Origin of the sequence: Pseudoalteromonas sp. NZS100_1, assembly GCF_015864285.1 — a bacterium.
Classification (GTDB): Bacteria; Pseudomonadota; Gammaproteobacteria; order Enterobacterales; family Alteromonadaceae; genus Pseudoalteromonas; species Pseudoalteromonas arctica.
The window spans coordinates 1-115,343 of sequence record NZ_JADYXN010000007.1; the positions used below are offsets into that span (position 1 = coordinate 1).

At 38.4% G+C, this 115,343-nt stretch carries 111 protein-coding genes and 1 pseudogene (1 of these 112 running past the window's edge); 82 read left to right on the forward strand and 30 right to left on the reverse strand.

What is annotated here, in order from left to right; all coding sequences use genetic code 11:
- The 9 genes from I6F66_RS06565 to I6F66_RS06605 form a co-directional block, all read left to right on the forward strand.
- A partial coding sequence (locus I6F66_RS06565) for a transposase (RefSeq protein ID WP_231611845.1) occupies window positions 1–969 on the forward strand: 969 nt, incomplete at its 5' end.
- 482 nt (window positions 970–1,451) lie between these two features.
- Window positions 1,452–1,688, forward strand: coding sequence for a hypothetical protein (locus I6F66_RS06570; protein WP_197161352.1), 237 nt, complete (start codon window positions 1,452–1,454; stop codon window positions 1,686–1,688).
- A gap of 432 nt (window positions 1,689–2,120) precedes the next feature.
- Window positions 2,121–2,327, forward strand: a complete 207-nt coding sequence (locus I6F66_RS06575; protein ID WP_197175919.1) for a hypothetical protein — start codon at window positions 2,121–2,123, stop codon at window positions 2,325–2,327.
- A 286-nt stretch (window positions 2,328–2,613) separates the two neighbouring features.
- On the forward strand, window positions 2,614–3,570 hold the full coding sequence (locus I6F66_RS06580) for a phosphotransferase (protein ID WP_197208951.1): 957 nt from the start codon (window positions 2,614–2,616) through the stop codon (window positions 3,568–3,570).
- A gap of 146 nt (window positions 3,571–3,716) precedes the next feature.
- Window positions 3,717–4,346, forward strand: coding sequence for a uracil phosphoribosyltransferase (gene upp, locus I6F66_RS06585; RefSeq protein WP_007580883.1), 630 nt, complete (start codon window positions 3,717–3,719; stop codon window positions 4,344–4,346).
- Window positions 4,347–4,355: 9 nt separating this feature from the next.
- Window positions 4,356–5,594, forward strand: a complete 1,239-nt coding sequence (locus I6F66_RS06590; RefSeq protein WP_197118906.1) for a uracil-xanthine permease family protein — start codon at window positions 4,356–4,358, stop codon at window positions 5,592–5,594.
- 145 nt (window positions 5,595–5,739) lie between these two features.
- Window positions 5,740–7,485, forward strand: coding sequence for an HAD-IIB family hydrolase (locus I6F66_RS06595; protein WP_197208952.1), 1,746 nt, complete (start codon window positions 5,740–5,742; stop codon window positions 7,483–7,485).
- The gene (locus tag I6F66_RS06600; RefSeq protein ID WP_002958673.1) at window positions 7,478–8,698 is read left to right on the forward strand and encodes a glycosyl transferase; all 1,221 of its coding nucleotides are present in this window, start codon (window positions 7,478–7,480) and stop codon (window positions 8,696–8,698) included. The genes I6F66_RS06595 and I6F66_RS06600 overlap by 8 nt, the downstream gene beginning before the upstream one ends.
- A 55-nt stretch (window positions 8,699–8,753) precedes the next feature.
- Complete coding sequence (locus tag I6F66_RS06605) at window positions 8,754–10,532, forward strand: sugar phosphorylase (protein ID WP_165736388.1); 1,779 nt, start codon at window positions 8,754–8,756, stop codon at window positions 10,530–10,532.
- 373 nt (window positions 10,533–10,905) lie between these two features.
- Here I6F66_RS06605 and I6F66_RS06610 read toward each other — a convergent pair whose 3' ends face one another.
- Window positions 10,906–13,746, reverse strand: coding sequence for a TonB-dependent receptor (locus I6F66_RS06610; protein ID WP_197208953.1), 2,841 nt, complete (start codon window positions 13,744–13,746; stop codon window positions 10,906–10,908).
- A gap of 571 nt (window positions 13,747–14,317) precedes the next feature.
- Between I6F66_RS06610 and I6F66_RS06615 the strand changes: the two genes are divergently transcribed.
- Complete coding sequence (locus I6F66_RS06615; RefSeq protein WP_165728067.1) at window positions 14,318–14,707, forward strand: cytochrome b562; 390 nt, start codon at window positions 14,318–14,320, stop codon at window positions 14,705–14,707.
- Between the two features lie 83 nt (window positions 14,708–14,790).
- Window positions 14,791–15,177, forward strand: a complete 387-nt coding sequence (locus I6F66_RS06620; protein WP_002958670.1) for an OsmC family protein — start codon at window positions 14,791–14,793, stop codon at window positions 15,175–15,177.
- 62 nt (window positions 15,178–15,239) lie between these two features.
- Here I6F66_RS06620 and ykgO read toward each other — a convergent pair whose 3' ends face one another.
- Window positions 15,240–15,374 (reverse strand): type B 50S ribosomal protein L36, encoded by a 135-nt coding sequence (ykgO, locus tag I6F66_RS06625; RefSeq protein ID WP_002958669.1) that lies wholly within the window; start codon window positions 15,372–15,374, stop codon window positions 15,240–15,242.
- Complete coding sequence (locus I6F66_RS06630; protein ID WP_197208954.1) at window positions 15,371–15,637, reverse strand: type B 50S ribosomal protein L31; 267 nt, start codon at window positions 15,635–15,637, stop codon at window positions 15,371–15,373. The genes ykgO and I6F66_RS06630 overlap by 4 nt, the downstream gene beginning before the upstream one ends.
- A 241-nt stretch (window positions 15,638–15,878) precedes the next feature.
- Here I6F66_RS06630 and I6F66_RS06635 point away from each other — a divergent pair, with 241 nt between their 5' ends.
- Both I6F66_RS06635 and I6F66_RS06640 read left to right on the forward strand, forming a co-directional pair.
- A complete protein-coding gene (locus I6F66_RS06635; RefSeq protein WP_007580861.1) occupies window positions 15,879–16,148 on the forward strand; it encodes a hypothetical protein in 270 nt (89 codons plus the stop codon).
- A gap of 328 nt (window positions 16,149–16,476) precedes the next feature.
- A complete protein-coding gene (locus I6F66_RS06640) occupies window positions 16,477–17,439 on the forward strand; it encodes a sensor domain-containing diguanylate cyclase (protein ID WP_165741646.1) in 963 nt (320 codons plus the stop codon).
- 74 nt (window positions 17,440–17,513) lie between these two features.
- On the opposite strand, the gene I6F66_RS06645 is transcribed toward I6F66_RS06640, so the two are convergent.
- Together I6F66_RS06645 and I6F66_RS06650 are read right to left on the reverse strand one after the other, a co-directional pair.
- Window positions 17,514–18,554: a metal-dependent hydrolase gene (locus tag I6F66_RS06645; protein ID WP_197208955.1), complete on the reverse strand. Its 1,041-nt coding sequence runs from the start codon at window positions 18,552–18,554 to the stop codon at window positions 17,514–17,516.
- 152 nt (window positions 18,555–18,706) lie between these two features.
- Window positions 18,707–19,001 (reverse strand): annotated as a pseudogene (locus I6F66_RS06650) (LysR substrate-binding domain-containing protein); the annotation flags it as partial.
- A 222-nt stretch (window positions 19,002–19,223) separates the two neighbouring features.
- Between I6F66_RS06650 and dkgB the strand changes: the two are divergent.
- From dkgB to I6F66_RS06690, 8 genes are all read left to right on the forward strand, one after another.
- Entirely contained in the window at window positions 19,224–20,039 is an 816-nt protein-coding gene (gene dkgB, locus I6F66_RS06655) for a 2,5-didehydrogluconate reductase DkgB (protein WP_024591732.1), read from the forward strand.
- A gap of 79 nt (window positions 20,040–20,118) precedes the next feature.
- Window positions 20,119–20,406, forward strand: coding sequence for a putative quinol monooxygenase (locus I6F66_RS06660; protein WP_002958660.1), 288 nt, complete (start codon window positions 20,119–20,121; stop codon window positions 20,404–20,406).
- A gap of 335 nt (window positions 20,407–20,741) precedes the next feature.
- Window positions 20,742–21,152 (forward strand): hypothetical protein, encoded by a 411-nt coding sequence (locus I6F66_RS06665; protein WP_197208956.1) that lies wholly within the window; start codon window positions 20,742–20,744, stop codon window positions 21,150–21,152.
- A gap of 107 nt (window positions 21,153–21,259) precedes the next feature.
- Window positions 21,260–21,550, forward strand: a complete 291-nt coding sequence (locus I6F66_RS06670; RefSeq protein ID WP_101217001.1) for a hypothetical protein — start codon at window positions 21,260–21,262, stop codon at window positions 21,548–21,550.
- A gap of 420 nt (window positions 21,551–21,970) precedes the next feature.
- Window positions 21,971–22,315, forward strand: coding sequence for a hypothetical protein (locus tag I6F66_RS06675; protein WP_197208957.1), 345 nt, complete (start codon window positions 21,971–21,973; stop codon window positions 22,313–22,315).
- A gap of 26 nt (window positions 22,316–22,341) precedes the next feature.
- The gene (locus tag I6F66_RS06680) at window positions 22,342–22,500 is read left to right on the forward strand and encodes a hypothetical protein (RefSeq protein ID WP_007378675.1); all 159 of its coding nucleotides are present in this window, start codon (window positions 22,342–22,344) and stop codon (window positions 22,498–22,500) included.
- Between the two features lie 109 nt (window positions 22,501–22,609).
- The gene (locus I6F66_RS06685; protein ID WP_002958658.1) at window positions 22,610–23,014 is read left to right on the forward strand and encodes a hypothetical protein; all 405 of its coding nucleotides are present in this window, start codon (window positions 22,610–22,612) and stop codon (window positions 23,012–23,014) included.
- Window positions 23,015–23,152: 138 nt separating this feature from the next.
- Window positions 23,153–23,917 (forward strand): 2-keto-4-pentenoate hydratase, encoded by a 765-nt coding sequence (locus I6F66_RS06690; RefSeq protein WP_197208958.1) that lies wholly within the window; start codon window positions 23,153–23,155, stop codon window positions 23,915–23,917.
- 66 nt (window positions 23,918–23,983) lie between these two features.
- On the opposite strand, the gene I6F66_RS06695 is transcribed toward I6F66_RS06690, so the two are convergent.
- Both I6F66_RS06695 and I6F66_RS06700 read right to left on the reverse strand, forming a co-directional pair.
- Complete coding sequence (locus tag I6F66_RS06695; protein ID WP_197208959.1) at window positions 23,984–24,853, reverse strand: delta-class carbonic anhydrase; 870 nt, start codon at window positions 24,851–24,853, stop codon at window positions 23,984–23,986.
- Between the two features lie 103 nt (window positions 24,854–24,956).
- Window positions 24,957–25,610: a DUF6058 family natural product biosynthesis protein gene (locus I6F66_RS06700; protein WP_197209015.1), complete on the reverse strand. Its 654-nt coding sequence runs from the start codon at window positions 25,608–25,610 to the stop codon at window positions 24,957–24,959.
- Window positions 25,611–25,781: 171 nt separating this feature from the next.
- Here I6F66_RS06700 and dapA point away from each other — a divergent pair, with 171 nt between their 5' ends.
- The 21 genes from dapA to I6F66_RS06805 all read left to right on the forward strand — a co-directional run bounded on the left by dapA (window position 25,782) and on the right by I6F66_RS06805 (window position 44,330).
- The gene (dapA, locus tag I6F66_RS06705) at window positions 25,782–26,699 is read left to right on the forward strand and encodes a 4-hydroxy-tetrahydrodipicolinate synthase (protein ID WP_197208960.1); all 918 of its coding nucleotides are present in this window, start codon (window positions 25,782–25,784) and stop codon (window positions 26,697–26,699) included.
- Window positions 26,700–26,817: 118 nt separating this feature from the next.
- Window positions 26,818–27,531 carry a beta-ketoacyl synthase chain length factor gene (locus I6F66_RS06710; RefSeq protein ID WP_197208961.1) on the forward strand — a complete coding sequence of 238 codons (714 nt, stop codon included), beginning with the start codon at window positions 26,818–26,820 and terminating at the stop codon, window positions 27,529–27,531.
- Window positions 27,524–28,306, forward strand: a complete 783-nt coding sequence (locus tag I6F66_RS06715; protein WP_197209016.1) for a 1-acyl-sn-glycerol-3-phosphate acyltransferase — start codon at window positions 27,524–27,526, stop codon at window positions 28,304–28,306. Before I6F66_RS06710 ends, I6F66_RS06715 begins: the two co-directional genes overlap by 8 nt.
- A complete protein-coding gene (locus tag I6F66_RS06720; RefSeq protein WP_007580830.1) occupies window positions 28,303–28,560 on the forward strand; it encodes a phosphopantetheine-binding protein in 258 nt (85 codons plus the stop codon). The genes I6F66_RS06715 and I6F66_RS06720 overlap by 4 nt, the downstream gene beginning before the upstream one ends.
- A 21-nt stretch (window positions 28,561–28,581) precedes the next feature.
- Complete coding sequence (locus I6F66_RS06725; protein ID WP_002958648.1) at window positions 28,582–28,827, forward strand: acyl carrier protein; 246 nt, start codon at window positions 28,582–28,584, stop codon at window positions 28,825–28,827.
- A 4-nt stretch (window positions 28,828–28,831) separates the two neighbouring features.
- Complete coding sequence (locus tag I6F66_RS06730) at window positions 28,832–29,398, forward strand: hypothetical protein (protein WP_165740774.1); 567 nt, start codon at window positions 28,832–28,834, stop codon at window positions 29,396–29,398.
- Window positions 29,391–30,755 (forward strand): AMP-binding protein, encoded by a 1,365-nt coding sequence (locus I6F66_RS06735; protein WP_197208962.1) that lies wholly within the window; start codon window positions 29,391–29,393, stop codon window positions 30,753–30,755. Before I6F66_RS06730 ends, I6F66_RS06735 begins: the two co-directional genes overlap by 8 nt.
- Complete coding sequence (locus I6F66_RS06740) at window positions 30,739–31,104, forward strand: thioester dehydrase (RefSeq protein ID WP_165740772.1); 366 nt, start codon at window positions 30,739–30,741, stop codon at window positions 31,102–31,104. Before I6F66_RS06735 ends, I6F66_RS06740 begins: the two co-directional genes overlap by 17 nt.
- Window positions 31,097–31,846, forward strand: coding sequence for a glycosyltransferase family 2 protein (locus tag I6F66_RS06745; RefSeq protein WP_197208963.1), 750 nt, complete (start codon window positions 31,097–31,099; stop codon window positions 31,844–31,846). The genes I6F66_RS06740 and I6F66_RS06745 overlap by 8 nt, the downstream gene beginning before the upstream one ends.
- Window positions 31,836–32,804, forward strand: coding sequence for an acyltransferase (locus I6F66_RS06750; RefSeq protein ID WP_101216995.1), 969 nt, complete (start codon window positions 31,836–31,838; stop codon window positions 32,802–32,804). The genes I6F66_RS06745 and I6F66_RS06750 overlap by 11 nt, the downstream gene beginning before the upstream one ends.
- Window positions 32,797–34,341: a histidine ammonia-lyase gene (gene hutH, locus I6F66_RS06755; protein ID WP_008137191.1), complete on the forward strand. Its 1,545-nt coding sequence runs from the start codon at window positions 32,797–32,799 to the stop codon at window positions 34,339–34,341. The genes I6F66_RS06750 and hutH overlap by 8 nt, the downstream gene beginning before the upstream one ends.
- Window positions 34,334–34,762 carry a thioesterase family protein gene (locus I6F66_RS06760; RefSeq protein WP_007580812.1) on the forward strand — a complete coding sequence of 143 codons (429 nt, stop codon included), beginning with the start codon at window positions 34,334–34,336 and terminating at the stop codon, window positions 34,760–34,762. The genes hutH and I6F66_RS06760 overlap by 8 nt, the downstream gene beginning before the upstream one ends.
- 23 nt (window positions 34,763–34,785) lie before the next feature.
- A complete protein-coding gene (locus I6F66_RS06765) occupies window positions 34,786–35,295 on the forward strand; it encodes an outer membrane lipoprotein carrier protein LolA (protein WP_197118920.1) in 510 nt (169 codons plus the stop codon).
- A gap of 46 nt (window positions 35,296–35,341) precedes the next feature.
- The gene (locus tag I6F66_RS06770) at window positions 35,342–37,582 is read left to right on the forward strand and encodes an MMPL family transporter (RefSeq protein ID WP_197208964.1); all 2,241 of its coding nucleotides are present in this window, start codon (window positions 35,342–35,344) and stop codon (window positions 37,580–37,582) included.
- 1 nt (window position 37,583) lies between these two features.
- Window positions 37,584–38,822, forward strand: a complete 1,239-nt coding sequence (locus I6F66_RS06775) for an NAD(P)/FAD-dependent oxidoreductase (RefSeq protein ID WP_197208965.1) — start codon at window positions 37,584–37,586, stop codon at window positions 38,820–38,822.
- Window positions 38,810–39,370, forward strand: a complete 561-nt coding sequence (locus tag I6F66_RS06780) for a DUF3261 domain-containing protein (protein ID WP_007580804.1) — start codon at window positions 38,810–38,812, stop codon at window positions 39,368–39,370. Before I6F66_RS06775 ends, I6F66_RS06780 begins: the two co-directional genes overlap by 13 nt.
- The gene (locus I6F66_RS06785) at window positions 39,367–40,536 is read left to right on the forward strand and encodes a beta-ketoacyl-ACP synthase (RefSeq protein WP_197161309.1); all 1,170 of its coding nucleotides are present in this window, start codon (window positions 39,367–39,369) and stop codon (window positions 40,534–40,536) included. Before I6F66_RS06780 ends, I6F66_RS06785 begins: the two co-directional genes overlap by 4 nt.
- Window positions 40,529–40,984, forward strand: coding sequence for a hotdog family protein (locus I6F66_RS06790; protein WP_024591752.1), 456 nt, complete (start codon window positions 40,529–40,531; stop codon window positions 40,982–40,984). The genes I6F66_RS06785 and I6F66_RS06790 overlap by 8 nt, the downstream gene beginning before the upstream one ends.
- The gene (gene fabG / locus I6F66_RS06795) at window positions 40,981–41,706 is read left to right on the forward strand and encodes a 3-oxoacyl-ACP reductase FabG (protein ID WP_197208966.1); all 726 of its coding nucleotides are present in this window, start codon (window positions 40,981–40,983) and stop codon (window positions 41,704–41,706) included. The genes I6F66_RS06790 and fabG overlap by 4 nt, the downstream gene beginning before the upstream one ends.
- Entirely contained in the window at window positions 41,706–42,935 is a 1,230-nt protein-coding gene (locus I6F66_RS06800) for a beta-ketoacyl-ACP synthase (protein ID WP_197209017.1), read from the forward strand. The genes fabG and I6F66_RS06800 overlap by 1 nt, the downstream gene beginning before the upstream one ends.
- Window positions 42,936–43,025: 90 nt before the next feature.
- A complete protein-coding gene (locus tag I6F66_RS06805; protein ID WP_002958629.1) occupies window positions 43,026–44,330 on the forward strand; it encodes a DEAD/DEAH box helicase in 1,305 nt (434 codons plus the stop codon).
- Between the two features lie 31 nt (window positions 44,331–44,361).
- Here I6F66_RS06805 and I6F66_RS06810 read toward each other — a convergent pair whose 3' ends face one another.
- Both I6F66_RS06810 and I6F66_RS06815 read right to left on the reverse strand, forming a co-directional pair.
- Window positions 44,362–45,861: an amidase family protein gene (locus I6F66_RS06810; RefSeq protein WP_197208967.1), complete on the reverse strand. Its 1,500-nt coding sequence runs from the start codon at window positions 45,859–45,861 to the stop codon at window positions 44,362–44,364.
- A gap of 95 nt (window positions 45,862–45,956) precedes the next feature.
- Entirely contained in the window at window positions 45,957–47,564 is a 1,608-nt protein-coding gene (locus tag I6F66_RS06815; protein WP_024593013.1) for an NAD(P)/FAD-dependent oxidoreductase, read from the reverse strand.
- A 194-nt stretch (window positions 47,565–47,758) separates the two neighbouring features.
- Here I6F66_RS06815 and fdxA point away from each other — a divergent pair, with 194 nt between their 5' ends.
- The 4 genes from fdxA (at window position 47,759) to I6F66_RS06835 (ending at window position 53,069) form a co-directional block, all read left to right on the forward strand.
- Entirely contained in the window at window positions 47,759–48,082 is a 324-nt protein-coding gene (gene fdxA, locus I6F66_RS06820) for a ferredoxin FdxA (protein ID WP_002958626.1), read from the forward strand.
- A 136-nt stretch (window positions 48,083–48,218) separates the two neighbouring features.
- Window positions 48,219–50,462: a carbohydrate binding family 9 domain-containing protein gene (locus I6F66_RS06825; protein WP_197208968.1), complete on the forward strand. Its 2,244-nt coding sequence runs from the start codon at window positions 48,219–48,221 to the stop codon at window positions 50,460–50,462.
- Window positions 50,463–50,488: 26 nt separating this feature from the next.
- Complete coding sequence (locus I6F66_RS06830; RefSeq protein WP_197208969.1) at window positions 50,489–50,947, forward strand: Sbal_3080 family lipoprotein; 459 nt, start codon at window positions 50,489–50,491, stop codon at window positions 50,945–50,947.
- A gap of 211 nt (window positions 50,948–51,158) precedes the next feature.
- Complete coding sequence (locus I6F66_RS06835) at window positions 51,159–53,069, forward strand: bifunctional diguanylate cyclase/phosphodiesterase (RefSeq protein WP_197118924.1); 1,911 nt, start codon at window positions 51,159–51,161, stop codon at window positions 53,067–53,069.
- Between the two features lie 123 nt (window positions 53,070–53,192).
- Here the strand turns inward: I6F66_RS06835 and I6F66_RS06840 are convergent, their stop codons facing one another.
- The 7 genes from I6F66_RS06840 to I6F66_RS06870 all read right to left on the reverse strand — a co-directional run bounded on the left by I6F66_RS06840 (window position 53,193) and on the right by I6F66_RS06870 (window position 59,985).
- Window positions 53,193–53,894 carry a TorF family putative porin gene (locus I6F66_RS06840; protein WP_165728043.1) on the reverse strand — a complete coding sequence of 234 codons (702 nt, stop codon included), beginning with the start codon at window positions 53,892–53,894 and terminating at the stop codon, window positions 53,193–53,195.
- 9 nt (window positions 53,895–53,903) lie between these two features.
- Window positions 53,904–55,121 (reverse strand): BCCT family transporter, encoded by a 1,218-nt coding sequence (locus I6F66_RS06845; RefSeq protein WP_197208970.1) that lies wholly within the window; start codon window positions 55,119–55,121, stop codon window positions 53,904–53,906.
- Window positions 55,122–55,279: 158 nt separating this feature from the next.
- Complete coding sequence (betA, locus tag I6F66_RS06850) at window positions 55,280–56,947, reverse strand: choline dehydrogenase (protein ID WP_197208971.1); 1,668 nt, start codon at window positions 56,945–56,947, stop codon at window positions 55,280–55,282.
- Between the two features lie 11 nt (window positions 56,948–56,958).
- Window positions 56,959–58,422: a betaine-aldehyde dehydrogenase gene (gene betB, locus I6F66_RS06855; RefSeq protein WP_165741161.1), complete on the reverse strand. Its 1,464-nt coding sequence runs from the start codon at window positions 58,420–58,422 to the stop codon at window positions 56,959–56,961.
- Window position 58,423: 1 nt separating this feature from the next.
- On the reverse strand, window positions 58,424–58,999 hold the full coding sequence (gene betI, locus I6F66_RS06860; protein ID WP_197119055.1) for a transcriptional regulator BetI: 576 nt from the start codon (window positions 58,997–58,999) through the stop codon (window positions 58,424–58,426).
- A gap of 423 nt (window positions 59,000–59,422) precedes the next feature.
- Window positions 59,423–59,728, reverse strand: coding sequence for a hypothetical protein (locus tag I6F66_RS06865; RefSeq protein ID WP_197118928.1), 306 nt, complete (start codon window positions 59,726–59,728; stop codon window positions 59,423–59,425).
- Window positions 59,728–59,985 (reverse strand): DUF3081 domain-containing protein, encoded by a 258-nt coding sequence (locus tag I6F66_RS06870; protein WP_024592187.1) that lies wholly within the window; start codon window positions 59,983–59,985, stop codon window positions 59,728–59,730. The genes I6F66_RS06865 and I6F66_RS06870 overlap by 1 nt, the downstream gene beginning before the upstream one ends.
- Window positions 59,986–60,131: 146 nt before the next feature.
- Between I6F66_RS06870 and I6F66_RS06875 the strand changes: the two genes are divergently transcribed.
- Window positions 60,132–61,412, forward strand: a complete 1,281-nt coding sequence (locus I6F66_RS06875; protein ID WP_008169642.1) for a flavohemoglobin expression-modulating QEGLA motif protein — start codon at window positions 60,132–60,134, stop codon at window positions 61,410–61,412.
- Window positions 61,413–61,483: 71 nt separating this feature from the next.
- On the opposite strand, the gene I6F66_RS06880 is transcribed toward I6F66_RS06875, so the two are convergent.
- The 4 genes from I6F66_RS06880 to I6F66_RS06895 are packed head-to-tail and all read right to left on the reverse strand — an operon-like array spanning window position 61,484 to window position 66,088.
- A complete protein-coding gene (locus I6F66_RS06880; protein WP_007580767.1) occupies window positions 61,484–62,287 on the reverse strand; it encodes a DUF1338 domain-containing protein in 804 nt (267 codons plus the stop codon).
- A gap of 36 nt (window positions 62,288–62,323) precedes the next feature.
- Window positions 62,324–63,790 carry a succinylglutamate-semialdehyde dehydrogenase gene (gene astD / locus I6F66_RS06885; protein WP_165728038.1) on the reverse strand — a complete coding sequence of 489 codons (1,467 nt, stop codon included), beginning with the start codon at window positions 63,788–63,790 and terminating at the stop codon, window positions 62,324–62,326.
- A 7-nt stretch (window positions 63,791–63,797) separates the two neighbouring features.
- The gene (astA, locus tag I6F66_RS06890; RefSeq protein ID WP_007580762.1) at window positions 63,798–64,832 is read right to left on the reverse strand and encodes an arginine N-succinyltransferase; all 1,035 of its coding nucleotides are present in this window, start codon (window positions 64,830–64,832) and stop codon (window positions 63,798–63,800) included.
- 50 nt (window positions 64,833–64,882) lie between these two features.
- On the reverse strand, window positions 64,883–66,088 hold the full coding sequence (locus tag I6F66_RS06895) for an aspartate aminotransferase family protein (RefSeq protein WP_007580760.1): 1,206 nt from the start codon (window positions 66,086–66,088) through the stop codon (window positions 64,883–64,885).
- A 194-nt stretch (window positions 66,089–66,282) separates the two neighbouring features.
- On the opposite strand from I6F66_RS06895, the gene I6F66_RS06900 reads away from it, so the two are divergent.
- Both I6F66_RS06900 and I6F66_RS06905 read left to right on the forward strand, forming a co-directional pair.
- Window positions 66,283–66,711 carry an Lrp/AsnC family transcriptional regulator gene (locus I6F66_RS06900; protein ID WP_002958609.1) on the forward strand — a complete coding sequence of 143 codons (429 nt, stop codon included), beginning with the start codon at window positions 66,283–66,285 and terminating at the stop codon, window positions 66,709–66,711.
- Between the two features lie 557 nt (window positions 66,712–67,268).
- Window positions 67,269–68,438: a cache domain-containing protein gene (locus I6F66_RS06905; protein ID WP_197208972.1), complete on the forward strand. Its 1,170-nt coding sequence runs from the start codon at window positions 67,269–67,271 to the stop codon at window positions 68,436–68,438.
- Window positions 68,439–68,497: 59 nt separating this feature from the next.
- Here the strand turns inward: I6F66_RS06905 and I6F66_RS06910 are convergent, their stop codons facing one another.
- Complete coding sequence (locus I6F66_RS06910; protein WP_197208973.1) at window positions 68,498–69,430, reverse strand: hypothetical protein; 933 nt, start codon at window positions 69,428–69,430, stop codon at window positions 68,498–68,500.
- A gap of 383 nt (window positions 69,431–69,813) precedes the next feature.
- On the opposite strand from I6F66_RS06910, the gene I6F66_RS06915 reads away from it, so the two are divergent.
- The 10 genes from I6F66_RS06915 (at window position 69,814) to rluF (ending at window position 85,440) form a co-directional block, all read left to right on the forward strand.
- The gene (locus tag I6F66_RS06915) at window positions 69,814–70,116 is read left to right on the forward strand and encodes an isoamylase early set domain-containing protein (RefSeq protein WP_007580752.1); all 303 of its coding nucleotides are present in this window, start codon (window positions 69,814–69,816) and stop codon (window positions 70,114–70,116) included.
- A 9-nt stretch (window positions 70,117–70,125) separates the two neighbouring features.
- Window positions 70,126–72,120: a 4-alpha-glucanotransferase gene (malQ, locus tag I6F66_RS06920; protein ID WP_197208974.1), complete on the forward strand. Its 1,995-nt coding sequence runs from the start codon at window positions 70,126–70,128 to the stop codon at window positions 72,118–72,120.
- Window positions 72,121–74,391 (forward strand): 1,4-alpha-glucan branching protein GlgB, encoded by a 2,271-nt coding sequence (gene glgB, locus I6F66_RS06925; protein ID WP_197208975.1) that lies wholly within the window; start codon window positions 72,121–72,123, stop codon window positions 74,389–74,391.
- The gene (gene glgX, locus I6F66_RS06930; protein WP_197208976.1) at window positions 74,384–76,447 is read left to right on the forward strand and encodes a glycogen debranching protein GlgX; all 2,064 of its coding nucleotides are present in this window, start codon (window positions 74,384–74,386) and stop codon (window positions 76,445–76,447) included. Before glgB ends, glgX begins: the two co-directional genes overlap by 8 nt.
- Window positions 76,440–78,977: a glycogen/starch/alpha-glucan phosphorylase gene (locus I6F66_RS06935; protein WP_197208977.1), complete on the forward strand. Its 2,538-nt coding sequence runs from the start codon at window positions 76,440–76,442 to the stop codon at window positions 78,975–78,977. Before glgX ends, I6F66_RS06935 begins: the two co-directional genes overlap by 8 nt.
- A 14-nt stretch (window positions 78,978–78,991) precedes the next feature.
- Window positions 78,992–80,293 carry a glucose-1-phosphate adenylyltransferase gene (gene glgC, locus I6F66_RS06940; RefSeq protein WP_197208978.1) on the forward strand — a complete coding sequence of 434 codons (1,302 nt, stop codon included), beginning with the start codon at window positions 78,992–78,994 and terminating at the stop codon, window positions 80,291–80,293.
- A gap of 82 nt (window positions 80,294–80,375) precedes the next feature.
- A complete protein-coding gene (locus I6F66_RS06945; RefSeq protein WP_165728032.1) occupies window positions 80,376–81,911 on the forward strand; it encodes a glycogen synthase in 1,536 nt (511 codons plus the stop codon).
- A gap of 89 nt (window positions 81,912–82,000) precedes the next feature.
- On the forward strand, window positions 82,001–83,215 hold the full coding sequence (locus I6F66_RS06950) for an HDOD domain-containing protein (protein ID WP_197208979.1): 1,215 nt from the start codon (window positions 82,001–82,003) through the stop codon (window positions 83,213–83,215).
- Between the two features lie 30 nt (window positions 83,216–83,245).
- Entirely contained in the window at window positions 83,246–84,316 is a 1,071-nt protein-coding gene (locus I6F66_RS06955) for a DUF418 domain-containing protein (RefSeq protein WP_197209018.1), read from the forward strand.
- 86 nt (window positions 84,317–84,402) lie between these two features.
- A complete protein-coding gene (gene rluF / locus I6F66_RS06960) occupies window positions 84,403–85,440 on the forward strand; it encodes a 23S rRNA pseudouridine(2604) synthase RluF (RefSeq protein ID WP_197139377.1) in 1,038 nt (345 codons plus the stop codon).
- Between the two features lie 22 nt (window positions 85,441–85,462).
- Here the strand turns inward: rluF and I6F66_RS06965 are convergent, their stop codons facing one another.
- From I6F66_RS06965 to I6F66_RS06975, 3 genes are all read right to left on the reverse strand, one after another.
- A complete protein-coding gene (locus tag I6F66_RS06965) occupies window positions 85,463–86,047 on the reverse strand; it encodes a hypothetical protein (protein WP_197173672.1) in 585 nt (194 codons plus the stop codon).
- Between the two features lie 58 nt (window positions 86,048–86,105).
- Entirely contained in the window at window positions 86,106–86,363 is a 258-nt protein-coding gene (locus I6F66_RS06970) for a hypothetical protein (protein WP_007580737.1), read from the reverse strand.
- Window positions 86,364–86,455: 92 nt separating this feature from the next.
- On the reverse strand, window positions 86,456–87,196 hold the full coding sequence (locus tag I6F66_RS06975; RefSeq protein ID WP_149603664.1) for a putative quinol monooxygenase: 741 nt from the start codon (window positions 87,194–87,196) through the stop codon (window positions 86,456–86,458).
- Between the two features lie 344 nt (window positions 87,197–87,540).
- Between I6F66_RS06975 and I6F66_RS06980 the strand changes: the two genes are divergently transcribed.
- On the forward strand, window positions 87,541–87,873 hold the full coding sequence (locus I6F66_RS06980) for a PBPRA1643 family SWIM/SEC-C metal-binding motif protein (protein ID WP_010552992.1): 333 nt from the start codon (window positions 87,541–87,543) through the stop codon (window positions 87,871–87,873).
- A gap of 110 nt (window positions 87,874–87,983) precedes the next feature.
- Here I6F66_RS06980 and I6F66_RS06985 read toward each other — a convergent pair whose 3' ends face one another.
- Window positions 87,984–91,052 (reverse strand): efflux RND transporter permease subunit, encoded by a 3,069-nt coding sequence (locus I6F66_RS06985; protein ID WP_165722762.1) that lies wholly within the window; start codon window positions 91,050–91,052, stop codon window positions 87,984–87,986.
- 2 nt (window positions 91,053–91,054) lie between these two features.
- On the reverse strand, window positions 91,055–92,137 hold the full coding sequence (locus I6F66_RS06990) for an efflux RND transporter periplasmic adaptor subunit (RefSeq protein ID WP_197183652.1): 1,083 nt from the start codon (window positions 92,135–92,137) through the stop codon (window positions 91,055–91,057).
- Window positions 92,138–92,259: 122 nt separating this feature from the next.
- Between I6F66_RS06990 and I6F66_RS06995 the strand changes: the two genes are divergently transcribed.
- The 4 genes from I6F66_RS06995 (at window position 92,260) to I6F66_RS07010 (ending at window position 95,697) form a co-directional block, all read left to right on the forward strand.
- The gene (locus I6F66_RS06995; RefSeq protein WP_010552989.1) at window positions 92,260–93,162 is read left to right on the forward strand and encodes a LysR family transcriptional regulator; all 903 of its coding nucleotides are present in this window, start codon (window positions 92,260–92,262) and stop codon (window positions 93,160–93,162) included.
- Window positions 93,152–93,457: an MGMT family protein gene (locus I6F66_RS07000; RefSeq protein WP_197118940.1), complete on the forward strand. Its 306-nt coding sequence runs from the start codon at window positions 93,152–93,154 to the stop codon at window positions 93,455–93,457. Before I6F66_RS06995 ends, I6F66_RS07000 begins: the two co-directional genes overlap by 11 nt.
- Window positions 93,458–93,861: 404 nt before the next feature.
- On the forward strand, window positions 93,862–94,092 hold the full coding sequence (locus I6F66_RS07005; protein WP_231609613.1) for a hypothetical protein: 231 nt from the start codon (window positions 93,862–93,864) through the stop codon (window positions 94,090–94,092).
- A 153-nt stretch (window positions 94,093–94,245) separates the two neighbouring features.
- Window positions 94,246–95,697: a flagellin gene (locus tag I6F66_RS07010; RefSeq protein WP_197208980.1), complete on the forward strand. Its 1,452-nt coding sequence runs from the start codon at window positions 94,246–94,248 to the stop codon at window positions 95,695–95,697.
- 54 nt (window positions 95,698–95,751) lie between these two features.
- Here I6F66_RS07010 and I6F66_RS07015 read toward each other — a convergent pair whose 3' ends face one another.
- Window positions 95,752–96,381 carry a hemolysin III family protein gene (locus I6F66_RS07015; RefSeq protein WP_197208981.1) on the reverse strand — a complete coding sequence of 210 codons (630 nt, stop codon included), beginning with the start codon at window positions 96,379–96,381 and terminating at the stop codon, window positions 95,752–95,754.
- 185 nt (window positions 96,382–96,566) lie between these two features.
- Between I6F66_RS07015 and I6F66_RS07020 the strand changes: the two genes are divergently transcribed.
- Window positions 96,567–96,917 carry a hypothetical protein gene (locus I6F66_RS07020; RefSeq protein WP_121955585.1) on the forward strand — a complete coding sequence of 117 codons (351 nt, stop codon included), beginning with the start codon at window positions 96,567–96,569 and terminating at the stop codon, window positions 96,915–96,917.
- Window positions 96,918–97,317: 400 nt separating this feature from the next.
- A complete protein-coding gene (locus I6F66_RS07025) occupies window positions 97,318–98,802 on the forward strand; it encodes a cellulase family glycosylhydrolase (protein ID WP_197208982.1) in 1,485 nt (494 codons plus the stop codon).
- Between the two features lie 60 nt (window positions 98,803–98,862).
- On the opposite strand, the gene I6F66_RS07030 is transcribed toward I6F66_RS07025, so the two are convergent.
- Window positions 98,863–100,554, reverse strand: coding sequence for an alkaline phosphatase (locus I6F66_RS07030; protein ID WP_197208983.1), 1,692 nt, complete (start codon window positions 100,552–100,554; stop codon window positions 98,863–98,865).
- Window positions 100,555–100,853: 299 nt separating this feature from the next.
- Between I6F66_RS07030 and I6F66_RS07035 the strand changes: the two genes are divergently transcribed.
- From I6F66_RS07035 to I6F66_RS07105, 15 genes are all read left to right on the forward strand, one after another.
- Entirely contained in the window at window positions 100,854–101,126 is a 273-nt protein-coding gene (locus I6F66_RS07035; RefSeq protein WP_197208984.1) for a hypothetical protein, read from the forward strand.
- A gap of 235 nt (window positions 101,127–101,361) precedes the next feature.
- Window positions 101,362–101,940 (forward strand): LON peptidase substrate-binding domain-containing protein, encoded by a 579-nt coding sequence (locus I6F66_RS07040; RefSeq protein ID WP_197208985.1) that lies wholly within the window; start codon window positions 101,362–101,364, stop codon window positions 101,938–101,940.
- 68 nt (window positions 101,941–102,008) lie between these two features.
- Window positions 102,009–102,632, forward strand: coding sequence for a sigma-70 family RNA polymerase sigma factor (locus tag I6F66_RS07045; RefSeq protein ID WP_024598117.1), 624 nt, complete (start codon window positions 102,009–102,011; stop codon window positions 102,630–102,632).
- Window positions 102,625–103,305 carry a ChrR family anti-sigma-E factor gene (locus I6F66_RS07050; protein WP_197208986.1) on the forward strand — a complete coding sequence of 227 codons (681 nt, stop codon included), beginning with the start codon at window positions 102,625–102,627 and terminating at the stop codon, window positions 103,303–103,305. Before I6F66_RS07045 ends, I6F66_RS07050 begins: the two co-directional genes overlap by 8 nt.
- An 8-nt stretch (window positions 103,306–103,313) precedes the next feature.
- A complete protein-coding gene (locus tag I6F66_RS07055; RefSeq protein WP_197208987.1) occupies window positions 103,314–104,267 on the forward strand; it encodes a DUF523 and DUF1722 domain-containing protein in 954 nt (317 codons plus the stop codon).
- On the forward strand, window positions 104,267–105,661 hold the full coding sequence (gene phrB, locus I6F66_RS07060; RefSeq protein WP_197208988.1) for a deoxyribodipyrimidine photo-lyase: 1,395 nt from the start codon (window positions 104,267–104,269) through the stop codon (window positions 105,659–105,661). Before I6F66_RS07055 ends, phrB begins: the two co-directional genes overlap by 1 nt.
- A 1-nt stretch (window position 105,662) precedes the next feature.
- The gene (locus I6F66_RS07065; RefSeq protein WP_007580706.1) at window positions 105,663–106,091 is read left to right on the forward strand and encodes a nuclear transport factor 2 family protein; all 429 of its coding nucleotides are present in this window, start codon (window positions 105,663–105,665) and stop codon (window positions 106,089–106,091) included.
- A 2-nt stretch (window positions 106,092–106,093) separates the two neighbouring features.
- Window positions 106,094–106,804 (forward strand): SDR family NAD(P)-dependent oxidoreductase, encoded by a 711-nt coding sequence (locus I6F66_RS07070; RefSeq protein ID WP_197159838.1) that lies wholly within the window; start codon window positions 106,094–106,096, stop codon window positions 106,802–106,804.
- Window positions 106,801–108,057, forward strand: coding sequence for an NAD(P)/FAD-dependent oxidoreductase (locus I6F66_RS07075; protein WP_007580703.1), 1,257 nt, complete (start codon window positions 106,801–106,803; stop codon window positions 108,055–108,057). The genes I6F66_RS07070 and I6F66_RS07075 overlap by 4 nt, the downstream gene beginning before the upstream one ends.
- On the forward strand, window positions 108,050–108,787 hold the full coding sequence (locus I6F66_RS07080) for a DUF1365 domain-containing protein (RefSeq protein WP_197208989.1): 738 nt from the start codon (window positions 108,050–108,052) through the stop codon (window positions 108,785–108,787). Before I6F66_RS07075 ends, I6F66_RS07080 begins: the two co-directional genes overlap by 8 nt.
- 37 nt (window positions 108,788–108,824) lie before the next feature.
- Window positions 108,825–110,087, forward strand: coding sequence for a cyclopropane-fatty-acyl-phospholipid synthase family protein (locus tag I6F66_RS07085; protein ID WP_197208990.1), 1,263 nt, complete (start codon window positions 108,825–108,827; stop codon window positions 110,085–110,087).
- Window positions 110,065–110,565 (forward strand): DUF2878 domain-containing protein, encoded by a 501-nt coding sequence (locus I6F66_RS07090; RefSeq protein WP_197208991.1) that lies wholly within the window; start codon window positions 110,065–110,067, stop codon window positions 110,563–110,565. The genes I6F66_RS07085 and I6F66_RS07090 overlap by 23 nt, the downstream gene beginning before the upstream one ends.
- A gap of 54 nt (window positions 110,566–110,619) precedes the next feature.
- Window positions 110,620–111,108 carry a chalcone isomerase family protein gene (locus tag I6F66_RS07095; RefSeq protein ID WP_010552972.1) on the forward strand — a complete coding sequence of 163 codons (489 nt, stop codon included), beginning with the start codon at window positions 110,620–110,622 and terminating at the stop codon, window positions 111,106–111,108.
- 1 nt (window position 111,109) lies between these two features.
- Window positions 111,110–111,649 carry a DUF3833 domain-containing protein gene (locus I6F66_RS07100; protein ID WP_197208992.1) on the forward strand — a complete coding sequence of 180 codons (540 nt, stop codon included), beginning with the start codon at window positions 111,110–111,112 and terminating at the stop codon, window positions 111,647–111,649.
- Window positions 111,650–111,859: 210 nt separating this feature from the next.
- Window positions 111,860–112,135, forward strand: a complete 276-nt coding sequence (locus I6F66_RS07105; protein ID WP_002962474.1) for an HU family DNA-binding protein — start codon at window positions 111,860–111,862, stop codon at window positions 112,133–112,135.
- Between the two features lie 91 nt (window positions 112,136–112,226).
- On the opposite strand, the gene ilvN is transcribed toward I6F66_RS07105, so the two are convergent.
- Both ilvN and I6F66_RS07115 read right to left on the reverse strand, forming a co-directional pair.
- The gene (gene ilvN / locus I6F66_RS07110) at window positions 112,227–112,724 is read right to left on the reverse strand and encodes an acetolactate synthase small subunit (protein WP_007580691.1); all 498 of its coding nucleotides are present in this window, start codon (window positions 112,722–112,724) and stop codon (window positions 112,227–112,229) included.
- On the reverse strand, window positions 112,724–114,451 hold the full coding sequence (locus tag I6F66_RS07115; protein ID WP_197208993.1) for an acetolactate synthase 3 large subunit: 1,728 nt from the start codon (window positions 114,449–114,451) through the stop codon (window positions 112,724–112,726). The genes ilvN and I6F66_RS07115 overlap by 1 nt, the downstream gene beginning before the upstream one ends.
- A 489-nt stretch (window positions 114,452–114,940) precedes the next feature.
- Here I6F66_RS07115 and I6F66_RS07120 point away from each other — a divergent pair, with 489 nt between their 5' ends.
- A protein-coding gene (locus tag I6F66_RS07120; RefSeq protein ID WP_197208994.1) for an immune inhibitor A domain-containing protein crosses the window boundary here: on the forward strand, window positions 114,941–115,343 show its beginning. 2,594 nt of this gene lie beyond the right edge of the window; 403 of the gene's 2,997 nt are visible here — the first part of the coding sequence; its start codon is at window positions 114,941–114,943; its stop codon lies beyond the right edge, outside the window.

Here is a 115,343-nt window from a genome sequence, read left to right on the forward strand (position 1 = left end):
ATCGCAAGAAAGCGTCAAGTAAGTTTGGTTGATACAAAGTACTACCACTGTATTTCACGTTGTGTACGCCGTGCATTTTTATGTGGCGAAGACCGTTTTACAGGCAAGTCTTACGAGCATCGTAGAGGCTGGGTTGAAGACAAACTGCTTGAGTTAGCTAAGGTGTTTTGTATTGATGTATGTGCTTATGCCGTAATGAGTAATCATACCCATTTAGTACTGTATGTTGATGATAAGAAAGCGAATAGGCTGAATGATAAAGCGATTGTTATTCGCTGGCATAAACTCTGTAAAGGCACATTGTTAACGCAAAAATATGTACAGGGTGAAAAGCTAAGTAAAGTTGAACTTATCTTTTTTAATCAAACAGTAAAGGGATATCGAGAGCGCCTATCAAGTATTAGCTGGTTTATGCGGTTGTTAAATGAAGATATTGCTCGCAGAGCAAATAAGGAAGATAACTGTACTGGCAGGTTTTGGGAGGGGCGATTTAGCTCACAAGCATTACTAGATGAAGCCGCACTTGCCGCCTGTATGGCGTATGTAGATTTAAACCCCATTAGAGCCAAGATGGCTAAAACGGCAGAAGAGTCAGACCATACCAGCGCTCAAGTACGCTTAATATGCGCAAAAGAAGGCAAGCAGCCAAAACAGCTCCTTCGCTTTGCAGGTATGCCACGTCAGATTATGCCCAAAGGGCTGCCGTTTGAGCTTAAATCGTACCTTGAACTTGTTGAATTTACAGGACGTTGTATACGAGAAGACAAGCGAGGGTATATTGAAAGTACACATTTGTCTTTACTGGAAAGGGTGAATATATCTCCAGAAAACTGGTTAAAGCTTACAACCCAATTTACGCGCGTATTTCGTGGTGCAGTGGGCAGGCCAGCCTCACAAGAAGCTTATTGTGAAAACTTAAAGCGAAAGCGGCGAGCGAATATCAGTAACTGCGAAAAGCTACTGGCATAAAACGTAAACTACTCAGTAAAACTATTCAATAATAAATTACAACTGCACCATGCAGTCATTTTCATGCGTGCAATTTAGATTAAGAGCGCTAATGACTTATTTGATGGATGAAATGAAAATAACCTGTCGATAAAAGATATGTTATTAACCTACAAATTAAATTTAATGGCAACATTTTGTTTGTTCAATTAAAGTGGCTGTCTAGTTTATCTGGTTTATCTGTTCATATAAAAAAGCTGCAAAACACGATGCATTAAGAAGGGGAAGCCCTTTTAACCTAAATAAAAGCCACTCAACCACTCGTAATCCCTTCCAAAACGCCAATTTAAACAACACCAAACACTTCTTTATATGCTGCGTAAAAATACAGTAATCGATTGAACCAAAATAGGAACTCAGCTATGGTTTGTTTATCAATAAAAACAAACAAAAAACGAGTTAATCTACAGGCTCGTTAGGCGTTTCTCAGGTTTGGAGTTCAAATGGGATCTAAGTTTTGGTTTGTTAGAGCATTAAAAGTATTTCTTGGAGTAGCTGCTTTACTTTTTATAGTTGAGTTGCTTAAACAGCATTCAGTCCAAGAAGCATTAATTTTTGCTTGTATTTGGTCTTCAATCACAACAGCAATATTTATATGTTCAAGGCTATATCAATCACGTAAAGGTGTAGAGTGTGCTTTGTGCAATGACATTCCAAACAAAAGTGATAAAAACACCTAACAAGATAATTGGACTCCCAAACTCTACACTGAAGTAGAAATTATTTTTCGGAGTTCAATTATGAATAAGTTAAGAATTGGTGTCGATTTAGCTCATAAATTAACAATTAAAGTGGCTGTCTAGTTTATCTGGTAAAACACGATGCATTAAGAAGGGTAAGCCCTTTTAACCTAAAATAAAGCCACTCAAGCCCCGTAATTCCTTCCAAAACGCCAATTAAACAATATCAAACACTTCTTTATATTCTGCGTAAAAGTACAGTAATAGATTGAACCAAAATAGGAACTCAGCTATGGTTTGTTTATCAATAAAAACAATTAAAAAACGAGTTAATCTACAGGCTCGTTAGTTTACTAGTGAATTAAAATAGATATGAGTCTAACTAAAATTATATTATTGTCATCTTACTCATTATTCTTTGTTTGTGGGATTTTGACTGGAAGGAATAATATTGAAGATTGGATTGCGTCTTTAATTCTATATAGCATGACTCACTATTATATTTTACCGTTCTGTACGGGTAAGCCAATGTCCTTACCTTATTCAAGTGAAATGGCTAACAAAGATGAAAACGATGGTTACCGTTACTTGTTGTTTGGTATCTCTTTTGTTTTAGCTTTAGCTGTATTAGCAAATTAAATAGATAAGTAAACTAACAAGGCGTTCTAACGGATAATGCTCCTCACCCGTTTTAGTGGACACCTCCTCATCACTTTGATGAGGCTAAAATGCCTAGATATACTCAACCTAGGAAGACATGGTTTTACCCAGTTAATTTCAAAATCAAAGTGCAGTGGCATAGTGATTTTGGCCACTATTTACATACAAACTTGTATAAAACCAAGTGGGGATTTTTTATGCCTTAGTTTTATTTAAAACGCCCACTAATGTTAAACTACAAAAAATTTAATTATTTAATATAGCTATGGCATTTTATATTCCTTTATTACAACCTCACTTTAAGCACATTGAAATTGGCGATACGCTTACATCACTTTGGAGTGGGTGTGGCAGTATTGTGCAGTGCCAGCTTGATGATAAAGCCTGTGTTGTTAAAGCGATTAAAATACCCAGCTATATACACCACCCTAAAATTAAGCAAAGCGAATTTGCGCTTGAAAGAAAGCAGTATTCCTATAGCGTTGAATACACTTTTTATAAGCTTTATAGCCAGTATTTACCAAAATATGCGCAAAGTATTGAATGTATAAGTGCAATTAATAAAGACGATGAATACGCGCTGGTGTTTAAAGACTTCACCAAACATGGGTTTACTCAAGCGGGGCTACAACATGTTAAAGCTATATTAAAGTGGCTTGCACACTTTCATGCGTTTAACTTAAGTAAACCCGCTGACGGGTTATGGCAGCAAGGCAACTACTGGCATTTAAGCACACGCCCAGATGAGTTTAATAAACTGAAAACAACGGATGATAAAAAGTCCGATATTAAAAATGCTGCACATAAAATAGATGAGCAGCTACAACGTTGTGCGTATAAAACGCTGATTCATGGCGATGCAAAAGTTGCTAACTTTGCAGCAAATGAGCGCGATGAAATACTCGGTTATGATTTTCAATATATAGGAGCAGGTTGCGGGATAATTGATGTAATGTATTTTATGACCAGTTGCTTAAGTGATGCACAATTACACGAGTGCGCTGATGAGTATCTTGCTTATTATTTTGATAATTTAAATGCTGCTATTGCTACTTATCACCCTTTAGCACCTGCCGATAAAATAGCTGACGATTGGCTCGCTTTATGGCCTGCTGCATGGGCTGACTTTTATCGATTTTTATCTGGCTGGAGCCCTGAGCATCAAAAAATAAATAGTTATATGCAACAGCAAGTAAATAGCTGGTTAGCGAGTAACATTTAATAAACACAACGGGTTGATTGCTTGCATAAATATCAGGCAAAACAATACATTTTGGCACGATGTATGAAAATCTCTTTAAAACTACAGGTCAAATGACCTTTTTTAATATAAAATACTGCAAATTCTTGTATCAGTAGGTTTATATCATGGCAATTCACGTTATTTCTCACCCTCTTGTTCAACATAAACTAGGCCTAATGCGAGCGCATGGTATTAGTACTAAAAGCTTTCGTGAATTATGTTCTGAAGTTGGAACCTTATTAACTTACGAAGCAACTAAAAACCTACAGTTAGAAGATAACGAAATTACAGGCTGGGATGGCAATAAATTAAAAGTAGAGCATATTAAAGGTAAAAAAATTACCGTAGTGCCTATTTTGCGTGCTGGTCTTGGCATGATGGATGGTGTTATGCAGTTATTACCAGCCGCTAAAGTAAGTGTGGTTGGTCTTGAACGTAACGAAGAAACACTAGAGCCAGTACCGTATTTTGAAAAGCTAGTAGGTAATATTGATGAGCGCTTAAGCTTAGTTATTGACCCTATGCTTGCAACGGGTGGTTCTATGATTGCCACAATCGATATGCTTAAAAAAGCAGGCTGTAAAGAAATCAAAGTAATTGTACTAGTTGCAGCACCAGAAGGTGTTGAAAGAACACTTACAGCACATCCAGATGTAGAAATATTTACAGCCTCAGTAGATAGCCACTTAAACGAAAAGGGCTATATTATCCCTGGTTTAGGCGATGCGGGCGACAAAATATTCGGTACTGTTTAGGAGTCTTAAGTGCAAAATAATGACACCTTTTCAATAAAAACTATTTTAACGGGTGCGCAAATGCTGTTTGTAGCATTTGGTGCGCTGGTATTAGTGCCGCTTTTAACGGGTTTAGATCCTAATGTTGCGCTTTTTACCGCAGGCATTGGTACTTTGCTGTTTCAGGTAGTGACTAAAGGCCAAGTGCCTATATTTTTAGCTTCATCGTTTGCTTTTATTGCACCTATTATTGCCGCTGTACAAATGTGGGGCGTTCCGGCCACTATGGGCGGCTTAATGGTAGCGGGTTTTGCTTATATGCTTTTAAGTTTATTAGTGAAATTTAAAGGCGTTGCAACGCTTCATAAAATTTTACCACCTGTGGTTGTAGGCCCAGTAATTATGGTTATTGGTTTAGCGCTTGCACCTGTTGCTGTAAATATGGCGATGGGTAAAAGTGGCGACGGCAGTATTCAAATTATTGATTACACCAGCGCTATTTATATTTCGTTGTTCTCGTTAGTGGTTACGCTTGTTTTTGCAGTGTGGGGAAAAGGCGTATTTAAGCTTATACCTATATTAGCAGGGGTTGTAGCGGGTTATTGTTTATCGCTCGGCATGGGCGTTGTGCAATTTGACGCAGTGACTAATGCACAGTGGTTTGCTGTACCAAACTTTACTTGGCCTGAGTTTAAATGGCAGGCTATTTTGTTTATGGTACCTGTAGCAATAGCACCTGCAATTGAGCATATTGGGGATATGATGGCTATTAGCCAAGTAACCAATAAAGACTTTTTGAAAAAGCCTGGGCTTCACCGTACTTTGTTTGGTGATGGCCTTGCGACTTCTGCGGCATCATTATTTGGTGGCCCGCCTAACACTACTTACTCAGAAGTAACGGGGGCAGTTATGCTTACCAAAAACTTCAATCCTAAAGTAATGATGTGGACAGCCATTATCGCCATTATTTTAGCCTTTGTTGCTAAAATGGGATCTGGCTTACAGACTATACCTGTACCTGTAATGGGCGGCATTATGATTCTACTTTTTGGCTCTATTGCTGTAGTGGGTTTAAATACATTAGTTAAGTCGGGCGATGATTTAACAGCACCACGTAACTTAAGTATTGTTGCACTTATTTTGGTGTGCGGTATTGGCGGTATGCATATAGGTGGTAGCCAATTTAGTTTAGAGGGCGTAAGTTTATGCGCTATTTTAGGCATTGTGCTCAACCTTGTATTACCTAAGGCGCAGCCTCAAGAGAGTTAATAGTGCACGTAAGTTAAATAGATTGCACCATAATAGCGCATTTATAATGCGCTATTTTTTTAACCTATTAATAAATATACAAAAATAATAATGGTCTATTACCTGCATTTAATTTCCAGAACGCATCGTATGCAAAGGAGTTACTATGTCAGAGGCCAATATTGTGGATATAACCCCGTTTTTAGCAAAACACCAACTGCCTTTAAAGTATCAATATTTGAGTGAGCAATATTTTGTTCCACTCGCGCATGACATCCTCGAATCTAAAAAAACAAATACTCCTATTTTTGTTGCCATAAATGGATGCCAAGGCTCAGGAAAAACAACACTCGCTGATTTTTTAGTTACCTGGTTTTCTAAAAACACACCACTTAACAGTGTTGCATTGTCGATTGATGACTTTTATTTAGCAAAACAAGCACGTAGTGAACTTGCCAAAGACGTACATCCTCTTTTTACTACTCGCGGAGTACCGGGTACTCACGATGTAGCGTTAATGAATAGCACAATAACTAACTTACTGGCAGGAGAGGTAAACGTACCGCTTCCACGTTTTAATAAACACGAAGACGACTGCGTGCCAGCAAGTGATTGGCTAACAAACGAAAAGCCAGTTGATATTGTTATTTTAGAAGGGTGGTGCGTGGGCAGTGAGCCACAACCGTTGTTTTCATTGAGTGAGCCGCTTAACGAGTTAGAGCAACAATTTGATAAAGAAGGCGTTTGGCGCCGCTGTGTAAACAGCTGTTTGGCAAACGAATATAAAGCCGTTTTTAACCTAATTGATTATACCATTATGCTAAAAGCACCGAGTTTTAGTGATGTTTTTACATGGCGACAAGAGCAAGAACAAAAGCTAATAGCCAAAAAAGGTGAAGGCTCAGGCACCATGACTAACGAGCAATTGGTGTATTTTATTTCTCATTTTGAGCGCATTACGCGTGAGAACTTAAACACACTGAGCGCTAAAGCAAACGCTTTAATTGAACTTGATAGCAACCGCGATATTAGCGGTATGCACCTAACGAGTGATGACACCCTTCAACCTATTATTTTTACAGATTTGGACGGCACATTACTCGATCACGCCGATTACAATACAAATAATATCAGTGAGTTATTACAGCAGCTGCAAAATGCACATATTCCTGTGGTGTTTAATACCAGCAAAACTTTTTGCGAAGTTATAGAGCTTAAAAACGATTTAAACATTCAGCAGCCTTTTATTGTAGAAAACGGTGCTGCGGTATTTATTCCAGAAGATTATTTTGAACTTAAGCCTATAGGTTGCAAAAAAATAGGCGCGTATTGGTGCTACGCAATGGCAAAGCCGCTATCGAGTTTATTAAAGGACTTAAATACTTTAAAGGCAGATTATAAAGCACATTACAAATTGTTTAGTGACTTATCGAGTGAGCAAATATCAGAACTTACAGGTCTCGATGATGCGCAAGCAAGACGCGCACAAACCCGCGATTATTCAGACCCTCTTTATTGGTATGGCAATGACGAATTACTCACAGCTTTTGTAAACGATGTTGAAGCACTCGGCTACGATATAAAAATTGGTGGGCGCTTCATTCATATTGCCAAAAATACCGATAAAAGCGCTGCACAGCAGTGGTTAGTTAAACAGTTTACCCATCATTTCAGAAAGCCTCTCACGGTCATTGCATTGGGTGATAGCGATAACGATAAGCAAATGTTAGAGCATGCAAATATCGCCATTATTATCGCCAATCCGGCGAGTAAAAAGCCGGTTAAATTGTCGCACAATAAAGCACGATACTCTCAATCGCCAGCACCGCTGGGCTGGATTGAAGAAATAACATCGTTGCCGTGCATTAGCAGTATTTTAAGTATTTCTGAGGAGCAAACATTTCATGGCTGATTTTTATCAAAATGGCATTATTACAACATTACATAATATTGCCGACAGACCAATAGAAGATCTAGAAAAAGAGCTACTTACTTTTAGCAAGCAGCGCCCAATGGGATTAATACTTCCTTCGTTATTTAGTGAACTTGAAGGCCCTGCACTGCAAAATATAGTTAGCGAATTACGCGAAGTACCGTATTTATCGCAAATTACCATAGGTTTAGATAGAGCCGACGAAGCACAGTACCGCCATGCACTTGGCTTTTTTAAAGAGCTAAACCAAAACCATAAAGTATTATGGAACGACGGCCCACGCTTACAAGCACTTGATAAAGAATTACAAGAGCTAGGCGTTGCACCGCGTGAGCTGGGTAAAGGCCGTAACGTGTGGTACTGCATGGGCTATAAATTAGCAACAGCAGAGGTGGAATCTATTGCGCTGCATGATTGCGATATTTTAACCTACGACAGAAGCTTACTTGCTCGCTTAATTTACCCCGTTGCGCATCCGCGTTTTAACTATGAATTTTGTAAAGGGTTTTACCCGCGTACTGCTAATGGCAAAATTAATGGCCGTGTATCGCGCTTATTAGTAACGCCACTGCTTCGCTCGTTTAAAACAATTTTAGGCAATACCGACTACCTTGAATATATGGACTCATTTAGATACCCACTTGCAGGTGAGTTTTCGTTTAGACGCGATGTTTTAAACGATATTCGCATTCCAAGTGACTGGGGCCTTGAAATAGGCGTACTGAGTGAAATGTATCGTAACTATTCGCATAACCGCTTATGCCAAGTAGATATTGCCGATAATTACGATCATAAGCACCAAGAACTTTCACTTGATGACCAAAGCGCAGGCTTGTCTAAAATGTCGATTGATATTACAAAGGCATTGTTTAGAAAGCTGGCAACACAAGGTGTTACTTTTACCAGCGAAACAATTCGTTCATTAAAAGCGACTTACTACCGTATCGGGCTAGATTTTATTGAAACCTATCACAACGATGCGCTTATGAACGGGTTAACGCTTGATGTACACCAAGAAGAAAAAGCAGTAGAAATGTTTGCACAAAATATTATGGAAGCAGGGCAACACTTTTTAGAAAACCCAATGGAAGCGCCATTTGTGCCAAGTTGGAACCGTGTTGTATCAGCAATGCCAGACGTACTTGAGCGCTTAAAAGAAGCCGTAGAGCTAGATAACGAAGAATATAGTTAACCTGCGTGCAGGTTAACTAGCCTATAAGTCTAAACAATAAATATTAGGGGCGCATGTGAGCACAGTTAGCGAATTATTTTTACAACGAGTAGAGCAACATCTTCATATTATTTATGAGGGGGTTGAGCTGCCTTTATCGGTTACTGAGCTTGCTCAGCAACTCATTAAAATTATATTAGGTAGCAATGCACTGCGCGACCCGACACCCCATACAAACCGATGGGATGAACAAGATATAGTATTGATTGCTTATGGCGACTCTATTATTAAACACGATGATAGTGAATTTGCCGTATCGAGCCCAATGGAGGCACCGCTTAAAACACTACACCGGTTTATAAAAGAGCAATGTGATATGCAGTTAAATGCGCTGCATATATTGCCATTTTACCCGTATAGCTCAGATGAAGGCTTTGCCGTAATGAACTACGTGCAAGTGAATGAATCGTTAGGTGATTGGGGAGATATTCAAAACATCGCTAAAGATGTAAAGTTAATGGCAGATTTAGTTATTAACCATTGCTCAAGCAGAAGCGTATGGTTTGAGAACTTTTTAAACGATTTACACCCTGGTAAAGACTATTTTAAAACGGCCAGCTTAACGGATGATTTAAGCCAAGTTGTACGCCCGCGAACCTCATCGTTATTAAATACTGTAACAACGCCAAGCGGCGAAAAGCACGTATGGTGTACGTTTAGCCACGATCAGGTTGATTTTGACTTTGGCAATCCTGATGTACTTAAAGAGTTTGTGGGAATAATTAGGCATTATTTAGACAATGGCGTGCGTTTGTTTAGGCTTGATGCGGTTGCATTTTTGTGGAAACAGCTTAATACAAGTTGCATTAACTTGCCGCAAACACATGAAGCAGTAAGGCTAATGCGAACACTTATTGAGCACGCAGAGCCCAGCGTAGTTATTATTACCGAAACCAATATTCCAAACCAAGAAAACCTATCGTACTTTGGTAACGCTAACGAAGCGCACAGTATTTATAACTTTGCATTGCCGCCATTGTTGCTTCATACATTACTTAGCGGCGATAGTACTGCAATAAAGCATTGGATGATGAGCATGCCGCCTGCGCAAAATGGGACGGCATACTTTAACTTTATAGCCTCGCACGATGGAATAGGGCTCAGACCAATTGAAGGTTTACTACAACCCAGCGAAGTGGCGTCACTAGTAAGTACAACCATGCAGTTTGGTGGTCGTGTATCTATGCGTACAAGTAACGATGGCACACATACACCGTACGAGCTAAATATTGCTTTATTTGATGCACTTCAAGGGACGCACAATGGCCCCGATAAGTTTGGCCTTGAGCGATTTATGTGTGCTCACGCAATTATGTTTGCACTTGAAGGTATCCCAGGGCTTTATATTCATAGTTTGTTGGGTACAACTAACGATTACGACCGATTTGAAAATTCACAGCATAACCGCGCTATAAATCGTCATCGTTGGCAAGAATCAAAGCTACTGGCTGCAATTGGTGAAAAGTATAGTCATCATCATAAAGTGTTTAACGGCATAAAAAGCTTATTGGCAGTACGCAAAAAGCAGAGTGCCTTTCACCCCAATGCTACACAGTTTACGCTACATTTAGCAGGTGGGTTGTTTGGTTTTTGGAGACAAAGCATTGACAGGCGCCAAAGTATATTTTGTGTTTATAACATTAGCGATAAACCACAAACACTCACATTGGCCGACTTAAACTTAATTAACACCCAAAAGTGGTTTGATTTGGTGGCAAATAAAACGATTGAAGAAAGCCAATTAACGATAGAGCTAGAACCATACCAAAGCGTGTGGCTGAGTAATATTAAATAAGACCTATTAAAAAGGCTCGCACTGCGAGCCTTTGTTTTAACTAGGGCGTGTTGATCTTTGTGGATTGAAATTTGTTCAATCTAGGGGCGATTAAATCGCGACGCGAGGTTTGTAACCTAGTGGGCTAAGTAAAAACCGAGCAAAGCTTCCGCGTCCTGCTCACGCCCCTTACCTACATCCATGTAGGCAACAAAGAGTTAATCGTCCCTAGAAAGAACCCTTCGGGCAGCGCATGTTTGGTATTTATGCTGCGTTATCGCCTATTTATGGGGAATAACCACACTACATAGGCTCTGCCTTGCCTAAAAACCAAACATACTGCTGTAAATTCACCCACCAATGATCAACACGCCCTAATAAGTTATTTTATTAATTATAAGCTGTAGCTTAAGTTAATGTAGCCAAAGCGGCCAATGTTATCGTAACTTGCGCTACCCGCGCTTGTACCACGTGAACCGTACGGAAGTTTACGGTTGAATACGTTATCAACACCTACTTTAACGCCTAAACCGCTATCGAAGTTATAACCAACAGTCATATCGGTAATAAAGTATTTACCGTAAGACATTTGATTACTTGGGTTAGGGTTGTTTTCAAGTTCAACATTTGTGTATAAATCGACTTCACTTAAAAAGCGTGTTTCAACTGTTGAGAAAAAGTTATCCATAACATAACTTACAGATAAGTTAGTTTGCCACTTAGCTTCACCTGTAGTACCTGCGTATTCAATGTAGTTACTAGGGTCGTCTTGGAACGGGTAATCTTTACGTTCAATTAAGTAAGTACCAATTAAGCGTGTTTTAAAGCTACCTTCAAACGCGTCAAAATCGTAACCTAGTTCAAAATCTATCCCTGATGCTTTTTGGCCAGCAACATTTAATACAGAGTTTTGAATTAAAGTAATTTCACCATTAGCATTACGTGTGATTAAGTTACAGTACTGATTGTTTATACCTGTTGCGCTATCTACACAGCGATCAAGAATGTCTTGCGCGTTAATTGTGTCAATTGCATCTTCAAGTTCAATTTCCCAGTAATCAATAGTAAGTAGCGCGTTTTCTAAAAACTCTGGTTGGTAAACAATGCCTACAGTTGTACTTGTTGACTCTTCGCCTTTTACATCGCGGTTACCACTGCTTAAACCATCTAAAGAGGCTGAATCGTAATCTGAGTTAAAGTCACTCGCTACGCCTAATGCGGCACAGTTTGCAGTACGTGTTGCACCGTTTGATAAGTCACCTAAGTTTTCAGCGCGACACGGGTCGTCTACATTGTAGAAAGTTTGGCTTGCTGCACCAAATACTTCACTAATGTTTGGCGCACGAAGTGCTGCAGATTGAGTTACACGTACACGTAGTTCATCGTTTACAGTCCAATCAAGGCCAAGTTTCCAGCTAGTTGCTTCGCCAATCGTACTGTAGTCAGCATGACGTACTGCTGTATCAAACACTAAATCTTGAATAAGCGGTAAATCAGTTAAAATTGGCATCGTCGCTTCAAAGAATACTTCGCGAACGTTAAACGAGCCCTTATCTTCGCCCAGTGCGTTAAAAAAAGTACCTTCAGCGTTATCAGGCTCTTTAGTTTCGCTTTCTTCTTTACGGTACTCAGCACCAAATGCAATACCTACATAGCCCGCTGGTAATTCAAAAATAGCGCCATTAGCGAGTGAGCCAGAAATAACTGTTTGCTTAATAGTTGAAGTGCCAACAGATACCGTATTAATGTAATCAATGGCTTGTTGAGATGGCGAACCAAACCCCATAATATTTACAGGAACACAGCCATCAGCTTGGGCTGCAGCACTACGACATACTACGTTACCATTTTTATCTTCAACGGCATCAAGTGCATTAAAGTAATTTGCTACAATCATGTTAGCGCCATTTTCGCGCTCTAGATCAGTTTGGCCGTATACTATTGAGGTATCTAATTCCCAATCATCAAATACTGTGCCTTTTAAGCCGGTAACAAAGCGCGTTGTTTCACGCGTATTGTTTTCAATGCGGCGGCCAAGGTCGGTCATCATGCGGTTAACCATGATCGAATCAACACCTTGCTCTTCCATACGTGCTTTAATGGCTGGGTCTAGGTAAGGGTTGTCGATTTTGATGCTGTTTTCATCGTCAAAGAAGAAAAACGCAGGTTGACCTATGCTTTCGCCTTGGCTATTTACGTATTTTGCATCAAAGTAAACGTTTAAGTCGTCGGTAACATCGTAGTTAACTTTAAAGTTTACGTTGTAGCGCTCAAACTCAGGTTGAATCTCTTCAAATTGACCAAGATTAAACGAATCACAGTTTGCACACGACAAGCCATCTACATTATCACCTATGTATAAGTTGCGAGCGCTGCTGTCGGCATTAAAGCTATTAGTATATCCATCTTCAAGTGCATAAACACCGGCGTTATTAATAGCGTAATAACCTGCATTAGGCGTTAAAATTTTATCAGGGAAAGCTGCGCTATCTTTGTTTGCTTCTGTTTGGGCTTGATTACGTAAACTACTAAACGAAGTGCTAGTCCATGGGTGGTCAAGTGCGTTTAATGAATCCTGGCCTGAGTACTCAATAGCAAAAGCTGCATTACCACGATCGTTATCAAAGTTAGAGCCGTATGAGAACGTCGCTTTTTCGTTGTTGTAGCTGCTTAAATCGGCAAAACCACGTGTAACGCTAAAGTCCATGCCTTCAATGTTGTCTTTTAATATAAAGTTAACAACACCTGTTACCGCATCAGCACCGTATACAGCAGATGCACCACCAGTAATTATCTCTACACGTTCAACCCATACACTTGGAATAGTGTTGGTATCTACAGATTGAGAACCTGCAGAGCTTGATACATGACGCTTGCCATTTACAAGTACCAAAGTACGATCTGTACCCATGTTACGTAAATCAAGAATATTTAAACCCGCAGTACCAATAAAGCGGCCTGAGTTAGCCATAGAATATGTATTGCCAAGTGCTGGTAAATTGTTTAGCGCTTCACCAATGTTTACAGCGCCAGTGTTCATTAGCTGCTCGCCACTGATGACTGTAACAGGTGCAGGCGCAATCGCACCTTCACGTAAAATACGTGAACCCGTTACTTCAACACGTTCAATTTTTGTTGCTTGCTCTTCTTGTGCAAGCACAGAATTACTTGCTGTTGCAGCAGCAGTAATTAATGCACATTTAATGCTAGTAGAAAGTAAGTTATGACGTTTCATTTGATTCCCAGAGAACATTTTTAGTAATTAAATACAATGTAGCTTTATTATGAGGGCGGCGATTATTGCATGCTGATTATTTTATTAAAAGTAGCTAACTCACTGTAAAGTAAGTAACTTGAAATAACCTGAAGAAATTTTGTTGTGTTTTTTGGTATTAATTACAAAAGCTTTTTAAATGATTTACTGAGGTTTTTTACATTTAGTTTTTCTTATGTATTTTAGTTATTAACATTGGTTTTTATTTGTTAAATTTTCAGTTGTTTTTTAAGTCAACTTTTTGCGGTTTATAATTATTCATATATAAATTTTTATTTATTTGAAGTTGCCAGTGAGTGTTATATGTACTTATTTGTAAAGGTTATGTGTGTTATTACTCTTTTAAAATGATTTTTATTAGATGTTTTTTATTCAAAAAAAATCGTTATTTGAATATTTTTCACTATTGCAGCTTTAAAATGATTAATTTGTAAACCCCCTTTACAGTTCAAAGTACTCATAACAGCTCGTAAAGTTACTTTACTACGTAAACTTGATACAATTTAGGTGTTTTTAATTAATAGGTTTGACCATGAAGTATTTAGTAATTATTTTTACCTTTGCGTTTAGTTCAATGTCTTTTGCGCAGCAAGAAGTCGATCTTGAAATAAATATGAAAAATACGGGCCTTGCTTATAAACAAGCAGTGCAGGCAACTCAACTTAGTGAATTTAATACTGCGATTGATGAATTTATAAAGCTAGTAAAAGTAAGTAAAACAGCTAAGTTTTACAAAAAACCTGAGCAGTCATTGCAGGGCCTTGATAAAGTGATTGCTCAAGCTGAACTTGCAAAAAAGGCAGCAATCGAGCAGGGGCTAAGTGCGGCAAAAGAACCACTGAAAAATATAGATAACTTACGTAAAAAATATCATGAGTTACACGAGCCTCCAGGGTTCTTTGAATTACTGTTCGGTTCATAAACCTAGACACTATGTATCTTTAGTAGCTACTTTTAAGCTAATTATGTTAAAGGTATCTGCAGCAATAAATATAAGGAAACACAATGGAAATTTCAGTTTCAATGTTAGAAGGCCAAAAGCAAAGCGCTAAATTTGGCGACCTAGAAGTAATAAGCGATCAAAGTGTAAACGCTGGTGGCAATGCAGAGCATCCAGAACCGTTTGATTATTTTTTAGTAAGTATGGTTTTATGTGCAGGTTTTTATGCGCGTAAGTTTTGCGAGCAGCGTGATATTTCAACGCAAGGTATGACGCTTACCCAAAACAACGAAAATGTAGATGACAACGGTAAAAAGTTATTTTCAATTGAGATTAACTTACCTGATGGTTTCCCTGATAAGTATAAAAAGGCGCTTATTGCAGCTGTAAATACCTGTACGGTAAAAAAAGTAATTCAGGCAGTGCCAGAGTTTTCAGTAGTGGTAAAATAGTCCCCCTAAATTAGGTAGCTTAAGCAAGCTACCTAATTATATGTTGAGCATCCCCGTTTAACTTATTTCTTTTTCATTCCTTGTACTGCTTTAAAGCGTGGGTTGTTTTTACAAATTACAAATACGCGGCCTTTGCGTTTTACAATTTGACACCCCGGACGTTGCTTAGCACTTTTAAGAGAGCTTAATACTTTCATATCTTTTCCTTTTTAACAGTCGATAAACTTTTAAAACGACGATTAAACTGCGCAACGCGACCATCTGTAGCGGTTGTTTTTTGCTTGCCTGTATAAAATGGGTGCGAGTCACTTGATACATCAATAGGTACGTATGGGTAAGTATTACCATCGATCTCGATTGTGCGATTGGTTTTAATGGTTGAGCCAATAATAAAGTAAGAATCGGCAGCGGTATCGTGAAAAGCAACCACGTGGTAGTCAGGATGAATATTTGGTTTCATAATACGCCTTAATAAATGATATGTGATAATGTATCATTTTAATTTAACGTATTTATTCTCTCATTGCAAATTATTCAAATGTTCCTCAAAAAGGCCGTGATTGCTGGCTATTTGCGCAAATAAATCAAAAAATAAGCACTTGAATCAAAAATGCTGGCTATTGGCGTTTAGGCTGTTATAACTATATTTAAGAGTTAAAACGTTAACAAATACGGTTATAAAGTTATTACAGAGGTTATGTATGAGTGACGCAACACAACAACAAGAACAAATTGATCAAGGGGTAATGGAAACCCTAAGAGAGCGCGACCACAGTACCTTGGCGCAACAAGTAAATCCTTTAACCTGCAACCATAACGATATTGTAGAATTACTAGCGCGGTATATGGCACTAAGCGAGCAAGAAGATGATGAGCTGTTTGATGATTGGTTTGATAACCTAACTAAAGAGCAACATACTGTTTTAAAAGTATTTGAAGTTTACCGCGGACAATATGAGCACCAAAATTAAAGTATTTATTTTTGTATGTATGCCAAATCCAGTGGTTATTTAAATAAAACTAAATAGCCACTACTACTTTTTCATTAAAGGGTAGCTATGTTGTATCAACCACTAATCCCACTTGCTTAAATCATAATTTTTTGCGGATTGAATCTTATCTTTATTTAGGCACGACTTACTGATATTTATAAATATTTATTTATTGCTATTTTTAGGTAATGTTCTAGTTTGAATAGGCAGACTGTTTATAATTTAAATAAGTTTATCGGATTATAAACTCGAAAATATTCGCTCCAGTTTTGTAATTTATAAAATATTTAAAATTAATAGAGCTTTAATGATTAAACCTGAGATTCCAAATAACGAAGCTGAGCGATTACACGCGCTTAGAGCATTAAAAATTCTAGATACGTCTCATGAAGAGCGCTTTGATCGTGTTACTCGTATTGCCAAGCGTATGTTTAATGTTTCTATTTCATTGGTTACTTTGATTGACGAAGACCGCCAGTGGTTTAAATCAAGGCAGGGGCTTGATGCGCCTGAGCTTCCTCGCGAAACCTCATTTTGTGGCCACACCATAAATCAGGACGAGTTATTAATAATCCCAGATACAGCAAAGGACGAAAGGTTTTTTGATAATCCCTTTGTTACAGGCGATCCTAAAGTACGCTTTTATGCAGGCTTTCCTTTAAAATTAAGGGAAGGAGTCATTATAGGCACTTTGTGCCTTGCCGATAATAAACCTAGACAACTCAATGATGAAGAAAAACAATTACTAAGAGATTTAGGCACGTTAGTCGAGCGAGAAATTCAATCAATTCAACTAGCCACAATTGATGAGTTAACAAGAATCTCTAATCGACGTGGCTTTTTAAACCTTGCCGAACATACGCTAAATGTATGTAGGCGAAACAAAGTATCAATGTCGTTTATATTGTTTGATCTCAATAAGTTTAAACAAATTAATGATATTTATGGACACCACGAAGGCGATTTTGTATTAAATAAATTTGCACAAATTATGCTTAGTTCATTTCGTGATTGTGAAGTCATAGGTCGACTTGGCGGAGATGAATTTGTTGCGATGTTAAGCGACTCAGACGAGACAAAAGCAGAGTTTGTTTTACAAAGGTTTGCGGATGCAATAGCGCATGCTAATAATACCTTAAACAAGCCATACAAAATTGATTACAGTGTAGGAGTAACACACTTTAAACACGATACAGGTAAATCAGTTGAGGATATGATTCAAGATGCTGATGTTGCAATGTATCAGCAAAAAAAGCAGCAATCACTTTAGTGAACTGTTTAGTTTAATTGCTGCTTGAACTTCACTTAACTTCCTCATGCTAGTACGAATTTTATAATATGCCGTTATTCGCTATTGCAGTCATTTTTTGCAGCGGGTGATGCTAAAGACACATTTGGTTGCCAAACTCTGTTCCATATTTTATGAAGATTGTTTAATTTTGGCCTTTGACTTATTTTTTCAAAGTTACCAAGGTTTACTTCTGAATCATTTTTTTGACCCACTACAAAATTAAACACATAGTTGCATTCCATACCCATACGTAAATCAGAAAGTACAATATTGCTTTGCTGTTGGCGTACCGAATAAAACCCTTTAGTAAACCACTGCAAGCGTTTTATAGCCCATTCATCGCTAATATTATTTAACAATGAAGGCGTTGTTTGATAAGCCGTTAATGTTACATCGCTGGGCGCGTCAAATACTGATGCATAACCTTCGTAGTATTGTCCGTCAGACATCACAACAATACGCCACAGCAAAGTGGTTAGCGGAGCAGGCGTACTAACATACGCATTTACTGGTATTTGTCTGTTGTTGAGAGCCGTTTTTACTTTGTCATCAATATTTACTTTTAAAATTAAAGCGCAAAATAAATATAGACTACTTAAAACTAAAGCCGCTGCATTTATACGATAAGCCGTTGCTGCTTTTATTTTGGGTATTAGCGTACATATTACGCCAATTAATAAAGGAAGCGTGTAAGCGGGGTCAATAATAAACACACTAGAAACCGCAAAGGGGTACTCAGTAAAAGGCCAGAGTAATTGTGTACCGTATACCGTTAGGCTGTCTAGTAAAGCGTGGGTAGATAAACTCAAAAACACCAGCCAAAACCAGCGTACTTTATAAGTTTGCATTCCCGCGTGTACTTTTAATATTAGCCATACAATAAGCGGGCTAATTAATAAATGTATTAATAACGAATGGCTAAAGCCACGGTGATAAGTAAATGCTTCTACAGAGCCGCCATAAGGAAAAAATACATCTAAATCAGGGAGTGTGCCCAAAGTGGCGCCCCACAAAACGGCTTTTCGGCCTACTTTGTTGCCTAATACCGCATAACCTACAGCACTACCTAATGCTACCTGCGTTAAAGAATCCATTTTGATTAATACCTTTAATTACTACTTTTGTTATTTATACTTTTCGATTATTAAAAAGCGTCAAAAAATCGGTTAAAACATTTAATAAGCAAATCAATATACAGAGCTTATAAACTAAGCCTAGGCTTTATAAAATCTAAAAACGCTGTAATTCAAGATGATACCGTACTATTTTTTATAATACATGGCTTGTATAATTTCTCGGTTATTTGGCGAGCTAATTGCATTGGGTAACACTTCAACTAATTTACCTGTTTTTAGGTCATTGCCAATCATAAAGTGAGAAAGTAACGCAACACCTTGGTTTGCAATACACCGCTGGCGCACTGTTTCACCGCTGCTTGCGCTAAGCGAAAACGTAAATAAAGCGGGCTTTACTAACGGCCAGGTATTTAATTTAGGGGAGTCACTAAAACCAATTAACTTATGATTTTGTAAATCATCAATTTGCGCAATTGCTGTTACGCGTTACAGCGGTATGCATGATAAACGTGAAATTCAGCAAGTATAAAGTCTTAGCTGTTAACCTTGAAACTAAAATTAATGACCTCATACCTGTTATGAGGTCATAGATTTTTAAGTGACAGTCGTAATAAGAAGTAAAAGGTGTATTTCGTAAAACTTCAGAGAAGTTTGTATTTTTAACCGATTATTTTGTAAGGATAAACCATGACAAAACGTGTAATAGAAATGCCAGAACTCGGTATGGGTACATTCCGCTTAGAGGGCGACACTGCCTATAACTCAGTAAAAATGGCACTCGAAGTTGGGTTTCGCCATATTGATACCGCACAAATTTATGGCAACGAAGAGCAAGTAGGCCAAGCTATAAAAGACAGCAATATTCCGCGCAGTGAAATATTCTTAACTACCAAAGTGTGGAATAACAAATTAAATAAAAGCGACTTTATCCCAAGCGTTAAAAAGTCACTTGAAAAGCTACAGGTTGATTCGGTCGACTTACTGCTAATTCATTGGCCATCGCCTGCTAACGACGAGCCAATGAGTGAATATCTCACTGAATTACTAAAAGCGAAGCAGCTTGGTTTAACTAAGCACATTGGAGTATCAAACTTCACTATTGCAAACTTAAATGAAGCAATGCAAACGCTTGACTCGCGTGAAATATTTACCAATCAGGTTGAGGTTCACCCATATTTAACTAATACTAAATTACGCGCATTTTGTGCTCAGCACGACATTCATGTAACAGCATACATGCCATTTGTAGTAGGCAAAGTACTTAAAGATCAAACCATTATCGACATTGCTAAAAAGCACGATGCAAGTCCAGCACAAGTTGTTTTAGCATGGGTTAACGCCAGTGGTATGACGACAATTCCATCATCAACTAAGCGCAAAAACTTAGAAGATAACTTTAACGACCACGTTAAATTAGATGATGAAGACATAGCCCGCATTGATGGTCTTGATTGCGGCGACCGCCAAGCAACACCAGAATTTGCGCCGCAGTGGGATCAGTAAACTTACCTCAAACGCAAAGTTAAACTAAATATTTTAAGGTGTAGATTATCTACACCTTAACTTTTAAGAAGGAATACACATGTTAACGGTTATAGCTGCACTGTCGTGCAAAAATATTGATGCAGATGTGATGCTTACAGCACTTGAAAACTTACAAAAGTCATCGCGCCAAGAAGTAGGGTGCTTACGTTATGAACTATCGGTAAAAAGTGATGATGAACATACCGACTACGTTGTTAGCGAACAGTGGGCGTCTGACGAGCACTTTGAAGCGCATAAAAACGAGCCACACTTTAAAGCGTTTGGTACGCAAGTTACTGGGCTTTTAACCAATAGTAGTATTGATGTATATAAATCAATTGGTTAAATTCTTTTTATAGTGCCTATTATGGTACGTATTAAAATACTCAGCTAGATTACATATCATAAAGTAAATACTCAAATAGGTGCTGTTAACCTACATCACCTTTTATTCTTACAGCCCAACCTGCCTAAATACTCAACTTCGCCAATATCAATGAAACCTATTAGGACTCTTTTTTGTTAATGCACAGTGCGTCGAAATCAAAAGAGGTTCATAACTTTATTAAAGTCGTTTTGGTATCACAACCCACTCTAATAAATAGCCTATTTAATTTGTTGTTTACATTAAAATTCTCTGGTGTGAATATAGGAAGATGTAATTTAAGGCATTAAGCATATATGTTCGACTTGAATAGTTTGAAAGGAAAAGTTCTTATAGCTGTTTCATTAAGTCATATTCACGAAAAAGTTCACCAGGCATGGCAAGATAAGAGTAATGAAGGTTTTTTGATTTGCTATGAAATAACCTTAGAATTTGAAGATGGCAAAACTTATTTAATTAAACCGTGTGAAGTTGACGCTATTGGTTATTACCCAAGTTTAGGCTTGAGTATTGAACCTGTAGAAAGAACTGAATTATTGTACCCTTTTAATATTTCAAAACTGCCGAGCCGAATATGCGACATTGTTGAAAGTGATCATTTAGGTGAAGACGTAGTAAATCAATTTACACTAACTTTTGATAATGGAAAAAATTTTGTTATCAGACATGTTTATCCACCTATGACGGTGGGAATTAGAGTAGGGTAAATCTTAGGTAGTAATTTAACTATAAGCCTGGTAGTTGTTAATAGGCTCCTTACTTCTGCATATTTTAACTAACCACTTTCTATTATGAGACGTAAGGTATACGTGACATGTTTGATGAGTTCAGATATATCTTGTCAAAAATTGAAGTTAAAGAACACGTTGAATGGGGAGCATCAATTGAATTAATTGATTACGATCACAAGGATTATATTGAAGACGTATTGTGTGAAAAGTTCGGTCTTGAATATGCATTCAGTTCTAATAAAGATATTACGGGAGGATATGTTCTATACTTCTGTAAAAGTGCAACTTTTGATCAAGTCAAAAATGCAGTTGCAAAGATAAATAACTACCATGAATTACAAAGCAGAGAATTCAAGGTAGCACCGTATAAGTAATTAAGGCGAGAAGGGAGGTTAGCCGCTGGCAATTTTCGTCCTTCAGTACTTACCTATTTTACAGCTGAGTTAATTAATTAAATAAATAATGGAGACATGGGTATGGAAATTAATAAATCTAATCAATCTATTCTTATTTTTGTAATCCCTTTATTAACTGCGTATTTCGGATCAAAAGTTATATTTCACTTATTTGCTTTTGAGTATCTTGTGTTTACAGATACTTTTGACATTCTAAAGCTACTCATTGATATTAGTGTATTTGGAGTGTTGTTCTATATTAGTTCACTGGGTGTTGGTTACTTCATCAGAGCTAAAACATAAGTTTTTTAATCATTACTTGGTAAATTGCTAGCTGAAAAATCACAGCTAATAAAGCTTTAATAGCCTTTAGCTGTATCAATTTATATGGAAATAATAATGAAAAAATTAATCGCAATAATAGCGTTGTTAGGCTTTGTCTCATTTGCACAAGCTAATGATAGTTTTGTAGTGAATGCCAAGTTTTATGATAATAAAAACTTAATTGGTTCACCTATTTTAGTAGTAAATTCAAACGAAGAGGCGTCAGTTTCAGTTGAAAATTCGTATAGTTTTGCTTTTACAGTAACGCCAATTGATGATTCTACTGTTAGTTTAGCAACTGACCTGAAGCTAGGTGGAAAACATATGGCTCCCTCTTTAGTTGTTGAACTAGGCAAAGAAGCAAGTATCAATATTGATGGTAAAGAGCTTTCAGTTTTAGTAAGCAAATCAAACAGCTAACAAGTTAAAAATTAGGAATATAATTAATGAGAAACTCAAGAAATGAAATAGTAAAATATGGAGTCTCTTTTGGTACAGCCCTAGCAATTGCTATTTCATGGAGTGCTAACGAGTCTGTGTTATGGGCAATTTTGCATGGTTTTTTATCTTGGTTTTATGTTATTTGGCATGTAATTACGCGATAAGTGTTTTCGCGTGTGCACGGATTGATTATGTAGACCGCGGTCAATGTTAATAGTCGAGTAATTACCATTTAAAACGATTAAGTTAAAAATATAAAAGGAATAATTAATAATGAAAGGTGCGGGTGGAAGCTCTGGTGGTATTGGGCATTTTTTTATTGGTTTGATTATGATGTGCGGTGGCTTTTATATGCTGCTAAACGCAATTTCGGTGACCTCTAATTTTGGACTAAGTTCTCGCATTTATAGTGTTAATGCTTTAGGTGGCTTTGGCGTCACAGGCGGCATGGTTATGATCCCATTTATTTTTGGTGTGGGTCTGATTTTTTACAATTCTAAAAATATTTTAGGCTGGGTGCTATCTCTAGGTTCGTTAACCGCACTAATATTTGGCGTTATATCGAGTGTTCGATTTAGTATGCGAACTATGACGTCGTTTGATTTGATTGTTATTATAATTTTAGCGTTTGGTGGCTTAGGGCTGTTTTTACGTTCGCTTAAATCTATTGATACTTAAATAATTACCACGCTTTGTTTTAAATACAATTTTAATTATAGGCATTTAACATGATGTTCTAATGCCTAAGCTAATACATTAATAATATAACCCTTCCTATTTACTGCTTAACCAGTAACGTATTTTAAAGAGATTTATGTGAACAACTCAATACAGCTAAAACTAATTGCTACTCACTTATTAGCACAAAGAGATGAAAACCCAGCACGTTCAAACTTTCCTAAAGAGTTAGTACTAGACTCGACTGACGATGCAATAGAAGTACAAAAGTTGATGATTTACTTAAATGATCAAACTGTATATGGCTGGAAGTGTATGCTGCCTTTAGATAATGGCTCAATTATATTAGCGCCTCTTTTACATGCACCTATAAAACAAGCTGAAAATTGCCCACTGTATACAACAAACAATAAAGCGCTTGTTGAACCAGAAATTGCATTTATTTTGCAAAGCGATTTACCAAGTAATAATACCTATACAAATGAAGACGTGGATACTGCATTTGCCAGCGCCCACTTGGCACTTGAGCTTATCCAAAAAAGGTTTGATGAAGACACTCCAAGCACGCACATTGAAAAGCTGGCCGATGGCCTATCTAATCAAGGCGTGTATTTAGGCCCACAAATAGATAAAGCCAAAGCGTATAACGCAAGTACTGTAAATATTAACGTTAAGCAAACTGAGCTGGAGTTAAACCTAGCAGGTGTGCATCCTGCAGAGCTTGCGCAGCTTCCACTTTATTGGGCAGTTAATTACTTATCAGCAAAGGGAATTAACTTAAAAGCAGGGCAAGTGTTTATAACTGGTTCTTACTGTGGTGTTGTTGAGCTTAATACCAATGAGCAAACATGTATTACATATGAAGATTTAAATACATTTAATGTGACATTTTTATCCCATTAAGCGTAATACTCATTTTAACGGTCATAATAAAACAACCCACTAATTAGCGGGTTGTTTTTTATTTGGCTAAATTTTAATTATTGATTTTGAGAGTAATGCAGGATTTATTACGAGATTTCGTACGCCGTGAGCATGATCTTCATTAAAGGTGTTACTTTCACACCATTTGCCAACACTGTTTATATCAACCTTTGCTACTTTTGGTTTAACTGACCATGTTACTTGAAAAGGAGAGCCTGTCTCGTTGTAACTAGGACCAGTAGTTGAACCGCTATAAACAACCGGTTTACCCGTATTTGTAGGTATAGCAATAGCTTGATAGTAACCATTAACAGATGACACGGTGCTTATTTGAGCAAAATCAAGTGCGTTAGCATCGTTTACTAATACATATACTTGGGCTTCAACACGTAGTTGCGGATTTTTAATCGAATCACTTAAACAGCTACCCAAGGTAGGGCCTGGTTTTACAATTGCTGACGTATGAACGTTATGAACCTCAATGGTATCGCCAACTAACAGCGCGCCGTGATCGCTCGGACAAATTTCAATTTTTGCTGATTTACTTTCACTTTTAGTTAAAGAGCCTGAATATAAGTAGCCACTTTTAAAGCCTTTTCCATTACCATTTCCGGCATATTTACTAAACTCGCCACCGGCATGTTCAGCATTTTTATGAAAGTGTATATTACATAAGTTCATATTTGATGAAGTTGGGGCATGAGAGAAAACTACGGTGTTTTCGCCTTTATAATTATCAATATTGCGTGGAGATTGTGGGCCAAAGCCTTTATTTGCAGTGTTTTTAGCAAGTGCTGCACGCTGCATTTTTATTATGTCGTCATTTGCTATTTCGTGGTTAGCTTTAGCTAGCGTATTAAAAGACAGGATAGTGATTACAGCAGAAATTACACTTATTTTTGTTTTGATTGTCATTGAGTCAGTGCCTTTAAATCATATTTTACGTAACAATTAAGTTAACAGATCTTGTTTTTCGTAAAATAATCCTAAAATGATAAATAATCAAACTAATGCAAAACTATTTTATAGATAAATCGTATTTTAAAATAAGTGCATCTATATAGCGGGTGCGTAATGTGTGTTGTTTTTCATGATCGGCGCCATGCCCTAATGATTTGTTTAGAAGCTTCATGGCGGGGTGCAGTAGCGCTCTTTCTTCTTGGTTTAAGCTCGCTTTACTGCGCAGTTCGGTAATGTCGTCAACTAATAACCTGCCAATATCTACCGAGACTATTTCGTCTATTAATCCATTTTGAGTAAGTACGCCGTACTTACTGCATAAAAACTGTTGCCAAACTTGTTGTAGGTGCTCGTCTATTTCACAGCCAAATAGCTCTTCGCTAAACGTAAATCCTTGCTGAGCGAGTTTAGTTAGGCTTGCAGTATATTGCTGTGCAAAATAATTAAAAGCATGGCTTGATGATTCTATTTTTTGTTTTAAAAGACCTTGACCCCAATTAACACAGCCGCGCGGGTAATAGTCGTCATACTCTTCGCATTCATACAAACCTGAATATGAGCTGCAGCTAAGTTGACTTTTAATACAGTAACTTGGTTTTGGGAAAACACTTCGCTCTTGCCAAGCTAAAAGTGTATCTGCATCTATATTTAATGCTTGGCACAGTTCATCGGTGTTATAAAAATGAGTTGCTAAGTAGTCAGATAAACGCATAAAGCCTCTGGTATCGTTAAAAATAAAATACTGTTCATATATACAGTTGTTCATTTTGTATTACCAAACTTAATAACACAAGAAATTTTATAATTAAATGTAGGCTTACACCTCCAAAAGTACCGGCAATTATGTTACAAATAGCGCAAGTTTTATAAATAATGATTTTTTATGCGCACCCTAGAGAAAATTAAACAAGCAAGCCTTATTACAGCTATTAAAACGCCATACTTAGCAAACGGTGAAATAGACCTAGCAAAGTACGATGAACTCGTAGAAATACAAATTGCAGCAGGCGTTGACGGCATTGTAGTTGGTGGCACAACAGGCGAAGGCCAGTTAATGAACTGGGAAGAGCATTTAATGCTTATAGCGCACAGTGCAAACAAGTATGGTGACAAACTGGTTATTGTCGGTAATACCGGTAGTAACAACACCCGTGAAGCGATTAAAGCAACTAAATATGGCTTTGCCAGCGGTATGGATGCAGCACTGCAAATTAATCCATATTACGGACGTACGTCTATTGCGGGTGTTAAAGAGCACTTTAAGCGCGTACTTGATATTGGACCTGCCTTTATTTACAACGTAGCAGGGCGAACAGGTCAAGACCTAACACCTGATATTATTGAGCCACTGGCACAGCACGAGCATTTTATTGGTGTTAAAGAGTGTGGCGGCAATGAACGCATAGCCCATTATGAGCAACAAGGTATTGCATGTTGGTCGGGTAACGATGACGAAAGCCATGATGCGCGCCACACACATAAAGCGCACGGTGTTATTTCGGTTACATCTAACCTTATACCTGGTTTGTTCCGTCAGTTAATGGATACTAAAAATGATGAGTTAAATACCTCATTACAGCCATTAATGAACTGGTTGTTCTGTGAGCCAAATCCGATTGCTATTAATACCGCCATGATGATGACAGGTGCAGTAAACCCAGTATTTAGATTACCGTATTTACCGCTTAATGATGAACAACAAGCTCAAGGCGAAGTGTTAATTAATGAGTTAAATAACAGCGATGTTGTAGGCGGCGCAGCTAAGTGTATTAAGCAAGGCGATATAGCCCTGCTTTCCTAGCAATATGAGCAAGCACTGAACAAAGTGTTAGTTCAGTGCTTTTTGTTAATGATTATTTACTTCTATTGCTAAAATCGGTAAAATTCCTTCCCTTATATCTTATAAAATATGCAGAGCTGTGAAATTTGTTGTTGAAGAACTCGCTATATGGATAAAGCCCGAACAGCGACAAATAAAAGAGAGTAATTGGTTTGATTCCTCCGTATTAAATCTTAGTTGGGTGCCTGCTATGCAGCGACGCCGAATGACTTCCTTTATTAAAATGGCACTCTTTAGTGCTCATCAAGTAAGCACTCAAGGTAACTATGTTAATTTACCGAGTGTTTTTTCTTCTCGCCACGGTGATTTTCACAAAACGTCTAACTTACTTATTGATGTAGTAAATGATCAGCCACTGTCGCCCACTGGTTTTGGGTTAAGTGTGCATAATGCCGCATCGGGACTTTTTGGGATAATACAGGGTAATACAAGTGCTACAAATGCTATAGCTGCAGGAGCCGAAAGCTTTATTTATGCACTCGTAGATGGCTTTGTAAGACTTGCTGATAACGATCAGCAACACATATTAATAGTTCATACCGATGAACCCCTCCCCGATATTTACGCTCAGTACGCCGATGAACAGCAAATAGCACACTCTATTGGTTTAATAATAAGAGCGCCGCAAAAAGGCGAACCCCACTTTAGTTTAAACAAAGTATTTAATACGGGCATGGAAAAAAGCGACTTACCAATGAGTATTCAATGCGCTAAAGCTTTGTATGAGCGAAGCAATACATTACTTGTTCATAACACGCTTGAGCACGATTGGCAGCTTACGTACCATGCTTAAAAATGCACAAAGGCTATGTGGATTGATTTGGCGGATTATTGCTACTGCATTTTGCTTTTCAGTTTTTGGAATGGGTGGTTTAGTATTAGCCTTTATTGTTTTTCCTGCTCAGCGCCTATTTCAAAGTGACTCAGTTAAACAAAAGCTTAAGGCTCGAAAAACAGTGCATTATTGTTTCAAATTATTTGTTAGTTTAATGCATATAACAGGCGTTATTCGATTCCATGTTAACGATAAAGCAAAAATTGAAGGCTTAAAAGGGCAACTGATATTAGCAAACCATCCTTCTTTAATTGATGTTGTTGTTTTAATTTCGGTAGTAAAAAATGCAGATTGCGTAGTAAAGGCACATTTATTTAAAAATCCTTTTATGCGCGGCGTTATTAAAAGTACTGGCTATATAAGTAATGACGATCCGCAGGAGCTATTACGAGAGTGCGAGCGCAGTTTGCAAAAGGGTAATAACTTAATTGTATTTCCTGAAGGGACACGGACAGAGCCTCATAAAACATTAAAGTTTAAACGAGGCGCTGCAAATATTGCAATTAGATGTCATGCGCCCATTACTACTTTTTTAATTAAAATGAAGCCAAACACTTTAACCAAAGGCACACCTTGGTATAAGGTCGCGCCATATCAGGCGCATTTTACAATGAGGCTTGCGGGCCAGCAGTTTAATTGTGCAACGTACCACAGCGATATGCTTGCGATACAATCACGCCAATTGACTAAAGATTTACAACATTATTTTACACAAGAGCTAAAAAATATATGAGCGAATTAAAAGAACAAATAAAACAACTGATTATCTCAAGCCTTGACCTTGAAGACATGACCACTGCTGACATTCAAGATGATGACGCTTTATTTGTAGATGGCCTAGGGCTAGACAGCATAGATGCATTAGAGCTTGGACTTGCGATAAAGAAGCAATTTGATGTGAAAATAGATGCAAACTCTGATCAAACTAAAGCGCACTTTGCCTCAGTTAATTCTTTAGCAAAATTTATTGAACAAGCACGTTCTTAATATATAAAAGTAGGAAGAAAGATGAAAACCGCTGCTGAAATTTATGATGTATTACACGGCATTTTAGAAAACGAATTTGAAATAGACCCAGAAGATATTAGCTTAGAGGCTAACCTGTACCAAGATCTTGATTTAGACAGTATTGATGCAGTTGACTTAGTTGTGAAGTTAAGAGAAATCACAGGTAAAAAAATTGAGCCTGATGCCTTTAAGCTCGTGCGCACAGTGCAAGATATAGTCACCGAAATAGAAAAGTTAGTTAACTAATACTATGTTAAAAGCAGTTTTAACAACGTTAATTATGATTTGCTTGGCTTGCTACCCTATTATTGTGTACGTAGGCCTTACGCGTTTTAATAGTCAGATTATTACAGTATTACTGCTATTTTTACTCGGGCTTAGACTTTGGTTAAGCAAAGCCTTGTTTGATAAAATGCCGTGGTTAAAGCCCGCTACATTTTTAGCAGCCATTACTATTTTGATTTCCAAGGTAATGGATAGCGACTTAGGGCTGCGTTTGTATCCCGTAATCATTAATTTAGTTATGTTAGTTGTGTTTGCGTATTCCTTGTATAAAGGGCCTTCTATTATTGAAACCTTTGCGCGCATTACTGAGCCCTCACTTGATGAAAACGGTGTAATTTATACAAAAAAAGTAACGCTAGTGTGGTGTGTGTTTTTTGTATTAAACGGTGGTATTGCCCTGTACACCAGTATTTTTAGTAGCCTAGAAACCTGGGCTTTTTATAATGGTTTTATTGCTTACTTAGCTATGGGCACATTGTTTGCTATAGAGTGGCTAGTCAGACAAAAAGTAAAAAGGAACGCCGGTGTTTAATGCTTTTCAAAGTAATGCGATAAGAACATGTTTTAATCATACTGATAATGATATTTCGGAGCGTCAGTTTGTTAGTGATATAAACGAAGTTTTAGCAAAGCTATCAACGTTAAATGCTAAATCATCGGTTGTTTTATACACCACAGACACCTACAAATTTGCCGTGTACTTATTTGCTTTGGCACTACACGGAAACACAGTGATTTTGCCGCCTAATGGGCAACCTGCAACGTTAAACTCCTTGCTTAAACAAACACCTTTTTTTATTGGTGAGTCTGAATTAGTAGCCGATTTAGAGGCTGATTTTTTAGATATAGGCACCTTAGTCAATCAACCTCACTTTGTATCTATTGAAACAATTAAATGGCCTCAAGAAGGCACAATTGTTTTTTACACGTCGGGCTCGTCGGGTAAAGCAAAGCCAATTGTAAAAACGTGGCAGGTAATAAATAAAGAATTAAGTACATTAATTAATAGCTACGCACTGATTGATAATCCTATTTTTATAGCGAGTGTTTCGCATCAGCATATATACGGCTTACTGTTTAGATTATTGTGGCCATTACGTGCAGGAAAGGTTGTAAATACAGAACTATTGCATTACCCAGAACATATAGCTACAAAGCTCAAGTTATTTAAAAAAGTAGTGTTTGTTTCAAGCCCAGCACAGTTAAAACGGTTATGTATTGATAATGTTTTAGTGGATGATAAGTCTCATTTACAATGGATTTTCTCATCAGGTGGACCGCTATTAAACGAAGATGCTGTATCGTTGTTTACGCAATTAAATAAACCAGTTACACAAGTTTTTGGTAGTACCGAAACAGGTGGTATTGCATATCGACAAGTTACTTCACTTGAAAAGGTTAGCCTTTGGCAGCCATTTTCGGGTATTAAAGTACGGGCTTTGGACGATCAGCGTTTAATTTTAAACTCACCGCTCGTTCGCGACAAAAATTACCCTTTAGATGATAGAGGCGAAGTACTTAAAAATGGTCAATTTAGATTATTAGGCCGATTCGATCGAATTATAAAATTAGAAGAAAAGCGATTAAGTTTAGATGAGCTAGAACAATATTTGTGTACTAGTGAGTGGGTAAGTGAAGCTAAAGTAATCGCCTTGCCTGGTGAGCGATTAATTGTAGGTGCTATTGTTGTGCTTACGCATAGTGGACAGATGTTTTTTAATAGTGACGGTAAGTTAGCCACAAATAACTTATTAAAAGCGCATGCACTAGCGCGCTTTGAGCGAATTTGTATCCCTAAAAAGTGGCGTTTTGTCGAACAATTACCATACAACTCACAGGCAAAGTTAAATTTAAAAGCATTGGAGAGTCTTTTTGCAAAAGTTGATTAAAACACAGCCTGATTTACTGTCTTTTGAAAAAGCAGAGCAAAAGTATAAATTAAGCTTACTAGTTCCTCACGATTTAGATTATTTCAAAGGACATTTTACGGATGGCCCAATACTCGCCGGTGTTGTGCAATTAGACTGGGCTGTGGCTGCAATTTGTAAATATTATAATGTTCAGCAACCTGTTAAAAATGTTGAAGTATTAAAGTTTCAGGTAGTGATTACCCCAGGTATAACAATCGAATTATTGCTTGAGCAAAAAGCAGAGAATAAATATACCTTTTCGTACAATTCAAACAAAGGACAGCATGCGTCTGGCCGTGTTGTTTTTGATAGCCTGATAAATGAATAACTTTTGTATTGTTATCCCAAATTATAATCACATTACGGTTATTGATGATGTACTGAGCCAATTATCGTCATTTAATCTTGCAATTATTATGGTCGATGACGCAAGCAACGCCGAAGCTAAAAATATGTTTAGTAAGCTTGATGCAAAGTACGCGCAGTTGAGTGTAGTTACCCACGACGATAATCAAGGCAAAGGCGGCGCGGTACAAACCGGCTTAAAGCAGGCACATAAGCTAGGTTTTTCGCATGCGATACAGGTTGATGCTGATGGGCAGCATGACTTATCTGATATTAAAAAACTAATAGCGCTTTCAAACGCTCAGCCTAAAGCGCTTATAAGCTGTTGCCCAATATATGACGATTCAGTGCCTAAACACCGTTATTTAGCACGTTATTTAACGCATGTGTGGGTATGGATTGAAACGTTAAGTTTTACAATTGTAGATTCGATGTGTGGCTTTAGAGTGTATCCGCTTGAGCAAAGTACAAAGCTAATTGATGAGGTATCGCTTGGAAAACGCATGGATTTTGACCCCGAAATTTTAGTGCGTTTATATTGGCGCAATGTGCCTTTTGTATTTTTACCTAGCCAAGTAATTTACCCCGAAAATGGGCTTTCTCATTTTCAGCCATTACACGACAACGTGCGTATTTCGTGGTTACACACCCGCTTGTTTTTTGGAATGTTGATTCGCTCTCCGGTGTTAATCTGGCATAAATTAAAGAGGCGTTATGGCCGCTAAACACTGGTCTAAAATGCAAGAGCGCGGTAATTTTTTAGGTATTCAAATACTATTATTTGCTCATAAATTACTGGGTAGAAAAGGACTGTGGATTGTTTTGTTTCCTGTGGTCTTTTATCTTTTTTTAACAGGAAAAGTAGCGCGTGTAGCATCTAAAGCGTTTTTAGCGCAGGTTAATGTTTACCAAGGCTGCAAACAACCTGTTACGTTTAAAATGCAATTAACGCACTTTTGCAGTTTTGCAGATAGTGCATTAGATAAAATTGATGCTTGGCTTGGGCGAATAACCCAACGTGATATTAAATACACGAATGAGCATTTATTTGCTGAGCTAGATGAGCAAAATCAAGGGGCTATTTTTATAGGTTCTCACTTGGGTAATTTAGAGGTGTGCAGGGCACTTAGCCAGCACCGCAGCAGTAAAAAAATAAATGTACTGGTGTTTACCCATCACGCTGTTGAATTTAATAAAATGCTTAAAAAGATTAACCCAGATGTGTCGGTTAATTTAATACAAGTGACTGATATGGGGCCTGACTTAGCTATTTTACTAAAAGAAAAAGTAGAGCAGGGAGAAATAATCGTTATTGTTGGCGACAGAACAAGCACAACAACGGCTTCTCGGTCGGTACAGGTGCCTTTTTTAGGCAAAAATGCCCCATTTTCACAGGGGCCTTTTATATTAGCCGCGCTGCTTGATTGCCCTGTTTACTTTTTGTTTTGTTTAAAAGATAAAAAAAGCAAAAAGTATCAAGTGATATTTGAACATTACAGCCAGTCATTAAAAATGCCTCGACGAGAGCGACAGCAGGCGCTAACACTTATTATTACTGACTATGCACAGCGTTTGAGTTATTACGCAGCTTTATATCCTTATCAGTGGTTTAATTTTTACGATTTTTGGAAAAGTGATCAGCAGGTAGTGCGCGATCAATCAATGGAGAACAAGTGTGACTGAACAAAATATACAGCTTTTTGGCAATCAGCGATTATCAATTGAAGATATTGTTCGAGTTGCCTTTAATGAAACACAAGTGCAATTAAATAGCTGTGAAACTTTTAGCGTTAAAATTAATAGCGCTTTGCGTTTTTTAGACACACTTTTAAAAGAAGATGGCGTGATTTACGGCGTTACTACTGGTTACGGTGATTCTGTAACGGTGGCTGTACCCCTTGATTTAGTTGATGAATTACCTCTGCATTTAACTCGCTTTCACGGCTGTGGACTCGGGGATGTATTTAATAAAGTGCAAGGGCGTGCAATTTTAGCGACCCGCTTAACATCACTTTCACAGGGCTACTCTGGTATTAGCTGGGAAATGCTGCACCTACTTAAAGATTACTTAAATAACGATATAGTGCCTGTGATCCCGCAAGAAGGGTCCGTAGGTGCCAGTGGCGATTTAACACCGTTATCTTACGTTGCAGGTGCGATGGTAGGCGAGCGTGATGTGTTTTACAAAGACCAAGTACGTAACAGTGCAGAAGTTATGAAAGAAGTTGGCTTAGAACCACTAACACTAAGGCCAAAAGAAGGTCTTGCCGTTATGAATGGCACAGCGGTAATGACTGCATTAGCGTGTTTAGCGTTTGATAGGGCTAATTACTTAGCTAAACTGGCGAGCCGTATTACTGCATTATCAAGCTTAGCGCTTAAAGGAAATAGCCATCATTTTGATGAGATATTATTTTCAGTTAAGCCACATCCTGGGCAGCAACAAATTGCACGTTGGATAAGAGAAGATTTAAACCATCACGATCACCCTCGTAATGCAGACAGACTTCAAGATAGGTATTCAATCCGTTGTGCACCCCATGTTATTGGTGTGCTGCAAGACAGTCTGCCGTTTTTTAGGCACATGATAGAAAACGAGCTTAATTCAGCAAACGATAACCCAATAATTGACGGCCAAGGTGAGCATGTATTACACGGCGGGCATTTTTACGGAGGCCACATTGCAATGGCAATGGATAGCATGAAAACAGCCGTTGCAAACCTTGCTGATTTAGCAGACAGACAAATCGCTTCTTTGGTTGATACTAAGTACAACAATGGGCTACCTTCAAACTTGTCTGATAGTGCACCAGAGCGCCGTTATATTAATCATGGTTTTAAAGCGGTTCAAATTGGCTGTAGCGCTTACACTGCTGAAGCATTAAAGCTAACCATGCCGGCCAGCGTTTTTTCTCGCTCTACAGAGTGTCATAATCAAGATAAAGTGAGTATGGGGACTATTGCGTCTCGCGATTGTTTACGTATTTTACAGCTAACAGAACAAGTGTTAGCAAGTACGTTATTAGCAAGTATTCAAGGTGTTAGATTGCGTATAAAACAAGGCGATCTTGAGTTTTCGACTTTAACGCAAGATATGCAAAACATGTATACCGATATAACTGATTACTTTGAAAACCTCACTGAGGATAGACCAATGGAAGCCGTGCTAAGGCAAACAATAGGGTATATTCAAACTAAACGTTGGGCGTTGTATGAATAGTAAAGGTGCATTATTAACGCATGTGGTAGAAATTGAAATTCCATTTCATGACTGCGACCCAATGAATGTTGTATGGCATGGAAATTACCCACGTTATTTAGAAGTAGCGCGCTGCGAGTTACTGCGTTTATTTGATTATGATTACCCGCAAATGCATGAATCGGGCTACGCGTGGCCAATTGTTGATATGCAAATAAAGTATGTTGCCTCAGCAGTATTTACTCAAAAAATTAAAGTAGCGGCTTACTTAAAAGAATACGAGAACCGACTACGGATTGATTACGTAATCACTGACTCGCTAACTAATAAGCGCCTTACTAAAGCCTCAACCACGCAAGTTGCGGTTGAGGTTAGCTCCAAAGAAATGCAATTTGAATCACCCGCTATTTTATTTAATAAGTTAAAAGCGGTTTTGAATTAAATTTTTATTTTATAGGCGATTAAATGAATTTTTTAAAATGTTTTACATTGAGCATAGCCATTAGCTTTTTGCTGTTTTGCTCTGTAGTAAATGCAGCCGCTATTAAAGGTGAGTTTAAGCAATATAAGCAATTTAATGGATTTGCTAAGCCTTTTATTTCGTCGGGTGTTTTTTCGTTAATTGATGAAAAGCTAATTTGGCAAGTGAAAATGCCTGTTGAGAGTATGCTCATAATAGAAAACGGCAAAGTGCTTGCACAAAATGCCAATGGTGAGTTAATACCACAACCCGGTAGCGAGCAATTTGTAGGATTACTGAGTGACTTACTTAGCGTAAATATGAGTGCTCTGGAAACACGTTTTGACATTGCTAAAATGCAAGACAGTTGCACACAGTTAATACCAAAAGAAGCGATACTACAGCAATTATTTAGTGATTTTATTTTATGTGAAACTGCTAAGCAAGTGAGCAGTATTACACTAAATGAGCACTCAGGAAATAACACAAAAATTGAGTTTACTTATTCCAAATAAAATTATGTTTTTAAATAATGCAGTGGTTAATTAAGGGAATAGTGCAGTGACAAAACGAATTACCGTTATTGTAGGGTGGTTTAGCAGTTTAATTTTACTTTTTGCTGCAGCTTTTTGGCTGTCTAAACCAACGTTTAGCGCCGATATGTTTAGCTTATTGCCAAAGTCGCACTCCCAAATTGCACATGCGGAAGATGTTTTTTTTCAGCAAAATGCTAACCGTATTATGTTCTCGTTTGCAGGAAATAATAAAAATAAAGCATTTGATGATTTCCAAAAATGGCTCGACGATAATGCAATTAAAAGCACATTTAACTTTCCGTCCGTTAACGATTTAGCGCAAACATTCTCACCTTTCAAACATGCGTTATTAAGTGATACTTACAAGCAAACATTAAGCAAAAAAACAACGTTTGAACATTATTACCTTGAGCAATTAAATCAGTTAGGCAACCCATTTGTAAGTGCTACCTTAAGCAAAGATACAAGTTTGAGCCTAGCGGCATTTATAGAAGATAACTTAAAACAAAGCCAATTGTTTACGCTTGAACAAGGTCGTTTAACTCGACGTTTAAAAGGCGTTGAATACCGTGTCATTTTGGCAAACTTAGCGCCCGAAAATTTAGGGGTTAATAAATCAATTGATTTAGCTGGCGCGATAATTAAACAAATCAATATACTTAATAAAACCTACCCTGATTTAAGCATTACTTACTCTGGTGTGCTATTTCATACGGCTGAAAATGCTAAACAAGCTAAATACGAGATGAGCCTGTTTGGTGGCATTAGCTTATTAGCCCTTATTGCTATGGTATTTTGGGTGTTTAGGCGTTTAAACAGTATTTTATTAGCAAGCTTTACCGTACTGAGTGCACTTATTGGCGGCGCTATCGCTATGGTGTTGCTGTTTAAGACTATTCATTTATTAACGCTTGTTTTTGCAGTTACCTTGATTGGTATTGCCATTGATTATGCATTTCATGGTATGACTGATTTAGCCAAAAAAGAGCATGAAAAAGGCTACAGCAAAGGGACACAATCTGCGCTTTTATTGTCTCTTATTACGACTACGTTGGGTTATTGTTGCTTGCTAGGTGCGCCACTAACGTTATTATCTCAAGTTGGCGTGTTTGTTATTGCGGGTTTAGTGAGTGCTTGGCTATTTACAGTTTTAGTTTTGCCATTGTGGCAATCTACACTCAGGTTATCGCCTTCGAGTTTATTGATGAGTCAAAAACTCATTAAGGTTTTTTTATACTGCAATAGTTTAAAAAAACCGATACTCATTACGTTATTAGCCCTTATAAGTGCGTTATTTTTAATAAAACCCATTAGCTTTAATGATGATGTAAAGCTATTAAATGCAAGCTCCGAACATTTAATGCTAAACGAAAAAAAGCATTTGTTATTACTTGGGCAATGGGATAGCCAAATTGTTTTTATGTTTGCAGATAGCGACGAAGCACTTTTACAAAAACAAGAGCAATTTTTAAAACGCTTAACCCAACTAAACCCTAATTTTAAACATAATAGCATTAGCCATTGGTTGCCTAGTTTACAAAAGCAGAGCGATAACCAAGCCTTGTTTGAACAGGCTAAAAATAAAGGGACTTTGGATATTGCAGAGCGCGTTACAGGGCAAGCGTTAACAAGTACAAAGGCACCGTTATTAACTTATAAAACACTCGCCACGAGTACATTTAAACCATTACTGCTTTCTCAAATGGTTGTTGAGTCAGAACAATCGATAACGTGGATGTCTATTTCGGGTATTTCATCTGATCAATTAATTAATGAAGTTGAAAAAAGTAAAGGTGTTTATATTTATAATAAACCTAAACAAATTAGTGCTTTATTAAGTGATTACCGTGAATATTTACTATTAAGCCTAGTGTTTGCGGGTTTTATTAGTTGGCTGCTTTTTAGTTGGCGATTTACGATTAAGATAGCGCTGCTGCAGGTGACCATTTTATCTGTTGTGGTGTTGAGCATGCTTTGGGTATGTAATGCGATTCAAGGTAGCTTGTCGTTATTTAATTTACTCGGTGCGTTACTTGTTATTGCCTTAGCAATTGATTACCTCGTTTTTTATCAAATAAATAAGTTAGAGCCCAAAAATGTGTTAGCGATTAGCTTATCGGCTGCGTCATCTATGTGGGTATTTGGCATGTTGAGTGCATCTGATACACCCGCTATTTTTAGCTTTGGGCTGAGTGTAATGGTAGGGATTTTAGCTATTTACTTTTTATCACCGCTGAGTGTTTTAAAGCCTCAAAAGGAACAATAATTTGAATAACCTTGAGCAGTACGATGTTGTTGTTATTGGCGCTGGGCCTTCGGGTGCATTGGCTAGTAGTCTTTTAGTTCAAAAGGGATGGCGGGTACTGGTACTTGAACAGCAGGTGTTTCCACGTTTTTCAATTGGTGAAAGCTTACTGCCGCAATGTATGGCGTACTTAGAAGACGCGGGTTTAATCGATACACTACATGACAATGCAGCGGCTTTAGGTTTTCAGTTTAAAGATGGCGCTGCTTTTCATCGGGCAGGGCAAAATACAACTATAAATTTCACTGAAAAATTTACTAAAGGCCCAGGCACTACGTATCAAGTGAAAAGAGCCGACTTTGACAAATTATTAGCAGACAAAGCACAAGGACAAGGCGTAGAAATCAGATATAAGCACACGGTGGTTGACTACTGTGATGAGCCAAATGGTGCATCATTAGTGGTACACAATGAACAGCAGCAAGCTTATCGCGTTAATGCCCGATTTGTATTGGACGCAAGTGGCTTTGGGCGTGTATTACCAAAATTGTTAGATTTAGAGCTTCCTTCTAACTTTCCTGTTCGAAGCGCTTATTTTAGTCACTTTAAAGACAATATTAGTGATACAAGCTTCGATCGAAATAAAATTTTGATTACCGTACACCCTCAATATTCAGACGTGTGGTATTGGCTTATTCCCTTTAGTGATGGTACTGCGAGTATTGGGGTTGTGGCGCAGTCAGAGCGTTTTAATGATGATGAATCTAGCGATTTACTAAATCAATTTATAGAGCAAGACCCTTATTTAAAAACACTGTTAGCACAGCGTGAGTTATTAACTCCAGCAAAAAATATAAAAGGCTACTCGGCAAATGTGAGTAAGTTACATGGTAAGCACTTTGCTTTATTGGGTAATGCGGGGGAATTTTTAGACCCGGTATTTTCATCAGGTGTAACAATTGCACTCAAATCTGCAAATTTAATTGCCCCACTTGTTGATCGCTATTTAAAAAACGAAGTCGTCGATTTTGACGCTCACTACGCACAGCCATTACAAGCTGGGGTCGATTGTTTTAGAACATTTGTAACAGGGTGGTACGATACGCGTTTTCAGGATGTGATATTTTACTCTGAACAAAATACTCAGGTGCGAGAAATGATTAGTGCTATTTTAGCGGGTTACGCATGGGATACAAATAACCCATTTGTTGCACAAAGTGAACGCCGTTTAAATGTGTTGGCTCAGTTATGTCAAAATTAATTAAGTATGCGGTGTGTAGTGTATTTATATTTGCTGTATTGAGCGCATGTACGAGTTTTACAGCATCTAAAAATAGAGTGTATCTATCACCTAATATTCAATTAAATATTAATAGCGTGCCAGCACAAATGTTTGATAAGTCTTGGCAGCATGTTTTGTATATTACGAATCAGCAAAAAACACACACTGTATTTGCCCAATTAGCTATAAATGACAAAGGTGCAATTAAGTTATTGTTAATGACAGTGCAAGGCTTTCCGATTATGGAGCTTGAAAAACCTTTAAATGGCCCAGTAAAAACACGAAATATGCTGGCGGTAGAAGGGATAGACCCTCATTATATTTTGGCGGATATTGCATTAGTACATTGGCCAGTAGCATTTTTACAAAAGCAGTTAGAGGGTGCTTTAATAGAGCAGGTTGGCTCTAATCGGCAGGTATTTAACGATGAGGGTACATTTATCACCATTGACTATAGTGATGAGTCGACAACGTTGAACAATATTTTACATCAGTATCAAATAACATTTAAAAAGGTAGAACAGTGACATATTGGCTGAATGATTTAGGCATTGTGAGTGCGATGGGCATAGGCCAAGATGCAACCACAACAAGCTTAAATAAATATAACCCTGCAACTCCTTTATTAACTTTAAATAAAAGTTTAAGTGCTGAGCAAACTCCGCTGTATGTCGGGCAAGTTCAGTCTATTGCTTTATCAAATAATAAACGTATCAATACATTTATTGATCTAGCTTTAGAGCAGATTAAGCCAACCTTAGATAAACTTTCGCATATTAATAAGTCGCGTATCGCAATTGTAATGGGTACTAGTACATCAGGTATTCATGATGGCGAAAGAGCGCGTAAAAGCTATGAAAGTACAAAACTCTGGCCTGATGACTTTAGTTACAGTGATCAAGAGTTAGCAACACCCGCTCATTATATTGCACATAAAATAGGGGCTCTAGGGCCTTGTTACAGTATTTCTACTGCGTGCACGTCGAGTAGCAAAGCGTTAATTAGCGCCCGAGCTTTGCTAAATGCTGATTTAGCCGATGTGGTAATTTGTGGTGGTGCGGATAGTTTGTGCCAATTAACAATTAATGGCTTTGACTCGCTCGCTTCTTTAAGCTCGGGTTTATGCCAGCCTTTTTCTAGCACCAGAGACGGCATTAATATTGGTGAAGGGGCCGCTTTATTTGTAATGACTAAAAATAAGCCAATAACAAATAACGGCGTTATGTTACTAGGCAGTGGCGAAAGCTCAGATGCGCATCATATGTCAGCCCCCGATCCTAATGGGATGGGCGCCCAAGCCTCAATGGAAAAAGCACTAAAAAGTGCAAAGTTATCCTGTGGTGATATTGATTATATTAACGCTCACGGTACGGCTACTGTAAAAAATGACGAAATGGAAGCACTTGCAATTAATCGCGTGTTTGGCAACAATACCCCGCTTAGCTCAAGTAAGCATTTAACAGGGCATACTCTTGGTGCTGCAGGCGCCATTGAAGCCGGTATATGTTGGTTATTATTAAAAGACAGCGGCCAACATATGCTGCCGTATAACGCGATTAAAGAAGGCAGTGATTTGGCTGATATAAAAATAATAAAACAAGCGTTTAAGCCCGCTCTTAAATATTGCTTATCTAATTCATTTGCGTTTGGCGGTAATAATGCCAGCTTAATATTGGGAGTTAACGTTGACTAATTACCCTATAGAGCAAGTAGTCCCGCATGATGCGCCTATGATTTTAATAGATAGCCTTTTAACACACAGCGAAGATGAAGCTCAATGCGGCGTTACTATCACTGAGCAAAGCCCTTTTTTTAGTCCTGCAATTAACGGCGTACCTAGCTATATTGGTGTTGAGTACATGGCGCAGTCTATTGCCGCTTACGCTGGTGCGTTAGCGAATGATGAAAATAAACCTGTAAAAATTGGTTTTTTAATTGGCACGCGAAAATATCAAACTTATCAACCGTGTTTTAAAAACGGCAGTAAGCTGACTATTGAAGTGAAAAAGCTATATCAAGAAGAGTCAGGTTTAAGTGTATTTGAATGCCAAATACTCGTGTGTGAAACCCTACTTTGCCAAGCAAAAATTAATGTATTTCAGCCTGAAAACCCGTTGGAATTTATAAGAGAAAATCAATGACAAAAAGAATTTTAGTTACGGGTTCAAGCCGTGGTATTGGTAAAGCTATTGCGTTAAAACTTGCTGAGCAAGGGTTTGATATTGCCGTACATTGCAGAGCGGGTGTTGAGCAAGCTAAAGCAACATGCGATGAAATTAATGCATTAGGTAGAGCCACCAGTTTATTACAATTTGATGTATGCGACAGAGAGCAGGCCAAAGCACAAATAATAGAAGATATAGCTCAGCATGGCGCTTATTATGGCGTGGTGTGTAATGCAGGTATTACTAACGATATGGCATTTCCTGCTATGCAAGGGGAAGACTGGGATTGTGTAATACGTACAGGCCTTGATGGGTTTTATAATGTAGTACACCCAACTGTAATGCCTATGGTACAAAGCCGTAAAGGTGGGCGAATAATTACAATGTCATCGGTGTCAGGTATTGCAGGTAACCGAGGACAAGTAAATTATAGTGCAGCAAAAGCCGGTATTATTGGGGCCACTAAAGCACTTGCATTAGAATTGGCAAAACGCAAAATCACAGTTAATTGTGTGGCACCAGGTTTAATAGAAACCGCGATGACTGATGAATTACCTATTGATGAAATGATGAAAATGATACCCCTTAAACGAATGGGGAGCGTTAAAGAAGTTGCGGGAACAGTCGCTTTTTTAATGTCTGATGATGCAGCTTACATAACACGCCAAGTGATTTCGGTTAATGGTGGCATGGTTTGATCAAACGCGTTGTTGTAACAGGGATGTCGGTGGTCACTGCATTGGGCGATGATTGGACTGAATTCAAACAAGCCTTAATTAAAGGCGAAAATGCTGTTGTTACTATGCCAGAGTGGGATATAGCTGACGACCTCAATACTCGTTTAGCCGCGCCAGTTAAACACTTTGAGCGACCAAGTCATTACAAACGTAAACAAATCCGTTCAATGGGGCGAGTGTCACTTATGTCAACTCGTGCTACTGAATGCGCACTTGAACAAGCCAAACTACTCGAGCACGACAGTCTAACAGATGGCTCTACGGGCATAGCGTATGGCTCATCTACGGGCTCTACTGAGCCACTACTCGCCTTTGCAAATATGATGGAAACGGGGTCGATGTCAGGTGTAACAGCCACGAGTTACATTAAAATGATGGCGCATACTGCCCCTGTAAATGTTGGTGTGTTTTTTGGTTTAAAAGGGCGTGTTATAACAACAAGCTCTGCTTGTACATCGGGATCTCAAGGAATAGGCTTCGCCTATGAAGCGATTAAGTTTGGCCGACAAAAAATAATGGTGGCTGGTGGAGCTGAAGAGTTATGTATTACTGAAGCCGCCGTATTTGATACGCTTTATGCAACATCTACAAAAAATGAAACACCAAAACAAACACCAAGACCTTTTGATAAAAATCGCGATGGCTTAGTGATAGGCGAAGGCGCGGGTACACTTATTTTAGAAGAATACGAACATGCAAAAGCGCGCGGAGCAACAATATTAGCTGAGGTGGTTGGTTTTGGTTGTAATTCTGATGGACAGCACGTTACTCAACCAACATCAAAAACAATGCAACTAGCGATAGAAATGGCACTGCAAGATGCCAATTTAGACCCAGAAAAAATTGGTTACGTTAATGCTCATGGTACATCAACAGATAAAGGTGATATTGCCGAGTCTCACGCAACGTTTAAAGCATTGGGCAGCAAACCTATTAGCTCGTTAAAAAGTTATTTGGGGCATACATTAGGTGCTTGTGGTGCAATAGAAGCATGGGCAAGCATTAATATGATGGCTGATAACTGGTTTGCACCAACAATTAATTTAGATAACGTTGATGACGAATGTGCTCAGCTTGATTATATAAGGCATCAAGGGCGTGAGATTAATACCGATTACGTGATGAGTAATAACTTTGCGTTTGGTGGTATTAACACCTCTTTAATATTTAAACGCTATAAAGTAGATTAAACACGTTAAAAGATAAGTTATGACTAACTGTTAGCTCGTTTTTACTGTATAATTTGCGACCCTTGATAATGTGGCCGTAGGTTATACAGCATGAATTTTAAATCTTTTAGTTTCGCTCCTGAAATCATCCAGGCGTTGGACGAACTTAACTATCACACCCTTACGCCCATTCAGCGCGCAGCAATTCCTGCTGTTCGTAAAGGTAAAGACGTTTTAGCCAGTGCACAAACTGGTACCGGCAAAACTGCCGCGTTTGCTTTACCTATCATCCAAAAATTGGTTGAGTCTGAACTCAGCACAACTAATGCACCTCATGCATTAGTACTTGCTCCAACGCGTGAACTTGCAGAACAAATTGCAAATAATTTTAGAGATTTTGCAAAGCATACATCGCTTAAAGTCGTTAGCTTATTTGGTGGTGTTAGCACTGCCGGCCAAGCAAATGCTTTAAAAGAAGGTGTAGATATTGTTGTTGCAACGCCAGGTCGTTTATTTGATCATATTCGTTTAGGTAACTTAAGCCTTGCAAGTGTTAAGCACCTTGTTCTTGATGAAGCTGACCGTATGCTTGATATGGGCTTTATTGAAGATATGCAAAACGTTATTAAAAGCTGTGCAGAAGAGCGCCAGATTTTACTTTTCTCTGCTACATTCCCTGCAGCAATTAAACAATTTGCATCTAAAGTATTGAAACAAGCTGAAATAGTGCGTGTTGATCAAACTAACAGTACAGCAAGCACCGTTGAGCATGTTGTTTACCCAGTTGAAGAACGTCGTAAGCAAGAGCTACTTTCTGAATTGATTGGTAAGAAAAACTGGCAACAAGTGCTTGTCTTCGTAAACATGAAAGAAACAGCTGATGAGCTAGTTAAAGAGCTTAACCTTGATGGTATCCCGGCAGGCGTTTGCCACGGTGATAAATCTCAAGGTAACCGTCGTCGTGCTTTACGTGAATTTAAAGAAGGCAAGGTACGTGTATTAGTGGCTACAGAAGTCGCTGCTCGTGGTATTGATATTGATGGCTTACCTCGTGTAATTAATATTGATTTACCATGGCTTGCAGAAGATTACGTTCACCGTATTGGCCGTACAGGTCGTGCTGGTCGCCAAGGCCAAGCAATCTCATTTGTTAGCCGCGAAGAAGAAAACACTTTGTTTGAAATTGAAACGCTAATCGGCCAAAAAATCAAACGTGTATATTTAGAAGGTTACGAAGTAAGTAACCGTGAAGTACTAATTGATAAAATTGGTAAAAAACCAGCGCATTTACGCCGTACACGTTCTAACAAGTTATCAGGACAAGCAACCGGTGAAGCGAGAGCAGTAAATCGCTCACGTATTTCAAGCGTTCGTAAAAGCTTAAAAGGCGAAAAACTGTCACTTAAAAAGTCATAGTTAACGCCGTTTAGTTTAAAAAAACCTGAGTTTACTCAGGTTTTTTTGTGCCTGGTGATAACACCTCATCAATAATGTTTGCGTATAAATAAGCCGCTTGCTCGTCCTCTTTATTTGCTATTATGGACAAACCAACCGGTAAACCACTTACTTTTCCGACCGGTAGGGTTATGTGCGTTGTGCCAGCAATAGCAGATAACGAACTACTACTGCCATTAAAATTATCACCATTAACTAAGTCAGTTTTCCAGGCGGGGGATACTGTAGGCGCTATAACAATATCAAGCTTGTTGTTTTTATATACATTAACAATGGCTGTCGTTGCTAAAGTGCGATAGCGTTCTTTAGTCTCTTGGTATTTTTGTTTGTTAGTTAAATCAATGGCCTGTGATTGAACTAGGATATCTTGCTCAAAATGGGGCATTTCTGTTTTTTTATTTTGAATATTAAAATTAATAAGTGCTTTTAGGCTTTTAACAGCCACTTGTGTTGGAGTGCTTGCGAGGTAGTGATTAATTTCGGCTTTGAAGTCATAAAGTAAAATATAGTATTCATCAACAAATAGCGTATCTAAGTTATCAGTAATATCTACATTTATAACAGTGTGTCCAGCCTGTTGTAATGCTTGTAACTGCTTGGCATAAAGGCGCTGCGTTTCAACTGTAAATTTGTCGCTAGGTAGTGCACCAATAATAAGTGACGATTTTGATTTTATATTACCTGTTTTTAATTCAAACCCTGTAGTTGTCGCATCAAGGGAGTCTTCACCTTGCAAAACAGATAAAACCAGCAGCGAATCTTTAAGTGAATGCGCCATCGGCCCTACTGAATCTTGGCTACTTGAAAGAGGCACAACGCCTGAGCGTGATACTTGGCCCATACTCGGTTTTATTGCATAAACTCCATTTACTGAGGCAGGGCACGTAATTGAACCGTCTGTTTCAGTCCCTAATGCTATAGGCGCAAAGTTAAGTGCTACCGCAACAGCAGAACCTGCGCTAGAACCACATGGGTTACGTGTTACATCGTGCGCATTATGTGTTTGTCCGCCTACGGCACTCCAGCCTGAAGATGAATAGGATGAACGAAAATTTGCCCACTCACTTAAATTAGCTTTACCTAAAATTATAGCGCCCGCATTACGTAGTTGTTTAACAACAAAAGCATCATTATCAGTAACGTTATTTTTAAGTGCTAAAGAGCCAGCCGTTGTGGGAAGTGTGCCTTTAGTTTCTATATTATCTTTAAGAAGTACAGGTATGCCGTGTAACGGACCTGCCCACGTGCCTTTGGCGGCAAGTTCATCTAACGTTTTAGCTTGAGCAATAGCTGTAGGCTCTAAACTAATAACCGCATTATAGTGTGGATTAAGTTTATTAATTCGGTCTATATAATTTTGGGTGAGTTGCTGTGCATTAATAGAATTATTTTTATATGCACTGTGAATTTCATCGATGGTTTTTAGCTCTTGTGCTTTAGCGTTAAAAATTGCTAATACACTAAGCAACGAAAAGGTAAATGTTTTGATCATTGTTGAGGTGCTTGAGGTGTTATTATTTTCTATACATTTAGCACAAAAAAGCCTCACAAAGTGAGGCTTTTCGATAAACGGCTTAAAAAAGAGGTTTAAGCGTTTTCTAACATAGACAGTGCGACCGCTTCAGCCGCTTTAATACCATCAATACCCGCTGATAAAATACCGCCCGCGTAGCCTGCGCCTTCACCTGCAGGGTAAAGCCCTTTGGTGTTAATACTTTGGAATGTTTTATCACGCTTAATACTAATAGGCGACGAAGTACGTGTTTCAACGCCGGTTAGTAAACCGTCGTTAGTTGAAAAGCCACGAATTTGTTTATTAAACGCTGGTATCGCTTCGCGAAGGGCATCAATAGCAAATTGTGGTAGCACTTTACTCAAGTCAGTTAACTTAATACCGGGTGTGTAAGAGGGTTGTACTTCACCTAAGTTTTCTGATGATTTACCTTTCAAAAAGTCGCCAATTAACTGGGCTGGTGCATCGTAGTTGCTACCACCAAGCTCATACGCTTGCTCTTCAAGTTTACGTTGTAAGTCTATTCCAGCAAGTGGATTACCTGGGAAATCTTGCTCCGGTGATATGCCTACCACAATAGCGCTGTTAGCGTTGCGCTCACTTCGTGAATATTGGCTCATACCGTTGGTAACAACGCGGCCCTTTTCAGAGGTTGCAGCGACTACTGTGCCACCTGGGCACATACAAAAGCTGTAAACTGTGCGGCCATTGTCGCAATGATGAACAAGTTTATAATCGGCAGAGCCTAAAATTGGGTTTCCTGCATTTGTACCAAAACGACATTCATCGATCATTGATTGTTTATGTTCGATTCTAAAACCGACTGAGAATGGCTTTGCTTCAACATAAATCCCTTTTTTGTGGATCATATCAAACGTGTCACGTGCGCTGTGACCAACGGCTAATACAACATGGCGAGTGTTTAGTTGCTCGCCATTTGAAAGCGTTAAACCTGTTACTTGCCCGTCGTCTAAATGAATATCGTCAACACGTGTGCTAAAGCGAATTTCGCCGCCTAGTTCTATTATACGAGCGCGCATTTTTTCAATCATGGTGACAAGTTTAAACGTACCAATGTGTGGCTTACTTACGTATAAAATTTCATCGGGTGCGCCTGCTTCTACAAATTCAGTAATGACTTTACGACCGTAATGTTTTGGATCCTTTACTTGGCTGTATAACTTACCGTCTGAGAATGTACCTGCGCCACCTTCACCAAATTGTACATTTGATTCGGTATTAAGTGTGCGTTTACGCCAAAAGCCAAACGTGTCTTTTGTACGTTCACGTACCTCTTTACCGCGCTCTAATATAATGGGATTAAAGCCCATTTGAGCAAGTAATAAGCCTGCAAATAAACCACAAGGGCCAAAACCAATCACAACAGGGCGCTCTGTTATATTTTCGCTGGCTTGGGCTACAAATTTATAGTTTGTGTCTGGCGCTACTTTTACATGTTGGTCTTTTTCAAATGCCGCGAGTAGCTCGGCTTCGTTATCAACTTCTATATCGAGTGTATAAATCAGTAAAATAGCTGATTTTTTACGTGCATCATAACCACGCTTAAACACATTAAAACTGTGCAATTGTTCTGGTTGGATTTTTAGTTTATTTACAATTGCTTGACCAATTGCATCTTCGTCATGATCAAGTGGCAGCTTTATTTCGGTTAAACGTATCATTTATATCTCTTTTAGGTGTCATAGCGGGGTATTATTACCGCTCACAATAAGGGGATGCAGGGCACAACGGGTGTGCAAACATAAGGCGCGTATTTTACGTTAAAATAGGGTGATATGGCACTTATTTATTGTATTTTTGGAGTGGATGGGTATGATCCACAACTGTTGTTTAAAATCTTAGGTATTAAAATAGTATGGCGTTTGTAGTCACCGAAAATTGTATAAAATGTAAGTACACCGATTGCGTATCAGTGTGCCCAGCAGATGCATTTTTTGAAGGCCCTAATTTTTTAGCAATTAGCCCGATTGATTGTATCGATTGTGGTTTATGTGTCCCTGAGTGTTCAGCTGATGCTATATACCAAGAAGATGAATTACCAGAATCTCAAAAAGAGTTTACTGAATTGAATGCTGAACTTGCACTGGTCTGGCCGCGCATTACAGAGGTTAAACCTGCACCAGAGGACGCTGATGTATGGAATGGCATAGACGATAAACTTAAACTACTCGAAACATAATACGTAACAATTAGTTACTCCTTTATCATTAAATAGTTAATTTTTTATTTCAAAGTATTAACAAATGTACCTGGATAAATTACAATCCCCAGCTTAAGTTACTCCCTATGAGTAATTACAGTCTAAATGGATGTTTATGCAGTACTTTATAATTATAATAAAAAAGTTTACCTTCCTATTTTTAAGTTTCGTTTTATTACTCTCAAGCCTTGATGTAGCGGCTAGTAAACAGCAAGTATCCTTATCTCGTATTGATTCAAATATCACTATTGATGGTGTTATGGATGAAGTGCACTGGCAAAATGCGACACGTATACCTCTACTCTACCAAGATGAGCCTAACGAAAAAGGCACACCTCCTGTAAAAACTGATGCCTTTATTTACGAAGATGGCACAAACTTATATGTTGCCTTCATTGCAGAGGATCCAAACCCTGAACAAATTCGTGCATCACTTCGTGATCGCGATACGCTATGGGAAGACGACGTAGTCATTCTTGTTATTGATACATTTAATGATGAACGCAGTGGTTATGAATTTCATGTAAATCCCCTTGGTGCACAAGGCGATATACGAATGACCGACACCGATGGATGGAGCTCAGATACCTCATGGAATGCTATTTGGGATAGCGCAGGACAAATTAACGACAAAGGTTATGTTGTTGAAATGCGTATTCCTTTTAAAGCACTGCGTTTTCCTGAAAATAAAAATGAGCTAACGTGGGGTTTTTCTGTAATGAGAAACTACCAACGAGATGTGCTATATCAGCTATCAAATATGGGATTTGATAGAAATATAAAATGTAGCCTTTGTCAGTTTGATAAGTTAGTGGGTTTTAGCGATATTGAATCGAGTAAAAATATTCAATTAACACCGACATTGACAGCACTTCGTAACGATAATAAATCTGAATTACCGGGTAACTGGGATAATGGCGATATAGATACCGAAGTGGGCTTAGATTTGCGCTGGGGTTTAACCAAGGACGCTGTTTTAAATGCGACTATCAACCCAGATTTTTCGCAAGTAGAAACAGACTCTTTAGAGCTCGATGTAAATACAACCTTTTCTATTTATTATGCTGAAAAACGTCCTTTCTTTTTAGATGGAGCTTCTTACTTTAAAAGCAGCTTATTTGAGCTTTTATATACACGTACAATTGCAGAGCCTACTTTAGGTGCAAAATTAACGGGTAAAACGGGTGATCATAGTTATGCGTTAATGCTCGCTGATGACGACAATAGTAATATTTTACTGCCAACGAATCAGGGCTCTGGCTTTGCAAGCTTAAACGAAAAAACGAATGCTGCCGCAGGGCGTTATCAATATGACCTAGGTCAGCAGGGTACTATTGGCCTTTCAAGCACGCACAGAGAAAGTGATGACTATCACAACACTGTATTATCAGTGGATGGTAGCTACTGGTTTAATCAATCGGATACTCTTTTGTATCAAGTATCATCTGCTGATACACGTAACTCTGAATTTTTAATTCAAAATTATAACTTATCTGAAACTCAGTCAGATGAAGCATATGCCCTGGAACTTACCCGCGATAAACGTGATTACAAATTATTTGCATCTTATGAAAATATTGGGCAGGACTACCGAACTGATTTAGGTTATCAAGCTAAAGTCGATTATGAAAAAGTAGGCTTTGGTGGCGGACAAACATGGTACAGAGATGAATCTGATTTACTTACCTCATGGTCATACGAAGCTGACTGGGATAAAACGTGGGCGCAAAACGGCGACTTACTTGAAGAAGAATACGAAGGCTTTTTAAGCTTTAAAGGCCAAAAGCAATCTATTTTTGAAATTGGTTTAGTGCACCGCTATGAAAACTATAACGACAATTTTTATAATCAAAATATTGGTTTTATTTATACGGGCTTTAAACCCACTAAAGATTTAAAGCTTTCGTTATATATTGAATACGCTAGCCGCATTGATTATGCAAATGAGCAATTAGGCGACGCGTTTGACACTCAAACCCAAGTGGTGTGGGACATTAACGACCATTGGCAGCTCGATATAAAACATAACTACAGTCAATTAGATAACCCGCAAGGGGATCGCGTATTTACTGCTAACTTGGTCGACTTTAGACTTCATTATAAATTTAGTATGCGTTCAATTCTTAAATTAATTTTACAATTTGAAGATATTGATAGAGACGAAAACGCCTACTTTTATCAAGTTAGTCAAATCAATAAAGACTACGGCAGCCAGCTTGTTTACTCATATAAAATTAATGCGCAAACACTGTTTTATTTGGGTTACTCAGATAGAGGTTACCAAGACGATTCTCTTAAAAATATTGAGCGAGATCAGCGTACATTTTTTACAAAAGTTAGCTATGCATGGCAGCTTTAAATATTAAAAATAAAAAAGGAATAAATATGAATACGTTAAAAATAACAGTTGCAGCAGCAATGGTTGCCACCTTGGCCGGTTGTGCTGCAAAGCAAGACATTACTCGATTTGAAACAAACATACCTAAAACAGTATGTATTGCTGAACATGAGGCTGTTAAAGCTGGTGTTATAGATGCAATGAAAAAAGGTTTTGCAAAGCATGATGTTGAAACTCGGGTAATTCCAGCCAATTATGTATTGAAACACCAAGACTACCAGACCGAATTACCAGGTGCGGATACGACAGGATGTAATGCAGTGGCTTACTACGTAGCAAATTGGCGTTGGGATATAGCGCTCTATATGGCATACGCAAATATTTGGATTAAAGACGTTGAAACGAATGAAAAAATAGCACAAGCATCTTATCGCACCGGTGGTGGATTGGATAAGTTTATAGACGCTGAAGAAAAAATTATAGAGCTTATTGACGGTATGTATTAAATTTTAAACAATTAGAACCTTTTTGTTTATTTTTGTTAATCCCACCTATACTATATATCAAATATAATTAGTTAATCCGTTATTGTTACAATTTTTTGTTATTCTAATGGCTTAGGATTATATCAATGCTTGCGTAGTACTAAATGCAAGCGATATAATCCGTTTTTGGTAATAGGTTTGATAGGAGAAGCAAAGTAGATGGATTTTTTTTATGAGTAAACTTAAGCCGCTCGGTTTTATTTTCCTAATCATAATTCTATTTTGTTTTTGCATAAACATAGAGTTAACGAATCAGATTAATCGTATAAATTTATTTAGTACCAGTATTGATATACGAAATTTCGAAATAACGAATACCACTCTTGATATGGCTCCTTGGTATAATCCGATCTTAAATGGCCACTATATAATTGAGCAGCCCACAGCTGATTTTTTGCTTATTAAAACCACTGACACCCAGTTTGTAGCTGCTGATTCAAGTAAGTTAATTATAATGACACTTGCATCACCTATTAATTTTTTACTTTTATGTATCTTAATATTTGGTTCTGGCCTGTACTTACGCAGAGAGCGTAGAAAGCGTCATTATAAAAATCAAATAGCGGAGCTTAATCTTCAAGCCAATAGCTTACTCACTGCATTTAATTTGCAAGTAAAACCGGCAGAGAACCCTTTGGGTGTAAGCAGCTTAAGCCAATCAATAAATAGTTTAAATACGCATGTGGCTAATTATGTAAAACAAACTCAAACCAGTATATGCCAAGATAAACTGACGTTATTAATTGACCGTCATGCATATATTGAACATATCGACAGACAAATTAATCATGCTAATCAAGAAGATCTCAAGTGTGCGCTCCTGTTTATAGACCTTGATGGTTTTAAACAAGTAAACGACTCGTTTGGTCACAGTTTTGGTGATGAAATATTAGTTCAAGTTGCTAGCCGACTTGCGAATGTATTACGCCACCATAAATTAAGTAACATAAATAGTGCTAACCAATTAGAGCAAAACTTATCAAGGTTAGGAGGGGATGAGTTCTCCATTTTTATAGAATTACTTGATGATAGCGACAGAGTCGTTGAAATTGCTAAGCATGTGCTAAGTGAGCTTGAAAAAGACTTTGTGCTTGGCAATAAAATAGTAAAAATTAGTGCCAGTATTGGTATTGCGGCTTACCCAGAAAGTGCATCAACGCCTCAAGCGCTTTTACAATTAGCCGATGTAGCTATGTATAGAGCTAAAAGTGATGGTAAGGGAATATTTAAAGTTTACTCGCCAGAAATGGGTAACAAAATGCGCCGTTACCATTATTTACTTGAAGAGCTGCGTTTAGCGGTTGCGTGTAAAGATTTTTACTTATCTTTTCAGCCAATTGTGCATGTTGAAGATTGTATGATTGATTATTTCGAAGCACTTACCCGATGGGACCACCCAGTTGAGGGCATGATCCCCCCTTCAGAATTTATTCCAATAGCAGAGGAGTCTAATTTAATATTAGAACTTGGCGATTGGATTATGCTTGAATCATGTAGGCAAATGGCTGCATGGCACAATGCAGGTATGCGTAAAGTAAAAATATCAGTAAATGTTTCGGGCATTCAATTAAAGCACCGTGACATTTATGATTGGATAATGAAGAAGCTCAAAAAAACCGGTTTACCCGCTACGTCTTTAATGCTTGAAATTACAGAATCAACATTCATTAAAGCCAGTCCTAAAATAATTAAAGAGCTGAGCAGGCTAAGAGAAGAGGGCATTACTATTGCTATTGATGACTTTGGTACAGGTTTTAGCTCGTTGAGCACATTAGCAGATTTACCAATTGATGTTATTAAAATTGATCGCTCGTTTATAGCTCAAGCTAATAAAAGCCAAAAATATAATGATATATTAAATACAATTAGTGAGCTTGGACAAAAACTTGGCCTTAAAATTGTAGCTGAAGGCGTTGAAGAAATAGGGCAGTTTGAACTTGTTAAAAAAATGGGTGTGAGTTCTGTTCAGGGTTATTTAGTAAGCCGACCTGAGTCATCAGCTAATGTAGGTAATAAAGTATTACGCAATAACACCAGTAACCTTTCAGCATCGGGTACAAGTGCTTGGGATATTGTTAGTTAGTTAGTTAGTTAGTTAGTTAGTTAGTTAGTTAGTTAGTTAGTTAGTTAGTTAGTTAGTTAGTTTACAAATAAAAATGCCACTCTAAGTAGAGTGGCATTTTTTGTTTAATCAGTAATTATTGTATTAAAGATCAAATGTGCGTGAAACAGCAAGTACGATACGCTCATCAGCATAATCGTAATCTAAGCTTGTGTTTTCAGCGGCCACTTCAATACCAAACCCTTCATAACTAGTTTGATATGCTAAACGGTAATGGTTGTATGATTTTTTCTCGTTTACGTCCCACGCCCATTTTTGTCCATCAAGCGAGTTTGAAATATCAAAGCTTGCACGTAGTGCATGATTTGGAGCCAGCTCATAGGTGTGTGCAATCATTGAGATTACATGGCCTCCACCTTGACCAAAGTAATCCCAGCTGTACCAAAAATTAAGCTCAGTTTGGCCGTACTCACTTGCGAAACCAAATTTAGTGTAAGCCTCAGCGTAGTTGCCATCGCTGTTATTACCTTGATAAGTGTAATACGCAATACCGTAGTCAACGCTAAATTGCTCATCAAGTTGTACATACTTACCTACATAGGCATCAAGCTCAAAATCAGTGTCGTCACCAAAATCTACATTTGAAGCCCATACACCTGCGTAAACACCACTATCAAAGGCGTAGTCTAAGCTACCTTGAATTGCAGGGTCGCTATCAGTTTGGCTCACACCATTAAAAGTGTAGTCAGACGCTGCCGTGATTGTTGTTGACCAATCAGCTGCTGCAGTCGTTGATAAAAGTGCAAATGGTAGTGCTACTACAAGTTGTTTTAGTTTGTTATTCATTATTAATCCCTAGTGTACTGTGTCTATTTTTGTGTAATCAATTGCGTTTGCTTTTGGTGAGCTATCTATATTCGTTACTGTTTTAAATTTACTGTAACCAATGAAGCCAGCACAGATAAAGAACAAGCCAATAACTAATGCGCCTACCCATTGAATTTGTAAAAATTCTAATTTAAACAATAGTGTAAGTAGTGATAGGGCAACAATATTTCCGATTATGTATTTCATTTTGCCAAAACGCTTTACGGTAAAGTTTAGGTTATCTGTATATAAACGCACTAACGAATCGAGAGAGTTAATTACAAATATGATACCTACAAATACCATGGCAAAGTTTTTAATACCTTGAGTAGGGATGCCCGCCTCATGGTAGTGATAAAGTACGCTAAACCAAATCGCAATCGGAATAGAAGGGAAAATCAACATCGCACCCAATACTTGGTATGTTTTAAGTCCACCAACAAAGCGTGATGTAAATTGACCAATCATTATGCTCCACGCAAACCACCAGAATAAGTAAAACTCATGGTAATCATTAAGCGGTAAAACAAATTCATTAATGTTGGCAAAGTAAGTACCAATAGAGCCTAAGTTATTCGTAAATGCTGACATTTGACTATCACCAATTACAAATGCGCCAGCCCACATAAAGGCGATTAAAGCTAAAAATAACCACGTAGTAGAAATACTTAAAATACGCACATATTTAATATCAGTACTTGAGTAAACCGCAAAACAGATAGCCGCAAACACAATTAAATAAAACTCAGAAACTATGCTTGTTCCATCACCTAATTCGGGTAAATACCACGGTAGGTTTGTAAGCAGTAAATAAGCGGTAAATGCACATGTACCAATAATTACAACATTATTGATAAATTTAACCCAAGGAATTTCGAAAAATTTCACTTTAGGTTCTATTACACAGAAATAAAAGCACGTAAGAAAGTAAAATCCCCAGATCAAAAATCCCCAATAGCCAAACTCAATAGCTAGTGGATTTGCAAACGCGTATTCTGGGCTTGCTTTTATGTCTGCATAACCTGCAAACTCAGTTAAAGGAAACATGATAAGGCCAACATCTAGGCCAGAAGTAAATAGTATTGCTATAAACGTAAAGGTTCGAACTGGTGTTACACCTACTACGCGAACATTACCCCATTTAATTAAAATAGTGATAATGGCAAGTAAGGTAAAAATGATCCCTGCATTAAGCCAAATAGTCATTGTTACCCTCCAGTAATGAATAAAAATAATTCATAAGCACTCCGTATTTTATTGTTTTATTCTCGCATTAACACAACGTAACCTATTTACATCGTGTGCCACTGCAAGGCACGCATTGGTTTAGCCCGACGAGACTAAACCTAAGCATGTGGCTAAAGTTAGATCTCCGAACTACGTTGTGTGTCTTGCCAGTTTGTTGTTATGGCAACATTCACATCCGATTTCTGTAATGGGTCTTTACCTAAAATTATGTCAGCTGCTTTTTCGGCAACCATAATAGTAGGCGCATTCAAGTTTCCGTTAGGAACAGTTGGGAATATAGATGAGTCAACAACACGTAGTCCTTCAATACCATGTACTTGCGTATTTGAGTTAACAACGGCCATATCATCTTCACCCATTTTGCATGAGCAAGAAGGGTGGTAGGCACTTTCTACGGCTTGGCGTACAAAGGCATCTATTTCTTCATCTGTTTGAATATGTTTACCGGGTTGAATTTCTTCATCGCGGTATTCATCAAAGACACTTTGTTCGATTATGTCGCGTGTTAAGCGAACGCACGCTCTAAAGCCTTCAATATCGTCTTGATGCTCAAGGTAATTAAATAAAATGGTTGGTGGTTGCTCAGGATTCGCAGAAGCAATAGTGACACTACCGCGACTTTTTGGTTTGTTATGACCAACATGTACCTGAAAACCATGACCTGCAAATGCACTTCTACCATCGTAACGCATAGCCGCTGGTAAAAAGTGATACTGAATATCTGGCCATTCAACACCTGGTTTTGAGCGAATAAACGCACACGATTCAAAATGATTCGTTGCACCTAAACCCGAACGCGTTAATAACCAGCGCGCGCCAATCAACCCTTTTGAAACAATGCCTAGCTTGCCGTTAAGTGTGATAGGTTGCTTACACTTGTATTGAAAGTAAAACTCAAGATGATCTTGTAAGTTTTGACCAACACCAGGTAAATGATGCTGTACTTCAACGCCTGCTTTTTCAAGCGCTTGAGTATCACCAATACCAGAGAGTTGTAAAATATGTGGAGAACCAATTGGCCCTGCACTTAATACAACGTCTTTTGTTGCATGGGCAGTTTTAACGTCGCCATTTACTTTGTATTCAATGCCAGTGGCTTTTTTGCCGTCTAAAATCACGCGTTGTGCTAGTGCACCTGTAATAATTGTTAAATTACTACGCGATTTAACAGGGTCTAAATACTCACGAGACGCAGAGCTGCGCACGCCGTCTTTTACTGTCATGTGCATTGGGCCAAAACCCTCTTGCTGCGACGCGTTGTAATCATCTGTTGAGGCGTAACCGGCTTGTACACCTGCTTTGATAAAGGTGCGGTAAAGTGGGTTTTGCATTTCGTTGCCGTTATTAACGCCAAGCGGGCCTTTGCCACCACGGTAAGTATTTTCACCAAGGTAAAAGCTTTCTGCTTTTTGAAAATACGGTAAACATGATTGGTAATCCCAACCGTTTGCACCGTGTTGCTGCCATTCGTCAAAATCTTTTGCGTGGCCACGTACATACACCATGCCATTAATAGATGACGAGCCGCCTAATACTTTGCCACGAGGGCAATGCATTTCACGGTTATCTAAATGAGGCTCTGGCTGCGTATGAAACTGCCATGCGTATTTGTCACTATTCATAGGAATAGATAACGCAGTTGGCATTTTTATAAAAATACTTTTATCGCTACCGCCAGTTTCAAGTAGTAACACGCGGTTACTTGAATCTTCAGATAAACGGTTTGCTAAAACACAACCCGCCGAACCCGCGCCAACAATAATATAGTCGTAATGATTACTCATAGTAGGGCGCCTTAAAATGGGCTTTCTATGTCGGCCATACCAACATAAATAGACTTAGTTTGCGTGTATTGATCAAGAGTTTGTATACCATTTTCACGGCCAATACCCGATTGCTTATAACCGCCAACTGGCATTTCAGCAGGTGAGTTACCGTATGCATTAATCCAACAAATACCGGCTTGTAACTTATGAATCACGCGGTGCGCACGTTTAATATCGCTAGTAAATACGCCTGCAGCTAAGCCTAGGTGAGTCCCGTTAGCGCGTGCAATAACATCGTCTTCGTCGTCAAAAACAAGCACGCTCATTACAGGGCCAAATATTTCTTCTTTAACGATAGTCATATCGTCATTACAATCAATAAACACAGTCGGTGCTACAAAATAGCCATTAGGTGCAGATTTAGGTGAAAGCGTTGTACCACCGGTTAATAGCGTTGCACCTTCTTCGATGCCTTTATTAACGTAGCTCATTACTAGTTCTTGGTGCTTTTTAGAAATAAGTGCGCCAAAGTTAGTATTTAAATTTTGTGGGTCGCCAGCAATAATGTTTTTCTCAGTGCGCGCTTTAAGCTCATCAATAAACTGCTGATATACATTTTTATGAACGTAAATACGTGTACAGTTAGTACAAATTTCGCCTTGCGTATAAAAGTTACCTAACATAGCCGCGCTAACCGCTTGCTCAATATTGGCATCATCAAATACTAATAATGGAGATTTACCACCGAGTTCCATTGTTACATCTTTTAAAGTGCCCGCAGCGCTTGCTACTACTTTTTTACCTGTGCCTACTTCACCCGTAAACGATACTTTATCAATGTCGCTATGCTGTGTTAGCCACTGACCTACATCGCCAGCACCTTGAACAACATTAAACACACCTGCAGGTACGCCAGCTTCAAAAAACACTTCAGCAAGCTTAATAGCGCCAAGTGGTGTTTCCTCAGATGGTTTAAATATAAATGCATTACCAGCAGCAAGGGCAGGGCCCGACTTCCAACATGCAATTTGTAGTGGGTAGTTCCATGCACCAATACCCGCACAGATACCTAGTGGCTCTTTACGTGTGTAATAAAAGTCATCACCCACCATTTGCTGTTGGCCTACTTGTGCAGGCGCAAGGCCTGCAAAGTATTCAATTACATCAGCGCCGGTTTCAATATCAACACAATTTGCTTCTTGCATTGGTTTACCGGTGTCGAGTACTTCTACAAGTGCTAGCTCATCATTGCGCTCGCGTAAAATAGCCACTGCTTTTAATAAAATGCGGCTGCGTTCAATGGGTGTCATCGCTGACCACTGAGCAAAGCCTTGCTTTGCACTGGCAATGGCTGCGTTTTGAATAAATTCGTCGGCAATCTCTACTGCGTAAATAACCTCGCCCGTAGCTGGGTTTGTTACATCAAATGTTTTGCCGCTCTGGTTTGCAAGAAAATGGCCGTTAATAAAATTTTGATAGACAGGTGTAGTCACGCTAGGCTCCATATTGCTTGATAAGTGAAAGTACGTAGCTTTTTGCTAACTTTTCACTGTGTTTAAACTGATTATTGTCTGATTTACTCAGTACTGCTCTTAACCATAGGCCATCGATCATTGCGGCGCTAAGTTCTGCAGCTTGCTTTGCTTGCTCAATAGGCATTAATTGCTTAAAAGAAAATGCTAAATTACTGTGCAAGCGTCTACTGTTTACATTTTGTAGTCTGTGTAATTCTTTATCGTGCATCGATTGTGCCCAAAAACTCAACCACGTTCGGGTTGTATCATTGCGTTGTTGTACAAGCGCAAAGTTGGCTTCGACAATATACATTAAACGTTCAGTCGCATTTGTTTGATGGTTTACTTTACCTATCAAGTCTTGCTTTAAGCTTGTTAGTAAGTATCGAACAGTGGCTTCAATCAGCCCCTGCTTACCACCAAAATAATGACTAATAATACCCGACGATAAACCTGCATTTTTACTAATGCTGTTTATAGTCGTTCCTTGCAGACCTTTGCTTGCAACAGATTCTATAGTTGCGTCAATTAACTGCTGACGCCTGACAGGTTCCATTCCAACTTTAGGCATAATTTTTATTAATTGAACGTTCAATAAAGATAAGCTTAAGGTAATAGCTCTAACAATTCAAGGCTGAGGTAAACATCTAGATGCCAAAATGTAGATTAATCATTAATAAAAGTGTAACTAATGCGATAAAGAAGATAAGGTTTTACTTTATTTAACTGTATATAAAACATTGGCTTGTGAGGTTTGTTTTGAAATTAAATTATAGTAATGATTTGTTTACAGCAATAAATGAATAAAATGTGTAAAAATCGTTAGTGCAGTAATAGTTAGAGTACTAATAGTATTATTTTAATACAAAAGTACACTAAACCTGCAATTGCTTAGTGCTCTAATAAATTTATATCAAGAGTAAGCTTTGCGGTTTTATCGTTTTAAAGCGCTTGGTTTGAAAGGTTAAGTTTTGAAAGGTCAGGCATTATTGATAACGCCTTTAAAAAGGAGGGGGTAACGTCTTAGTCTATTGCCAATATAGTCATCAGCTAAAATTTGCTGGCAAATAAAGTCTATATCTTTGCTTGCTTCAAAAACCCAATCAAAGCGCTCTATAGCCAGTAAAAAACCACGCTTTAAATGAGTTTGAGCACGGTACTGTTCTAAATTTTCTTGAATAATTGAGACTTTGCTTGGATCAGCTCTAAGCTCTTCTACTACTTGGTTTATAAAAGTAGTATTGAGCTTACTGGTAGGGCGGTGTCTGCATTTTCGTGGGTGCATTAGCTCTCGTTAGCAATGTTATATAATTTTTTCAAAAAATCATCTTTATGTTTTTCATGCTCATAATCTAGATGATAAGTATTATGAAAACCAAAGCGCAGTTCAACGCCGCTACCTTGTAGGTATACTGTATAGCCATCTACGTCTGAATAAGCAGTAATGCCTTGATAATGCTTGCCTTCATCAGTCATTTCACCTTTTTGAATTATACGTTCATATACGGCTAAAATCTGTTTATTGTCGATTTCGTTTTTCATGTTTTATGCCCTTCGTTTAGTAACTCATACGATACAGATATGAGGGTCGATCATCTTAAAAACAATAGCTAAAAAAGTGTGATATTGCTTTGTAATTTCGCTTTTTTAAATTATGCTCAAAACTCATTTATTGTTGAGCTTAGAGCATGATAGACAAGGCGTTACTACTAAAAACTCGTGAGTTATCGGATCAATTAATTGCATTGCAAACGCCAATTAGGATACTCGATGCTATTAATTGGGATAAACAAACTAAAGAGGAGTTTTTTAGACAGAAATGTCAAAAAAACCCACTCATCGATCGTGCATATTATCAACAGCGCGACCTTGGTTTTGTACCTAGCGAGCTGCGCCAAGCATTTTCTACTTTGCACCGTAACATTATTAACCAATTGGGACAGTTAAATCCGATTGCTCAATATATGGGAAAAATGTGCACCGAGTATAAAACGGTATTAAGTATGCTTGAGTATCGTGGAACGCCAGAGTTTCATGACTTATCAGTGGAGTTATTTGGACACCCTAAAGATTTATTCCATGCTGGTGAGCCCTCACTTTCTGAGCTAGCTAATATGCTAGATAAACCGCTGCAAAATTTACTTATAGCCGACATACTGCCTGACGACCCTAAAAATATTGATGCTGTTGATGCTGTGCGTATTTTGTCTGAGCAAGTAAATGCCAGTATGGCAGGCATAAACGTAGAGGTAATGCTTAGCGATGGTATTGTCAGTGATGCAGCCGCAGGTGCTAATAATATAAAGCTTAATCAAGATGTTAAGTTTTCTCAGCGTGAACTTGATATTTTAGAAGTTCACGAAGGGTGGATACACGTAGGTACCACTCAAAATGGTTTAGCACAGCCGTATTTAACATGTTTGAGTAAAGGCACGCCTAGCTCTACTATTACCCAAGAAGGCCTAGCGGTATTAACCGAAATTATTACTTTAAAATCGACCCCAAGGCGCTTATCTAAATTAGTTAACCGTATTCAAGCGGTTACAAAGGTAATTGACGGTGCTGAATTTGTAGATATTTACCGTGACTATGTAGCGCAAGGTTTATCAAAAGATGACAGTTACACACTCGCGCAGCGTGTATTTAGAGGCAGTACGCCAACAGGTTTGCCTTTTACAAAAGATATCGCTTACATTAAAGGCTTTGTATTGGTTTATAACTTAATACGCGTTGCAATACAGCTTGGTCGAATAGATAGACTACCTTTATTACTGGTAGGTAAAATATCAATAGATGACTTTAGATTAATTTCGCAGCTTCATGATTTAGGTGTAATAGAGAGCCCACAATTTGTGCCTCCACACTTTAAAGACTTACGCGGTTTGGCAACTTGGTTGAGCTTTGGCCGCTTTATTGGCGATTTATCGTTTGAAAAGTTAGAAAACGATTATAAACCGTTATTTTTATAATTAATCAACATAACCTACCGACATAAAAAAAGCCCATAACGGGCTTTTTAAATAAAGTACTTTAGGTTTTGCTATCGAGCATTGGTGCTTTCAAATATTTTGTCAGCTGAGGCTGCAACAAAACCAGTATAAAGCTCACCGTCGGCTTTAGGGTAACGAATAGCAAACTCATAAAAACAGCTAGGGATGCTCATATCACCGTCACTAAAGGTAACAGAGTATTCATCAGCAAGTGTTGACGATTGCTCTAGTAACACCTCTGGTGAGCCTTTAACTTCACCGCCTGACGTATTAAGCGAAAAGCCGGCGTCTTTTAGGGCTTGGTTAACATCATGAATGTTATCAAACTTAGCAAGCGTATTAATATTTACTGTAAAGTGATTGGCGCGGTAACCCCACGCCGACATCCACGCTGCATACTCGCTTTCAGCTAGCAGCTGCTTATAAGTATCGGTGCTTACTTGCCAATGCGTGCCTGAATACAAAAAGTTATCAGCTGTTACTGCGCTTTCATCAATTTTGTCAACCATGTCGGTTACGATGGCTTGTAACTCAGGCGAGCATTTTTCAACTAATAGCTCAGAAATAAACACTTTTGGCTGATTAGGATCGCTATGCTCGTAGTGCTTTGCATAGAGTTTTTTAGCTTCAAAATGGTACTCACCACATTCTTTGTAACCAATAGCTAAAAAGTGAGCAGCGAGCTTTTCAAGACCCACTTTTTCAATATTAAACGTACGCAGCGCAATATGATCGTTAATAATGTCATCTTTTTGCGTTGACCCTAAAAGGTCATGAATTTTGTCTGCCGATGGTGTTACGTTTAAGTAGTTTTTCCAAAGGCTCTCAAATAATGTGTTTACATCAGTATGCATGTTAAATCCTTAAATCTAAAATTTTGGTTTTATTGCTTATTCAATTACCAAGCCTGGCGCTAGGGTTTGCGGTAAGCTCACTTTGTCTGACTCAACAGATGCCACAGGGTATGCACAATAATCGGCGGCATAATAGGCACTTGCTCTGTGATTACCACTGGCGCCTATGCCGCCAAATGGAGCCGCGCTAGAGGCACCCGTAATAGGGCGGTTCCAGTTAACAATACCTGCACGAATGCGCTTTAAGAAGTGAGTGTAATCATCTTCACTGTCGCTAAGTAAACCTGCAGATAAGCCAAAGCTTGTGTTGTTAGCTTCAATAATTGCGCTGTCAAAGTCGTTGTAACGATACACTTTAATAAGCGGTCCAAAATGCTCTTCATCTGGCATGTCGGTAATGTTTGTTACATCAATAATACCTGGGCTTACAAAACCGGTGCCTGATTTTAATTGCTTAAGTTCAACAAGGATTTGCGCGCCTTTTGACACTAATTCACTTTGCGCAGCGACCATACCCAGTGCTGCTTTTTCGCTTATCATTGCACCCATAAAAGGCTGCTCTGTAGCAAAACTGTCGTCTACAACTATGTTTTTAGTCGCGCTTATTAGCTTTTCTAAAATAGCATCGCCATTGAGCGATTTTTCAATAAATAAGCGGCGTGCACACGTACAGCGCTGACCTGAGGTAATAAAGCCTGATTGAATAATATCGTGCACAGCAGCGCTTACATCACTCACGTCTTTTACAATAAGAGGATTATTACCGCCCATTTCAAGTGCTAAAATTTTGCCAGGGTGCCCTGCAAATTGCTTATGTAGTAAGTGACCTGTGTTTGAGCTACCGGTAAAAAACAATCCATCTATATCTTTATGAGAAGCAAGCGCTTTGCCTGTTTCAATTTCACCTTGGACAAGGTTAATAACACCCGCTGGTAAGCCCGCTTTTAACCAAAGTGAGAGGGTGAATTCTGCAACGTGCGGTGTTAGTTCTGATGGCTTAAATACTACGGTGTTGCCTGCTAAAATTGCAGGAACAATATGCCCGTTTGGTAAATGCCCCGGAAAGTTATACGGGCCAAAAATAGCCACAACGCCATGCGGTTTGTGTCTAATAAACGCTTTAGCACCGGGCATTGGGTTTTCGGTTGTACCGGTACGCTCATGGTACGCTTTTACAGATATAGCTACTTTGCCTGTCATTGCGCCCACTTCGGTACGGGTTTCCCATAATGGCTTACCTGTTTCGCGTGCAATTATGGTCGCAAATTCTTCACTGTGTTCTTTTAATTGAGCTGCGAAGTTTTCAAGAATGGCTATACGCTCTTCAAGCGGCTTATCTGCCCATTGTACCTGTGCTGCTCTGGCTGCTTTTATAGCTGAGTTTACTTGCTGGGCGTTTGCGCCATTACCTTGCCATACCACATCGCCATTACTTGGATTGATTGACTCAAATGCTGGACCAAGGCCCACATGCCACTGGTTATTAATTAGGTGTGTATTCATAAATAATTTACAGGCGGAAAAATCGCGCTGCATCTCCTTGACTTAAATTAAGTGCTTTAGCCACATCTTGGCTAATGACGAGAGTATGTTTTGCATGATTGTAATGTGCGTCTTTGGTAAATGTTGCTCTAAAGCCACTTACGCCTTGATTACATACAGCCAGCGTATCAGAGCTATTTTGTGATATGTGATCAAGCTCACCAATAGTAATAGGGCAAACTTGAGAGTCGCGAATGCTGCGAATATTACCAAGCTTTGCTTCAACCGTTGGGCCTGCGTCAAATAAGTCAACGTAGCCTCTGTGCTCAAAACCTTCTTTTTCTAATAATTTTAGCGCAGGTTTTGTTTTTTCATGCACATGCCCAATAACTGCTTGGGCTTTCTTGCTAAGCAAGTTCACATAAATAGGGTATTTAGGCATTAACTCGCTAATAAATACCTTATCGCCTAAGCCAACTAAGTGATCAGCTTCTGGAAATTCAATACTAAAAAAGTGCTCTTGCAGCCATTGCCAAAAAGGAGAATGGCCGTCTTCGTCGCTAACACCGCGCATTTCTGCGATAACAGTATCGGCAAAACGCTCGCTATGCTGAGCCATAAACAAAAAGCGTGAACGCGATAAAAATCGACCCGTTAAACCTTTACGGCTATTTTCGCGCAAAAATAATGTGCATATTTCAGAGCAACCTGTGTAGTCGTTACACATGCTTAAAATATCAACGGTGTTATATACATTTAAAGTAGGCGAGTGGTGTACTGTTTTACCTAAATGATAATGATATAAAGGCACCGATAAACCTACTGCGGCTTCTATAGCGGTTGTGCCAATAACGTCACCTGTTTCACTGTCCTCTAAAACAAATAAATAGCTTTCATCAAGTGGCTGGTTAATGTTTTTGGCAAAGCTTTTTTCAGCACGTTCAATTTTTTCTTTAAGCTGTGCATCGTCCACAGGTAAAGAGGTGAACCCATGACCGGACTCAATCGCTATTTGTTTAAGCGCGTCAAAATCATTGGCAGTAATAGGACGTAATACTTGCATTTATTGCTTGCTCCAATAGCACGCCAGTAGGCGTGCTAATTTAAACTATATTAACCGTTTACTACATCGCTAACGGCTTTTTCAAAGCGCGCTAAGCCTTCTTTAATATCTTCAAACGGGATAACTAAAGACGGTGTAAAGCGAATTACATTCATGCCCGCTACAAGGTTCATTAAACCATTATTAGCACTGGCTACTAAAAAGTCGCGTGCACGTCCTTCAAATTTGTCATTTAGTACTGCGCCAATTAATAAGCCTTTACCACGTACTTCGCTAAATACGTTGTATTTTTCGTTGATTGCGTTTAATCCGTCACGGAATAATTGCTCCCGCTCTTTAACACCGTTTAGTACGTCAGGTGTATTTACTGTATCAAATGCCGCTTCGGCTACCGCACAAGCAAGTGCGTTTCCGCCATAAGTAGAACCGTGAGTACCAATTTTTAAATGCTCAGCAATTGGTGTACGAGTGATCATAGCGCCAATTGGAAAACCACCACCCAATGCTTTTGCCGTTGTTAAAATGTCAGGAACAACCCCTAAACCTTCATAAGCGTATAAATCGCCTGTGCGACCAACACCTGTTTGTACTTCATCAAAAATAAGTAACGCGTTATGTTTAGTACAAAGTTCACGTACTTTTTTAGCAAATTCATCTGTTGGTGAAATAATACCGCCTTCACCTTGTAATGGTTCCATCATAACAGCACATGTTTTATCGCTGATCAGCGCTTCAAATGCCGCTATATCGTTAAAATCACAATGTACTATGTCAGCAGGTTTTGGACCAAAGCCGTCAGAATATGCAGCTTGCCCGCCCACAGTTACTGTAAAGAATGTGCGACCATGAAAACCTTTATTAAATGCAATAATTTGCGTTTTTTCAGCGCCATATACATCCAGTGCATAACGACGCGCTAGCTTAAGGGCTGCTTCGTTTGCTTCTGCGCCTGAGTTTGCAAAGTAAACTTTATCAGCGAATGTTGCTTCAACCATTTTTTGAGCTAAACGAAGTGCTGGCTCATTAGTCATAACATTCGATAAATGCCAAATTTTTTCGCCTTGCTCTTTTAATGCTTTAACTAATGCAGGATGACAGTGACCCAAACAGTTAACGGCAATACCACCAGCAAAATCGATAAACTCGTTATCATTTTGATCCCAAACGCGTGAACCTTCACCACGAACTGGAATGATTGCTGATGGATTATAGTTTGGTACCATTACGTCGTTAAATAAGTCTCTTGTTACTTGCATTTTTACACCTAAATTTAATGGGCTTAGATAAAAGATTAGTTGCTAACTCAAAGAAGAATATAGCCTTTATTCTTCAGCAAACACGTTATTATTTCTTGTAGAGGTCATTATCGAAGGTTAGCTATTAAAATTGCAGTGCTATTTTGTGAAAAATGATTAAAATAAAAGACAAAATAACGAAGAAAATAACCATTATGATAACTCCACAAGATGAAAAGCTACTTTCTGTACTAAAAACAAATGCTAGAGCGAGTATTTCTGACCTTGCTCGTATGCTTGACTTATCTCGTTCAACGGTACAAAGCCGTATGCTCAAACTAGAAGAAACGGGTGTAATTAAAGGCTATAGCGTTGATTATGGTGACGACTACCTCAGTAAAATGGTATCAGCTCATGTGTCTATAAAAGTAAGACAAAAATTAACAACTAAAACAAATATCGAGCTTAAGCAAATTGATGCAATTTCGCAGCTCTATGCCATAAGTGGTGAGTTTGATTTAATTGCTGTAGTACAGGCTCAAAATTTAGAGCAGCTTAGCCATTTACTAGACGATATAGGAAATCTGGATGGAGTAGAGCGCACAACATCTTCTGTTATTTTAGAAACTAAATTTAAGCGCTAGAGTCAGTGAGTTTTTGTTTTAGTCGTTAAGTGAACACTCGGTATACTTTAGGTAAGTAATAGAAAGGCTAGGGTTTGTTGATCTTTCAAGGTTGAATTTCAGTAGCCTGTTTAGTATTCAGGCAAGGCAGAGCCTATGCAGTGTGGTTACTCCCCATAAATGGGCGATAACGTAGCATTAATGCCAAACAGGCGCTGCTCAAAGGGTCCTTCCTAGGCGCTATTTACTCTTTGCTCGGTTTTTACTTATTCTTACATGGATGTAAGCCATTAGAACAACGCAGGAGCAGTTATTGAGCCCACTAGGTTACAAATCTCGCGCCGCGATTAAATAGCGCCTAGTTTGAACGAATTTTAATCCTCAAAGATCAACAGACCCTAGATATAAATGCATTAATTTAAATATTTAAGTGTACTTTTTATAAGCTAATAGCAGTAGAACATAGATTTAAATATTGAAGCCATTGATAAGATACAAAATTTTGTAAGGAGAATTTATGCTTTTTTAATATGGATGACTATACTCATTTTAATTTGTACAATATTTAGTAATGGATTATGCCTGCATATTTTTTTACCCTCTTATTGGGTTTAACTGAGCCTCTTCAGTTTGGAACAAACTTACCCACCACTGCACCTGATAATGCAGTCAACCAAGTTGAGTGTATTTTATTTGAAATGGGAGCCCCTTTTCAGCTACAAACCTTGCCATGGTTACGTGCACGTCGAGAAGTAAAGTTAGACCGCTTAGATGGTTATTTCACAACTCATTTAATGCCTGAAATGAAGGCCTATGGGCGCATATCATCCCCCATCTTTTTAGAAAGCTGGTACTGGTTTACTCATCCAGAGAGCATTAATAAACCAAAAAATAAAATGCGTTATGGTGCAGTAAGAGGGAGTTATCAGGCTAATTGGTTTAAAACTCAGAATATTATTGCTGAGGTAGAAGTAAATTCATTAGAAGAAATAGTAAATGTTATGCACCATAAGCGGATTGATAGAATTCTACTTGATTTAGACGATTTTGAATTAGCAGCCTCTAAGCTAGGCATTAATGAAGATGGGTATCAAAGAGAATTTTTTAGGTATGTGCCTTTGGGATTATTTGCTTCGCATTCACTTATTAAACGCTTCCCTAAATTTATGCAGCAGTTTGATGAAAATATAAATACTTGCGCGCAGGCTCCATTTTCACTATCAAAAAGTGAAGAAAAGCAAATACTTGATAGGTTGTCCAGTAGTGCTAAAACCTTACTAAACTTACCTAGTTTAGTAGAACAAGTTCAAATAAGTAATGAGTCTCCCTTAAGTGAATCTGAAATTAAAAAACTAGACCGGCTATGGATAAAAGAAAGTAAACAAGTTGAGCACCCTGATGGGTTAACTATGCTTAATTTACCGTTATCTAAAGTATTTAAAAAATGGCAATTACAATTTAAAGGTGTTGTTACTGAGCTGATATTGACTGATAACCAAGGAAAAAACATCGCTATTAGTAAGCTAACCAGTGACTACTGGCAAGGAGATGAAAATAAGTTTACTAAAATATTTAAACAGTCAAAAGATTTTAACTTTGATAGCGTCACATATGATGCATCAACACATCATTTTCAAGTTCAGCTAAGTTTTCCTGTTTTAGATGATAATAATAGTCATATTGGAGTGTTAATTTTAGGTGTTGATGTAGAAAAAGCACTTCATTCGTCAAACGCAAAGAGTAATTAACTCATTACCTTTCACATAAGTTAGCTAAGCTTTAATGCTTCAGCTTAGCTAACTATATGCTATGGAAGTGTTTTTTCTGAAATAGGTTTTTTTCTTATAACTTCTTTTTTGGCTTTATCAAGCTTTATAAAATAAGCATTACCGCCTATGCCTTTAAACTCTTCATCTGTAAATACAATCGTGTTGTCATCAAAAAAGGTGACTGCTTCTTTTTGAGTAACAATCCCTAAGTCTATTTTTGATACATCACCAGAGAAAAATTTATCACCTTTAAAGTTTTCAAATAACCAAAGGCTGGTTGAATCAAGTAATACTAGTTTTTTACGATCGGGGCTGAGCGCTGCAGAGGTTATCCAGCAAAGTTTTTCAAGTGTGGTACACGTTTTAAAAGAGTCAACTAGCTCAGCATCAAAATTAGCAGCATGATCGCCTACCTTATATACATTTGTGATCCCATCAAATGGCTCAGTCCGGTTTTTAGTAAATAGGTATAAGTGACGCCCCAGTGCAACAAAAGCTTCTAAATCATAGTTGCGCTTATCGGGCTCTACAGGTGAATCATCGAGTTCAGGATAAGTAAATTTGATTATTTCGGCTTGAGTAGTGTCGCCTTTAATATCAATAGGGTTTTCTATTTTATAAATAGTGAGCCATCGACGATCGTTTTTGTTATTACCAAAATCGCCTAAAAAAAAGTGCCCAAATTTGTTTTGAGTCATGTCTTCCCAGTCTATATTTTTAGCATTTTCGACTAAGATTTCTTTGGCGATAGAACCGTCTTGATTGAGGCGGTAAAGCTTAGGTTCATTGCCTCCGTCGTTAATAGCCCATAAACGTTTGTGCTTATCAAATTCAATACCTGATATTTCTTTTAATTTAGGATCAACTGAGATTTCTTTTTTACTATAAAGGGTATAGATTGAAGAACCAACAAGTGTGGCTATTATTAAAAATATGATGGCTATAGTTATAAAAATGCTTTTTTTCAACATGAAAATTATGATATTTCAGAGTATTAAGATGCTGTGTATTATCGCTGATGAAAGTACATAACAAAAGAATTTTATAAATTTAGGCAATACTTTTGGATTGTTTAACGTTAAATTCGGTTAAATAAATAAAATGTGATGCCTACCTAGTTGGTTCAAAAATTGCTCTGTACTAGTGAGCTTTTTAAAATAGATTGTTTGTATACTAACCGCACTTTTTAAGTGCAGAAAAAATGAATTGTTGCACTGTAATAATGCGTAAATAAAGTTTTGGTTAACTTGTAACGTGTTTAATGATTTTGAATGGAATCCACATCGCCTTTTTGTTTAGTTGTATGGCCTGTGGCAAAGATTAAGTACCCTTTTTGGTTTAGTTGGAGCCTGCTATGTTGAATAAACGTTTTTTTAAAACAAAAGATGAAGCTGAAGTAACCTTTGAGTTTTCTCATCCTGAGGCAGAAGAAGTTTGCTTATTAGGTGAATTTAATGATTGGCAACCCGTGCCAATGAAGCTTAATAAAAAACAAGGTGTGTTTAAATTTAAGCAACGCTTACCTATCGATCAACAATTTCACTTTCGTTATTTAATTAATGGCGATATTTGGGACAACGACCACCAAGCTGATGGTTACATTGGCAATACATTTGGTACAGAAAACAGCATAGTAAATACTCAACGCATTAATTAAGGCGATTCAATGGATGCTCTTTCGCAGTTGTTTTACCTGCATGGTATTGGCTTTGAATTCACTAAGTATACAGGTGAACAGGTGTTTTTTAGCGAAGATACGCGTAAACGTGCTTTGCAATGTTGTGGTGTTGATACAAATAACGAAGCGCAAGTAGCTCAACTAACTTATGATTTAGATGCATCGCTTTGGCTGGATTTAGTACCCAGTGTGAGTTTGGTTGACCAAAAAAAATGCGCTTTAAAACTTCGTATAGACGAACGCCAGCAAAATTTAGCCGCTAACATTAATATCCCTTCTCTTGGGATTAATATAGCATTTGATAACCTTTATAATTTGGCGGTTTCAGGTGAGTATTACTTACATGGCGTTCGCTACATTGAGCTGGTACTGCCTATTGAAACTATGCCAATCGGCTATCATGACGCTAATGTTCAGGTAGGTGAGCAGCAGGCTATTACACAAATTTGGTGTGTGCCTGAGCAAGTTTATCAAGTTGAAGATGCAAAGCGCACTGGATTATCTATTCAGCTTTATACGTTAAAAAATAAAGCGAATTTAGGTGTCGGTGACTTCGACGATTTACTAACGCTTACAAAATTATGTAGCTCGCAAAATATGGATTACATATTACTTAATCCATTGCATTTGTTATTTGCAGATATGCCAGAGCGCGCAAGCCCTTATAGTCCTAATAGTCGCGCTTTATTAAACCCTCTTTATATTTCTATAGTATTAAGCGAAGACGCACCAAATAACGAAAAGCTTAATACTCTAATGCAGCAAGACGACGTCACTGCGCTTATTAAAAGTAATGATCAGTTTATAGATTATGAAAATGTAAGCCGTATAAAGTATGCATTATTTGAAGCGCTTTATAACCAGTTTGAATTAACAGCAAGTGATGAGCGTCGCCATGCTTTTACAGATTTTTGTAATACACATTCTACTACGCTAAACACCCTCGAATCAGATAACGTAACGTTTGATTATTACCTGCAATGGCAAGCACATATTCAATTGGCACTGTGCCAAAAAAGTTGCGTAGAGCGAGGTATGGCTATCGGGTTAATAAACGACTTAGCCGTTGGCTGTGCGGGTGATGGAGCCGAATTTAAAAATCAAAAAACACTGTTTAGCCAAGGTGCAAGTGTAGGTGCTCCACCAGATCCATGGGCCGAAGCTGGCCAAAACTGGGGGCTTCCGGCACTAAATCCTCAAAGCTTAAGCAATAACCACTACCAGTTTTATCGCTCACTTATTCGCGCAAACATGCAAAGTGTAGGCGGACTTAGAATTGACCACGTTATGGCGATTAGACGCCTATGGTGGTGCTTTGAAAACAATGGCGAACAAGATGGCTGTTATGTTTACTACCCGTTTGAGTACTTACTCGCGGTTTTAAAAATTGAATCGCATATTAATCAGAGTATCGTAATTGGGGAAGATCTAGGCGTTGTACCGCCAGAGGTAAGGCAGGCTTTGGCATCTAGCGGTATCTTTTCTAACAGCTTATTTTATTTTGAAAAACAACACAGTGGTGAATTTTTATCGGTAAATGAGCTAGCAACACATTGCTTGTTAATGATAGCCAATCATGATGTACCGCCATTTACAGGTTGGTGGCAGCATGCTGATTTAAATATTAAGCAACAATACAAGCTTATTACTGATGATGAATACGCGCAATTAAAGCAACAACGAATAGAAGAGCAACATAGGATACTACGATTTATTAATCGCCATACCAATACAACCGAGCTTCTATTACATAGTAATTCAGTCGAAGTATATAACGCACTAGCATTATGTTTGGCGGGTTCTCAATCGCGTTTATTTGCAATACAAATAGATGATTTAGATGAGCAGAAGTATCCGGTTAATATCCCCGGGACAGACAAAGAATATCCTAATTGGCGACGTGTATTAACGCATACCAGTGAAGAAATTTTTACCAAAAATGCCTCACTTTTAGTTGCTATCGATTCAATAAGGAAAGGTTAAATGAGCAGTACAATTAACAAAAAATCGTCAGTACAGGACAGCTCAGAACTTGCTAATTCAGTACAAGACAGCTCAGTACAGGAAAATAATTACGATGCACAAGTAAATGCATTAAGTACAGGGCGTTTTAAAGACCCATTTAGCTTTTTAGGGGCACATGAAACAAGCGCAGGTATTGAGATTCGCTTTTTCTTACCAACTGCATTAAACGTAAGCGTTACATTAAATAATAAAAATATTGAAGCACAGCGCTATCAACAAAGTGACTTATTTATAGTCAAAGTTGATGCGCTGCCCACTGCGCCTTATCAATGCATTGCTCAGTACACAAATAGCAGCGTTACCTTTTATGATGAATACAGCTTTGAAAGCACTCTTGATGCACAGGCAATGTATTTATTTAATGAAGGCAGCCTCGAACATGCTTACTCTCATTTTGGTGCACATTTTAGTACTCAACAAAACGTAGAAGGTGTGCGCTTTTGTGTATGGGCACCCAATGCGGCAAGTGTCTCTATTATTGGTGAGTTTAATTTTTGGCAAGCTAATCGCCACTTTATGCGTTTTCATCCGGCAAGTGGTGTATGGGAGTTATTTGTACCGGGTCTTAAAGCCGACATGTGCTACAAATTTGCAATTACCGCCCAAAGTGGAGAAGTACTCGAAAAAGCCGACCCCTATGCATTTAAAATGCAACAAGCACCGGGTACTGCAAGTGTACTGCAGTATAAACCAGAACCTATAACACTTGGCGAGCAGGCACTTCAAAACAGACAAAAGCGTAATCATATTGATGCGCCAATTAGTATTTATGAAGTGCATTTAGGCTCATGGCAACGCGCTGAAAACAACCGCTATTTAAGTTACGCAGAGCTTGCTGACAAACTGGTTAGCTACGCCCTTGAAATGAATTTTACTCACCTGCAACTTATGCCAATAAGTGAATACCCGTTTGATGGTTCGTGGGGGTATCAGCCTGTTGGTTTATTTGCTCCTACTAGCCGTTTTGGCGACTACAACAGCTTTAAATACTTTGTAGAGCAGTGCCACAAAGCTAATTTAGGTATTTTACTTGATTGGGTACCTGGGCATTTTCCTAGTGATCCGCATGGCTTGCACCGATTTGATGGCACACATTTATATGAACATGCCGATAAGCGCCAAGGTTTTCATCCTGATTGGAATACCTACATTTATAATTACGACCGCCCTGAAGTTAAAAGCTTTTTAATTTCAAATGCTATGTACTGGTTACATCAATTTGGTTTAGATGGTCTGCGGGTAGATGCCGTAGCCTCTATGTTGTATTTAGATTACAGCAGAAAAGAAGGCGAGTGGATCCCTAATTGCTACGGCGGGCGCGAAAACTTAGGTGCAATAGAGTGCTTAAAACAAGTCAATATGCGCAGCTACAAAAACAACCCAGGCATTATGATGGTAGCTGAGGAGTCAACAGCATGGCCAGGTGTTACCCAAAGTGTTGAGCATAACGGTTTAGGTTTTGGCTATAAATGGAATATGGGCTGGATGAACGATAGCTTGCATTACATGCAGCACGACCCGCTTTATCGTCAGCATCATCATCACGAAATGACTTTTTCGATGGTATATGCCTTTAGTGAAAATTATATATTGCCATTAAGTCACGATGAGGTAGTACACGGAAAAGGCTCGTTAATTGAAAAAATGCCAGGCGATGATTGGCAGAAATTTGCAAACTTACGTGCTTATTACGCATTTATGTGGGCACATCCGGGTAAAAAGCTCTTGTTTATGGGCGGCGAAATTGCACAGCGAAAAGAGTGGGGGCACGATCATTCTATCGATTGGCATTTACTTGATCACCAAAGCCATAACGGGGTAAAGCAAACCGTAAAAGCGCTCAATACCGTTTATAAAAACCAGCCCGCGTTGTATGAGTTAGATTCGAGTGCAGCTGGTTTTACTTGGATAGATAACAATAACAATCAGCAGAGCATTTTAAGCTTTGTTCGCTATGCTAAAAACGCAAAAGACTTTGTGGTTGTTATTGCTAACTTTACCCCCGCGTCATATGAAAACTACGTTATTGGCGTACCGAGTAAAGGACGTTACAAGGTTATTTTAAATACTGACGACACTCAATTTTTTGGTTCAGGCGTTGAGGTAGCTAAAGATTCATCGCAGATAGTTAATGCTATCGATGAGCCGAACCATGGCTTTAAACACAGTATTTCAATTGCCATTGGTGGCTTAACCACTATTTACTTACAGAAGGTTGATGATGAGTAACCAATTTGATGTAGCCCCTGGTAATGTAGAACCGTTAGGTTCTAGTGTTATTAATAACGGGGTTAACTTTGCGCTTTATGCGCCAGGTGCAAGCCAAGCTTATGTATGCCTGTTTGACAAAAGTGGCCATTCAGAAATCCTAAAAATGGCGATGAATATCAACGAAGGGGGTATTTGGAGTATTCATATTTCGCCATTAAGCGCAGGCGCACTTTATGGTTTTAGAGTTGAGGGTGAATATAACCCTAAAAATGGTCAATTATTTAACGAAAATAAGCTACTTATAGACCCGTATGCAAAAGACTTGTTTGGTGAGTTTACTTGGAGCGAACGCCATTACGGGCAAATGCCAATTGGTACGAAAAGTTGCGTAAATAATGCGATTGATATACCTAAATCAAAAGTAGCGGCTCCTACTTTGTATGCGGATAAAAAGCCAAACCACCGTTGGTCAAACACGGTTATTTACGAGTGTCATGTTAAGGGCACAACGTGTCGTCATCCTAAAATCCCTAAATCTCTACAAGGGAAGTTTTTAGGGATAAGCCACCCAAGCTTTATTGAGCACTTACAAAGCTTTGGCGTTACAGCAGTTGAGCTTTTACCTGTTCATTCATTTATTAGTGAGCAATTTTTAACTGCAAAAGGCCTACAAAACTATTGGGGTTATAACACGCTTAACTTTTTTACCCCTCATAAAGACTATTTGGTAAACGACGATATAAACGAGTTTAAGCAAATGGTGCAAGAGCTTCATGCAGCCGACATAGAAGTTATTTTAGATGTTGTTTATAACCATACAGCAGAGGCGGGGGCAGATGGCCCTATATTATCGCTAAGAGGCTTTGATAACTTAGCGTATTACCGCACAGTAGAGGGGCAGCCTGATGTATATATAAACGATACCGGCTGTGGCAATACCATAAATATTGACCACCCTAAAACACTGCAACTTGTACTTGATAGCCTTCGTTATTGGGTTGTGGTAATGGGGGTTGATGGTTTTAGGTTTGATTTAGCGACCATTTTAGGTCGCTCAAAAACAGGCTTTAGCTCCGCACATACTTTTTTACAAGTGATAGCTCAAGACCCAGTGCTAAACAAAGTTAAGCTAATAAGCGAGCCTTGGGATATAGGCCCTGGTGGCTATCAGTTGGGTGCATTTCCGCCGCCATGGCGAGAATGGAACGATCAATACCGTGATGTAATTAGACGTTTTTGGCAAAGTGAAACAGGCATTATAGCAAGCGTTGCAAAACGTTTGCATGGATCGTTTGATATTTTTGAGCACAGCCAGCGCGGACCACTCAATAGTATCAACTTTATAACGAGTCATGATGGTTTCACGCTTGCTGATTTAGTGAGTTATGAGGAAAAACATAACGAAGCTAATGGTGAGCAAAATCGAGACGGGCACAGTGCAAATCACTCGTTTAACTGCGGAGTAGAAGGCTTTACCAGTGACTCAAAAATAAATGCACTGCGCTTACAACAACAAAAAAACTTTTTACTTACTTTGATACTCTCAAAAGGTGTACCCATGATTGCCGCTGGCAGCGAAATGGCGCACTCGCAAGGGGGTAATAACAATGCCTATTGCCAAAATAATCGTACGAGTTGGCTTGCCTGGAAAGATTCTCAGCTTAATCATTCGCTAACACGATTTATTGATGACGCGTTAAAAATTAGACGCGCACACAGTGCGTTTAAACACAGTGTATTTTTAGATGATATAGACGAGCGTTTTACCGTTAAATGGTTTACCGAACAAGGTAAAACCATGACTGACGCGCATTGGCATGAAGATACCAGACAGTTTTTAATGTATAGCTTACTTGATAAGCAAAACAATCATGCATTACTGATGGTATTTAATGCCAGTAAAAAAACAGTTTTTTGCCAAATGCCGCCTTCGCCTATTAATGCACCGTGGCAAATGGTTTTATCAAGTGTAAATAATGCATCTGTGAGTAGTAATGAAGATGCGATGGTTGAAATTACAGCACAAAGCAGCTGGGTTTTTAGTGCCAATTTAGAGGATGTAAGTCATGGCTAAACAAAGTGATCAAGTATGTGTAGTAAAGGGCTGGCAAGAAGGTCCTGTTATAGATGAAAGTACGCTTAAAGATGACTTAACACGGCATTTTTATTATACCCTCGGCCGCGATAAAGTTGGCGAGTCGCAGCATTATTTATATCACGCATTAGCGCTTACTATTCGCGACAGACTTGTTGCGCGTTGCAGAGAAACAAACCAGCAAATTAAGCAAAATAAACGCCGTAAAACAGCCTATTTATCGCTTGAGTTTTTAATGGGGCGTGCACTTGGTAATGCCGTTTTAAATTTAGATTTAGACGAGCAAGTAAGCTCAGCGCTACAAGAATACTGTACAACAATAGAAACGATTGAAGATGCCGAACACGACGCAGGCTTAGGTAATGGTGGTCTGGGGCGTCTTGCGGCTTGTTTTTTAGATAGCTGTGCTAGTTTGGCATTACCGGTAATTGGTTATGGCCTTCGTTACGAATACGGCATGTTTAACCAATCAATCAAAGATGGCAATCAAATTGAGCAACCAGATAATTGGCTACGCGAAGGGCACCCGTGGGAGCTAAGCGCACCAGAGCACGCTAAACGTGTTAAATTTGGTGGCTACGTGCAAAGTTATACAGACAAATTTGGCCGAGAGCATCGCCAGTGGATGAGCTCACAAGATGTATTAGCAGTCCCTTACGATGTCCCCGTCCCGGGTTATAAAAACAATATTGTAAATACGCTACGCTTATGGAAATCAGAAGCGACGGATGAATTTAACTTAACCGAATTTAATGCCGGTAGTTACTCAGAAGCCGTTGCACAAAAAAACCTAGCTGAACAAATTACCATGGTGCTGTATCCAAACGACAGCAGCGAAAATGGTAAGGAGCTTAGGTTGCGCCAACAATACTTTTTATCATCTGCGAGTATTCAAGATGTAGTAGATCAATGGGTTTCTCAACATGGCGAGAGTTTTAGTGACTTTGCTGATTTTCATGTTTTTCAGTTAAACGACACGCACCCAAGTATTGCTGTTGCAGAGCTGATGCGTATTTTAATTGATGATTACGAACTTGATTGGAACGATGCTTGGCAAATTACCACTAAAACAATGGCCTACACAAACCATACGCTACTTCCTGAAGCGCTTGAAAAGTGGTCTGTTTCGTTGTTTTCAAAACTATTGCCACGTATTTTAGAAATAGTTTACGAGATAAACGCACGCTTTTTAGCACAAGTTGCACAGCAATGGCCGGGTGATGTTAATAAACAGCGTGCCTTATCTTTAATTGAAGAGGGTGACGAGCCGAAAATTCGTATGGCTTATTTAGCTATTGTAGGTAGTTACTCTGTAAATGGCGTAGCAGCACTGCATACCGAACTGTTAAAAGCGGGCTTATTTAAAGAGTTTTACGCGCTTTGGCCAGATAAGTTTAATAACAAAACAAATGGTGTTACCCCAAGACGTTGGCTTGCACATTGTAATCCCGTTTTAAGTAAATTAATCAGCGAAAAAATTGGTCATGACTGGGTTAAAAACTTTTCAACAATTAGCGACCTACGTCGCTTTTACGATGACAAAGCATTTCATGGGCAATGGCAAAATGCTAAACGCGAAAACAAACAGCGTTTAGTTGATTTAGTTAAGACTCGCTGCGATGTTGATTTTGACGTATCGATGATGTTTGACGTACAGGTAAAACGTATTCACGAATATAAACGTCAGCTATTAAACATACTTCATGTGATTCATTTATACGACCGCATTCGCCGTGGTGATACTCAAGGGCTTGTTCCTCGTTGTGTTTTATTAGGTGGTAAAGCAGCGCCGGGTTATTACATGGCTAAAAAAATCATTAAGCTTATTAATAACGTGGCAGAGGTTATAAATAAAGACCCGTTAGCAGCCCCGTATTTACGCGTCGCCTTTTTACCTAATTACAACGTAACCGCTATGGAAGTGATTTGTCCTGCAACCGATTTATCAGAGCAAGTATCTACCGCAGGTAAAGAAGCATCTGGTACTGGCAACATGAAGTTTATGATGAATGGTGCATTGACGATAGGCACGCTAGATGGTGCTAACATTGAAATTAGAGACGCTGTTGGTGCAGATAACTTCTTTTTGTTTGGCGCACAAGCGCATCAAATTGATGATATTAAATCGCGTTACAACCCTGAGCACTTAATCGCACAAAATAGTGATTTAAATAATGTAATGCAACTACTCGAAAGCGGTCATTTTAATTTGTTTGAACCGTGCTTATTTGACGATATAACCAATGCAATTAAAAGCCCGCACGATCCATGGCTTGTAGCTCACGATTTTGAGAGTTACGTAGCTGCTCAAAAAGAAGTAGATAAAGCGTACGCAGATCAAACCTACTGGACACAAATGAGTATTTTAAATACGGCAGCCAGTGGAATGTTTTCAAGTGATAGAACCATAAGCCAATACAGTGAAGACATTTGGCATTTAGAACCCCTCAATATTAGTGAAACAGACTTAACGACAACTAAAAGCCATGCCACTAACAGCCTAGACTAAATGGAGAGAGTATTATGCCTAATTATGCAAATCGCTACATAAGTAGCTTAACCCGAGAAACTTACGCGTTAATACTGGCAGGGGGTCGCGGCTCTCGTCTGCATGAGCTAACCGACTGGCGAGCAAAGCCCGCAGTTTACTTTGGTGGTAAGCATCGAATTATCGATTTTCCACTATCAAACTGTATTAACTCGGGTGTGAGACGCGTTGGTATTGCCACACAATATAAGTCGCATTCACTCATTCGCCATGTAAACCGGGCGTGGGGGCACTTTAAAAAAGAGCTGGGTGAGTCGGTTGAAATACTCCCTGCATCTCAGCGCCAAGGTGATGATTGGTACTGTGGAACCGCAGACGCTGTTTTTCAAAATATAGATATTATTCGTCATGAGCTTCCTAAATATGTAATGATTTTATCAGGAGATCATGTGTATCGCATGGACTATGGTGCTTTACTGGCTGAACACGTGCAAAAAGGCGCTGATATGACCGTATGTTGTATTGAAGTGCCCGTAGAGGAAGCCGCAGATACGTTTGGTGTAATGACTGTTGATGAGCAAAACAGAGTGTGTCGTTTTGATGAAAAACCAGCAATGCCTAGCTCTGTACCGGGTAAGCCAGGTACCTGTTTAGCATCAATGGGGAATTACATTTTTAATACTGAATTTTTGTTTGAGCAACTTAAAAAAGATTCTGAAAATGAAGGCTCAGGCCGCGACTTTGGCCACGATATTATTCCGGCGATAATAGAAGATCATAATGTATTTGCTTTTCCGTTTAGAGATCCAGACCAAGAAGGGCAACCTTATTGGCGCGATGTAGGTACGCTCGATTCATTTTGGGAAGCTAACATGGAGCTGGTAATGCCAGAGCCACAACTTGATTTATACGATCCGACATGGCCAATATGGACATATCAAGAGCAACTACCGCCTGCTAAATTTATTTTTGATGACGATGACAGACGCGGTATGGCATTAGACTCTACTGTGTCGGGTGGGTGTATTATTTCGGGCTCTGCAGTAAGAAAGTCTTTATTGTTTTCTAATGTCCATGTTCGTTCTTTTTGTACCATTGAGCAGTCGGTAATTTTACCTGGTGCAGTTATAAACCGAGGTTGTAAAATTAAGCGTGCAATAATAGATAGAAGCTGTGAAATACCTGCAGGTCTTGAAATCGGTTTTGACAAAAAAACAGATGAAGAAAACGGCTTTAGAGTATCTAAGAAAGGCATCGTTCTTGTTACCCGTGATATGCTCACTGAGCTTGCAAAAAAGTTAGAGCGCCAAGCGCGTGAGAATAAAAAGCTAGCGTAAAATACGTTAAATATTAAGCACGACAACAAAGCTTGCTCATTCATGAGCAAGCCCACACAGGTCTAAAGGAAGTAGTAAATTAATGCATGTATTAATGGTTGCAGCAGAAAATGACGCGTTACCAGGCGCAAAAGTAGGCGGTGTGGCAGATGTAGTACGCGATGCCCCAAGGGCGCTCGCAAAGCAAGGTATAACGGTTGACGTTGTTATTCCTGACTACGGGTTTGAGCCGCTTGAGCGTATTTATATAGGTGAAGTAACCGTTGCATTTAATGCTCAACCGCATGTATTAACAGTTTTTGAAGTACAACAAGCCCAAAATAATGTAAGCCAAATTGTTATTAGCCACCCGCTATTTAGTGAATCAGGTAGTGTATATTGTAATGATGCACCGGGGAGGCCTTTTGCAACCGATGCCACAAAATTTGCTCTATTTAATGCAGCTGTCTGCGAAGCATTATTACAAGGTGTATTAAAGCGCCCTACAGCGCTACATTTACATGATTGGCACAGCGCCTGCGTTGCAGTTTTACTTAAGTTTGAGCCACGTTATAGCTCACTTAATACCTTACCGATTGCCTACACGGTGCATAATATTGCACTGCAAGGTATAAGACCTTTTAAACACGACGACTCAAGCTTAGAGGCATGGTTTCCGTCACTTAGTTATAATGGCCAGCAACTATGCGACCCGCGTTACCCTCATTGCTTTAATCCTATGCGCAGTGCAATAAATCTTTGCGATAAAATACATGTTGTATCACCAACCTACAGCCAAGAGGTACTTGAACCTAGCAATTACGAGCATGGTTTTTTTGGTGGTGAAGGGCTTGAGCAAGATCTTCAAAACGCAGCAAGGCAAGGTAAGCTTGTTGGTATTTTAAATGGCTGTGAATACCCAAGTAACACTTTAGAAGAGGCTACAATCGCTGATTTTTATAGCCAAGCAGAAAACACATTGTTTGGTTGGATGGCAAATAGCGAGCAGTTACAAAGCGGCTATTATATTGCTCATCAACGACTACAACAATTTAAAGCTGTGGCTAATGATGGGCCACTAGTCACAAGCGTTGGCCGGCTTACAGAGCAAAAGGTTTTGTTATTGTGCCAGCAGGTAAATGGAACTTTAGCGATTGATAAAGTGTGCCAAGTAATTAATGAATATAACGGCAGGCTTATTGTTTTAGGCTCGGGTGACAAAGAACTCGAGAGCATATTTACAAAAGCAATGGCACGTAATTCCAATCTTTTATTTTTGAAAGGTTATGGTCAAGGTGTTGGCGATTTAATGTATCAATTAGGTGACTTATTTTTAATGCCAAGCTCATTTGAACCTTGCGGTATTAGCCAAATGCTGGCAATGCGTGCGGGGCAACCGTGTTTAGTTCACAGTGTTGGCGGACTAAAAGATACAGTTAAACACCACGAAAATGGTTTTAGCTTTAATGGAGATACGTTAGCAACGCAAACGAGTAATTTAATTAGCTGTTTAGACGAAACTCTCTTAATTAAAAAGCAAAATCCTAAAAAGTGGCATAAAATTAAGCACAGCGCAGAGCAAATGCGTTTTTCGTGGCCACAAGTGGCAACTGATTATATAACAACCTTATACCGGTAAATCGTTGCTGTACTTTAAAGTTTAGTGACAAATGTACCTGCTTAGGGTTTAATTACTTAGTATTATATAAAAACTAAGAAGTAGGTAATGTGTCTGTATTTGTTGCAAGGCAAGCAATATTCAATCGAAGTAAAAAAGTAGTAGCCTATGAGCTACTTTTTCGTGATAGTCCAAAAAATTATTTTCCAGATATTGCAGAAGGCCAAGCAACAGCAAGGCTTATTATGGAAAATCAATTAAATTTAGGTACACGCCATATTACATCAGGCAAAAAAGCGCTTATTAATATAGGACCAGAATCATTAAAACTCGATTTATGTGCTTTCCTACCATGCCAAGACGTTGTGATTGAGTTACTCGAAACCATAGAACCCACCGACGATAACTATGAACTATGCCGAGGTTTATTTCATAGTAACTACAAACTCGCACTCGATGACTTTGTATATAAACCACAGTGGGATCGTTTTTTAAAGCTTGTGAAGCTCATTAAATTTGATATTGCAATTACACCTCTTAGCGAAATACAGCCCATAATTAATAAGTTACAAGCGCATAAACAAATAAAAATACTAGCGGAAAAAATAGAAACCCAAGACGATTACAAGCTTGCCTTTGATATGGGATTTGATTATTTTCAAGGCTATTTTTTTGCAAAACCCACCATGATCAAACAAAATGACATTGACTATAACTATGGTTTAGTCGTCGCTATTTACGCCGAAATAATGAAAAACAGTCCAGATATAAAAGCTATATCGGGTCTGTTTGAGCTTGATGCTGCACTTGCATATAAATTGCTGCGTTTAATAAACAGCGGTGTGTTTCCTATACAAAGCCAAATATCGTCACTCAAGCAAGCGCTTGTGTATTTAGGGCATGAACGCCTTAAAAAGTTTGTGAGCCTTATTGTTACTGCTCATACCGCAGGTAAAAAACCGGCAGAGCTAATGCAAGTGTGTGTTGTACGCGCACGTTTTTGTGAGTTATTAGCAAAAAAGGTTAATAAGAGCCAGCCAGGCGAAGCATTTTTAACCGGATTATTTTCACTGCTCGATGCAATCCTTGATCAACCCATGAGCTTACTTGTTGAAAAGCTCCCTTTTCCTGATGAAATAAAAACGGCATTATTAGGGGATAAAAACACACTGTATTATATTTTAAATGTTGTTAAAGCATACGAAACAGGAAGCTGGTGGGCACTTGAGCAAGCGGTACTTTTGCTAAATATAGATAGTGCTATACTACCTCCACTTTACCAGCAGTCAGTCGATTGGGCTGACAGTTATAAGAATAATATTTAACGGATAATAGCTTTAATGCGCAATTATAATATGGACTTTATTCGCGGCGTTGCCGTGCTTGGCCTAGTTTACATGAATGCTTACGCCTTCGGCCTTTTTGAATACGGGTATACCTCTTTAACTAATCCTCCTGTTAGCGACTCAATTATTCACACCTTTAGCAGCGTGTTTGTAGATGGGCGTTTTAGAACACTGTTTAGTTTGCTTTTTGGCGCCGGGCTTTATATTCAGTGGCAACGTTATAAGTCTGAATTGCAGTTAAAAAGCAGGCTCTATTGGTTAATCCTCTTTGGTTTAGCGCATGGTTTTTTACTTTGGGCAGGTGATATTTTATTTGTTTACGGTGTATCTGGCTGGTTTGTTATTAAATATTTAGAGAGTGATAGCAACGTACTTTTAAAAAGAGGACTTGAGTTTATTTTGTTATCGGGTGTAGCTACCGTGCTTGTTATATCTAGCGTACCCGATGAAGTGATTTACCGCGATTCAGCACAGTTTATAGATTTATATAACCCACACTATATTGATTACTTTATTAGTAACCTCGCCATGAACACATTGATGCTTGTTATGGTGCCAATAATGATAATGTGGATGTGCGTGGGTCTTATGCTCATTGGTATTTATTTATATAAACAAGATGTTTTTAGTAAAGGCTTAACGACTCAGCAATTAATAATTTGCGTTGCAATAACCATTATTTTTTGTGGTGTTAGGCTTTATGCATCACAGCTTAGTGGCAGCTTAGGGTATGGAGTGCAAGAATTTGTAAATATGTTTGCGGCGCTAGGTATGGCTACGCTTTATATTCATTTAATTGTTAAATTTTGCAATAACAAGGCACACGTCGGCACGCTTATTCAACAAGCAGGGCGCTTAGCATTTACTTTATATATTAGCCAAACACTCATGCAATTATTGTTATATAAAGTGCTATTTACGCACTGGGTACTCAGTTTTGATCGTATTGATTACTGGTTAGTAGCAACGGGTTTAGTTGTGCTGCAGCTCATATTTACCTTTATATACAGCCGCTATTTTAATCAAGGTCCGCTTGAATATGTATGGCGTAAATTAACGAAAGCAAAAATTAGTGCTTAAACGTCTATAAATAGTAAATTAGGGGCGAAAAAATAGTGTGGGTGGTTTACACTACTCGCCTTAAAAATTACTACGCTATAAGTGCCATGACCGAATTAAAACGTTTAAATAAATTTATTAGTGAAACAGGATTTTGTTCACGCCGCGAAGCCGATAAATATATTGAGCAAGGTCGTGTCAGCGTTAATGGCTACTCACCAGAAATGGGCGTAAAAGTAGCCGCTACCGATGTTGTATTAATTGATGGTAAGCCGCTTAAAGCCACGCCAAAGCGCGTTTACATTGCCTACAATAAACCCGTTGGTATAACGTGTACTACCGAAAGTAAAATTCAAAGTAATATTATTCGCGCGGTAAATTATCCTACGCGTATATTCCCAATAGGGCGCTTAGATAGACCGTCTGAAGGGCTTATATTTTTAACTAACGAAGGCGATATCGTTAATAAAATTTTACGTGCGGGCAATAATCACGAAAAAGAATACGTTGTTACGGTAGATAAACCGCTTAATCGTCAGTTTGTTACAAAAATGGCGAATGGCGTGCCTATCTTAGATACCGTTACTAAAGAATGTAAAGTAACGCAAAGTGGCCCCAAAGAATTTAAAATAGTACTTACTCAAGGTTTAAACCGTCAAATACGCCGCATGTGTGAATACTTAGGCTACGAAGTTGTAACCTTAAAACGTACGCGCATAATGAACGTAACACTTAAAGGTTTAAAAGTAGGGCAGTGGCGTCACTTGTCAGATATTGAAATGGCGCAAATAAACGATTCGATTTCTGATTCTGGTAAAACCCAAGAGCACTCGCTTGATACTAATAAGCAATCAGAAAATAATGCACCTTTAGCACCTAAAAAACGTGATTTTCAGGGCGAAAACCCACGACGGTTTAATAATGGTGATCGAAATAATGAGCGTAGTACTGAGCGAAATACAAATCGTAACTCTGAGCGCAGCAACGCTAACGGAGAGCGCAAAAATGAGCGCAGTAATACTCCTTACCAAAAGCGTTCTACAACGTATGTGGGTAAGCCAAAAAGCATTAAAGAGAACAAGTCGTCTAATGCTAAATCAGACTCAAAACCAAGCTCTGACCGTATTCTCAGTCTAAAAAAATAATGTGCAGCTAAGTGGTATCCTACTACCACTGTATTTCTTGTACTATATTACCAAGTGGGCTTTTAACGCCCACTAAGTTTACGTTGTTATTTTGCAAACCCACCAATCTACCTTTATCTAAATACCATCTAAAAGTGTGCTTTTTATAGCTTTTTAAATCCAGTACAGTCAGTTTTGCGCAACTGTATTCATAATCAGTTGGGCAAGTACCTACTTCGAGTAACTGATATTCTTGCTGCCATATATTATCGCCGTATTTATTAGCCAGTAACTTTACTGAAATACATACTGACGTCCACAACCATAAGTAAATTAAAATAGGTAAACCGATTGGTATAAATACTGAACGGAATTTCCCGTGCTCAACAATATAATCTTTAACCGTATGTTTAAATTCAAAGTTATTATTGTATTTTTTATATAAGTGCCTAAATAAAGCAACCGATAACACGATCGTCATTATTGGAAATAACGTAAATGTTAAGGTGTTATATATACCGTTGGGAATAAAAGCGGGATCGGCTTGTTCATCCCATGCAAGTAAAACCAGCGGAGGTGCTGTTACTAAAAGTAATAAGGCGCTGTTGAATAGTTGTTTAAAGGTCACAGGTATTCACTTATAAAATGCTGCTTGTATAAAGCCCAAATTAGCGCTTAATGTTTAGCTATTGAATGCTAAAGCCAATATAAAATAAGAGTATACCTAAATAAATTGTAATCGCCGATAACGAGTTTTTAGAGCGCAGGCGCTTAACAAGGTCGCGTGTGCCATCAACCATACCGGAAATAACCAGTAGTATGCCCCCTGTAAAACGGTAGTTGTTTAAGTTCACGTTACCACTATCGTCAGTTATAAAGCGTAAATAACCAAAAAGTATAAAAAGACTGCCTGCTATTAGTACTGCAATTTTAAAGTTTTCCAAGGCTTTTCCATAATATTGAGTTAGATATTAAAACGCCACTGAGTCTAGTCAGTGGCATTTAACTATATTACGAATTTAGTATTTATCCATATTTACTTTGCAAAACCACCTAGAGGCTTTAATAGAAGTGGTGACAGTGCAGCATGTTTATCGGTTAGTTCTTTAGGTAAATCACCCAAATGAACCATACGTGTTGGTGTTGCTGCAGCAATCCAGCGCTCTGCATGATCATCCCAGTTTTGGATGTGTATGTGCGATGCTTCTAAATCTCTAAAGCGCTCATAAACCATAATATCGCCATCGTCAGACATGTAATATTGGTAATTTAGTGTACCAGGCTCTGTTTTTGCACGTTCTACTTGTGAATTCATTACTTCACGAAAGGCATCTAACTGGCCAGGGTTTAGCTTGGCTTCAACAATCCAGCCAAAATTATCAAATGTCGTATCACCGTTTTTGTTAATTTGACTCGTTTGTTCTTCTTCGCGAGAAAAGCCACCAAATGGTTTTAGCCAAAGAGGGCTTAAAGCCGCATGACGCTCACGAACATCATCAGGTAATTCGCCTAAATGCACCATGCGTGTAGGTGCAGCAGCCGCCATCCAACGTGCAGAATGATCGTCCCAATTTTCAATATGTTCGTGTGAAGAGTCTGCATCAGCAAAGCGTTCGTAAACTAAAACATCGCCAGCATCAGACATATAATATTGATAATTTTTAGTGCCAACTTCATTAAGTGCGCGATTAACTTGTGAATTCATCACCGCTTTAAAGTTTTCAAGTTCACCAGCATTAAGTTTAGCTTCTACTATCCATCCAAAATTTTTAAACATGACTTTCTCTACTTAAATAAATTGCCTCTGTATAAGTGAGGCTAAAAAGTTAAAGGCAATTTCTATCGCCCTAGTTAGCATACCTATCGCTTAATTGGTAAGTGCTTAGATAACGAAGCTAAGTGTACAGAGTATTTAAATATTGATAATAATCGCATTTACTTAATCAGTTTATAGTAAATGTATATAATAGTGGTTAGCCTATTTTGCAGGCCATTTAAATTTTTAAGTTAAAATTGCTTTATAGACGTGTTGTTAAGCTATTTACAAGTACACTTAGTTATATGAAGGGTAAGCTGTTAAGATGCGCCGTCTTAATAATGTAGAAAGGTTATAGAAGTAACATGTCAAAATTTTTCTTTATGGGTAAGCCCGACATAATGGGTAAAAATAACAGTAATGGATTTGCGCCAAATCGTACCGCAAAGGTAGGCACAGAGTTGCACCCGTTAACGCTAATTGTAAACTCAGCTGAACGACAATCAGAAATAGAAGCAATACTAGAAGAGCATTCGCTGTTTGCTTCAATTGAAGTTAAAGCAGACGTACCAGAAGATATTCGCGAACTAGACTTTGCGCTTAGCAAGTCAACACCACAAGTATTTGATAAAGTACCAGAGCGTAACGCACCTTGTGTATGTGGTAGCGGCAAAAAATATAAGAAGTGTTGCGGTTAGTTTCTTAACAACTAAATATGTAGCCTTTCTTTTTTCATCGGTATTAAATAAAAATGCCACAGGATTTTGAGCCTGTAGCATTTTTTAATGTTAACCAATTATATGTTTAACTACTTACGTGGCTCGTAATCAATTCTAAATATAACCGTGTAAAGTACTGGCACTACAATGAGGGTTAGTATGGTAGCAAAGCCTAAACCAAACATAATCGTTACCGCCATTGACTGAAAAAACACGTCAAATAACAGCGGGATCATACCCAAAATAGTCGTTATAGCTGCCATTGCAACTGGTCGCACACGGCTCACACCAGAGTCAAACACGGCTTCATAGGGCGATTTACCTTCCCTTAATTCAAGATTTATTTGATCAACTAATACAATACCGTTTTTAATTAGCATACCGCTTAAGCTTAACAAACCAAGTAGCCCCATAAAGCTAAACGGCGCATTCATAGCTAACAAACCCGCGCTTACACCAATAATAGCCAACGGCACAGTTGCCCAAATAACAAGTGGCTGTTTGAGCGAGTTAAAAAGTAGTACGGTTACTGCAAACATAGCTAAATAACCCAGCGGTAATGAGCCAAATATTGCTTTTTGCGCCTTGCTTGATGACTCAAACTCGCCGCCCCATTCTAGTTGGTAACCACGCGGTAGTTCCATGTTCTCTATCGGACCGCGAATACGGGCAAATAGTTTTGCAGGTGTTTCATCCCCTAATACATTATTATCGGCCATTACTGTAATAGTACGTTTGCGATCGCGGCGCATTATTAGGCTGTCTTCCCACTGCACATCAAATTCGTCTACAACCTGAGTCACTGGTACAAATACACCCAATACTGGGCTGTATATTTGAAGGTCGTGTACGCTTTCTACGTTTAAGCGCTCGTTTGCCGGAGAGCGTGCAATAATAGGTAGCAACTGCGTGCCATCGCGATATACGCCCACTTGTTTACCCGATAAGCTCGTTAGTAATACATTGTCTAAGTCTGATTTACTAATACCTAATCGGCGTGCTTTTTGCTCGTTAAATTGCGGGCGAATCATTTTGGTACGTGCGCGCCAGTCATCACGAATATTGTATGCACCATCGTCGCTACCAATCAATTCTTCGGCTGTAGCGGCGAGTTGTCTTAAAACAACAGGATCAGGGCCCGAAAAACGTGCTTCTATTTTTGCATCAGTAGAGGGGCCAATTTCCATCGGTTTAATTTTAAGCTGTGCAGAGAGTGCATGATTGCTTGAGTAATCACGCACTGTTTGCATTACAGTTGCTACGGCTTCTCTGTCGGCAACACGAATAATTAATTGGCCGTACGCGGGGTATGATTTTTCTGGCGCGTAGGTAAGCATAAAGCGCGGTGCACCTTGGCCTGTTGTACTTGTTACTTCTTCAACAAGGTCTTCTTTTTGTAAAAACTCTTCAAGTTTTTTAACGCCCTCTAGGGTTGAGCGAATATCAGAGCCTTGCTCTTGCCAGTAATCTACATAAAACATAGGTGTATTAGAGGCAGGAAAAAACGACTGTTTTACAGAGCCAAAACCAACAACCGCCGTACACAGTAAAACAACCATTAATATAAGCGTGGTTTTTCTAAAGTGCAGCGCTAAATCTAAAATTGCTTTGTAACCATTAAAAATAAAACCTTTATATGGGTCTTCATCTTCTTGGCCTTCTTCGTTTTTAAATTCGTTTTCCTTGAACATTAAATTGGCAAAAAATGGCGTTAGCGTAATGGCTGTTATCCAACTTAATAAAAGCGAAATAAACAACACCCAAAACAAGCTACCGGCAAATTCACCACTGGCATCAGAGCTTAAACCAATTGGCGCAAAGGCAGTGACTGCAATGACTGTTGCACCTAATAAGGGCCATTTTGTTTGCTCAACAATATTAACCGCTGCTTTGAGTTTTGTTTGCCCACGTTTAAGGTTTATTAATATGCCTTCAGTGACGACTATTGCGTTATCAACTAGCATACCAAGAGCAATAATAAGTGCCCCAAGCGATATACGTTGCAAGTCGATAGCAAACAACTTCATAAATATAAACGTACCCAGTACAGTAAGCAGTAAAATACCACCAATTAAAATGCCGCTTTTTAAACCCATAAATAACAGCAGTACAACAATAACAATCGCAATGGCTTCAAGTAAGCTGATAATAAAACCATCAACCGATTTTTGAACCTCTTGTGGTTGGTTGTATACAGAATTTATGTGAATACCATGAGGGCGTTGATATTCAAGTGAAGCTAAATGCTCGTCTATGTTTTTACCCACATCAACTACGTTAACACCCGACATAAACGACACGCCAATAAGTAAAGCTTGCTGAGAGTTATAACGAATAATGTTATTTGGTACTTCTGCGTACTCTCTGTAAACCTTTGCTACATCGCCTAAGTAAATAAGCTCATTGGCACCTGATTTTGAAATTAATAAGGTTTCGAGCTCTTTTACATCTTTAAATTCGCCAGTAGGATGCAAGCGAATTGACTCATCGCCCACGCGAATTTTACCCGCGTTAGATACCGTATTTTGCGATTGCAATAACTGGAATATATGGCTTGGCGCAATACCTAATTGAGCAAGTTTACGCGTAGAAACTTCAACCATTACTTGCGCTTGTTGTTGCCCCGCAACGGTTACTTTACTAACGCCTTTAACCAATACCAGTTCGCGCTTTAAAAAATCGACGTAATCTTTAAGCTCATCATACGAATAACCATCGCCGGTTACCGAATACATAACACCGTAAACATCGGCAAAGTCGTCCAAAATAGTGCTTGGGTAAACACCACTGGGTAATGACGGAGAAAGGTCGTTAATTTTACGACGCATTTCATCCCAAATTTGGCGAAGCTGCTCTTTACGATAATTGCTTTTCATTTCTACTGAAATTTGCGACTTACCGTTAGATGAAATAGACGTAACGTAGTCAACATAAGGCAATTGCTGAATCGCGTTTTCAATCGGAAAAGTAACTTCTTCTTCAACTTGTTGCGGCGACGCGCCAGGGTACATAGTAATAACCATGGCTTTTTTAAGCGTAAACTCAGGGTCTTCTAGTTGCCCTAAATCAAAGTACGACACACTACCGCCAATTAATAGCAGCAGCGTAAACATCCAACTGATTACTTTTTTCTCTATGGAGAGTTGTGCAAAGCTCATAATTATAAGCCTCGCTCTTTATTCCATGCTCTTACTTTCATGCCTTCTTTTAGTGAATGCACACCGGCTGAAACCACAATTTGGCCCTCTTCAATACCGCTTAATACTTCAATGCCATCGCGGTGCAACTGGCCAACCTTTACAGCTTGTTTATGCACTTGGCTAGTTTTTGAATCAAAAAGCCATACGTAGGCGTTATCTTCAATTGATTCTTGCGGCTCAGAAAACACCGACTCGATAGGTAAGATTGTATAAGCAACTTGCGAGCGCGTTACTTTACTTAAATCAATAAGCACGCTACCCGTCATACCGGCTAGTAAATTAAAGTCCTCAGGTACTGGTAGCGAAAATACAACTTTATAAGTAAGTGTTGCAGGATCTGCTTGGGTATCCCACTCTTTAATATCAAGTATGTATTCTTTGTCGTCAAAGCCATCAAACTTTACAGTAGGGTGGTAATCGGTGCCTTTTTTAAAGCGAGCGACTATTTTTTCAGGAACCTGAATTTCTACGTCCATTAAATCGCGTGTTTCTAAGCGTAGTATATTTTGCTTTGCTTGAATATTTTCAAAGTTTTTAACAAACACCTTAGCCACTGTGCCTGAAAATGGTGCGCGTAGTTCACTGTATTCAAGGTTCGTTTGTGCAATTTTAAATGCAGATTCAGCAATTTGCATATTAGCAGTGGCTTGATCTAATTCTGACTGGCTAGTGATTTTTTTCTCAAACAATTGCTCAATACGGCCAAGTTGTGACTTTGCCAATTCAAAGCGCGCTTTACGTTCGTCAAACTGTAACTGAAAATCTTCAGGGTCCAGTTTTGCTAATAAATCACCTTTTTCAACGTGTTCGCCAGCAAGCACAGGAAACTTAATAAGTTCACCGTTTACCCTAAAAGCAAGGTACGAGCCTTGGTTTGCAACAACTTCAGCAGGAAAACTACGAATGTTAATTTGCGTATCATGACCTATGTTGAATAATTTAACAGGGCGAATGGGCTCTTCTTTAACTTGTTGTTCTGGCTCAGAACAGGCTATTAAGCTAAGTAAGGTCGTTGTTAATAAACATAGACGAAAGAGTTTCATGTCTTCTCCGTTGCAATGATGGCAAAATAATTAAGTGCAGCATACGCTGCAAACATATAAAATAAAAATCATTAAATTTTAGAAACTCAATAAGTTTTACTTATAATGTTGCAGAGCGGTATATGAAGCTGAATCAATTAATAATTTTAGATGCCATAGTGCAAAGCGCAAGCTTAAGCGGAGCAGCACTAAAGCTACATAAAACGCAGCCCGCGCTTACACTCGCAATTAAAAACTTAGAAGCCAAAATAGGGTTTGAGTTACTAGACAGAAGTAAGTACCGATTGCAGCTTACTGAAAAAGGGCGTGTTTTTCACCGCGAAGCGCAGCAACTACTGCATGCCAACGACGAGCTAGCACAGCTCGCTAAAGAATTGGCATTAGGTAATGAACCCCAATTTAGAGTTTGTTACGAGCAACTTTGTCATATGCAGAGTTATAACGAGATCATAAGTAATACTTTTAGGTTGTTTACCAGCACAGAGTTTAGCTTAACCAGCGGGAAGCGCTTTATTTCATTAGAGCAAGTAAACAGTGGGCAAGCCGAATTAGGTATTGGCCCGTGGTTTGATTTATTTCATGCAACAGGCGATTTAGAAAGCGTCCCCATAGGTAGGCTCGATATTGGCATTGTGAGCGCTAAAGGCGTACTCCCTCAAAAACTCACCTATAGCGAACTGCAAACGTATCCGTGTTTAGCCATGTTTGAAAGTGACTTGAGTATCGACAGCGACAGGCTATCGTACTCAAAAGGCTCCGCCATGATGAAAATTGATGATGTATCGACTTTAAAATCGTTTTTACTCTCAGGCGCAGGTTGGGCAATGATGAGCCTAGAGCACTGCGACCCTGAAATAAAAGCAGGCTTACTTCAAGAAATACACATAACTGACCGAGAGCATAAATTTAGCGCGCAAATTAGAGCCTTTAGGCAGCATGCAATGCACCACGGCCCTGTAGCGCGTACTATCTGGGAGCAATTTAAACAACTAAGTAAGGAATATTCTAACAACAATGGATATTGATAAAGAAACGCTTATTTATACTGTTATCGCAGGCATACCAGTAGGAAAAGTATCAAGTTACGGGCAAGTTGCAGCTCTTGCTGGTTATCCGCAAAACTCACGGTTGGTCGGGCGCTTATTAAAAGTGATGCCAAACGACTCGGTTATACCTTGGCACAGGGTAGTGAATGGTCAAGGTAAAATATCATTCCCTGCAGGTAGCGAAAAATACCAAGAACAGCGCGAAAAGCTACTATCAGAAGGTGTGCTGTTTAAAAACGACAAAGTGAATATGCGCGAGTGCCGGTGGGAGTGATGTGACTATTATTGGCGGATAAATACCAGCAGCTGTCCTTCAAGGCGTGAATCTGAAACTTTGTTGGGTGGCGCCTTCGGCTTAACCAACCTACATTTTGACGTAGGTCGGATAAGTGGCGAAGCCACGCCATCCGACAAAAATGATGAATTTACTAGAAACAGCCCAACTTACCGCGTTGATGACACTGAAGATTACTTTTTAAAGCAAAATATCAGTTTTGAGTGTTTTATAACTTGGGAGTTAAGTGGGTGAGCAAAGAGATGGACGGCTTTGTGCTAACTGCAGACGGTCAGATGTCATAATGTCTGAAGTCAAGATTTGATAACCATATAGAAAGCTCTTTGAGTTTTCCGATACAGTTGTGTTAACCAAAACATAAACTGTACCTCGAGGAACTTAGTATGAAACTATATGGTGGAATTGACTTGCATTCAAATAATAGTGTGATTGCTATTATTGATGAACAAGGTGAAACGCTTAGCTGTAAGCGTTTAAATAATGACATGTCTGTCATTTTATCTTTTTTAGCCCCTTATAAAGACAAGCTAGCAGGACTTGTTGTTGGATCAACATTTAATTGGTATTGGTTAGTTGATGCATTAATGGATGATAAGCTTTGTTGTTTTGTTTAATACTGATTCATCATACTTCACATCTCCTTCAACACATGCTTAGAGAGCCTAATTGTTTTTTATTTTAAGAACTTTTAAAGATAAAGCTTTATAGTGGCTTAAATAATGCGTGTATTTTGTATGAATCATGCTGAAACTTAAAAGGACGTTTTAATGGCGCTATCAGTAGTAACAAATACAGCATCACTCAACGGGCAGCGAAACCTTAATAAATTCGGTAAAGACCTTGAGGTTTCAATGCAACGTCTATCTTCAGGTATGAGAATTAATAGTGCAAAAGATGATGCAGCTGGTATGCAAATATCAAATCGTTTGACTTCCCAAATTAATGGTATATCAGTTGCTCAACGCAATGCCAATGATGGAATATCTATATCGCAAACTGCTGAAGGAGCTATGGAAGAGTCTTCGAGTATCCTACAGCGAATGCGAGTATTGTCTTTACAATCTGCGAATGGCTCAAATAATGGAGATGATAGGGCTGCACTACAAAAAGAAGTGACAGCGTTGCAGCAAGAAATAACCCGCATAGCGGAAACTACTCAATTTGGAAGTATTGGTTTACTTGATGGTACGTTTGGTACAAAGCAGTTTCAGGTAGGTGCTAATGCAAATGAAACAATTAATTTAAATTTGAATGATGTTTCTGCTGACGCTATTGGAATTTATAAAATTGAACCAATTTATTTTCCTGCAGCACCATACCCTTTAGATACAATTACATCGTTGAGGTTTTCAACTTCTGATTTATGGACCTTAAATGGCGAAAGTATCAGTATTCCAGCAGGTACTGGAGCTAGTATTGTTGCTGACGTTATTAACAATAGTGGTGCTGATGTACTTGCCTCTACAAAGTTAGAAGCTCGGATAGAAGGACTAACTTCAGCAGATGATGGTGTTATGAGCTTTAAGAAGGGAGGCATAGTTATAGATAGCTATGATCTGAGTAAATATAGCGGTAACTTTGACAGATTAATGGAAGATCTTCAGTCTGATGGTTATGAAGTGATAGAAAGAGATAATGTAGCAGGGGCTACATCCACTTCATTTGATGTGTTCGGTGTTGATGTTGATGGCTTAGATATGACATCATCTCCAACAGTTAAGCTAGGCCAACTTGTTGATGGCGCTCCAGTTGGTGCTCTACAGTCACCAGTAAACCCTAACAATGGAGCATCTGTTTTCTCTAAATTAGAATTGTCCTCTTCAGATGAAATTAGCGTCAATGGAGGAGATGTTAATCGTTACTTAAATGTACCTCAAACTGGTGGAGTAAGTATATTAGATCATGTTGATGACATAGATATCTCAGGTGAAAACTCTGATGGGGCACAATCAGCTATCGAGGTAATTGATGCTGCTTTAAAACAAATAGATGCAAATAGAGCAAATTTAGGTGCAATACAAAATCGACTTAATCATACGATTAATAATTTAGCAAATATTTCTGAGAATGTTTCTACTTCCCGCAGTCGTATACAGGATGCCGATTTTGCTATTGAAACAGCTATAATTACAAAAAATCAGATATTACAACAAGCTAGTACTACGGTTCTCGCTCAAGCAAATCAGGTTACTCAAGCAGCCATTAATTTACTTGGCTAAATTACGTAGTCATAAATTTGAGCTATTCGAATTATACAAGTAGTTCTAGCTTATTTAATAAACGTAATTGCTAATTGAAATATAATGGCAAATACACCCAGCAATAACGAATAAGTGCCAAATTGCGTGGCTAAATTGGGTGCTTTTAGCACTGTAAAATAATGTACCTAAACTATAAAAAATACCGCCGGCAAGTAGCCAGTAAAGTGCCTTTACATCAACACTAGAATAAAGTGGATATACAATAGCTAGTGCAAACCAGCCCATGAGTAAGTAGGTGGCGAGTGATATTTTTTTATTGCCGTTGCGTACAAATACTTTGTACGCAACGCCTGCTAGTGCCACCGCCCAAATAAATGTAAGTGTTGCCCATGACCAAGCACCGGTTAATGAGATTAATAAAAAGGGAGTGTAGGTGCCGGCAATTAATAAGTATATGGCGCAGTGATCGCACTTTTTATAAAAGGCTCTTAAGCGCGGTTGAATACTGGCGTGGTACAAAGTGGATGACAAAAATAGTATAAACAAGCTGCTGCCATAAATTGCAGTACTAATATACGCTTTAGTGCTGGTGGCTTGACTAAATAGATCCCACATAACAAACGCGGCAAATATAATACCGAGTGCATGGCTGATTACGTTTAATTTCTCTTCTTTACGGGAATAAGGCGTTTCTAACGACATAACTGTTCCTACCACTATTGGAATTAATTTCAGTGTACAACTGTACGCTGAAAGTTTCAATCTTAGCTGTGAGTAATTCTAAATAACTTTATTTGATACGCTACTTTAGCTTTTACTTGATTTTAAAGAGAATTAATTCACTATGTTGGTGTCTAGTGTAATACATATTACGAGCTGAAATAACCATGAAACAAGATCTAAAAGCTGCTTTACTTACCGCCATTGTTTATCCTGGAGCGGGGCATTTTTCTTTAAAAAAACACCTTATAGGCGCTATTTTTGCGGGTGTATTCTCTGTTCTTTTAATTTTAACCTTTCAAGATATATTTGCGATTGCACAGTGTACTGCAAATGAAATTGTAAACGGAAAAATCCCCATGTCGGTTACGGCCATTTTAAAAGCCGCGCAACAACCATCTGACGCTTGCGCTCAACTCGCTGAATATAAGTATGTACCTTTAATGATTATAATTTGGGTGCTGAGTATGATGGATGCATACCGTTTGGGCAGAAAAGCGCTGCCCACTAAAAAATAAGCCACTTAATTAGAACTCGGTTTGGTTGGCTTATTAATTTTCTTCCCGCATATTTATCCCTGATATTTAGCTATTATTGATGGCGGTAATAATTATTATTACCGCCTTTTCATTTTTATACATATTTTTTGTAACCGAGATTTTTTGCCCGCATCATGTAAACATCGTGTAAATGCCTGTATATACCCAGTAAAATCCTCAAACCTCGTTAAATCACTCACTTGTTGATATTTAGTTAACTAAAATCCTTATCTTTGTACCTTTTTATTCATTTAATGTTAATAAATAAATGGTACTTTCTGCTCGCCAAATTAACTTTATTTGACTATTAAGTATTGGTTTGGTGTCAATTTATTACGTCAAGCAATGACGACTGATAATTTCAATTTAAGGAAATACGATGAATAACAGTTCAAATAATCACAAAAGAAAGGATTTTAAAGTGGCGAGCTTATCGTTAGCTTTATTATTAGGATGCTCAACAATGGCCAATGCCGCTGTTGAAAAGTTAACGGTGAGTGGAAATCAAATTCTTGCGGGTGGAGAAAACACAAGCTTTGCAGGACCTAGCCTATTTTGGAGTAACACGGGTTGGGGCGCTGAAAAGTTTTATACAGCAGAAACAGTAGCAAAGGCAAAAACTGAATTTAATGCAACATTAATTCGTGCAGCTATTGGGCATGGTACGAGTACTGGTGGTAGTTTGAACTTTGATTGGGAGGGCAATATGAGCCGTCTTGATACTGTTGTAAACGCAGCTATTAGCGAAGATATGTACGTTATTATTGATTTTCATAGCCATGAAGCACATACCGATCAAGCAACTGCAGTTCGCTTTTTTGAAGACGTAGCTACCAAATATGGGCAGTACGACAATGTTATTTATGAAATTTATAACGAGCCGTTACAAATCTCATGGGTTAACGATATTAAGCCTTACGCAGAAACAGTTATTGATAAAATTAGAGCAATCGATCCTGATAACTTAATTGTGGTTGGAACGCCTACGTGGTCGCAAGATGTTGATGTGGCATCACAAAACCCAATTGATCGCGCCAATATTGCTTACACTCTGCATTTTTATGCTGGCACGCATGGTCAATCGTATCGAAATAAAGCACAAACAGCACTCGATAACGGCATTGCACTATTCGCCACAGAGTGGGGAACAGTTAATGCTGATGGCAATGGTGGTGTTAATATCAATGAAACCGATGCATGGATGGCATTTTTTAAAACAAACAATATTAGCCACGCTAACTGGGCTTTAAACGATAAAAACGAAGGTGCTTCGTTATTTACTCCAGGCGGTAGTTGGAATTCACTAACATCGTCAGGCTCTAAAGTTAAAGAGATCATTCAAGGTTGGGGTGGTGGTAGTAGCAATGTTGATTTAGATAGCGACGGGGATGGCGTAAGTGACAGCCTTGATCAGTGCGATAATACTTCCGCAGGTACAACGGTTGATAGTATTGGTTGTGCAGTAACTGACAGCGATGCCGATGGTATAAGCGATAATGTTGATCAATGCCCTAATACACCTGCAGGTGAAACTGTTAATAATATAGGTTGTGTTGTTGAAGTAATTGAGCCACAAAGCGATGCGGATAACGATGGTGTGAATGATGATATTGATCAGTGCCCAGATACACCCGCTGGTACAAGTGTTGATACAAACGGATGCAGTGTTGTAAGTTCAACAGATTGTAACGGTATTAATGCATACCCTAATTGGGTGAACAAAGATTACTCAGGTGGTCCGTTTACTCACAATAACACCGACGACAAAATGCAATATCAAGGTAATGCATACAGCGCAAATTGGTATACAAACAGTCTTCCAGGAAGTGATGCTTCGTGGACGCTTCTTTATACTTGTAATTAAGCACGTTAAATAAAATATGCGAAGAAGGTAAATAATACATTTACCTTCTTTTTAAAAGTATTAGCCTTTATAAACACTTTGGTGTTGTTCAACAATATTGTAGCTTGGTGAGTTTATGTTATCTATATAGCGCCAATCGGTTGTGATTTGCTCTTTAGTAATAGTCAGTAGCATATACCCACGGTGTGATAAGTCACAATAGTTTAAATCGTTTATTAACAATGAAAGCGAGTCAGCCATTTGCTTTGCTTGTGCTGTATTAAGCGCTAAATAATGCTCCATACCCGGGGATGTAACACCAGGTGTTGCAAACTCTACTCCTACGCTTTCGCCTTTTGCATTTTTTAATGTGCCATGCCACGCATTGTGCGTATCACCTGCAACCACGACTAACTTTTTATTTAATGCGGTAATGCTTTTGTATAATGCTTCGCGCTCGCTTGGGTAACCATCCCACGCATCTAAATTATAAGGCATTAAAGTATTTACGCGTGCGAGTTGCTCGGGAGTTACCGTTTTATTTGCTAACACCGCTTTTTTAATGGCAACAAGCTCTTTTAATATCTCGGGTATTTTAGTGCGATCGGATTGCGAGAATATTTCAGTAGGTAGCCACATTTTAGTCATCAACACTTGCTGACCTAATACTTGCCACTTTGCATTTGATTGAGTTATTGCACTCGTGAGCCAGTTTAATTGTGTACTACCCAGTAACTGCCTTTTTGTATTATTTAAATCGCTCGCAAAGCGCGCAACATCCATTTGTTTGGTCTCTAGATTTTTATAGTCGCTGTAAGCGAGTTGTTTATCGCGTGCTATTACGCGCGTATCTAGCATGTGTAAGCTTATTAAATTACCAAAATCGAAGGTGCGGTATATTTGCGGGCTTTGCTCGCCCCTAGGCGGCCTAATTGGCAGCCATTCGTAATAGGCTTGAATGGCTGATGCACGGCGTTTAAAAAAGTCACCTTCATCAGGGGTATGATTTTCAGCTCCACTTTTATAGGTATCGTTAGTAACTTCGTGATCATCCCATATTGCGATAAATGGCGCTGCAGCGTGAAGTGCTTGAAGGCCTTGGTCTGTTCTGTAAATAGCATAGCGTTTACGATAGTCGCTAAGGGTAATAATTTCACCGCTGTTATCAGCTGCTAATTGGCGGCCAATGTTTTCTGCATTTTGTGTGGCGTACCCGCCCATTGGGTATTCGTAAATGTAATCTCCCAAATGCAGTACTACATCTAAATCTTTTTGCTTAGCGGCATCTGTGTAGGCATTAAAGTACCCAGCAGGGTAGTTTGAGCACGACACAACAGCCATTTTTATTTGTTCAATATTATTTATTGGTAGTGTTTTAGCACGGCCAATAGGGCTTTGTGTATTTAACCCAATAAAGCGATAAAAGTATTCTGTATTTGGAGTAAGGTCTTGCACATCTATTTTTATTGTAAAGTCGCGGCTTTTATCGGTTTGTTCGCGCCCGCTGCGAATAATATTTTTAAATTTAGAATCACTTGCCAACTCCCAAGCAACAGTTACTTCTGACGTTAATTGAGAAGTTGTTGCGCGTGTCCATATTATTAAAGCATTACTGAGCGGATCGCCACTCGCTACACCGTGTTTAAATTCAATAGCCGATAGAGGTTTGTTTATTAATGTTTGAGCACAACCTGTAATGGCACTCGATACTGCGACGGTAAATATGCTTGCTGCTGAGGTTTTTAAAAAATTTCGACGTGATAAAAGGGTCATACTGCACTTTTTGAATTATTTATAGTGGTGTGCACTTTAGCGGGTAGATATGACGTTTTTATAAACGCTAAATGTATTTAGTGTGACGGTATTAATACACTTAAAACTCTTTTATTTATTAACTAAAAAATAGTCAAAAAATTAAATTAAATGGTTAAATTAACGAGGTATGAATTTATTAAATTAAAGCAATCAATGTAAAGTTGTTTAATTACAATTAGTTAAGGTTTGTTTTTATGTTGGCACAACCCTTGAGTATATAACTACGTCTAAACAATACACAAACAAGGAATACCATTATGAAACATTCAATTAAAATCGCTATGGCAAGTTTATTAGTATTAGGTTCTGCGCAAGTTCATGCAGTAGAAGTGGACCTAGATGTAACTGATATATTAACTCAAAGTGTAGCAAGCTACGTAAAGCAAACCACAATCGAGCTTGAAAAATCACTAAAGGAAACGCTTTATTTTGATGCTAAAACTGTTTTAGAGGGGTTATTAGATGAGCCCGTTTTAACAGATAGCGCAACGATTAAAAATACTGACGCTAGCGTTAAAAACGTAAAATAAACCACTTAAAGGATTAAGACGATGAGCAGTGAACTTGGATTATTTGCATTAATGTTAGCACCCGTAGTAAGCATGATTAGCGCTTATTACTCGGTTCAAGTGTTTAAAGCTATGGGAGGTTGGTTTAATCTTTAACCAATTATATAGCTGGTAATTAATTCGATTCATACAAAGCTGATCGACTTAGCTAAAGCGCACGTAAATAAAGGCAGAGTGTTTGAAATAAGTAGACTTTATGAAACGTGCGATTTTTCCATTACCCATTTTTATGTTACCTGAAGGTTATACGCGATTACGCATATTTGAGCCTCGCTATTTAAATATGGTTAAAACCGCATTAAAAAATAATACAGGGTTTGTGCTTTGTACTTTCGAGCATGACACGCCTTTTAATATAAGCGCGCAAGGTTGCCTTGTTGATATTATTGATTTTGACCAAGACGATAACGATGTATTATTAATTGATGTATTTGCATCTAAAAACGTGCAAATTAATGATGTTTATCAAGACGAAGACGAATTACGTCATGGCTTAGTGTCGCCTTGTAATACGCCGTATTGGTACAAAGATTCTAACAATCAAATTGGTGAACATTACCTACTACACGACGCGCTTAAAAACGTATTTGCAGGTAATTCAGAGCTTAATTTATTGTACAAAAAAACTCATTTTGACAAGTTGCCTTGGATTGCAGCACGTTGGCTTGAGCTCCTACCTATATCAATTGAGAAAAAACAGCAACTTGCGTTTGAAACGAATTTTGATAACTTACTTAATTTCCTCCATACTGTGATTAATAACGAATTTGCCTAAATTTTATGATCCTAAATTAATTATTGCCCGTATTACTTAATACAAAAGCAATAACGGGATAAATTATTATGGTAAGTCAACAACAGTCACCACGTTGTGAACCTAATACAGGTAAGTACACTGCCATGCCAGAAACGCCGAGTAAAGAGCTCATGCAAGCGCTTATAGATGTTGCGCAATCACGCGATAAAAAAGCGTTTTCATATTTATTTGAATACTTTGCGCCAAAAATTAAACGCTTTGGAATTAAGCAGTTTGGTGTTGAAGCGCAAGCTATGGAGCTTGTGCAAGAAACATTAACGTCTGTTTGGCGTAAAGCACATTTGTATCATAGTGATAAAGGTGCGGCGACTACGTGGGTTTACACCGTTATGCGTAACGCTTCATTCGATATGCTTCGTAAAATGAAAAGTAATAAAGAAGAAAACATAAGCGAAGACATTTGGCCGTTATTAAACGACTCACAAGATACGCATCACGAATACAGCGATCATTTAGAAGATAAACAAATTAAACGCTACCTCGATAAATTACCTATTGCTCAACGCGAAGTGGTAAGAGGCGTTTATTTTCAAGATATGTCGCAAGAGCAACTTGCACATCAACTTAATATTCCAGTAGGCACGGTAAAATCACGATTACGTTTGGCCTTGCAAAAATTACGTAATGAAATGGGAGATCAGCATGATTAAACATCACCCGAGTGAAACTTTACTGACACAGTATTGCGATGCATCACTTGCTACATCACTAAGTTTAGCCGTATCTATACATGTAGATATGTGCCCTGTGTGCCAAGCTAAAGTAGCCAAAATTGAAGCAAGTAATGCGGACGCATTATTTAGTGAAGAGCCTGCCAAATTTGAGAAACCTCAAACTGAGCAATCTGAATTACTTGAAGAATTTGAATTAAATGTACTTGATATGATCATGTCTGATGATTCTATCGATGAGGTTTATGAAGTTGAGCCTGTGTCTGTAAGTATTAACGAACACAATTATCAGCTGCCGCGTGCTTTAACACGTATTTCTCATAGCAAATTTACACAAGTTGGTAAGCTAGCGCGTTCTCGTGTTGCATTAGATGATGGTGCGCTGCGTTCAAGCTTATTACATATTGATGCTGGTGGTGAAATTCCTGAGCATACGCATACAGGTTTTGAAATTACCTTACTATTAGATGGTGAATTTAGTGATGAAGATGGAAGCTATGTGCCAGGTGACTTTATATGGCAAGATGGTAGTCATCAACATACTCCTTTAACAAAAGATGGATGTTTGTGCTTTACAGTTGTAAGTAGTGCGCTACATTTTAATAAGGGCTTCAGCAAGTTACTAAATCCAATAGGTAATTTGATTTACTAAGAGAATATATGCAAACAGATATAATAAAAATAGGTATAAGCGCCTGCTTAGCAGGCGAAAAAGTTAGATTTGACACAGGACATAAAAAGTCAAATTTTTGTATGGACGAATTAGGCAAACACGTTGAGTACACACGTTTTTGTCCGGAGGTAGCAGTAGGTTTACCGATACCTCGTCCAACTATTCGTCAAGTTAAAGTAGGCGATACTATTAAAGTATGTCGCCCAGATGGCACCGGCGAAGTAGGGCAGCAACTTACCGAATATGGTAAAAAAATTGCAACTGAACAAGCTAAAGAATTAAGCGGATTTGTATTTTGTGCAAAAAGCCCAAGCTGTGGTATGGAGCGCATTAAAATATACAATGAAGCTGGTACGGGCAATACCTCAGAAGGTGTAGGTTTTTTTGCTGAGCAAATAATGAAGCATAACCCATTGTTGCCATGTGAAGAAAATGGACGTTTAAACGACATGCACTTACGTGAAAACTTTGTAATGAGAATTTACGTATTTAAAAATTGGCAAAAGCTAGTACAAGAGCCGCTATCGGTTCACAAGCTTACTCAATTTCATTCTCAGTATAAGTACTTGTTAATGGCTCATAATTACCAAGCTTATCGCGACTTGGGTAATCTGCTAGGAACATATGTAGGTGACGATATAAGCGCAGTTGCTGATGAATATATTTTAGGTTTGATGACGGGTCTTAAAAAGCCAGCTTCTCGAAGAAATAACTGCAACACGCTAATGCATTTACAAGGTTACTTTAAAACATTTTTATCGAAGGTTGAAAAACAAGAACTTCGTGATGCAATAGATGAATATCGCGAAGGGTTGGTGCCATTGTATGTACCACTTACTTTGCTAAAACATCATTTGAAGGTTCACCCAAATGAGTACCTTGAAAAACAAGTGTTTTTTAACCCTTATCCTCACGATTTAAAATTACGATTTGGTATTTAATGGATACATTATTTTGGTTTAGGCGCGATTTGCGCCTTTTTTCTAACGAGGCGTTAATTCAAGCGCTTAATAATGGCGCTAAACACGCCATTTTTTTTGTGTCTGAAAAACAGTGGCAACAACATCAAGCTGCGCCTATTCAGATTGACCTACTCAAGCGCCGAGTTGCTTACCTTCAATCACAGCTTGCTGATGTCGGTATTACTTTACACATTATTGAAGCGCCAAGCTTTTGCGATTGTGAGCGTGAACTTATTAATTTTTGTAAGTTAAACGATGTAAAACATGTAATTGCTAATACAGAATATGAGCTTAATGAAGTAAATCGCGATAAGGCAATTTTGCATGAATGCGATGAGCTTTCTATTACTTTTACCTTGTACGAAGGCGATTTAATTGCACCTGTTGGCACGGTTAAAAACCAAAGTAATGAAATGTACAAAGTGTTTACTCCGTTTAAGCGAGCGTGGTTAAAGCAGTACCAAGATACGCACTTTAGTTTGCCACAATGGCCTCTCAGCTCTGAGCCAATAAAGTTTGATGAAAGCGATTTACTCAAAAGTGATGGAAGCTCTGATAAGTGGCCGGTTGACGATGAAACACTAGCAACCGTGGTCGATAACTTTATATGCGATAAGCTGACAAGTTATGACGACCAGCGTGATATACCCAGCATAAAGGGTACATCGGGTCTAAGCCCTTATTTAGCACTAGGTATTGTAGGTACTAAGCAGCTACTTATTAATATTCAACAGCGCTACCCTGACATTTTAACTACGTCGAAAAGTAAAACCTTTACGTGGATTAACGAGCTCATATGGCGTGAGTTTTACAGACACTTAATTGCTGAGTTTCCTAAGCTTTCGCGAGGCGATAACTTTAACGAAAAGTATAACGCGGTAGTATGGCGTAAAAACGAAAGTGAATTTAAAGCATGGTGCGAAGGGCGTACAGGTTACCCGTTAGTGGATGCTGCAATGCTACAACTAAAGCAAACCGGTTGGATGCACAATCGTTTACGTATGGTTGTTGCGAGCTTTTTAACTAAGCATTTATTAATAGACTGGCGCGAAGGTGAGCGCTTTTTTATGCAGCACCTAATTGATGGCGATTTAGCCTCAAATAATGGTGGTTGGCAGTGGGCTGCAAGTACCGGGTGTGATGCTCAGCCTTATTTTAGAGTTTTTAATCCTATCAGACAAAGCGAGCGCTTTGATCCAACGGGCAAGTTTATCCGTAAGTATTTGCCAGAGCTTGAAAACGTGCCAGATAAACACATTCATTTTCCACACACTTATTTAGCCGCAATAGGTAAAGATAAGGAATGTTACTGGCCAGCAATAGTTGATCATAAAGCGGCACGAGAACGTGCACTTGCTGCATTTAAGGTGTGATATGGATAACCAGTTACCAGTAGATAAATTTGTTGAAATATACCAACAGCTTGATAGCACTAATCTTGATTTATTGAGTGATATTTACTGTGACAACATACAGTTTATAGACCCAATGCACGAAATTAATGGCATTGTAGAATTGCGCAGGTACTTTGCTAACTTATACAGCAATGTTAAGCATTGTCAGTTTGATATTAGCGATTCGTTTAATAGCGGAAACAATGCTTTTATTTATTGGACTATGCACTATGCACATCCAAAGCTTTCATCAGGTAAAACTATATCGGTAGAAGGTCATAGCAAGCTTATTTTTGAAAATGGCAAAATTATCAAGCACAGAGACTACTTTAATGTGGGCGAGTTGCTGTACAAACATATTCCTTTACTTGGTAGTGTTATAAAGCTAATTGATAAAAGGGCAGGTTAATTATGATCACACTTATAACGGGTGCTACTTCTGGTATTGGTGAGCAGTTAGCAATTAAATATGCACAGATGGGAGACACTGTTATAGCTTGTGGCCGTAATAGTGAAAAGCTCGCTGAGCTTGCTAAATACGACAATATTCAAGTATGCAAATTTGACGCAACTAATCTACAAGACATTAAAGAGTCGACAGTTGGCTTTCCTCATTTTGACCGTGTTATTTTAAACGCGGGTAACTGTGAATACATAGATGACGCACGAAACTTTGATAGTGCATTGTTTGAGCGTGTAATAAACGTAAATTTACTCTCTATGGGGTATTGCCTTGAGGCGCTACTTCCTAAAATAAATTCAGGTGGTCAGCTTGTTTTGGTCAGCTCAAGTGTTACCTATCTTGCGCTACCTCGTTCAGAAGCTTATGGTGCATCAAAAGCGGGTGTAAGTTACTTAGCAAAAAGCTTAGCTGTTGATTTAGATGATGTTGATGTGACTTTAGTTCACCCTGGCTTTGTGAAAACTCCGCTTACTAATAAAAATGATTTCCCGATGCCTATGGCTGTTACCGCTGAAAAAGCCGCAGACTATATGATTAAGGGGATACATAAGCGCCGAAAAGATGTTCACTTTCCGTACCGTTTTACACTTATATTAAAAGCATTACGTATTTTACCACTCCCAATTTGGCTTAAAATCGCAAAAGGATTAGCCCGTTGAAAAAAATAGCAATAATAGGAACTGGTGTATCTGGTTTAACATGTGGGCATTTGCTTCATAAACATTACGATGTAACCGTATTTGAAAAAAATGATTATATAGGTGGCCACACTGCAACGGTTGATGTTGATGTATGCGGCATAAAATACGCAATAGATACTGGCTTTATTGTATTTAATGACAGAACTTACCCATACTTTGAAAAGTTACTATCGCGTATTGGTGTAGATAAACAAACAACGCAAATGAGCTTTAGTGTTCATAACGAAGCCACTGGCTTTGAATACAATGGCCATACGTTTACAAGCCTGTTTGCACAGCGTCGTAATATTTTTAGACCAAAGTTTTGGCGATTATTGTACGACATTGTTAGGTTTAACAAACTGTGTAAAGCACTACATGAAAAAGATGATTACCAATCTGATCAATCATTAGGGCAACTGCTTAGTGACAATCACTTTAATGACTTTTTTAAATACCATTATATTCTTCCGATGGGCGCAGCTATTTGGTCTACCAGTATTAAAGAAATGGAAAATGTAGGCGTTGAATTTTTTGTTAAGTTCTTCTTTAATCATGGCCTTTTAGATGTAACAAATAGACCACAGTGGTATGTAGTACCAGGTGGCTCTCGTCAGTATATTAAGCCACTGATCAGAGGTTTTGCTGATAAAATTAAACTTAATACAGATATTAAATCTGTTACGCGTCAAAATGATGAAGTAACAATAGAGTTTGCCAATGGTGAATTAAGTAAGTTTGATAAAGTAATATTTGCTTGTCATTCAGATCAGGCGCTTGCACTACTTGGTGATGCGACTGAGCAAGAAAAGTCAGTATTGGGTGCAATAGCTTACACTGAGAATTCAGTTGTGCTGCACACCGATACAAACCTTTTACCTGATAGAAAAGCGGCATGGGCAAGTTGGAACTACCTACTTAATAACAACACTGATAAAGCAGCTGTTGTTACTTACCAAATGAATATTTTGCAAGGTATACAATCGGATACACAGTTTTGTGTAACGCTTAATCATCTTGAAGGAATAAGCCAAAGTAAAATTTTGCGCGAGTTTACTTATCATCACCCTGTATTTAACCAAGAGTCAATTGCTGCTCAAAAGCTTAAACACAGTATTGATGGACAAAACAATAGTTATTTTTGTGGTGCTTATTGGTACAATGGTTTTCATGAAGATGGCGTACACAGTGGTGTAGATGTAGCCAAGCAACTTGGGGTCGAATTTGACTAGTGCAGTGTATTTAGGCGATGTAAAACATCGCCGTTTTGCTGTTAAAGAACATCGTTTTAGTTACCCTTTGTATATGATGTGGGTAGATTTAAATAATCCTCAACAACTAAATAGTGTGCATAAGCACATAGGTACATCAGGCTTAAAAGCGTTAAAATTTAATGAAGCTGATTATCTTAAAGACACCTCAGAACTTGCTAAACGACCTCTTATTGAGCGTGCGCATGATCAACTTGCCAATTTAGGTATTACTGAAACCTTTTCTCATATTTACATGTTAGGGCAGTTTCGTTGTTTTGGTGTGTATTTTAGCCCTGTTAATTTTTACTTTTTTGGCCACAACGACACCCGTTTTAAGTACATGATTGCTGAAGTGAGTAATACACCATGGAACGAACGTCATTATTATTTAGTCCCTTTAGAAAAAAAAGTGAACTTTAAGAAGGTTTTTTCCGTATCACCTTTTATGAATCTAGATATGAACTATCATTGGCATGTTAAACAATCGCCTGATAAAACATTGATACACATTGAAAATAAGCAAAATGAAGAGTTATTATTTGATGCAACACTTCGCTTGAAACGTAAAGAACTCACTAACGAAGAGATTAATAAGTTGTTTAAACGTTTTCCGGCCATGACATGGTCTATTTTCAAAGGTATTTATTATCAAGCATTAAAGTTGTTTATAAAGCGAGTGCCTTTTTTAGGTCACTCAGGTAAGCCATAAAGCACATAGGTAGTCAGGACAATTAATAGGTATTTTAATGGATAAAGTGTCGAGCTTAAATTGCGAACAAAGCACGAGTTGGTTAACTAATATATATAAAAAATTAGTGACTAAAGCCTTTTCGTCAATTGAAACAGGTCAAGTTGTTTTAATTGAAGGAAATGAGCGTACAGTTTTTGGTGATGTATCGTCTGCGTTAAAAGCAACAGTAACAGTTAATGATAAAGCTATGTATAAAGCGTTTGCGTTATCTGGAAGCGTTGGCGCTGGCGAAGCGTATATTTTGGGACATTGGTCTTGTGACAACTTAACTTCATTCATTGAGATATTTGCTATAAATGAAAAGCAACTTGATGAGTTTGAAAAAAAATTCGCATTTTTTAGTAATATCGCACACCGGTTTAATCACATAAAAAACAAAAATTCAGAATCGGGTTCTAAGAAAAATATTGTTGCTCATTACGACTTAGGTAATGATTTGTACGAATCATTTTTAAGTAAAGAAATGCTCTATTCAAGTGCTGTATATCCTACAAAAGAAGCCACACTTGAAGAGGCTCAGCAATACAAGCTTAAACGCATTTGTGAGCAAGTTGAGCTTCAAAAAAATGATTCAGTAATTGAAATTGGTACAGGGTGGGGGGCATTTGCTATATATGCTGCCACACATTACGATTGCCATGTAACAACAACAACCATATCTGATGAGCAACATGATTATGTAGCTAACAAGATTGTTGAACTTGGTCTTGAAAGTAAAATAACATTACTTAAGCTCGATTACAGACTACTAAAAGGTAAATACGACAAGCTTGTTTCTATTGAAATGATAGAAGCGGTTGGTCATGATTATTTGCCGAGCTTTTTCACTCAGTGTGGTGAGCTCCTAAAAGACGATGGCGCCATGCTTATTCAAGCAATTACTATTGGCGATCAGCGTTATAAGCACTACTTAAAAAACTCTGACTTTATCCAGCAGTATATTTTTCCGGGCGGATGTTTGCCATCGCTTAACGAAATGAGTGAGCAGATTAAAAATAATACCGATATGGTTATTCATACTGTTAATGATATTGGCGCTCACTACGCACGAACATTAGCAGATTGGCGAACTCGTTTTATAAAAAGTTGGCCTGATTTAGACCGCTCTAAATTTGATGAACGCTTTTATCGTTTATGGTTATTTTATTTTGCTTATTGTGAAGGTGCGTTTAGAGCCAGAGCAACAAGTACGGTACATTTAATGGCGCGTAAACCTCGTTTTACTAGTGGTAACGATGATATTGCGCTCGGTTACTAATTTTGTTTTATTTCAAGCAGTGTGGTTTTTATCATTGCTGCTTGAAGCCAATTCGCTACTTTTTAGTGGCTTGATTATTGTTTTAATGTTTTGTTTGTCAAAGCAGAAAAAACAAGACTCCTTACTATTAATTAAAGCCCTACCTTTAGCACTATTGTTAGAATTTATAGCGGTAAAGTTAGGCTTGTTAGAATTTAAAGTTTATCCCTTCCCTCTATGGCTCGTCTTTTTATGGGCTGCATTATTACTTTCTTTGAATACCTCTATGGTTTTTTTGAGTAAATTAAAGCTTTGGCAGGCCTTTTTGGTATGTATGGCATTTGCGCCAGCAAGTTATTGGGCTGGAGCGCGCTTTGAAGTAATAAGTTTAGGGTTCCCTTTATGGCAATTCTGGCTCGTTTACGGGGCGCTTTGGTCTACAGTGTTTACTGTTATTCTTTTTATAAACCAAAAAATCAAGTTATTCATCAATCGCTGATCTTCCACAATTTCTATTTCGTAACATTACCCATTGACTCAAAGGGAGCTTATTTTGAAATTTTTACTAAAGGCAGTTACTTTTTATTTGCTTACCACTTCAATTGTTTTAGCTAACACACAATTTAATAAAGTAGGCGAAGCACGAATGGAGTATTTATTTTGGGATGTATATGACGCTGTGCTATTTACCCCTTCAGGTAATTACAGCGCAGGAACACATCCTGTTAAGTTTAAGCTTACCTATTTACGTGACTTTGACGCTAAAGAAATAGTAAAAGCAACAAATGAGCAGTGGGAACATCTTGGAAAAACAGGGCTGGCAGACAAATACGACAGTAAATTGTTGTCTATTTGGCCTGATATAAAAAAGGGTGACTCACTAACATTAGTGACAAATGAGCAAGGTATGAGCACTTTTTATCATAATGATGAAAAAATGGGTGAAATTGATGAACCTCAATTTTCGAGTGACTTTTTAGCTATTTGGCTTGATGAAAAAACCTCTGAGCCAAAACTACGAAAGCAATTATTAGGGAATTAATATGAACATATTAAACACGTTAAAAGCAGCTGTTATGAGCCTCTCGGCTCTACTTTTAATTAGCTGTTCGGCACCAAATGTTGAACATTATAAAAATACATCGCCAAATTTCGACTTTAAAACGTTTTTTAGCGGAAATTTGAAAGCCTATGGTGTTGTACAAGACTTTAAAGGCGAATTGACCCGAAAGCTTGTCGTAGATATGAATGCGACTTGGGACGGTAACCAGGGCGTTATTGAAGAAGACTTTATTTATGATGATGGCGAAACCCAAAAGCGAATTTGGAAAATAACGTTAAATGAAGACAATAGTTTAATGGGGACAGCAGCTGATGTTATAGGTACAGCAAAAGGCAAAAGTGACGGCAGCGTATTTCATTGGAATTATGATGTAGAGCTTCCATACGATGGCAGTACTTTAGAAGTGAATTTTGACGATTGGATGTACCTGGTTACACAATCGCGCTTGATAAACCGCACATCTATTGTTAAGTTTGGAGTCGAGGTCGGGGAAGTGACCTTAGTTATCGAAAAAATATAGCTTATTTACCCAGTTGCTTAACTTGCGCCAAAATTGTACTCAAATTAAGTCTTTGTTAACTCAACACGCTGTATTCTACCGAGAATTATTTAAATTTTACTCATTTTTTAAGAATTTAAGCAAAAAATGCAATTTGCTGTTGCTAACTCTTTAAAAATGCATAAAGATAGGTTTTGCGAAGGCAAAATAATAACGAATAGGAATCTAACAATGAATAAAGCTCAATTAGTTGAAAAAATTGCTACTGATGCAGAAATCTCTAAAGCCGCTGCTACTCGTGCTCTTGACGCGTTTACAGGTGCTGTAACTTCTTCTTTAAAAGAAGGTGATTCAGTAGCATTAGTTGGTTTTGGTACTTTCTCAGTAAAAGAACGTGCAGCTCGCACTGGCCGTAACCCACAAACGGGTGCTGAGATCCAAATCGCAGCGGCAACTATCCCAAGCTTTAAAGCAGGTAAAGGTCTTAAAGACCAAGTAAACCCTTAATAGGTTTAACGAATTAAAATAAAAAAAGAGCTATTTAGCTCTTTTTTTTATGTTTAATAAAGACATCAATTGATGCCTTTATATTATAAATTTATGCTTTTAAGGCTTTATCGCCTCGGCCAATGCCAACAGCACCAGAACGTACAACTTCAATAATATCGGTTTCATGGCGAAGTGTGTCTAAAAACGATTCTATTTTGTCTGTACTGCTCACTAGTTGCAGGCTATAGCTTTGCCGGCCCATATCTAAAATAACACCCTGGAACACATCAACTACGCGGGTAACCGCTGCACGAGTCGTCTCGTCTTGAGCAAATACCTTAACAAGCAATAACTCTCGCTCAATGTGACTCATTTCTGTTAAATCGATAATTTTAAGCACGTCGACTAATTTGTTAACTTGCTTTGTGATCTGCTCAACCACTCTGTCATCACCCATGGTGGTAATGGTAATACGTGATAACGACTGATCATCAGTTGTGCCAACAGTTAGGCTGTCAATGTTGTATGCACGTTGTGAAAAAAGCCCAACAATACGCGATAGGGCACCAGGTTCGTTTTCCAATAGAATAGATAAAATACGACGCATTATGCTTTTACTCCTTTACGTAACCACATCTCATCAATGCCACCTAACTTGATTTGCATTGGGTATACATGTTCTTTCTCGTCTACAAGAATATCTAAAAAGACTAAACGATCGTTTATGCTCATTGCTTTATCTATAGCCGGTTGTAATTCATCTAATGTATTTACTTGTATGCCTACATGCCCGTAGCTTTCAACTAACTTAACAAAATCAGGCAGTGAGTCCATGTAAGATGATGAATGGCGTCCGCCATAAACCATGTCTTGCCATTGGCGTACCATACCTAAAGAACGGTTATTTAGGGATACAACTTTTACCGCTAAGTTGTACTGCAAACAGGTAGATAACTCTTGAATGTTCATTTGAATAGAGCCATCACCTGTAATACATACAGACTCTTTATCAGGAAAAGCAAGCTTTACGCCCATAGCTGCAGGTAAACCAAAGCCCATAGTGCCTAGCCCGCCTGAGTTAATCCATTGGCGAGGGTGCTTAAATGGATAATACTGCGCTGCAAACATTTGGTGCTGACCAACGTCTGAGCTGATATAAGCATCACCATTTGTTGCTTTGTAAACCGCTTCAATTACAGCTTGTGGTTTAATTTTGTCGCCATCAGTCGTGTTGTAGCTTAAACATTTTTGTTCACGCCAACTGATAATTTGACGCCACCAATCTTCTTGTGCGCTGCGATCAATTTTAATAGGGCTTTTATCAATGCCAGCTTGTAGTTGTTCTAGTACTGTAGCTAAGCAACCTACAACTGGTATGTGCGCTTTAATTGTTTTAGAAATAGAAGTTGGATCGACATCAACATGTACAATGGTGGCATTTGGACAAAACTTTTTAACATTATTGGTAACACGGTCATCAAAGCGTGCACCAAGTGCTAAAATCACATCTGCATTGGCCATTGCTTTATTAGCTTCGAGCGTACCGTGCATGCCAAGCATACCTACAAAATTTGGATGCACGCCCGATATACCACCCAGCCCCATTAAAGTATTTGTAATAGGTGCATTTAACGATTCAACTAAATGCGTTAATTGCTCTGATGTATTTGAAATAACAATACCGCCGCCAGAGTAAATAACCAGTTTTTTGGCTTCTAAAATAGTGGTAACGGCTTTACGAATTTGTTTTGAGTGCCCTTTAGTATTAGGGCTGTATGTTCTTAGTTCTGTTGTTTTAGGGAAATCGTATGCAAACTTAATTGCAGGGTTAAGCATATCTTTAGGAAGCTCAACCACAACAGGGCCTGGGCGACCTGTACTCGCAATATAAAAAGCTTTAGCTAAGATAGTAGGAATTTCTTTAGCGCTTCTACAGTTAAAGCTATGTTTAACTACAGGACGAGAACAGCCAACAATATCAGTTTCTTGGAATGCATCATCGCCTATTAAACTAGTAGGAACTTGGCCAGCTAGAACAACCATAGGAATTGAATCCATATAAGCAGTTGCAATGCCTGTTATGCAGTTTGTAGCGCCTGGGCCTGAGGTTGCAAGTACAACACCAACTTCGCCTGTAGCACGAGCATAGCCATCAGCCATATGCGTTGCAGCTTGTTCATGACGAACTAATATATGTTCAATGTCATCCTGCTGAAAAAGTGCATCATATAAGTCTAAAACCGAACCACCGGGGTAGCCAAATATGTATTTTACCTTTAACTCTTTTAATGCCTGAACTACTAGTTCAGAGCCATTATATTCTTGTTTGCTCATCCTCATTCCTCTGTGCGCTTTTTTATGCATAAAAAAACCCCCGCGTAGTGCGAGGGTTTTTAAAAAGCAGTATCACCTTTTAATACATCCCCGCTGGGCTTATAACTAAGACCAGTACGAGTACGACTAAAAGGTTAATTTGTGTGTTCATAGTTTTTACTCTACTTAGCAAAACACTGCTTTTAAATTAAAAATTCTGTATAGGTTTATTTTTAAGGGTTTTGAACCCTTATGTCAACCTTGAAAGTGGTTTTTTGCATTTTAAATTCGTTTTGTAGCTTTTCTTAATTTAAATCTGCAGAAATACTGTATTTAACTGAGTTAACTAGCAGAAATTATGCGTTTTAGGTTGTGTGTTTGATTTTAGTTATAAAAGAGTGTGAAAGACCATTAACTTTTATTGCACATGTTAACTATATGTTTTTATCGCATGTTTAAATTTCTATTATTAGGTATGATTACTACATAATTATGTTTGAGGAAAACACAGTGAAAAAAGTGACGTTAATTGCGCTTTTAACTACGCTATTAAGCCCTATAGTAGCGGCTAATAATTTAAGCCCGCATGATGTTGGTATAACTAACGAAGAACGTATTTTATATTGGCTTAAAAAAAGAGACCAAATATCCTCTAGTGAGTTAGATAGTTCATTTAAGTCATATATGAGTAACAAAGAAGTTGCCAATCACTCAATTAAAAATGGCTTTAGGCGATTTAAATCTTCCTCTACGGATTTTTCAAACACAAATAAAAAACAAGCCGCTTTTTCAACGTCGCTAGTGCCTGATCAAAGCGTTAATGATGTAAAAGTGTTAGCTATCTTAATTGATTTTCCTGACCTCAAACATGACGATGATCGACTTGTACAGCAAGACACCGACATGTTTTACG

Bases quoted from the DNA above. Each gene is read 5' to 3' on its own strand.
- I6F66_RS06760 (WP_007580812.1), top strand. From the start codon at position 34,334: ATGAATAGTAAAGGTGCATTATTAACGCATGTGGTAGAAATTGAAATT.
- astD (WP_165728038.1), bottom strand. From the start codon at position 63,790: ATGAATACACACCTAATTAATAACCAGTGGCATGTGGGCCTTGGTCCA.
- I6F66_RS06620 (WP_002958670.1), top strand. From the start codon at position 14,791: ATGGAAATTTCAGTTTCAATGTTAGAAGGCCAAAAGCAAAGCGCTAAA.
- I6F66_RS06915 (WP_007580752.1), top strand. From the start codon at position 69,814: ATGTTGAATAAACGTTTTTTTAAAACAAAAGATGAAGCTGAAGTAACC.
- dkgB (WP_024591732.1), top strand. From the start codon at position 19,224: ATGACAAAACGTGTAATAGAAATGCCAGAACTCGGTATGGGTACATTC.
- fabG (WP_197208966.1), top strand. From the start codon at position 40,981: ATGACAAAAAGAATTTTAGTTACGGGTTCAAGCCGTGGTATTGGTAAA.
- I6F66_RS07045 (WP_024598117.1), top strand. From the start codon at position 102,009: ATGGTAAGTCAACAACAGTCACCACGTTGTGAACCTAATACAGGTAAG.
- I6F66_RS07010 (WP_197208980.1), top strand. From the start codon at position 94,246: ATGGCGCTATCAGTAGTAACAAATACAGCATCACTCAACGGGCAGCGA.
- I6F66_RS06745 (WP_197208963.1), top strand. From the start codon at position 31,097: ATGAATAACTTTTGTATTGTTATCCCAAATTATAATCACATTACGGTT.
- I6F66_RS06825 (WP_197208968.1), top strand. From the start codon at position 48,219: ATGCAGTACTTTATAATTATAATAAAAAAGTTTACCTTCCTATTTTTA.
- I6F66_RS07105 (WP_002962474.1), top strand. From the start codon at position 111,860: ATGAATAAAGCTCAATTAGTTGAAAAAATTGCTACTGATGCAGAAATC.
- I6F66_RS06895 (WP_007580760.1), bottom strand. From the start codon at position 66,088: ATGCAAGTAACAAGAGACTTATTTAACGACGTAATGGTACCAAACTAT.
- phrB (WP_197208988.1), top strand. From the start codon at position 104,267: ATGGATACATTATTTTGGTTTAGGCGCGATTTGCGCCTTTTTTCTAAC.
- I6F66_RS07070 (WP_197159838.1), top strand. From the start codon at position 106,094: ATGATCACACTTATAACGGGTGCTACTTCTGGTATTGGTGAGCAGTTA.
- fdxA (WP_002958626.1), top strand. From the start codon at position 47,759: ATGGCGTTTGTAGTCACCGAAAATTGTATAAAATGTAAGTACACCGAT.
- I6F66_RS07020 (WP_121955585.1), top strand. From the start codon at position 96,567: ATGAAACAAGATCTAAAAGCTGCTTTACTTACCGCCATTGTTTATCCT.
- I6F66_RS06975 (WP_149603664.1), bottom strand. From the start codon at position 87,196: ATGTTTAAAAATTTTGGATGGATAGTAGAAGCTAAACTTAATGCTGGT.
- betA (WP_197208971.1), bottom strand. From the start codon at position 56,947: ATGAGTAATCATTACGACTATATTATTGTTGGCGCGGGTTCGGCGGGT.
- I6F66_RS06830 (WP_197208969.1), top strand. From the start codon at position 50,489: ATGAATACGTTAAAAATAACAGTTGCAGCAGCAATGGTTGCCACCTTG.
- rluF (WP_197139377.1), top strand. From the start codon at position 84,403: ATGACCGAATTAAAACGTTTAAATAAATTTATTAGTGAAACAGGATTT.
- I6F66_RS06835 (WP_197118924.1), top strand. From the start codon at position 51,159: ATGAGTAAACTTAAGCCGCTCGGTTTTATTTTCCTAATCATAATTCTA.
- I6F66_RS06635 (WP_007580861.1), top strand. From the start codon at position 15,879: ATGAGTGACGCAACACAACAACAAGAACAAATTGATCAAGGGGTAATG.
- I6F66_RS07000 (WP_197118940.1), top strand. From the start codon at position 93,152: ATGGATATTGATAAAGAAACGCTTATTTATACTGTTATCGCAGGCATA.
- I6F66_RS06700 (WP_197209015.1), bottom strand. From the start codon at position 25,610: ATGCGTTTATCTGACTACTTAGCAACTCATTTTTATAACACCGATGAA.
- glgX (WP_197208976.1), top strand. From the start codon at position 74,384: ATGAGTAACCAATTTGATGTAGCCCCTGGTAATGTAGAACCGTTAGGT.
- I6F66_RS07035 (WP_197208984.1), top strand. From the start codon at position 100,854: ATGAAACATTCAATTAAAATCGCTATGGCAAGTTTATTAGTATTAGGT.
- I6F66_RS06600 (WP_002958673.1), top strand. From the start codon at position 7,478: ATGGCTGATTTTTATCAAAATGGCATTATTACAACATTACATAATATT.
- I6F66_RS07030 (WP_197208983.1), bottom strand. From the start codon at position 100,554: ATGACCCTTTTATCACGTCGAAATTTTTTAAAAACCTCAGCAGCAAGC.
- I6F66_RS06610 (WP_197208953.1), bottom strand. From the start codon at position 13,746: ATGAAACGTCATAACTTACTTTCTACTAGCATTAAATGTGCATTAATT.
- I6F66_RS06780 (WP_007580804.1), top strand. From the start codon at position 38,810: ATGTCAAAATTAATTAAGTATGCGGTGTGTAGTGTATTTATATTTGCT.
- I6F66_RS07050 (WP_197208986.1), top strand. From the start codon at position 102,625: ATGATTAAACATCACCCGAGTGAAACTTTACTGACACAGTATTGCGAT.
- I6F66_RS07055 (WP_197208987.1), top strand. From the start codon at position 103,314: ATGCAAACAGATATAATAAAAATAGGTATAAGCGCCTGCTTAGCAGGC.
- I6F66_RS06870 (WP_024592187.1), bottom strand. From the start codon at position 59,985: ATGAAAAACGAAATCGACAATAAACAGATTTTAGCCGTATATGAACGT.
- astA (WP_007580762.1), bottom strand. From the start codon at position 64,832: ATGCAAGTATTACGTCCTATTACTGCCAATGATTTTGACGCGCTTAAA.
- I6F66_RS06945 (WP_165728032.1), top strand. From the start codon at position 80,376: ATGCATGTATTAATGGTTGCAGCAGAAAATGACGCGTTACCAGGCGCA.
- I6F66_RS06720 (WP_007580830.1), top strand. From the start codon at position 28,303: ATGAGCGAATTAAAAGAACAAATAAAACAACTGATTATCTCAAGCCTT.
- I6F66_RS06580 (WP_197208951.1), top strand. From the start codon at position 2,614: ATGGCATTTTATATTCCTTTATTACAACCTCACTTTAAGCACATTGAA.
- I6F66_RS06640 (WP_165741646.1), top strand. From the start codon at position 16,477: ATGATTAAACCTGAGATTCCAAATAACGAAGCTGAGCGATTACACGCG.
- I6F66_RS06980 (WP_010552992.1), top strand. From the start codon at position 87,541: ATGTCAAAATTTTTCTTTATGGGTAAGCCCGACATAATGGGTAAAAAT.
- I6F66_RS06900 (WP_002958609.1), top strand. From the start codon at position 66,283: ATGATAACTCCACAAGATGAAAAGCTACTTTCTGTACTAAAAACAAAT.
- dapA (WP_197208960.1), top strand. From the start codon at position 25,782: ATGCGCACCCTAGAGAAAATTAAACAAGCAAGCCTTATTACAGCTATT.
- I6F66_RS06675 (WP_197208957.1), top strand. From the start codon at position 21,971: ATGAAAAAATTAATCGCAATAATAGCGTTGTTAGGCTTTGTCTCATTT.
- ykgO (WP_002958669.1), bottom strand. From the start codon at position 15,374: ATGAAAGTATTAAGCTCTCTTAAAAGTGCTAAGCAACGTCCGGGGTGT.
- I6F66_RS06615 (WP_165728067.1), top strand. From the start codon at position 14,318: ATGAAGTATTTAGTAATTATTTTTACCTTTGCGTTTAGTTCAATGTCT.
- I6F66_RS07025 (WP_197208982.1), top strand. From the start codon at position 97,318: ATGAATAACAGTTCAAATAATCACAAAAGAAAGGATTTTAAAGTGGCG.
- betI (WP_197119055.1), bottom strand. From the start codon at position 58,999: ATGGAACCTGTCAGGCGTCAGCAGTTAATTGACGCAACTATAGAATCT.
- I6F66_RS06985 (WP_165722762.1), bottom strand. From the start codon at position 91,052: ATGAGCTTTGCACAACTCTCCATAGAGAAAAAAGTAATCAGTTGGATG.
- glgB (WP_197208975.1), top strand. From the start codon at position 72,121: ATGAGCAGTACAATTAACAAAAAATCGTCAGTACAGGACAGCTCAGAA.
- I6F66_RS06935 (WP_197208977.1), top strand. From the start codon at position 76,440: ATGGCTAAACAAAGTGATCAAGTATGTGTAGTAAAGGGCTGGCAAGAA.
- I6F66_RS06685 (WP_002958658.1), top strand. From the start codon at position 22,610: ATGAAAGGTGCGGGTGGAAGCTCTGGTGGTATTGGGCATTTTTTTATT.
- malQ (WP_197208974.1), top strand. From the start codon at position 70,126: ATGGATGCTCTTTCGCAGTTGTTTTACCTGCATGGTATTGGCTTTGAA.
- I6F66_RS06880 (WP_007580767.1), bottom strand. From the start codon at position 62,287: ATGCATACTGATGTAAACACATTATTTGAGAGCCTTTGGAAAAACTAC.
- I6F66_RS06660 (WP_002958660.1), top strand. From the start codon at position 20,119: ATGTTAACGGTTATAGCTGCACTGTCGTGCAAAAATATTGATGCAGAT.
- I6F66_RS07090 (WP_197208991.1), top strand. From the start codon at position 110,065: ATGATATTGCGCTCGGTTACTAATTTTGTTTTATTTCAAGCAGTGTGG.
- I6F66_RS06875 (WP_008169642.1), top strand. From the start codon at position 60,132: ATGATAGACAAGGCGTTACTACTAAAAACTCGTGAGTTATCGGATCAA.
- I6F66_RS06725 (WP_002958648.1), top strand. From the start codon at position 28,582: ATGAAAACCGCTGCTGAAATTTATGATGTATTACACGGCATTTTAGAA.
- upp (WP_007580883.1), top strand. From the start codon at position 3,717: ATGGCAATTCACGTTATTTCTCACCCTCTTGTTCAACATAAACTAGGC.
- I6F66_RS06990 (WP_197183652.1), bottom strand. From the start codon at position 92,137: ATGAAACTCTTTCGTCTATGTTTATTAACAACGACCTTACTTAGCTTA.
- I6F66_RS06715 (WP_197209016.1), top strand. From the start codon at position 27,524: ATGCTTAAAAATGCACAAAGGCTATGTGGATTGATTTGGCGGATTATT.
- I6F66_RS07085 (WP_197208990.1), top strand. From the start codon at position 108,825: ATGGATAAAGTGTCGAGCTTAAATTGCGAACAAAGCACGAGTTGGTTA.
- I6F66_RS06695 (WP_197208959.1), bottom strand. From the start codon at position 24,853: ATGACAATCAAAACAAAAATAAGTGTAATTTCTGCTGTAATCACTATC.
- I6F66_RS06750 (WP_101216995.1), top strand. From the start codon at position 31,836: ATGGCCGCTAAACACTGGTCTAAAATGCAAGAGCGCGGTAATTTTTTA.
- I6F66_RS06815 (WP_024593013.1), bottom strand. From the start codon at position 47,564: ATGATACGTTTAACCGAAATAAAGCTGCCACTTGATCATGACGAAGAT.
- I6F66_RS06810 (WP_197208967.1), bottom strand. From the start codon at position 45,861: ATGATCAAAACATTTACCTTTTCGTTGCTTAGTGTATTAGCAATTTTT.
- I6F66_RS06845 (WP_197208970.1), bottom strand. From the start codon at position 55,121: ATGACTATTTGGCTTAATGCAGGGATCATTTTTACCTTACTTGCCATT.
- I6F66_RS06805 (WP_002958629.1), top strand. From the start codon at position 43,026: ATGAATTTTAAATCTTTTAGTTTCGCTCCTGAAATCATCCAGGCGTTG.
- glgC (WP_197208978.1), top strand. From the start codon at position 78,992: ATGCCTAATTATGCAAATCGCTACATAAGTAGCTTAACCCGAGAAACT.
- I6F66_RS06910 (WP_197208973.1), bottom strand. From the start codon at position 69,430: ATGTTGAAAAAAAGCATTTTTATAACTATAGCCATCATATTTTTAATA.
- I6F66_RS06645 (WP_197208955.1), bottom strand. From the start codon at position 18,554: ATGGATTCTTTAACGCAGGTAGCATTAGGTAGTGCTGTAGGTTATGCG.
- I6F66_RS06840 (WP_165728043.1), bottom strand. From the start codon at position 53,894: ATGAATAACAAACTAAAACAACTTGTAGTAGCACTACCATTTGCACTT.
- I6F66_RS06670 (WP_101217001.1), top strand. From the start codon at position 21,260: ATGTTTGATGAGTTCAGATATATCTTGTCAAAAATTGAAGTTAAAGAA.
- I6F66_RS06730 (WP_165740774.1), top strand. From the start codon at position 28,832: ATGTTAAAAGCAGTTTTAACAACGTTAATTATGATTTGCTTGGCTTGC.
- I6F66_RS07100 (WP_197208992.1), top strand. From the start codon at position 111,110: ATGAACATATTAAACACGTTAAAAGCAGCTGTTATGAGCCTCTCGGCT.
- I6F66_RS07040 (WP_197208985.1), top strand. From the start codon at position 101,362: ATGAAACGTGCGATTTTTCCATTACCCATTTTTATGTTACCTGAAGGT.
- ilvN (WP_007580691.1), bottom strand. From the start codon at position 112,724: ATGCGTCGTATTTTATCTATTCTATTGGAAAACGAACCTGGTGCCCTA.
- I6F66_RS07005 (WP_231609613.1), top strand. From the start codon at position 93,862: ATGAAACTATATGGTGGAATTGACTTGCATTCAAATAATAGTGTGATT.
- I6F66_RS06865 (WP_197118928.1), bottom strand. From the start codon at position 59,728: ATGCACCCACGAAAATGCAGACACCGCCCTACCAGTAAGCTCAATACT.
- I6F66_RS07015 (WP_197208981.1), bottom strand. From the start codon at position 96,381: ATGTCGTTAGAAACGCCTTATTCCCGTAAAGAAGAGAAATTAAACGTA.
- I6F66_RS06680 (WP_007378675.1), top strand. From the start codon at position 22,342: ATGAGAAACTCAAGAAATGAAATAGTAAAATATGGAGTCTCTTTTGGT.
- I6F66_RS07115 (WP_197208993.1), bottom strand. From the start codon at position 114,451: ATGAGCAAACAAGAATATAATGGCTCTGAACTAGTAGTTCAGGCATTA.
- I6F66_RS06595 (WP_197208952.1), top strand. From the start codon at position 5,740: ATGTCAGAGGCCAATATTGTGGATATAACCCCGTTTTTAGCAAAACAC.
- I6F66_RS07065 (WP_007580706.1), top strand. From the start codon at position 105,663: ATGGATAACCAGTTACCAGTAGATAAATTTGTTGAAATATACCAACAG.
- I6F66_RS06570 (WP_197161352.1), top strand. From the start codon at position 1,452: ATGGGATCTAAGTTTTGGTTTGTTAGAGCATTAAAAGTATTTCTTGGA.
- I6F66_RS06665 (WP_197208956.1), top strand. From the start codon at position 20,742: ATGTTCGACTTGAATAGTTTGAAAGGAAAAGTTCTTATAGCTGTTTCA.
- I6F66_RS06630 (WP_197208954.1), bottom strand. From the start codon at position 15,637: ATGAAACCAAATATTCATCCTGACTACCACGTGGTTGCTTTTCACGAT.
- I6F66_RS06905 (WP_197208972.1), top strand. From the start codon at position 67,269: ATGCCTGCATATTTTTTTACCCTCTTATTGGGTTTAACTGAGCCTCTT.
- I6F66_RS06765 (WP_197118920.1), top strand. From the start codon at position 34,786: ATGAATTTTTTAAAATGTTTTACATTGAGCATAGCCATTAGCTTTTTG.
- I6F66_RS06955 (WP_197209018.1), top strand. From the start codon at position 83,246: ATGGACTTTATTCGCGGCGTTGCCGTGCTTGGCCTAGTTTACATGAAT.
- I6F66_RS06995 (WP_010552989.1), top strand. From the start codon at position 92,260: ATGAAGCTGAATCAATTAATAATTTTAGATGCCATAGTGCAAAGCGCA.